Source organism: Micromonospora parva (assembly GCF_040649675.1).
GTDB classification, from domain to species: domain Bacteria; phylum Actinomycetota; class Actinomycetes; order Mycobacteriales; family Micromonosporaceae; genus Micromonospora; species Micromonospora parva.
In genome coordinates this window covers 170504-259377 of the sequence record NZ_JBEZFX010000010.1, presented here as the reverse complement: position 1 = coordinate 259377, position 88874 = coordinate 170504, and the positions used below count along the sequence as shown (strand labels likewise).

Annotated in this window: 93 protein-coding genes (1 of these 93 cut by a window edge); 50 read left to right on the top strand and 43 right to left on the bottom strand. The window is 71.4% G+C overall.

The window, feature by feature from the left end; translation table 11 throughout:
* Positions 1 to 96 precede the first annotated feature (96 nt).
* Together AB0C03_RS25310 and AB0C03_RS25305 are read right to left on the bottom strand one after the other, a co-directional pair.
* A complete protein-coding gene (locus tag AB0C03_RS25310) occupies positions 97 to 2532 on the bottom strand; it encodes a non-reducing end alpha-L-arabinofuranosidase family hydrolase (RefSeq protein WP_210864543.1) in 2436 nt (811 codons plus the stop codon).
* 477 nt (positions 2533 to 3009) lie between these two features.
* Positions 3010 to 4230 (bottom strand): PP2C family protein-serine/threonine phosphatase, encoded by a 1221-nt coding sequence (locus tag AB0C03_RS25305; protein ID WP_030330818.1) that lies wholly within the window; start codon positions 4228 to 4230, stop codon positions 3010 to 3012.
* A gap of 221 nt (positions 4231 to 4451) precedes the next feature.
* On the opposite strand from AB0C03_RS25305, the gene lanKC reads away from it, so the two are divergent.
* The 4 genes from lanKC (at position 4452) to AB0C03_RS25285 (ending at position 10789) form a co-directional block, all read left to right on the top strand.
* Complete coding sequence (gene lanKC, locus AB0C03_RS25300) at positions 4452 to 7091, top strand: class III lanthionine synthetase LanKC (RefSeq protein WP_245233594.1); 2640 nt, start codon at positions 4452 to 4454, stop codon at positions 7089 to 7091.
* Between the two features lie 5 nt (positions 7092 to 7096).
* Positions 7097 to 7216, top strand: a complete 120-nt coding sequence (locus tag AB0C03_RS25295; RefSeq protein ID WP_013734295.1) for a SapB/AmfS family lanthipeptide — start codon at positions 7097 to 7099, stop codon at positions 7214 to 7216.
* Positions 7217 to 7286: 70 nt separating this feature from the next.
* Complete coding sequence (locus AB0C03_RS25290) at positions 7287 to 9014, top strand: ABC transporter ATP-binding protein (RefSeq protein WP_030330813.1); 1728 nt, start codon at positions 7287 to 7289, stop codon at positions 9012 to 9014.
* Positions 9011 to 10789 (top strand): ATP-binding cassette domain-containing protein, encoded by a 1779-nt coding sequence (locus tag AB0C03_RS25285; protein ID WP_030330812.1) that lies wholly within the window; start codon positions 9011 to 9013, stop codon positions 10787 to 10789. The genes AB0C03_RS25290 and AB0C03_RS25285 overlap by 4 nt, the downstream gene beginning before the upstream one ends.
* Positions 10790 to 10817: 28 nt before the next feature.
* Here the strand turns inward: AB0C03_RS25285 and AB0C03_RS25280 are convergent, their stop codons facing one another.
* From AB0C03_RS25280 to AB0C03_RS25270, 3 genes are all read right to left on the bottom strand, one after another.
* Positions 10818 to 11402, bottom strand: a complete 585-nt coding sequence (locus AB0C03_RS25280; RefSeq protein WP_030330810.1) for a response regulator transcription factor — start codon at positions 11400 to 11402, stop codon at positions 10818 to 10820.
* 119 nt (positions 11403 to 11521) lie between these two features.
* Complete coding sequence (locus tag AB0C03_RS25275) at positions 11522 to 12127, bottom strand: response regulator transcription factor (RefSeq protein WP_030330808.1); 606 nt, start codon at positions 12125 to 12127, stop codon at positions 11522 to 11524.
* 201 nt (positions 12128 to 12328) lie between these two features.
* Positions 12329 to 13438 carry a hypothetical protein gene (locus tag AB0C03_RS25270; RefSeq protein ID WP_030330806.1) on the bottom strand — a complete coding sequence of 370 codons (1110 nt, stop codon included), beginning with the start codon at positions 13436 to 13438 and terminating at the stop codon, positions 12329 to 12331.
* Between the two features lie 373 nt (positions 13439 to 13811).
* Here AB0C03_RS25270 and AB0C03_RS25265 point away from each other — a divergent pair, with 373 nt between their 5' ends.
* The 7 genes from AB0C03_RS25265 (at position 13812) to AB0C03_RS25235 (ending at position 18552) form a co-directional block, all read left to right on the top strand.
* A complete protein-coding gene (locus AB0C03_RS25265) occupies positions 13812 to 14573 on the top strand; it encodes a cyclase family protein (RefSeq protein WP_210864539.1) in 762 nt (253 codons plus the stop codon).
* Positions 14574 to 14585: 12 nt separating this feature from the next.
* Positions 14586 to 16217: a thiamine pyrophosphate-binding protein gene (locus AB0C03_RS25260; RefSeq protein ID WP_357639208.1), complete on the top strand. Its 1632-nt coding sequence runs from the start codon at positions 14586 to 14588 to the stop codon at positions 16215 to 16217.
* A complete protein-coding gene (locus AB0C03_RS25255; protein ID WP_051708306.1) occupies positions 16207 to 16629 on the top strand; it encodes a VOC family protein in 423 nt (140 codons plus the stop codon). The genes AB0C03_RS25260 and AB0C03_RS25255 overlap by 11 nt, the downstream gene beginning before the upstream one ends.
* A gap of 69 nt (positions 16630 to 16698) precedes the next feature.
* Positions 16699 to 16881 carry a ribonuclease gene (locus AB0C03_RS25250; protein ID WP_210862610.1) on the top strand — a complete coding sequence of 61 codons (183 nt, stop codon included), beginning with the start codon at positions 16699 to 16701 and terminating at the stop codon, positions 16879 to 16881.
* Between the two features lie 134 nt (positions 16882 to 17015).
* The gene (locus AB0C03_RS25245; protein WP_357639204.1) at positions 17016 to 17345 is read left to right on the top strand and encodes an ArsR/SmtB family transcription factor; all 330 of its coding nucleotides are present in this window, start codon (positions 17016 to 17018) and stop codon (positions 17343 to 17345) included.
* Positions 17345 to 18094, top strand: coding sequence for a cation efflux transmembrane domain-containing protein (locus AB0C03_RS25240; RefSeq protein ID WP_357639201.1), 750 nt, complete (start codon positions 17345 to 17347; stop codon positions 18092 to 18094). Before AB0C03_RS25245 ends, AB0C03_RS25240 begins: the two co-directional genes overlap by 1 nt.
* Positions 18095 to 18369: 275 nt before the next feature.
* A complete protein-coding gene (locus AB0C03_RS25235) occupies positions 18370 to 18552 on the top strand; it encodes a hypothetical protein (RefSeq protein ID WP_357639198.1) in 183 nt (60 codons plus the stop codon).
* 30 nt (positions 18553 to 18582) lie between these two features.
* Here AB0C03_RS25235 and AB0C03_RS25230 read toward each other — a convergent pair whose 3' ends face one another.
* The 9 genes from AB0C03_RS25230 to AB0C03_RS25190 form a co-directional block, all read right to left on the bottom strand.
* Positions 18583 to 19920 (bottom strand): ricin-type beta-trefoil lectin domain protein, encoded by a 1338-nt coding sequence (locus AB0C03_RS25230; protein ID WP_357639195.1) that lies wholly within the window; start codon positions 19918 to 19920, stop codon positions 18583 to 18585.
* Positions 19921 to 19967: 47 nt separating this feature from the next.
* Positions 19968 to 21317, bottom strand: coding sequence for an RICIN domain-containing protein (locus AB0C03_RS25225; RefSeq protein WP_357639192.1), 1350 nt, complete (start codon positions 21315 to 21317; stop codon positions 19968 to 19970).
* A gap of 293 nt (positions 21318 to 21610) precedes the next feature.
* Positions 21611 to 22174: a DM13 domain-containing protein gene (locus AB0C03_RS25220; protein WP_374224187.1), complete on the bottom strand. Its 564-nt coding sequence runs from the start codon at positions 22172 to 22174 to the stop codon at positions 21611 to 21613.
* A gap of 57 nt (positions 22175 to 22231) precedes the next feature.
* On the bottom strand, positions 22232 to 23056 hold the full coding sequence (locus AB0C03_RS25215) for an S-methyl-5'-thioadenosine phosphorylase (RefSeq protein ID WP_210863545.1): 825 nt from the start codon (positions 23054 to 23056) through the stop codon (positions 22232 to 22234).
* Positions 23057 to 23119: 63 nt separating this feature from the next.
* A complete protein-coding gene (locus AB0C03_RS25210; protein WP_357639189.1) occupies positions 23120 to 23545 on the bottom strand; it encodes a hypothetical protein in 426 nt (141 codons plus the stop codon).
* Positions 23542 to 24690 carry a molybdopterin-dependent oxidoreductase gene (locus AB0C03_RS25205; RefSeq protein WP_357639186.1) on the bottom strand — a complete coding sequence of 383 codons (1149 nt, stop codon included), beginning with the start codon at positions 24688 to 24690 and terminating at the stop codon, positions 23542 to 23544. Before AB0C03_RS25205 ends, AB0C03_RS25210 begins: the two co-directional genes overlap by 4 nt.
* Positions 24687 to 25400 (bottom strand): class I SAM-dependent methyltransferase, encoded by a 714-nt coding sequence (locus AB0C03_RS25200; RefSeq protein WP_387218454.1) that lies wholly within the window; start codon positions 25398 to 25400, stop codon positions 24687 to 24689. The genes AB0C03_RS25205 and AB0C03_RS25200 overlap by 4 nt, the downstream gene beginning before the upstream one ends.
* Complete coding sequence (locus AB0C03_RS25195; RefSeq protein ID WP_357639183.1) at positions 25397 to 26077, bottom strand: TIGR04282 family arsenosugar biosynthesis glycosyltransferase; 681 nt, start codon at positions 26075 to 26077, stop codon at positions 25397 to 25399. The genes AB0C03_RS25200 and AB0C03_RS25195 overlap by 4 nt, the downstream gene beginning before the upstream one ends.
* The gene (locus tag AB0C03_RS25190) at positions 26074 to 26751 is read right to left on the bottom strand and encodes a glycosyltransferase family 2 protein (protein WP_030330775.1); all 678 of its coding nucleotides are present in this window, start codon (positions 26749 to 26751) and stop codon (positions 26074 to 26076) included. Before AB0C03_RS25190 ends, AB0C03_RS25195 begins: the two co-directional genes overlap by 4 nt.
* Positions 26752 to 26899: 148 nt before the next feature.
* Between AB0C03_RS25190 and AB0C03_RS25185 the strand changes: the two genes are divergently transcribed.
* Positions 26900 to 28255, top strand: a complete 1356-nt coding sequence (locus tag AB0C03_RS25185; protein WP_357639180.1) for a hypothetical protein — start codon at positions 26900 to 26902, stop codon at positions 28253 to 28255.
* Here AB0C03_RS25185 and AB0C03_RS25180 read toward each other — a convergent pair.
* Positions 28227 to 29306: an NAD-dependent epimerase/dehydratase family protein gene (locus AB0C03_RS25180; protein ID WP_357639178.1), complete on the bottom strand. Its 1080-nt coding sequence runs from the start codon at positions 29304 to 29306 to the stop codon at positions 28227 to 28229. The two genes, AB0C03_RS25185 and AB0C03_RS25180, sit on opposite strands and share 29 nt — an antisense overlap.
* 160 nt (positions 29307 to 29466) lie before the next feature.
* Here AB0C03_RS25180 and AB0C03_RS25175 point away from each other — a divergent pair, with 160 nt between their 5' ends.
* Both AB0C03_RS25175 and AB0C03_RS25170 read left to right on the top strand, forming a co-directional pair.
* Positions 29467 to 30162: a response regulator gene (locus AB0C03_RS25175; protein WP_357639175.1), complete on the top strand. Its 696-nt coding sequence runs from the start codon at positions 29467 to 29469 to the stop codon at positions 30160 to 30162.
* Positions 30155 to 31171 carry a sensor histidine kinase gene (locus AB0C03_RS25170; protein WP_210863000.1) on the top strand — a complete coding sequence of 339 codons (1017 nt, stop codon included), beginning with the start codon at positions 30155 to 30157 and terminating at the stop codon, positions 31169 to 31171. Before AB0C03_RS25175 ends, AB0C03_RS25170 begins: the two co-directional genes overlap by 8 nt.
* A gap of 60 nt (positions 31172 to 31231) precedes the next feature.
* Here the strand turns inward: AB0C03_RS25170 and AB0C03_RS25165 are convergent, their stop codons facing one another.
* The 3 genes from AB0C03_RS25165 to AB0C03_RS25155 all read right to left on the bottom strand — a co-directional run bounded on the left by AB0C03_RS25165 (position 31232) and on the right by AB0C03_RS25155 (position 32867).
* Entirely contained in the window at positions 31232 to 31684 is a 453-nt protein-coding gene (locus AB0C03_RS25165) for a pyridoxamine 5'-phosphate oxidase family protein (protein WP_309140885.1), read from the bottom strand.
* A gap of 81 nt (positions 31685 to 31765) precedes the next feature.
* A complete protein-coding gene (locus AB0C03_RS25160) occupies positions 31766 to 32296 on the bottom strand; it encodes a GNAT family N-acetyltransferase (RefSeq protein WP_357639171.1) in 531 nt (176 codons plus the stop codon).
* Positions 32297 to 32339: 43 nt separating this feature from the next.
* Positions 32340 to 32867 carry a MarR family winged helix-turn-helix transcriptional regulator gene (locus AB0C03_RS25155; protein WP_210863928.1) on the bottom strand — a complete coding sequence of 176 codons (528 nt, stop codon included), beginning with the start codon at positions 32865 to 32867 and terminating at the stop codon, positions 32340 to 32342.
* Between the two features lie 51 nt (positions 32868 to 32918).
* Between AB0C03_RS25155 and AB0C03_RS25150 the strand changes: the two genes are divergently transcribed.
* Complete coding sequence (locus AB0C03_RS25150) at positions 32919 to 33533, top strand: mycothiol-dependent nitroreductase Rv2466c family protein (RefSeq protein ID WP_435823382.1); 615 nt, start codon at positions 32919 to 32921, stop codon at positions 33531 to 33533.
* A gap of 17 nt (positions 33534 to 33550) precedes the next feature.
* Here the strand turns inward: AB0C03_RS25150 and AB0C03_RS25145 are convergent, their stop codons facing one another.
* Together AB0C03_RS25145 and AB0C03_RS25140 are read right to left on the bottom strand one after the other, a co-directional pair.
* Positions 33551 to 34141: a GNAT family N-acetyltransferase gene (locus tag AB0C03_RS25145; protein ID WP_357639168.1), complete on the bottom strand. Its 591-nt coding sequence runs from the start codon at positions 34139 to 34141 to the stop codon at positions 33551 to 33553.
* Between the two features lie 138 nt (positions 34142 to 34279).
* The gene (locus AB0C03_RS25140) at positions 34280 to 34813 is read right to left on the bottom strand and encodes a DUF6817 domain-containing protein (RefSeq protein WP_357639164.1); all 534 of its coding nucleotides are present in this window, start codon (positions 34811 to 34813) and stop codon (positions 34280 to 34282) included.
* A gap of 437 nt (positions 34814 to 35250) precedes the next feature.
* Here AB0C03_RS25140 and AB0C03_RS25135 point away from each other — a divergent pair, with 437 nt between their 5' ends.
* From AB0C03_RS25135 to AB0C03_RS25105, 7 genes are all read left to right on the top strand, one after another.
* Positions 35251 to 36648 carry a family 43 glycosylhydrolase gene (locus AB0C03_RS25135; protein ID WP_357639161.1) on the top strand — a complete coding sequence of 466 codons (1398 nt, stop codon included), beginning with the start codon at positions 35251 to 35253 and terminating at the stop codon, positions 36646 to 36648.
* A 36-nt stretch (positions 36649 to 36684) separates the two neighbouring features.
* Positions 36685 to 38124 (top strand): glycoside hydrolase family 43 protein, encoded by a 1440-nt coding sequence (locus tag AB0C03_RS25130; protein WP_030330754.1) that lies wholly within the window; start codon positions 36685 to 36687, stop codon positions 38122 to 38124.
* Positions 38125 to 38153: 29 nt separating this feature from the next.
* Positions 38154 to 39626 (top strand): RICIN domain-containing protein, encoded by a 1473-nt coding sequence (locus tag AB0C03_RS25125; protein ID WP_357639158.1) that lies wholly within the window; start codon positions 38154 to 38156, stop codon positions 39624 to 39626.
* A 130-nt stretch (positions 39627 to 39756) separates the two neighbouring features.
* Positions 39757 to 40428 carry an acetoacetate decarboxylase family protein gene (locus AB0C03_RS25120; protein WP_030330751.1) on the top strand — a complete coding sequence of 224 codons (672 nt, stop codon included), beginning with the start codon at positions 39757 to 39759 and terminating at the stop codon, positions 40426 to 40428.
* A 245-nt stretch (positions 40429 to 40673) separates the two neighbouring features.
* The gene (locus AB0C03_RS25115) at positions 40674 to 41045 is read left to right on the top strand and encodes a hypothetical protein (protein WP_357639154.1); all 372 of its coding nucleotides are present in this window, start codon (positions 40674 to 40676) and stop codon (positions 41043 to 41045) included.
* A gap of 272 nt (positions 41046 to 41317) precedes the next feature.
* The gene (locus AB0C03_RS25110) at positions 41318 to 42028 is read left to right on the top strand and encodes a ThuA domain-containing protein (RefSeq protein ID WP_030330748.1); all 711 of its coding nucleotides are present in this window, start codon (positions 41318 to 41320) and stop codon (positions 42026 to 42028) included.
* Positions 41998 to 43116 carry a Gfo/Idh/MocA family protein gene (locus tag AB0C03_RS25105; RefSeq protein WP_030330746.1) on the top strand — a complete coding sequence of 373 codons (1119 nt, stop codon included), beginning with the start codon at positions 41998 to 42000 and terminating at the stop codon, positions 43114 to 43116. The genes AB0C03_RS25110 and AB0C03_RS25105 overlap by 31 nt, the downstream gene beginning before the upstream one ends.
* Positions 43117 to 43247: 131 nt before the next feature.
* Here the strand turns inward: AB0C03_RS25105 and AB0C03_RS25100 are convergent, their stop codons facing one another.
* Both AB0C03_RS25100 and AB0C03_RS25095 read right to left on the bottom strand, forming a co-directional pair.
* Complete coding sequence (locus tag AB0C03_RS25100) at positions 43248 to 44747, bottom strand: FAD-dependent oxidoreductase (RefSeq protein ID WP_357639150.1); 1500 nt, start codon at positions 44745 to 44747, stop codon at positions 43248 to 43250.
* Between the two features lie 121 nt (positions 44748 to 44868).
* Positions 44869 to 45489, bottom strand: a complete 621-nt coding sequence (locus tag AB0C03_RS25095) for a TetR/AcrR family transcriptional regulator (RefSeq protein WP_357639147.1) — start codon at positions 45487 to 45489, stop codon at positions 44869 to 44871.
* Between the two features lie 142 nt (positions 45490 to 45631).
* On the opposite strand from AB0C03_RS25095, the gene AB0C03_RS25090 reads away from it, so the two are divergent.
* The 3 genes from AB0C03_RS25090 to AB0C03_RS25080 all read left to right on the top strand — a co-directional run bounded on the left by AB0C03_RS25090 (position 45632) and on the right by AB0C03_RS25080 (position 46644).
* Positions 45632 to 45997 carry a DNA polymerase ligase N-terminal domain-containing protein gene (locus tag AB0C03_RS25090; RefSeq protein WP_210857449.1) on the top strand — a complete coding sequence of 122 codons (366 nt, stop codon included), beginning with the start codon at positions 45632 to 45634 and terminating at the stop codon, positions 45995 to 45997.
* Between the two features lie 39 nt (positions 45998 to 46036).
* Positions 46037 to 46246, top strand: a complete 210-nt coding sequence (locus tag AB0C03_RS25085; RefSeq protein ID WP_210857448.1) for a hypothetical protein — start codon at positions 46037 to 46039, stop codon at positions 46244 to 46246.
* A 65-nt stretch (positions 46247 to 46311) separates the two neighbouring features.
* On the top strand, positions 46312 to 46644 hold the full coding sequence (locus AB0C03_RS25080; RefSeq protein ID WP_030330739.1) for a TraR/DksA family transcriptional regulator: 333 nt from the start codon (positions 46312 to 46314) through the stop codon (positions 46642 to 46644).
* 147 nt (positions 46645 to 46791) lie between these two features.
* On the opposite strand, the gene AB0C03_RS25075 is transcribed toward AB0C03_RS25080, so the two are convergent.
* Both AB0C03_RS25075 and AB0C03_RS25070 read right to left on the bottom strand, forming a co-directional pair.
* Positions 46792 to 47571: an ABC transporter permease gene (locus AB0C03_RS25075; protein WP_051708303.1), complete on the bottom strand. Its 780-nt coding sequence runs from the start codon at positions 47569 to 47571 to the stop codon at positions 46792 to 46794.
* A 12-nt stretch (positions 47572 to 47583) separates the two neighbouring features.
* Positions 47584 to 48600 (bottom strand): ABC transporter substrate-binding protein, encoded by a 1017-nt coding sequence (locus AB0C03_RS25070; protein WP_357639141.1) that lies wholly within the window; start codon positions 48598 to 48600, stop codon positions 47584 to 47586.
* A 250-nt stretch (positions 48601 to 48850) separates the two neighbouring features.
* Between AB0C03_RS25070 and AB0C03_RS25065 the strand changes: the two genes are divergently transcribed.
* From AB0C03_RS25065 to AB0C03_RS25015, 11 genes are all read left to right on the top strand, one after another.
* Positions 48851 to 49786 (top strand): DUF6282 family protein, encoded by a 936-nt coding sequence (locus tag AB0C03_RS25065; protein WP_210857447.1) that lies wholly within the window; start codon positions 48851 to 48853, stop codon positions 49784 to 49786.
* The gene (locus AB0C03_RS25060; protein WP_030330732.1) at positions 49783 to 50499 is read left to right on the top strand and encodes a PIG-L deacetylase family protein; all 717 of its coding nucleotides are present in this window, start codon (positions 49783 to 49785) and stop codon (positions 50497 to 50499) included. Before AB0C03_RS25065 ends, AB0C03_RS25060 begins: the two co-directional genes overlap by 4 nt.
* Complete coding sequence (locus AB0C03_RS25055) at positions 50496 to 51152, top strand: 4-carboxy-4-hydroxy-2-oxoadipate aldolase/oxaloacetate decarboxylase (protein WP_209444527.1); 657 nt, start codon at positions 50496 to 50498, stop codon at positions 51150 to 51152. Before AB0C03_RS25060 ends, AB0C03_RS25055 begins: the two co-directional genes overlap by 4 nt.
* A 162-nt stretch (positions 51153 to 51314) precedes the next feature.
* On the top strand, positions 51315 to 52358 hold the full coding sequence (locus AB0C03_RS25050; protein WP_357639136.1) for an aromatic ring-hydroxylating dioxygenase subunit alpha: 1044 nt from the start codon (positions 51315 to 51317) through the stop codon (positions 52356 to 52358).
* Entirely contained in the window at positions 52355 to 52573 is a 219-nt protein-coding gene (locus tag AB0C03_RS25045; RefSeq protein ID WP_357639133.1) for a hypothetical protein, read from the top strand. Before AB0C03_RS25050 ends, AB0C03_RS25045 begins: the two co-directional genes overlap by 4 nt.
* Positions 52570 to 53523: a PDR/VanB family oxidoreductase gene (locus AB0C03_RS25040; RefSeq protein ID WP_357639130.1), complete on the top strand. Its 954-nt coding sequence runs from the start codon at positions 52570 to 52572 to the stop codon at positions 53521 to 53523. The genes AB0C03_RS25045 and AB0C03_RS25040 overlap by 4 nt, the downstream gene beginning before the upstream one ends.
* A 30-nt stretch (positions 53524 to 53553) precedes the next feature.
* Positions 53554 to 54315, top strand: a complete 762-nt coding sequence (locus AB0C03_RS25035) for an IclR family transcriptional regulator (protein WP_030330725.1) — start codon at positions 53554 to 53556, stop codon at positions 54313 to 54315.
* Positions 54316 to 54428: 113 nt separating this feature from the next.
* On the top strand, positions 54429 to 55355 hold the full coding sequence (locus AB0C03_RS25030) for an SDR family oxidoreductase (RefSeq protein WP_357639127.1): 927 nt from the start codon (positions 54429 to 54431) through the stop codon (positions 55353 to 55355).
* A gap of 35 nt (positions 55356 to 55390) precedes the next feature.
* Positions 55391 to 56275 carry an amidohydrolase family protein gene (locus tag AB0C03_RS25025; RefSeq protein ID WP_357639124.1) on the top strand — a complete coding sequence of 295 codons (885 nt, stop codon included), beginning with the start codon at positions 55391 to 55393 and terminating at the stop codon, positions 56273 to 56275.
* Between the two features lie 17 nt (positions 56276 to 56292).
* On the top strand, positions 56293 to 56745 hold the full coding sequence (locus tag AB0C03_RS25020; RefSeq protein ID WP_210864516.1) for a MaoC family dehydratase: 453 nt from the start codon (positions 56293 to 56295) through the stop codon (positions 56743 to 56745).
* Positions 56746 to 56804: 59 nt separating this feature from the next.
* Positions 56805 to 58325, top strand: coding sequence for an acyl-CoA synthetase (locus AB0C03_RS25015; RefSeq protein ID WP_357639122.1), 1521 nt, complete (start codon positions 56805 to 56807; stop codon positions 58323 to 58325).
* On the opposite strand, the gene AB0C03_RS25010 is transcribed toward AB0C03_RS25015, so the two are convergent.
* From AB0C03_RS25010 to AB0C03_RS24980, 7 genes are all read right to left on the bottom strand, one after another.
* Positions 58249 to 59136 carry a PaaX family transcriptional regulator gene (locus AB0C03_RS25010; protein ID WP_036411154.1) on the bottom strand — a complete coding sequence of 296 codons (888 nt, stop codon included), beginning with the start codon at positions 59134 to 59136 and terminating at the stop codon, positions 58249 to 58251. The genes AB0C03_RS25015 and AB0C03_RS25010 overlap by 77 nt on opposite strands.
* A 51-nt stretch (positions 59137 to 59187) precedes the next feature.
* Positions 59188 to 59988 carry an ABC transporter ATP-binding protein gene (locus AB0C03_RS25005; protein WP_030330711.1) on the bottom strand — a complete coding sequence of 267 codons (801 nt, stop codon included), beginning with the start codon at positions 59986 to 59988 and terminating at the stop codon, positions 59188 to 59190.
* Positions 59981 to 60805 (bottom strand): ABC transporter permease, encoded by an 825-nt coding sequence (locus AB0C03_RS25000; RefSeq protein ID WP_357639118.1) that lies wholly within the window; start codon positions 60803 to 60805, stop codon positions 59981 to 59983. Before AB0C03_RS25000 ends, AB0C03_RS25005 begins: the two co-directional genes overlap by 8 nt.
* Entirely contained in the window at positions 60802 to 61602 is an 801-nt protein-coding gene (locus AB0C03_RS24995) for an ABC transporter permease (protein WP_051708302.1), read from the bottom strand. The genes AB0C03_RS25000 and AB0C03_RS24995 overlap by 4 nt, the downstream gene beginning before the upstream one ends.
* Before the next feature lie 72 nt (positions 61603 to 61674).
* Positions 61675 to 62649, bottom strand: coding sequence for an ABC transporter substrate-binding protein (locus AB0C03_RS24990; protein ID WP_357639115.1), 975 nt, complete (start codon positions 62647 to 62649; stop codon positions 61675 to 61677).
* Positions 62650 to 62846: 197 nt separating this feature from the next.
* Positions 62847 to 64028: a 4-hydroxybenzoate 3-monooxygenase gene (pobA, locus tag AB0C03_RS24985; RefSeq protein ID WP_357639113.1), complete on the bottom strand. Its 1182-nt coding sequence runs from the start codon at positions 64026 to 64028 to the stop codon at positions 62847 to 62849.
* Between the two features lie 17 nt (positions 64029 to 64045).
* Entirely contained in the window at positions 64046 to 65506 is a 1461-nt protein-coding gene (locus AB0C03_RS24980) for a benzaldehyde dehydrogenase (protein WP_210864512.1), read from the bottom strand.
* 307 nt (positions 65507 to 65813) lie between these two features.
* On the opposite strand from AB0C03_RS24980, the gene AB0C03_RS24975 reads away from it, so the two are divergent.
* The 8 genes from AB0C03_RS24975 to AB0C03_RS24940 are packed head-to-tail and all read left to right on the top strand — an operon-like array spanning position 65814 to position 72027.
* Positions 65814 to 66632 carry a CoA transferase subunit A gene (locus AB0C03_RS24975; protein ID WP_030330700.1) on the top strand — a complete coding sequence of 273 codons (819 nt, stop codon included), beginning with the start codon at positions 65814 to 65816 and terminating at the stop codon, positions 66630 to 66632.
* Positions 66633 to 66659: 27 nt separating this feature from the next.
* Complete coding sequence (locus AB0C03_RS24970; RefSeq protein WP_210864511.1) at positions 66660 to 67430, top strand: CoA-transferase subunit beta; 771 nt, start codon at positions 66660 to 66662, stop codon at positions 67428 to 67430.
* Positions 67427 to 68176 carry a protocatechuate 3,4-dioxygenase subunit beta gene (gene pcaH, locus AB0C03_RS24965; protein ID WP_357639110.1) on the top strand — a complete coding sequence of 250 codons (750 nt, stop codon included), beginning with the start codon at positions 67427 to 67429 and terminating at the stop codon, positions 68174 to 68176. The genes AB0C03_RS24970 and pcaH overlap by 4 nt, the downstream gene beginning before the upstream one ends.
* Entirely contained in the window at positions 68169 to 68741 is a 573-nt protein-coding gene (pcaG, locus tag AB0C03_RS24960) for a protocatechuate 3,4-dioxygenase subunit alpha (RefSeq protein WP_030330694.1), read from the top strand. The genes pcaH and pcaG overlap by 8 nt, the downstream gene beginning before the upstream one ends.
* Positions 68716 to 70056, top strand: a complete 1341-nt coding sequence (pcaB, locus tag AB0C03_RS24955) for a 3-carboxy-cis,cis-muconate cycloisomerase (RefSeq protein WP_357639107.1) — start codon at positions 68716 to 68718, stop codon at positions 70054 to 70056. The genes pcaG and pcaB overlap by 26 nt, the downstream gene beginning before the upstream one ends.
* Entirely contained in the window at positions 70053 to 70832 is a 780-nt protein-coding gene (pcaD, locus tag AB0C03_RS24950) for a 3-oxoadipate enol-lactonase (RefSeq protein ID WP_030330691.1), read from the top strand. The genes pcaB and pcaD overlap by 4 nt, the downstream gene beginning before the upstream one ends.
* Entirely contained in the window at positions 70829 to 71209 is a 381-nt protein-coding gene (pcaC, locus tag AB0C03_RS24945; protein ID WP_030330689.1) for a 4-carboxymuconolactone decarboxylase, read from the top strand. Before pcaD ends, pcaC begins: the two co-directional genes overlap by 4 nt.
* Positions 71206 to 72027: an IclR family transcriptional regulator gene (locus tag AB0C03_RS24940; protein WP_245233589.1), complete on the top strand. Its 822-nt coding sequence runs from the start codon at positions 71206 to 71208 to the stop codon at positions 72025 to 72027. The genes pcaC and AB0C03_RS24940 overlap by 4 nt, the downstream gene beginning before the upstream one ends.
* On the opposite strand, the gene AB0C03_RS24935 is transcribed toward AB0C03_RS24940, so the two are convergent.
* The 3 genes from AB0C03_RS24935 to AB0C03_RS24925 form a co-directional block, all read right to left on the bottom strand.
* Positions 72014 to 72658: a DUF2306 domain-containing protein gene (locus AB0C03_RS24935; RefSeq protein ID WP_030330686.1), complete on the bottom strand. Its 645-nt coding sequence runs from the start codon at positions 72656 to 72658 to the stop codon at positions 72014 to 72016. The genes AB0C03_RS24940 and AB0C03_RS24935 overlap by 14 nt on opposite strands.
* Before the next feature lie 98 nt (positions 72659 to 72756).
* Positions 72757 to 73419, bottom strand: coding sequence for a response regulator (locus AB0C03_RS24930; protein ID WP_030330683.1), 663 nt, complete (start codon positions 73417 to 73419; stop codon positions 72757 to 72759).
* Entirely contained in the window at positions 73416 to 74555 is a 1140-nt protein-coding gene (locus AB0C03_RS24925; protein WP_030330682.1) for a sensor histidine kinase, read from the bottom strand. Before AB0C03_RS24925 ends, AB0C03_RS24930 begins: the two co-directional genes overlap by 4 nt.
* A 214-nt stretch (positions 74556 to 74769) precedes the next feature.
* Between AB0C03_RS24925 and AB0C03_RS24920 the strand changes: the two genes are divergently transcribed.
* Positions 74770 to 76038 carry a prolyl oligopeptidase family serine peptidase gene (locus AB0C03_RS24920; protein WP_030330681.1) on the top strand — a complete coding sequence of 423 codons (1269 nt, stop codon included), beginning with the start codon at positions 74770 to 74772 and terminating at the stop codon, positions 76036 to 76038.
* Between the two features lie 22 nt (positions 76039 to 76060).
* On the opposite strand, the gene AB0C03_RS24915 is transcribed toward AB0C03_RS24920, so the two are convergent.
* The 3 genes from AB0C03_RS24915 to AB0C03_RS24905 form a co-directional block, all read right to left on the bottom strand.
* Positions 76061 to 76585, bottom strand: a complete 525-nt coding sequence (locus AB0C03_RS24915) for a hypothetical protein (RefSeq protein ID WP_030330680.1) — start codon at positions 76583 to 76585, stop codon at positions 76061 to 76063.
* A gap of 126 nt (positions 76586 to 76711) precedes the next feature.
* Positions 76712 to 78370, bottom strand: coding sequence for an RICIN domain-containing protein (locus tag AB0C03_RS24910; protein ID WP_051708301.1), 1659 nt, complete (start codon positions 78368 to 78370; stop codon positions 76712 to 76714).
* Positions 78371 to 78430: 60 nt separating this feature from the next.
* The gene (locus tag AB0C03_RS24905) at positions 78431 to 79945 is read right to left on the bottom strand and encodes a family 43 glycosylhydrolase (protein ID WP_081883777.1); all 1515 of its coding nucleotides are present in this window, start codon (positions 79943 to 79945) and stop codon (positions 78431 to 78433) included.
* A 257-nt stretch (positions 79946 to 80202) separates the two neighbouring features.
* Between AB0C03_RS24905 and AB0C03_RS24900 the strand changes: the two genes are divergently transcribed.
* Positions 80203 to 80637, top strand: a complete 435-nt coding sequence (locus tag AB0C03_RS24900; protein ID WP_030330677.1) for a glutaredoxin domain-containing protein — start codon at positions 80203 to 80205, stop codon at positions 80635 to 80637.
* A 13-nt stretch (positions 80638 to 80650) separates the two neighbouring features.
* Here AB0C03_RS24900 and AB0C03_RS24895 read toward each other — a convergent pair whose 3' ends face one another.
* Positions 80651 to 81832 (bottom strand): amidohydrolase family protein, encoded by a 1182-nt coding sequence (locus tag AB0C03_RS24895; RefSeq protein ID WP_357639102.1) that lies wholly within the window; start codon positions 81830 to 81832, stop codon positions 80651 to 80653.
* Between the two features lie 249 nt (positions 81833 to 82081).
* Positions 82082 to 82435 carry a VOC family protein gene (locus AB0C03_RS24890; protein WP_279515907.1) on the bottom strand — a complete coding sequence of 118 codons (354 nt, stop codon included), beginning with the start codon at positions 82433 to 82435 and terminating at the stop codon, positions 82082 to 82084.
* Between the two features lie 69 nt (positions 82436 to 82504).
* Here AB0C03_RS24890 and AB0C03_RS24885 point away from each other — a divergent pair, with 69 nt between their 5' ends.
* Entirely contained in the window at positions 82505 to 83071 is a 567-nt protein-coding gene (locus AB0C03_RS24885) for a hypothetical protein (protein WP_156057436.1), read from the top strand.
* Between the two features lie 75 nt (positions 83072 to 83146).
* Here the strand turns inward: AB0C03_RS24885 and AB0C03_RS24880 are convergent, their stop codons facing one another.
* Positions 83147 to 83692 (bottom strand): hypothetical protein, encoded by a 546-nt coding sequence (locus tag AB0C03_RS24880; RefSeq protein ID WP_051708299.1) that lies wholly within the window; start codon positions 83690 to 83692, stop codon positions 83147 to 83149.
* 108 nt (positions 83693 to 83800) lie between these two features.
* Positions 83801 to 84748: a ketopantoate reductase family protein gene (locus AB0C03_RS24875; protein WP_030330670.1), complete on the bottom strand. Its 948-nt coding sequence runs from the start codon at positions 84746 to 84748 to the stop codon at positions 83801 to 83803.
* Between the two features lie 85 nt (positions 84749 to 84833).
* Here AB0C03_RS24875 and AB0C03_RS24870 point away from each other — a divergent pair, with 85 nt between their 5' ends.
* Positions 84834 to 85403, top strand: a complete 570-nt coding sequence (locus AB0C03_RS24870; RefSeq protein WP_030330668.1) for a TetR/AcrR family transcriptional regulator — start codon at positions 84834 to 84836, stop codon at positions 85401 to 85403.
* A 29-nt stretch (positions 85404 to 85432) separates the two neighbouring features.
* Here AB0C03_RS24870 and AB0C03_RS24865 read toward each other — a convergent pair whose 3' ends face one another.
* Together AB0C03_RS24865 and AB0C03_RS24860 are read right to left on the bottom strand one after the other, a co-directional pair.
* Positions 85433 to 86653, bottom strand: coding sequence for an RNA polymerase sigma factor (locus AB0C03_RS24865; protein ID WP_030330667.1), 1221 nt, complete (start codon positions 86651 to 86653; stop codon positions 85433 to 85435).
* A complete protein-coding gene (locus tag AB0C03_RS24860) occupies positions 86653 to 87039 on the bottom strand; it encodes a YciI family protein (protein WP_030330665.1) in 387 nt (128 codons plus the stop codon). The genes AB0C03_RS24865 and AB0C03_RS24860 overlap by 1 nt, the downstream gene beginning before the upstream one ends.
* A gap of 407 nt (positions 87040 to 87446) precedes the next feature.
* Between AB0C03_RS24860 and AB0C03_RS24855 the strand changes: the two genes are divergently transcribed.
* On the top strand, positions 87447 to 88661 hold the full coding sequence (locus AB0C03_RS24855; RefSeq protein WP_030330663.1) for a cellulose-binding domain-containing protein: 1215 nt from the start codon (positions 87447 to 87449) through the stop codon (positions 88659 to 88661).
* A gap of 139 nt (positions 88662 to 88800) precedes the next feature.
* A protein-coding gene (locus AB0C03_RS24850) for a GNAT family protein (protein WP_030330662.1) crosses the window boundary here: on the top strand, positions 88801 to 88874 show its 5' portion. It continues 568 nt past the right edge of the window; 74 of the gene's 642 nt are visible here — the first part of the coding sequence; the start codon lies at positions 88801 to 88803; its stop codon lies beyond the right edge, outside the window.

Genomic DNA, 88874 nt, shown 5'->3' with positions numbered 1-88874 from the left:
GCCGGGATCGCCGCCGGCAGCGAGTTGCTCGGGGCCTGGGTGCTGCTGGCCGCCGGGGCTCGCGCGAGCCCACCCGCCCCCGGCGGTGTCCGATCGTCAGCGCTGGAGGGTCAGCAGACCCGGCCGGTACGGCAGGAGGCCGTAGTCGCCGCCGGAACTGGGGGAACGACCCTGGTAGAGCAGTTGCAGGTTGCACGCGTCGACGGTCATGGTCTGGTCGGCGCTGGTCCGCAGCAGCTCACCGTGGCTGATGTCGTTGGTCCAGGTGGCACCGCTGTTGGCCTTGCCTGCGAACGGGTTGCTCTCACTGGTGGCCTGCGGCGTCCACGTGCCACCCAGGCTGCTGGCGGTGAACGAGCGGAAGTAGCGCCCGTTCGCGCCGATCGCTTCGACGATCATGAGGTACTTGTTCAGGCCCTGGAGCTTGTAGACCTGGACGGCCTCGAAGAGGTTGTTCGTCGAGTCGGTCATGATCGTCGTGTAGTTGGAGCCGAAGCTGCCCGGGAAGTTCCCGATCGGCATGCTCGCCCGGTAGATCCGACCGTTGTCGCCGGCGAAGAACAGGTACATGTTCTGGTCGTCGCCGATGAGCGCCTGGTCGATCGGGCCGGTGTTGGAGTTGGAGATGCTGCCGGTGAACAGCGTCTGCGCCGCCGACCATCCGTTCGGGTTGGTCGGGTCACTCGAGGTCCGGTACGAGAAGGCCGTGCCGCCCCACTGGTAGGCCAGCACCCAGATGTTGCGCGGGGCGAAGTAGAACAGCGACGGCGCGACGGTCGCCGAGTTCATCGCGTTCTGGCTGGCCGAGCCCATCTGCGAGTAGTTGCTGAAGAGGCCGAAGTTCATCGAGCCCCAGGTGGTTCCGGTGTCGTGCGTGGTGGCGTAGACGAGCTGCTGACCGTTGTACGGCGCCACGGTGAAGTCCTTCAGCGACACCCAGCCCGACCTCGGCTGAGCGAGCGCACCCGTCGACGACCACCGGTACGACGAGGGCAGGTCGCACGCGCCGCCGGTCGGCGGTGGCGTGGTCGGCGTCGGGGTGGGCGTCTGGGTGCCACCGCCGAGGGCGGCGAGCCGAAACTGCTGGTTGGTCTGGCCGTGGCAGTCGTACAGCTGGATCTGGGCTCCGTTGCTGGTGCTCCAGACGTCCAGGCATCGCCCGGACTGGACATTGCTGATGGTGCCGTTGGAGTTGACGTTCCACTGTTGGTTGGTCTGGCTGTGGCAGCTGTAGATCTGCACCGCCGCGCCGTTGCCGGAGCCGGCGGCGTCGAGGCACATGGTGCCGTACACCTGCAGTTGTTTGCCCGAGGTGTAGGTCCAGGCCTGGTTGGTCTGCTTGTTGCAGTCGTAGAGCTGCACCCGGGTGCCGTTGGTGGTCGCCGCGTTGGGCACGTCGACGCACCGGCCGGACTGGGTGCCGACGATTTCGTTGGCCGAGCCGGGCGGGTTGGTGGGCGGGTCGGTGGGCGGGTCGGTCGGCGGGTTGGTGGGAGTGGCGCTGTTCAGCGCCTCCAGGGTGGCGTTGTAGGCGGCCTTCTTGTTGCCGTTGCACTCGAAGAGCAGCGGAGTGCCACCGGAGCGCCACGAGTCGCAGTCCCGCACGCCCCACACGGTGACCCCGTTGCAGCGGGCCACGGCCAGGCAGTCGTTGACCACGTTGCGGTAGGTGTTGGCCTGCGTCGTGCCGGAGCCTTCGATGTCCAGCTCGGTGACCTGCACGTCCACCCCGAGGGCGGCGAAGCTGGACAGCGTCGTGCGGTAGTTGCTGTTGTACGGCGAGTTGGCGTTGAAGTGCGACTGGAACCCGACGCAGTCGATCGGCACGCCCCGGGACTTGAAGTCGCGCACCATGTTGTAGACCGCCTGGGTCTTGGCCCAGGTCCAGTTGTCGGTGTTGTAGTCGTTGTAGCAGAGCTTCGCGTTCGGGTCCGCCGCGTCGGCGGCGCGGAACGCGGCCTCGATCCAGTCGTTGCCGGTGCGCTGCAGGTTCGAGTTACGACGGGCGCCGCTGTTGCCGTCCTCGAACGCCTCGTTGACGACATCCCACGAGTGGATCTTGCCCCGGTAGTAGGTGGCCACCCGGGTGACGTGGTTCAGCATCGCGCTGCGCAGCGCCGAGCCCTCCATGCCCTGCATCCAGCTCGGCTGCTGGGAGTGCCAGGCCAGGGTGTGGCCCCGGACCTTCCAACCCCGGGAGGTCGCATGGTTCACGATCCGGTCCGCGTTGCCGAAGGTGAAGTTGTTCTGCTGCGGCTCGGTCGCGTCGATCTTCATTTCGTTCTCGGGCGTGACGCTGTTGAACTCGCGGTTCAGGATCGTCGTGTAGGCACTGTCACCGAGCTTGTTCGCGGCGACGGCGGCGCCGAAGTAGCGGCCGGACTGGGCTGCGGCGGCGCCGAGGGTCGTCTCGGCGGCCTGGGCCAGATTGGGCAGCAGCGACACGATCAGGGTCAGAATTATCGCGGCGGTTCCGGAAAGAGTGAGCGTTCGCAGTCGGGTATGCCCGGTGAGACGGGTCCGGGAAGGCATGCTGATCCTCCGGTGGTGGGATAGGAAGAGCTCTGGCGCTGTTCGAGTGGGTGGCCCCGCCAGATGGCGGTGGTCACCGTGCTGAGTCCGCCCGAGCGGGCCGGCAGCGGCCTCAGGTGGTGGCCCGGATGCGGGTCGCTCGGGCTACTTGACCAGCGGGTGGAGCGTTGCGATGAGTGGGTCCGGTCGCCCGCCGGGACATGGTCGCGGGCGCTGGTACCGCAGGGTGGTGGATGTGGTCACCTGGCAGGTGGGTGGGCCTGACGGTTGCGTGAGGCGCCTCCTCCGCGGAAGGATCTTGTTAACGTTCACACCTGTCGATGGCTCCCAGGCTGGCAGAAAAATCCCTGGTTTTCAACCGGTAGTTTCGGACCTGTTACGGATCAGGGCGCCACGATTCGCGCGCCTTCCGGCGCACAAGATCGAACAATGCGTGACCGGTGGGTGGGTCAGCCGTGGATCAGCTGCCCGATCGGCTCAGTCCGACAGTGGTCGACGGCGGATGACCAACAGGGCAATGTCGTCGTTCGGGTGTTCCTCCGCCGTGGTGGCCATGATGTGGTCGCACAACGCCTCGGCCGGCCCGGGCCGCACGGCGTCGGCGAGACGCTCGATCCCGGTGTCGATCACCTCGCTGCGGCGCTCGACCAACCCGTCGGTGTAGAAGACCAGCGCCGCGCCCGGCGGTAGGTCCAGAACCGTGGTGCGGCGATTGCTCACCGGCCGGCCCACCCCGAGTGGCCGGTCCACCGACACGCTGACGGGCACGCTGGGCTGGTCGGGAACGGCCAGCAGTGGGGGAAGGTGGCCCGCCGAGGAGACGTGCACCCGCGTGCGGTCGGGAGAGATCAGGGCGTAGACGGCGGTGGTGAGAGTGCCCGCCTCGAAGTGGTGGATCTTGCGGTCGAGTGAGGTCAGTGCCTGGGCGGGGTCGTCGGAATCCAGAGCGTAGGCGCGTAGCGCGCTGCGGATGCGTCCCATCACGACGGCGGACGGCAGCCCGTGACCGGAGACGTCGCCGATGACGGCGCCCAGCCACCCCGATGGCAACGTGAACACGTCGTACCAGTCGCCACCGATGCCCAGGTCGTGGCCCGGAATGTAGCGGGCGGCCAGGTCCAGGCCGGGGACGTCGGGCAGTCGGCCCGGTAGCAGGCTGTGTTGCAGCGCCAGCGCCGCCTGCCGGTCGAGGACCTGTGCGCGGGCCTGACCGGCGAGGCTGGCCCGATCGGCGACGAGCTGCAACAGCTGCACGTCGTCCGGGCCGAACCGCCGCAGCGTCAGGGAGCCGACGTGCAGTACGCCGACGAGGTTGCCGTTGACGAGCATGGGCACGCCCAGCAGGACACGGATGCCCTTGACGAGCAGGATGGGATTGACCACGTCGTCCGGCCCGACGTCATAGATCATGACCGGTCCGCGGGTCGCCGCCACCCGACCGGCGAAGCCGCGTCCGACCCGGATGCGGAAACCGCGGCGTACCTCCTCCTCCAGGCCCTTGGCCGCTGTCGCGACGAGCTCACCGGTGTGGTCGTCAAGCAGCAGGATGGTGGCGGTGTCGACCTTGAGCAGGTCCCGGATCCGTTCGAGCAGCTCGTCGAGCAACTCGGCGATGTTCAGCCCTGAGAGGGCCGCGTCGGTGATCGCCTCGATACGACGCAGCCGCTCGTCATTCGTCACCAGCTCGGCATCGGCCACGCAGGAAGCCTAGACGCCGGCCCGCCGCCGTCGGCACGCCAGCAGCGAGATCGACACTGTCCGTCGCCCGACGGCGAGTACCCGCCTCTGTCTCCGACCTCACCGACCCGATCTGAGCGCGGCCGTGCGGACCTGACTAATGTCATGTGTGCCTGTGCGCCATGCATCGAAGGTCATGACTAAGCGCACTGGAGACCGCCCCGTCCTGTCGATGAGACTCGATGCAACGCCGGAACAACAGCCGGCCGAGTTCGAAGGGCGGCGAGACGGTGGACGAACGCTACGACAGCTACTGCGCCGCAGATCGGCTGTTCTACGACTCGCTCGGCAGCGCCGTCGCGCAGCCCGTCTTCCCGGCCGCCGACCGGCCGGTACCGGCCGGCTGGCGCCGTGAGCCGCTCGACGACTGGCTGATCTACGCGCCCGACGGCGGCTCGCTGCCCCAGCAGGGCTGGAAGATTCACGTGTCGGCAGGTCTGGCGAACGCCGAGCGGGTGCTGGACGCGGTCTGGAACTACTGCGTCCCCCGCGGCCTGTCCTTCAAGTTCCTGCGCGGGCCACGCACGCTGCTGCTGCGCAACTCCAAGTACGCCGCCCGGGCGGCCAGCGGCAAGTTCGTCACCGTCTACCCGCGCGACGACGCCGAGCTGGAACTGACCTGCAAGGAACTCGACGAACTGCTCACCGGCGAGCCCGGACCGTACATCCTCAGCGACCTGCGCTACGGTGCCGGCCCCGTCCACGTGCGCTACGGCGGCTTCGCCGCCCGCTACTGCCACTCTCCCGACGGCCAGGTGGTCCCGGCGATCGAGGACGACTCCGGCACGCTGGTGCCCGACCGCCGCGAACCGGTCTTCCACGTACCGTCCTGGATCACCCTGCCCGACTTCCTCGGCCCGCACCTGGCCGCCCGCAACGACACCAGCACCAACCAGGTGCCGTACCGGATCGAACGGGTGATCCACTTCTCGAACGGCGGTGGGCTGTACGTGGGCCGGGACCTGCGTACCGACACCGAGGTGGTCCTGAAGGAAGCTCGACCGCACGCCGGCCTGGACGCCGACGGCACCGACGCCGTCGCCCGGCTGGCCCGCGAGGCGCAGGCCCTGCGGCAACTCGCCGACCTGCCGCAGGTGCCGCAGGTGCACGACGAGTTCGTCCTCGGCGAACACCGGTTCCTCGCGCTCGAGTTCATCGACGGCAAACCGCTGAACAAGGTGCTTGTCGACAGGTACCCACTGATCGACGCCGACGCGACAGACGGCGACCGGGCGGCGTACGTCCGATGGGCCCGCCATGTCTACCAGCAGGTCGAAACCATCGTCGCGGCGATCCACGAGCGCGGCCTGGTCTACGGGGACCTGCACCTGTTCAACATCATGATCCGGCCGGACGACCAGGTTGCCCTCGTCGACTTCGAGGTGGCCGCCCCGATCGCCGGGCACCGCCGACCCGGGCTGCGCAACCAGGGCTTCGCGGCGCCGAGGGACCGCAGCGGCCCGGCGGTCGACAAGTACGCCCTGGCCTGCCTTCGGTTGGCGCTGTTCCTGCCGCTGACCCAGCTGGTCCGGCTCGCCCCCGCGAAGGTGACCCACCTGGCCGACATCATCGCCGCGAACTTCCCGGTGCCGAGGTCCTTCCTCGACCCGGCGGTCGAGGAGATCACCGGCGCCCCACCGGTCACCACCGACCCACGCATCGGCGCGGACGACTGGCCCACCATGCGTCACCAGCTGACGACGGCGATCGTGGCCAGCGCCACCCCCGAACGCGACGACCGGCTCTTCCCCGGCGACATCGAACAGTTCCGCAGTGGCGGCCTCAACCTCGCCCACGGAGCGGCCGGCGTGCTGTACGCGCTCGACAAGAGCGGCGCCGGGCGGTGGCCCGAACACGAGGACTGGCTGGTGCGGCGGGCGACAGCACCCCCGTCCGGCACCCGCTGCGGCTTCTACGACGGGCTGCACGGCGTCGCGTACGCACTCGCCCACCTTGGCCGCCGACAGGACGCACTGGACGTTCTCGACATCTGCCTGCGAGAACCACTGGACGGGCTCGACCACAGCCTGTCCGGCGGACTGTCCGGGATCGCGCTCAACCTGGCCGAGTTTGCCGGGCGTACCGGGGAGGCGTCGTTGCGCGACGCCGCGTGGCGGGCCGCCGAGCGGGTGATCGGCCAGCTGGCCGACGACCCGGGCCCGGACGTCAGCGGCGGACACCACCCGTACGCCGGGTTGCTGCGCGGCCGGACCGGACCGGCGCTGATGCTGCTGCGCCTCTACGAACTCAGCGGCGACGGCGAGCTGTTGGAGCACGCCGCCACGGCCCTGCGTCAGGACCTGCGCCGGTGTGTGCTGCGGCCGGACGGTGCGCTGGAGGTCAATGAGGGCTGGCGCACCATGCCCTACCTGGCGCACGGCAGCGTCGGCATCGGGCTGGTCCTCGACCAGTACCTGCGCCACCGGGCCGACGACCGGTTCGCCGAGGCGAGCGCGGGAATCCGCCGCGCGGCCCGCTCACCGTTCTACGCACAGTCCGGGCTCTTCGCCGGACGGGCCGGCATCATCGCCTACCTCGCCGCCTCGACCGACCACGCCGACCGCCGCGAACTCGACGCGCAGCTGGACCGGCTGAGCTGGCACGCGCTGCCGTACCGGGAGGGGACCGCGTTCCCCGGCGAGCAGTTGCTGCGGCTCTCCATGGACTTCGGCACCGGCACCGCCGGCGTGCTGTACGCGCTGGCCAGCGCGCGGCACGACCAACCGCCGGCGCTGCCTTTCCTCGCGCCCCTGCCGGGCGCGCAGAGACTCCCTCGCCACAGCGAGGGCGACCTGATCAGCGAACGGATGGAAGGGAGGTGAACGACATGGCGCTTCTGGACCTCCAGGGCCTGGAGATGGCTCCGGCCGACCGCACGGGTGGCGGTAGCCGGGCGAGCCTGCTGCTCTGCGGCGACAGCTCGCTCTCCGTCACGACCTGCAACTGATCCACACACACGGGGCCCTGGGTGGGTAGACGTGCCCACCCAGGGCAACCGCGTACCAACGGGAGGACCGATGCCGACGTTCGCCTCGGGGGACAGGCTGCTGCGGCAGACGGTCCTGGCGGGCGGCGGCTGGACCGCCGGACTCGCGGCGGTCGCGCTGCTCGGCGCGGCCGCCGAACTGTTGCTACCCGCGGCGCTCGGCCGCGCCGTCGACGCCGCCCTCGGCGGCGGTTCCGGCTGGTGGGCGGTGTCCGCCTGCGGCCTGGTCGTCGTCCTCATCGGCGTCGACACCCTGACGGACCTGACCAGCGGGTACGGTGCGGCCCGCGCCACCGCCGGACTGCGCCGGCGTCTGCTGCGTCACCTGTTCGCCCTGGACATCCGCGCCACCCGCCGGCACCCGGTGGGTGATCTCGTCGGCCGTCTGGTCGGCCAGGCCGCCGACGCGGGACAGGCCGGCAACGCCGTGGTCCTGGCCATCGTGGCGGTGCTTCCGCCGCTGGGCAGCGTCGTCGCGCTCGCCATCATGGAACCGGTCCTCGGGATCACCCTGCTCGCTGGCCTCGGCCTGCTCGCCGTCCTCATGCGCGCCTTCGTGGCTGACGCCTCGGCGGCGACCGCCGGGTACCAACGGGTTCTCGGCACCATCGCCGGACGGCTGCTGGAGTCGCTGACCGGCGCCCGGACCATCGCCGCCGCCGGCACCACCCACCGCGAGCAGGACCGGGTGCTGGCGGCCCTGCCGGAGCTGGACCGGCACGGCCGGCGTTCCTGGGAACTGCTGGCCCGGGCGAGCGCCCGCACCGCGGCCGTGGCGCCGCTGCTGAACCTGAGCGTCATCGCGGTCGGCGGGTACGCCCTGACCGCAGGCTGGCTCACGCCGGGTGAACTGGTCGCCGCCGTCCGGTACGCGGCCATGGGCGCCGGCCTCGGTGGCGTGCTCGCCACCCTGAACCACCTGGTCCGCAGCCGCGCCGGAGCACACCGGGTCGCCGAGCTGCTGGCACAGTCCGCCGCGCCCGCAGGAGATCGGCCCCTTCCACCCGGCGCGGGCGCCCTGCGACTGCGCGGGGTGGGCGTGCACGCCGACGACGGTCGGCCCATCCTGGACGGCATCGACCTGGACGTGCCGGCCGGAGCCACAGTGGCCGTCGTCGGCGCGTCCGGTGCCGGCAAGTCGACCCTGGCGGCCGTGGCCGGCCGGCTGCACGACCCCGACCGCGGTGAGGTGCGACTCGACGGTGTGCCGCTGCGCGACCTCGACACGGCGGCGTTGCGCCGTGCCGTCGGCTACGCCTTCGACCGGCCGGTGCTGATCGGCGCGACAGTCCACGACGCGATCGGCCTGGCGCTGCCGGTCGACGCGGCGACGCCGCCGGCCGATCGGAGCCCGGCCACACCGGCGGTGCTGCGGGCGGCCCGCACGGCGGCGGTCGCCGACGTGATCGACCGTCTGCCCGGCGGCTATCGCACCCCGCTGGTGGACACACCCCTCTCCGGGGGCGAGACCCAACGCCTCGGCCTGGCCCGCGCGTTCGCCGCCGAGCGGCTGCTCATCCTGGACGACGCGACGTCCAGCCTCGACACCGCTACCGAACACCGGATCACCACCGCGGTCCTCGGGCGGGGCGGGGAGCGTACCCGACTGGTGGTCACCCACCGCACCGCGGCCGCCGCGGCGGCCGACCTGGTCGCCTGGCTGGACGGCGGTCGGCTGCGCGGCCTGGCGCCGCACCGGCAACTCTGGGCCGACCCGGACTACCGGGCGGTCTTCCAGCCGGCCGGCGGCGGATCGTGAGCCGTTCCGGCGTACGCCGGGTGACCTGGCGGGCGCTGCGGGCCCGACGACGGGCGCTCGCCGGGCTCGGCGGCTGGTCGCTTGTCGAGTCGCTGCCCGCGCTGCTCGCCGGCTATCTGGTCGCCCGCGCCGTCGACGAGGGCTTCCTGGCCGGACGTCCGCTCAACGGCCTGGCCTGGTTGGGGGTCCTCGCGGTGGCCGTGCTGGTGGGCGCGGCGGCCACCGGTCGGACGTACCGGAGCCTCGGCGCCGTGGTCGAGCCGTTCCGTGACGAGGTGGCCGCCCAGGTGGTCCGGGGTGCGCTGGGCGACGCCACCCGGGCGGGTGGCCGCCCGGACAGCGCCGCCGTGACCCGGCTGACCCACCAGATGGAGATCGTCCGCGACACCTTCGCCGGTCTGCTGATGGTGACCCGTGGTTTCCTCTTCTCGGCGGGCGCCGCCCTGCTCGGCCTGCTCGCCCTGGCGCCCGTGGTGGCGGCGCTGGCCGCCGTGCCGCTGGTCGCCGGTCTGGGCGTGTTCCTCGCGGCGCTGCCGGCGATGGTCACCCACCAGCGTGCGTACGTCCGGGCCGGTGAGCAGCTCGGCCAGTCGGCGGCGACCGCGCTGGCCGGTCACCGCGACGTGCTGGCCTGCGGCGCCCAGACCCGCGTGACGGCCGAGGTGGCCCGCTGGGTGTCGGCGCAGGCCGCCACCGAACGCATGCTCGCCCGGATGGCGGCGATCCGCAGCCTCAGCCTCGGCATCGGCGGCTGGCTGCCCCTGCTGGTGCTGATGGTGGCCGCCCCGTGGCTGGTCGAGCGTGGTCTCACCGCCGGCGCGGTGCTGGGTGCGCTGATCTACGTCTCCACCGGGTTGCAACCCGCTCTGCACACACTGGTGCAGGGTCTCGGCGGCGGCGGGCTGCGCTACGTGGTCACACTGGAGAACATCCTGCGCACCTATCCGGTGTCCGACGACCAACGCCCGCCGGCCCCCGCCGACCGGACACCCCACCGCCGGCCGCCCACCGCCCCCGGCGGACGGTCACCAACCGTCGAGGTCCGGGGACTGACCTTCGCCTACGGTCCGCGCGCCCGACCCGTCCTGCGGAACTTCTCGCTGACACTGGCCGACCAGGACCATCTCGCCGTGGTGGGACCCAGCGGCGCCGGCAAGTCCACACTGGCCGCCCTGATGGCCGGTCTGGTGGCTCCGCAGGCGGGCACTGTCCACCTGGCCGGCGCGCCGGTCACCGCTGTCGATCCGGTCGGCCTCGCCCGGATGCGCGTGCTGGTACCCCAGGAGGCGTACGTGTTCACCGGCAGTCTCGCCGACAACCTCCGCTACCTGCGGCCGGACGCCGACGAGCACACGCTGGAGGTCGCCCTCGACGCGCTCGGCGCGCGTCCGCTGGCCGCTCGTCTGGGTGGCCTGAGCGCGCCGGTCACGCCGGCCCTGCTCTCCGCGGGCGAGCGGCAACTCATCGCGGCGGTCCGGGCCTGGCTGGCACCCGCCCCGCTGATGCTCCTCGACGAGGCGACCTGCCACCTGGATCCGGCGCTGGAAGCGACGGTCGAGGCCGCCTTCGCCCGGCGGCCCGGCAGCCTCGTGGTCATCGCACACCGGATCAGTTCCGCGCTGCGGGCTGATCGGGTGCTGGTCCTCGATGGCGACGAGCCCCTGCTGGGCACGCACGAACAGTTGATGGCCCGCTCGGCCACCTACCGGATGCTCGTCGGCTGCTGGGACGACCCGGTGGTGCCGTCCCGGGCGACGTCGGCGCGGCCGGGCTGAACCCCGCCCGTCAGCGCCGACGCGCTGGTCAGATCCACCCCGCCTCGCCCGCCATCCGCACGGCCTCCACCCGGGTACGGGCACCCACCTTGCGGGCGATCCGACCGAGATGGTTACGGACGGTGCCGCGGGTGAGCCCGAGCGACGCCGCCACCTCAGCGACCGGCGCTCCCGCGGCCGTCAGCCTCAGCACCTCCGTCTCGCGGCTGGTCAGTGGGCCGTCCGAGCGCAGCGCCGCGACGACGAGATCCGCGTCCAGCACGGGTTCCCGGCGGGCGAGCCGGCGGATGCCGTCGATGACCCGGTGCGGGGCGGCGTCGTTGCGCAGGATGCCGACCGCCCTGGTCGGGCAGAGCATGCCTCGCAGTCGCCGCGCCCGGTGCGGGTGAGCCAGCAACAGCAGGGGGCACCCACCGAGGCGGCCGGGATCGATTCCCTCGACGAAGTCGAGGTCGGCCACCACCACGTCGGGGCGTTGGGTGTGAACGGCAGCGGAGACCGCATCACCGCGATCCACCTCCGCCACGACGCGGATGTCCTCCTCGGCGGCGAGGACGAACGACAGCGCACCCAACACCAGGGCGCCGTCCAGGGCGAGCAGGGTACGGATCACGATGGACCTTCCTGCACTCCGGTAGTGATCACTCAACGTCAACATTCAAACACGGGTCCGGCGGGTCCGCACGGTGACGGGGCGGGTCCGGACTGTCTCCACCGGACCCGCCCCGACGGCTACAGCCAGCCGTTACGCCGCGCGCGCGACACCGCCTCCAACCGGTTGCGGGCGCCGGTCTTGCGCAGGATCACCGACAGGTGATTGCGCACCGTTCCGTGCGCCAGGTAGAGGCGGACGGCGATCTCCTTGAGGGGCAGGCCTTCGGCGGCCATCCGCAGCACGTCCATCTCCCGGGGCGTCAACGGCATCTCGGTGGGACTCAGCGCCGCCACCGCCGCGCTCGGATCGATCGCCCGCTCCCCGGCCGCGAGGGCGCGGATCGCCCGCACCAACTCGGCCAGCGAGCTGTCCTTGCCGACCAGACCCCGTGCGCCGGCCGCCAGCGCCGCCTCCACCAGGGCTGGGCTCCACCGAGGGCTCATCGCCAGCACGGCGGCCTCCGGCGCCTCGACGTCGATGCGGGCGACCACCTCCACCGGGTCGGGCAGCTCCGGCGTCAGCGCCAGCACCACCACCTGTGGCCGGCACCGCCGAACCACTGTCAACAGCTCGCCGACACCCTCGACGTCGGCGACCACCTCCATGTCCTCCTCTCGTGACAGCGCGGCGCAGAGCGCCCCGCGAAGCAGACCCATGTCCTCGGCGACAACAACGTGGATCACCACGTCTTCTCCGATCTCAGGTACGCGTCACGGCGGCCACCGATCCCGGAGCGTCCACGGGTTGATCAGGGCGGTCGTGCGCGACAGACGGGCAGGCAGCGGCCCGCGGCGCCGTCGGTGTGGACGGGCGCGGGCACCGATCGACCGGCCGGCGGGTGGAGCGGGCCGTGGGGCCCGCCACCGAGGTCGGTCGACCCGCCCTCAGCCCGGGCGGGCGATCGCCGCCGGAGTGCGGCTCTCGACCAGGAGCGGCACGAGATCGCCGGGCTGCGCAGCACCGCTGTGCGACTGCCGGTCCACCGGCCGGGCCAGCCCCGGCCCGGGTTTCGATCGGTCGTCGACACCGGCGGCGTCCTGGTCGACGGGCATGACGGGTTGGCCCGAGAATTCGCTCGCGGCGTCCACCGGCTCCCGTGGCGCGGCCCGGTGCCCCGTCGTCGAGGCGGTGGGCGGTGCGGGGCCGACGACAGACATTTGCGCTGGCGCGGCCGGTGCCGGCGGCGCCGCGGCGGGCGCGGGGGGCACCGGCGGATCCGCCGGTGGCGTCGGGACTGTCGGTACGGGAGCCGGGTCGGTCACCGCGACCGCACCCGCCCCGAGCGCCGGCGGAACGGGCGGCGGAGGTGTCGCCGCGGGAACGACCACCGTGTCGAGAGCCGGTGGTAGCACGGCGTCGACGACGTGCAGGAGCGCCGTGACGAGGGGGCGGATCGGCACCGCGTGGACGGTGTCGACGACGTACGGCAGCGGGGCGGTGATCAGGCCCACCACCGGCGAATCACCTGGCACGTACAGCGTGGGCAGGTCGGGGACGGCGGTGGCCGGCAGGTCGGGGACGGCGGTGGCCGGCGGTCGCGGTGCGCCAGCGGCAGAGCGCGGCGGCTCGGCACGATGAGCTGCCCGATGGGCCGCGCGAGCGACCGGGGCCGGCTGGAGCGTGTCGGGCTCTGCCGCGTCGGGTGGGACGGACGCGTCGGCCCGGGGCGGCGGCACGGACGCGGGCGATGCGTCCGGCCCGCGTCGAGGCTGCGTGGTGGGTGTCTGCTCGCGGGGAGCGACGATGTCACCGACGAGCCCGGCCAGCGGGGCGCGCGGCCGGTCGCGGCGGCGCTCGTCGGCACGTGTGGCCCGCTGGCGTTCCTCATCGGGGCGCTGCGCGACCGTCAGCCGCACGACCGGCTCGACCAGACGGCCGAGCTTCCGTTGCGGCTCAGCGCCGGTCCCGCTGTGCGTACCGTCGGCGGCGGCCGGCCCCTGGAACAGGGCGGCCACGACGAAGCCGGCCCCGACGGCGACCGCGATCAGCACCATCCGCCGGGCGATGCTGCGCAGCCGGTCAGCGGCAAGCGGCGCAGATCGGCCCGGCGCAGACGCCGGCGCGGTTCCGTTGACGGGACTTCGCACGCGGGCACGACCCCTTCCTCTGGATTGCTGACCCATCGTAGCGATGCGCTTACCTAGCCGCATCCGGTGACGTGTCCTGCCCGCAGCGACGCAGGCCCGGTTATCGGGCGGTTTCGGGGCAGTCCGGGCCGGCGCCGGTGACAACAATCTGACTGATTGCTCAGGGCGTCGGGTCCCCGCCCGCTCCCGTGTGACGGTCAACCGGCTGTTCGGCGGCAACACGCCAGCGGGCACCGCGCGACGGTCCATCGTGGAACGCGGGCGGGTGTACCGTCGCCGCATGACGGTGCTGCAGGAGTTTGTCGCCGCTCTTTCCAGCGGCCGGATCCAGGTTGTCGACCTCACCGCTCCGCTGTCCGACCAGACTCCGATCCTGGGTCTGCCCGAGCAGTTCGGCCAGACCTGGCCGTTCCAGCTCAGCGAGATCAGCCGGTACGACGACAGGGGCCCGGCCTGGTACTGGAACAACTTCTCCACCGGCGAGCACACCGGCACCCACTTCGACGCCCCGGTGCACTGGGTCAGCGGTCAGCACGGCGCCGACGTGTCGCAGGTCCCGGTGAGTCAGTTGATCGCCCCGGCGGTGGTGATCGACCACTCCTCCGACGCCGCCGACAACCCCGACTTCCTGCTTCAGGTGGAGCACGTCAGGGCGTGGGAGGCGGAACACGGGCCCCTGCCCACCGGTGGCTGGCTGCTCTACCGCACCGGCTGGGACGCGTACGGCGACGATCCGCAGCGGTACGCCAACGACGGGCGTACCCCGGGCATCTCCGTGGAGTGCGCCCGCTGGCTGGCCGAGGAGTCACCGATCCGTGGCGTCGGGGTGGAGACGGTCGGGACCGACGCGGGCGCCGCGCACTCGTTCGACCCGCCGTTCCCGTGCCACTCGTTCCTGCTCGGCCAGGACAAGTACGGTCTGACCCAGCTCCGCAACCTGGGGCAGTTGCCGACCACCGGCGCGGTGGTGATCGCCGGCCCGCTGCCGATCGTCTCCGGCTCCGGCAGCCCGTGCCGGGTCCTCGCGCTGGTCGAACGCTAGGCCGGGCCACCGATGCGGGTAGCCGAGGTGGTCGGGCGGGTCCTGCACGGACACGGCGTACGGCACGTCTTCGGGGTGGTCGGCAGCGGCAACTTCCACGTCACGAACGCCCTCGTGGCGGCCGGTGCCCGGTTCGTGGGGGCCGCCCACGAGGGTGGCGCGGCGAGCATGGCCGACGGGTACGCGCGCACCTGCGGGCGGGTGGCTGTCCTCTCGGTGCACCAGGGTCCGGGCGTCACCAACGCGCTGACCGGCCTCACCGAGGCCGCGAAGAGCCGTACCCCGATGGTCGTCCTGGCTCCGGAGGCCACCGCACCGCTGTCGAACTTCTTCATCGACCTGCCGGCACTCGCCGCCGCGGTCGGGGCCGACTTCCACCGGGTACGCGCGACGCACGCGGCCGAGGACGCGGGCGCGGCGTACCGGGCCGCCGCCCGGGGTGCGACGGTGGTGCTGGGCCTGCCGTTGCAGGTGCAGAACGCGGCGACCGAACCGTGGTCCGGTCCGGTCCCCGTGGTCGCGCCGACCCCGAGCGCCGTCCCGCAGGTCGAGCCGTTGCTGGCCGCGCTCCAGGCCGCCCGCCGACCGGTCTTCATCGCTGGTCGGGGTGCCCGGGGTGCCCGGGCACCGCTGACCCGGCTCGCCGACGCGTGCGGCGCGCTGCTCGCGGTCTCGGCAGCGGCCAAGGGACTGTTCGCCGGGAACCAGTGGAACCTCGACGTGGCCGGCGGCTTCGCCACCCCTCTCGCCGCCGAGCTGATCGGCGCGGCGGACCTGGTCGTCGCGTGGGGCAGCACGCTGAACATGTGGACCACCCGGCACGGCGAACTGATCCCGCCCGGCGCCGTCGTCGTCCAGGTCGACAGTGACCCGGCCGCGTTCGGGGTGAACCGCCCGGTCGACCTGACGGTGGCCGGCGACGTGACGGCGGTCGCCGAGGCGGTGCTCGGTCGACTGGACGCCGACATCACCGGGACTACGGACGCCGGTTGGCGTACGCCGGCGCTTGCCCAGCGGATCCGCGACCACGGCCGGTGGCGGACGGTCCCGTACCGGGACGAGAGTGACGCCGCGACCATCGACCCGAGGACCCTCTCGGCCGCCCTGGACGACCTGCTGCCGCCCGACCGCACGGTGGTGGTCGACTCGGGCAACTTCATGGGCTACCCGTCGATGTGGCTGGACGTACCGGACGTGGCCGGGTTCTGTTTCACCCAGGCGTTCCAGTCGGTCGGGCTCGGTCTGGCCAGTGCGCTCGGCGCGGCTGTCGCCCGGCCGGACCGGCTCACCGTCGCGGCGGTCGGCGACGGTGGCTTCGTCATGTCCGCTACCGAACTGGTCACCGCCGTCCGGCTGGCGCTGCCCCTGCTCGTGGTGATCTACGACGACGCGGCGTACGGCGCCGAGGTGCACCACTTCGGCCCGGACGGGCACCCGTTGGACACTGTCACCTTCCCGGAGACCGACCTGGCCGCGATCGCCCGTGGCTACGGCTGCGACGGACTGACCGTCCGGACCGTCGACGATCTCGGGCCGGTACGCCGGTGGCTCGCCGGTCCCCGTACCCGACCGCTGGTGATCGACGCCAAGGTCTGCGCGGCGGGCGGCTCCTGGTGGTTGCAGGAGGCGTTCCGTGGCCACTGAGCCGGCACCGCCCGCGTACGGTGGCGCGGTGGCCACCTTCTGGACGCTGGGATGCGACGCCGACGATCCGCAGCGGATCGCCGCCTTCTGGGCGTTGGCCCTCGGGTACGTCAAGGAACCCGGTTTCGACGAGCCGGACAACGCGTCCATCGTCGATCCGGACGGTCGGGGCCCCGCCATCGCCTTCCTCAGGGTCCCCGAGCGGAAGTCGGCCAAGAACCGGATGCACATCGACATCCGCGTGGCCGGCCCGGGCTTCGGGGACGAGGCCGAGCGCGCGCGGTTGATCCGGCGGAAAGTGCCCGACCTGGTCGCCGCCGGCGCGACGGTGGTCCGGGAGGAGTGGTACGGCGAGGTCCTCGGGCACGTCGTCATGCTCGACCCGGAGGGCAACGAGTTCTGCGTCGCCTGACGCCATGATCGGGGCCTGTCGATCCGGCGGGGCCGTTTGCTGACCGATCCCGAGGGTAGGTGGGAATCCATGACGACGCCCGAGCAGAGTCAGCAGGAGCGAGCCCTCGAAACCGGTGCGGTGTACCAGGACGCCGAGGGGCGTCGGACGACGGACCCCGGCGCCGGTGCCACGCACGCCGACGATGAGGCCGACCGCAACGCGGAGCACCTCAGGCGGGGCGAGGTCGGCCCGCGCGTCCCGGAGGAGTAAAGCCGGTGCGCGTGTGGGGACCGGTTGGCGGGCGCCTACGCCACCGACACGTCGCGGGCCTGGGCGCCGCCCCCGGCGTGGAAGGCTGAGCACGCTACTCGGCTTGATACAGCCTCGGCTGTACTATCTGCGGAATGGAGGCGTTGACGCACGGGCAGGTACTGGCCCGCTTCGGCCACGCCCTGTCCGATCCGACCCGGGCGCGGCTCCTGCTGGCGCTGCGGGAGGGGCCCGGCTATCCGGCCGAGTTGGCCGACCTGCTGGGCACGACCCGGCAGAACCTGTCGAACCACCTGTCGTGCCTGCGTGGCTGCGGGCTGGTGGTCGCGGTGCCGCAGGGCCGCCGGACCCGCTACGAGTTGGCCGACGTTCGCCTGGCACATGCCCTGGCCGACCTGCTCGGCCTCGTCTTGGCGGTCGACCCGGCCGTGTGCCCGGACTCCGCTGAGAAGGGTTGCTGCTGATGACCCTGCCCCTGAGAACCGTGACACCCGCGGGGCCGTCGTCGGACCGCCACCAGGTCCTCGCCCGCCGGGTGCGGCTGCTGGTCGCGGCCACGATCACCTACAACGTCATCGAGGCGGTGGTGGCGATCACCGCCGGCACCATGGCGTCGTCGACCGCGCTGATCGGCTTCGGCCTTGACTCGATCATCGAGGTGTCCTCTGCGGCGGCGGTGGCCTGGCAGTTCGTCGGCCCCGACCCGCAGGCCCGGGAAAAGGTCGCGCTGCGGGTCATCGCGGTGTCGTTCTTCGCACTCGCCATCTACGTGACGGTGGAGTCGGTACGGGCGTTGGCCGGCGGCCCCGACGCCGAACACTCCCGCACCGGCCTCGTGCTCGCGGCGCTGTCGCTGGCGATCATGCCAGTGCTCTCGTACGCCCAGCGCCGCGCCGGCCGGGAACTCGGCTCCCGCTCTGCGGTCGCCGACTCCAAGCAGACCCTGCTGTGCACGTACCTGTCCGCGGTCCTGCTCGTCGGTCTCGGGGTCAACAGCCTGTTCGGCTGGGCCTGGGCCGACCCGATCGCCGCGCTGGTGATCGCCGCCGTCGCCGCCAAGGAAGGCCGGGAGGCGTGGCGCGGCGATGCCTGCTGCGTCGCCCCGCTGACCACCCCTCCGACCGACACCGCGGCCGGTGGGCCCGGCGACAGCGATGCCGGCGCGTGTGGGTGCGGGCCCGGCTGCTCCTGCTGCACGACCGATGCGACATGACCGGGTGGCCCTCGGCCGGGCCGTCCGCCTCGCGGAGACCGCACCGGATCCGCGCCCGGTGGTGGTCGATTTCAGCGTTGTGTTCATGGGCCGCTGCCGAGGCCGCCTCCAGCATCGCGTCGAAGAGCCCCGGCACACACCGGGTGACCGCCAGGTGTGGCGAACCAACCGGTAACGGATTGCCCATGCCACGCCAACCCGAAGCGTCCGGGCTGGCGTGAGCCGCCGCCCCGGCTCCGCCGGCTTGGAAAGCGACCGACGACGATGACGAGACGGTGGTCCACGACCCTCGGCTGCTGGGTCCCGACACCATGTCCGGGGCCGCCGACGGGCACCGGTACGTCACCGCCAACCAACCGCACCACCAGGCGACGTGCCAACCCGGGCAAGACCTGCGGCGCAAGCCGTACGCACTGTTCCGGATCCGGGCCGACGCGGGCCCGGTCCGGTGGCGCTGACCGGGCCCGCCCGCCCCTAGGAAACAGTCCCTAGGTGCGCGTGCTCCACTGCTGGTTGGCGCCGCCGTGGCAGGCCCAGAGGTGAAGTTGCGTCCCGTTGGCGGTGCCGGAACCGATGGCGTCGAGGCACAGCCCCGACTGGGCTCCGGTGATGGTGCCGTTGGCGTTCACGTTCCACTGCTGGTTGGCTTGGCCGTTGCAGTCCCAGATGATCACCGCGGTGCCGTTGCTGCTGCCCGCTCCGCTGGCGTCCAGGCACTTGTTGCCGTAGACGGTCAGGGTGCGGTTGGCGGTGTGGGTCCACCGTTGGTTGGTCCCACCGTGGCAGTCCCACAGTTGCGGGCGGACGCCGTTGCTGGTGCTGGAGTTGGGGATGTCGATGCACCGGCCGGACTGCCCGCCCGCGATCAGCACGTTCTGCTGGCCGGCCGGTGGGGTCGTCGGCGGGGGAGTGGTGGGCGGCACGTCGGAGCCGAACTGGGTGAAGAACCGCCACACCTCCTGCTTGACCCAGCTCCGCGCGCCGCTCTCGCAGCCGGCGCACCCGTCCACCGGACCCTGCTGGTGGCCGCCGTCGAACGCCGCCCAGAGCACCGGGTATCCGGGTTGGCAGGAGTAGGCAGTGGTGATGTGGGTCAGGCTGCCCGCCCTCGGCTCCGGCGGGGTCTGCGCGGCGCAGCCGTTGTTCCGGACGAACCTGTCACGCAGCGACCGTCCGCTGGCGATGTTGTCGTTGATGCCGTGAATCCCCAGGTACGCCACCGGTTGGGTGCCGCCGCTGCATCCGCTGATCGCTCCCGGGGCGGCGATTGCGGCGACCGCCCGGAACACCGTCGGGCGGGAGCACGCCAACGAGTAGCTCATCGCGCCGCCGTAGCTGAAGCCGACCGAGAAACGTTGGGTGGTGTCGACGCAGAGGGCGTTGTCGATCACACGGATCATGTCGTCGGTGAAGGTCACGTCTTCACCGTTGGTGTTGCCCCAGCCGTTGTTGAGGCCCTGCGGGGCGACGAAGATCGTGCTGTTGTTGGCCTGCGAGAGCATGCCGTAGTAGGCCCAGGCGGCCCCGTCGGTGCCGCCCGAGGCGACCTGGTTGGCGGTGCCGCCCAACCAGTGGAACCCGAAGGCCAGCCGGTGGGCATAGGTGTTGTTGTAGTTGTCCGGCAACCGAAGGATGAAGCTGCGGCTCTTTCCGCTGCTCTGGATGGTGTGGGTGCCACTGGTCAGCCCGGGTGCCTTGCCGCAGCCGGCAGTGGTGGCCGCGGCCGCCGGTGCGACGGTCGTGACGACGTACATGCCGACGGCGATCAGAACCAGGACGGCCAGGACTGCCCCCGGCCAGGGCGTGGTGTGTTTGCGAAGTGGCACGACTGAGTCTCCTTGTGCGTGGGTGAGCATCGGGAACGTCACCGGGCTCAGCTCCGGCTCCATCGTTGGTTGGCCGCGCCGGTGCAGTCCCAGATCTGGATGCGCGTGCCGTTGGCCGTGCCGTTGCCGACCGTGTCCAGGCACCGGCCCGAACCAACCCCGGTGATCGAGCCGTCGGCGTTGAGCCGCCACTTCTGGTTGGACTGGCCGTTGCAGTCCCAGATGATCACCGAGCTGCCGTTCGCGGTGCCGGCGCCGTTGACGTCGAGGCACTTGCCGCCGAAGACGCGCAGCTCCTGGGCGGCGGTCGAGGTCCAGCTCTGGTTGCTCTGGCCGTGGCAGTCCCAGATGATCGCCGCCGCGCCGTTGGTCTGTGAGGCGCCGTTGACGTCCAGGCACCGTCCGGAGGACGTGTTGCGCAGGGCCGACGTGCCGCTCGGCGGCGGGGTGGTCGGCGGTGGCGTGGTGGGGTCGGTGCTACCGAACTGGGTGAAGAACTTCCACACCTCGCCCTTGGTCCAGGTCCTGGCGCCGCTGTCCCCGCCGCCGTCCACCGGGCCGGGGGTGTGCCCGCCGTCGAAGGCGGCCCAGACCACCGGATAGCCGGCCCGGCAGCCGGAGTAGGTGGTGGTGATGTGGGTCAGGCTGCCCGCCCTCGGCTCGGGTGGGTTCTGTGCGGTGCACCCGTTGTTGCGCACGAACGTGTCGCGCAGCGACCGTCCGGCGGACACGTTGAGCACCGGGTCCCCGATGCCATGGATTCCCATGTACGCGACCGGCTGGGTGCCGCCACCGCATCCGCTGAGCTGCCCGCCGGAGTAGACCGCGACAGCGCGGAAGACGGTGGGCCGGGAACAGGCGAGGGAGTAGCTCATGCCGCCGCCGTAGCTGAAGCCGAGCGCGAAGCGTTGCGTGGTGTCGACACAGAGGTCCGCCTCGATCACCCTGATCATGTCGTCGACGAAGGTGACGTCCTGGCCGCCGGGGTTGGCCCAGCCGTTGCCGTTGCCCTGCGGGGCGACGAAGATGGTGCTGTTGTTGGCCTGCTGCCGCAGCCCGTAGTAGGACCAGGCCGCCCCGTCGGACCCGCCGCCGTCGACGTCGTTGGCGGTGCCGCCGTTCCAGTGGAATCCGAAGATCAACCGGTACGCGTGGTTGCGGTCGTAGTTGTCCGGGATCCTCAGGATGAAACTGCGGTTCTGGCCGCTGCTCTGGATGGACCGTTGGCCGCTGGTCAACGTGGGGGCCTTGCCGCACCCGGCGGTCGCCGCGGCTGCTCCGATCTCCGCCGCCGACGCCGTGGTGCGCACGCCACCGGCGAGCGCCGCCGCGCTGACGGTCACGACGACGGCCGCCGCCGTCGCAAGAAGACCAAGGATGGGTCTACGTCTTGTCATGAAGGGGCTCCCGCCACTCGGCACGAACTGATGGAAAGGGGGTCCGCGGGGCCACCCGCACACCGCCACGACAGACCGGGTCACCCGCGCCGACCGCGTTCGCCCCGGAAGAAACCCAGCGGATGTGATGTGTCCACGGGACCCCCGGCCGGCTCATCGACACAGGTTTCCGCCAGTGGTCTCGCCGCCCACGCGGGACCAGTCGGCCGTCGAATCGATTCGCTCAGACGCTAGAACGGACAGTGAAAGATGTCAATGCCGTGTCCGGTGTGTTGCGCCTGCGGTGACAGCGGTCAGGCGCGCGTGAGCTCGGCCGCGCCGAACGAGACCGCGAATCGCTTGCACCAGATGGAGACGCTCCGGAAGTCGCGTGGATCAACCGAGGCTGGTAGCTCGTACACCTGGTTGCCCTTGTTGCCCTTGAGCCTGGCCAGCTCGACCCATTCGCCGTCGTCGAACACCCGCCAGCCGGCAGTGCCCGGCAGGACGGGTTGGTCGGTCAGCCACACCCGCAGGTCTGGACCGTTCGACGTGTTCAGCTCCCGAATGACGAGCTGGTGGCGCCCGTCGGCGCGCCGGTGGATCTCGGCCGTGCCGGTCGTGCGGTGCTCATGGGTGACGAACTCGCCGACGGTCAGGATCTCGTTCGCCGCCGGGGCGGCTGCCGAGGCCGCGGGGGCCGGGGACGACGGGATCGGGGTGGCCGATGCCGGCGTCACCCCGGGCAACGCCTCGTCGACGTAGGTGTCGGTGACCAGCTTCCACGGCTGGAACCAGTAGAGGGCCAGCGCCGCCACGACGACAGCTGCGGCGAGACCAGCCCGGACCACCGGCGACCGGAACATCCGTTTTCCCACCCCCGCAGCGTACGGCCGCGCATGTCGTCGAACGCGTCGCGAACCCTTTCGGAACTCTTACGACGGGGTATCCGCCAGAGCCTGGCCGCACGGGCACGCCCCCTGGCCCGCCGGCAACAGTCTCACCGCCTCGCCGAGCAGGACGCGCAGCCGATCGACGTTCCGGGCGAAGACGGTGAACACCTCCTGCTGCGTCACCCCCTGGCCGACCTCGACGCCCGAGTCGAGGTCGGTCACCAGTGACAGCGCGGTGTAACACAGTGCCAGCTCACGTGCCAGCACCGCCTCGGGATGACCGGTCATGCCGACGACCGACCAGCCCTCCCGGCCGTACCACTGCGATTCGGCGCGGGTGGAGAACCGGGGCCCCTCGATGACGACCATGGTGCCGCCGTCGACCGGCCGCCAACCGGTGGTGCGGGCGGCGTCCACCACCGTGGCCCGCCCGACCGGACAGTAGGGGTCGGCGAAGGGCACGTGCACGACCGGGGGGAGTTGCCCGTCCGCGCCGGCCCGTCCGTCGTAGTAGGTCTGCTCGCGGCCGCTGGTCCGGTCGACCAGTTGGTCCGGTACGACGAGGGTGCCGGGGCCCAACTCCGGGCGCAGACCGCCCACGGCGCCCGGCGCGAGCACCTGGCGGACGCCGAGTGCGCGCAGCGCCCACAGGTTGGCCCGGTAGTTGATGCGCTGAGGAGGGAGCGTGTGCCGGCGTCCGTGGCGGGGCAGGAACACCACCGGCCGTCCGGCGAGACTCCCGACGGACAGCAGGTCGCTGGGCGCTCCGTACGGTGTGTCGACGGTGACCTCGGCGACGTCGTCGAGGAACTCGTAGAAACCGGAACCGCCGATCACGCCGACCGGCGCGCCATCGGTCGGGCTGATCTCTGCTGTAGACATGGGGGTGACCCTCCTGGGCGACGGATGGCAGAAACACGTGGGGCGGGTTCAGCGACTGTCGCTTCGTCGATGCGTGACGCGCCGGTCGACAGCGGTGGCGACGACCAGCACGATCGCGATCGCGGCCCAGACGACAGCCAGCCCGACGGCGAGCCCCAGCGGGTAGTCGCGGTCCGGCAGGCCCGGGTTCGGCGGCGCCGACGGCGGTCGCCACAGCAGCGGCACCGCGATCAGCAGCAACGTGGCGCTGGCCAGCAGGCCGGCGGCGATCCAGGCCCGGCGTCGCCGGTCGGTCACCAGGGGGCCCAGCGCCAACCCGACGAGCCCGACCAGCGGTGCCACCAGGACGTCGTGCAGCGCCGGGCCGCCGATCAGCCACGGCAGGGCGGTGCCGAGCTGGGGGAGCAGCAGCCAACCGCCGTACGCCGTGGCCGCGGCGCCGAGCACGAACAGGAGCAGCCGGACGGCCCTCACCGCCACACCTCCAGCCGGGCCACCCACTTGGTCTGCAGGACGCCAGGGCGGCTCGGGGCGATGAGCCGGCAGGGGTAACCGTGGTCGGGGGAGAGTTGTTCGCCGTTGATTCTCAGCGCGAGCAGTGTCAGCGGGTCGCTGGCGTGGACGGCGGGGAGCGTGCTCGCCGCGTACAGGCCCTCGGTTTCCAGTGAGGTGAACCGAACCGGTCGGCCGGTGGGCGCGCCGGCCCACCGGAGCAACTGCACGACGGGCACGCCGGTCCAGTGGGCCGAGGCGCTCCAACCCTCGACGCAGGCGATCGGCAGGTGCGCCGTGCGTTGGGGCAGGGCCGCCAGCTCGGGCAGGGACACTGTGCGTCGTCCACCCGGCCAGACGATCTCCAGTCGCCAGTCCGGTGGAACGACGATGCGCGCGGCCGCCGCCGTCCGGTTGATCGGAACGCCCTGCGGCCCGGCGGCGGAGCGCCACGCCAACGGCGACACCCGACGCAGCCACGGCACGGTGACCCCGGCGGTGGCCAGCACGGCGATGCCGGCGGCCCCCGCCGACGTCCGCAGGAACGCGCGTCGCTCGACCGAGTCGTCAGGCCCGGGTGCCGGGGCACCGCGCCGCAGCGGCGTCTTCAGCGCCGCGCGGGCGACCGGAAGCTTCACCGCGACGTGCAGCAGCACCGCGCCCGCCACCAACCAGGCGACCGCGTAGTGCGCCGTCGGGAAGAAGAACCCCCACGGGTACGACTGGGCGACGTTGAACAGGCCGGTGACCAGTTCGAAGAACGCGGCGCACACCAGCACCAGGACGGAGATCCGTTCGAGGGCGTGGGCGGAGAGCCGGATCGGCTGGCGCACTGGCGGACGGACGAACAGTCGCGGGTAGACGCTCCACAGCTTGGCCAGCAGCAACGGGATCGCCGCGACACCGGAGAGCACGTGCACGCCCTGCGTGATCCGGTAGAGGTTGACCGGTCGGGTCGGCCAGCTGAACCAGCCCGGTGGGTGCTGGATGTAGTGGCTGAGCAGCCCGGTGCCGAAACACAGCCCGAACGCCACCCCGAGCCAGAGGCCGAGCCGGGCGGCGACCAGCGGGGAGTGTGACGACGCGGTGAAGTCCTCCGGCGCGGGGATGCGTGCTCGGCGGATCATGCGCGGGCCAGCTCGGCGAACCAGCGGGGGCCGCACCGGAAACGGTCCGCGACCCGCAGGCCGGCGGCGTCGGCGGTACGCGCCACCGCCTCCGCCCCGACCCGCGCCCACCGAAACGCCGACCCCCGCAGCTCCCGTTCACCGGAGCGCCCGGACAGGACGTACGCCTGTCCCCGCCACAGCCCGGCGCCCGGGGGTTCCACCTCCACCATCAGTGTTCCGTCGGCCGCGATCAGGGCGCCGCAGCGGCGCAGCAGTCGGACCGGGTCACCACCGATGCCGATGTTGCCGTCGATGAGCAGGGCGTGTGCCCATCTCCCCTCGCCGGGCAGTGGCGCGAAGACGTCCCGGCGCAGGGCGATCACGCCCCGGCCCTGGGTGAGGCGTACCGCCTCGGCGGAGATGTCCACACCGAGGGCGACGAGACCTCGCTGGGCGAGCGCCCTGGTCAACCGGCCGGGGCCGCAGCCGAGATCGATCGTGGGTCCGGTGCAGCGGGCGGCGACGGACTCGACCGCCGGTTCGGGCGGGCCGTGCCAGCGCCGCACCGGCAACAGGTCACGCCGCCCGTCGGTGTGCACCAGCCAGTGCTCGGGTCGGGCCGCGGGCAGCGGGCCGACCGGGGTACCGCCCGGGTCACTGTCGGCGGGCCACCCGTCGGGCCGGCCCAGCGCCACGTCGAAACCGTCGAGGCTGATCGTCGCGTTCACCGGGGGCGTCCGCTCGTCAGGTGGCCGCCCACCGACCCGACGGCCTCCGCGAACCGGGTGCCGGGCAGGTCGGCCGCGACCGCCAGCGCTGCCGACCACTCGTCGACATCGCGCTGAACGGGCAGGATCGCCGGGTGCAGACCGCGCCCGCGCAGAGCGGTGAGGGTGCGGCGACCGGTGTCCGCCGTCGACATGGGAACCTCGCGCAACGCGCTCGCGTACGACGGGTCGCGCAGCCCGAGTGCCCACCAACCGCCGTCGAGCGCCGGCCCGAACACCGCCTCGTGCGTGGCGAGCCGCTGCAGCGCGGTGCTGAGCAGGGCCGGGCGGATCTGCGGCGTGTCCATGCCGATCTGCAGCACCGGTCGGCCGGGAAACGCCTCGGCGGTGTCGGCGTGGGCGTTCGCGAGGCGGTCGGCGAACGTGCCGCCGCGCTGGTCGAGCAGGTGCCAACCCCGCAACGCGGCGGTCAGTTCCGCGCCGTACTCGGCGTCGGCGAACCGACCGGTGTGGGCCAGCACGGGAATGGTCGACGCGGTGGCGCGCACCACCGCGAGGGTGTCCAACAGCGACGCCGCCGCGACCCGGGCCGCCTGGGTGGGATCAGCGGGCGGGCAGAGGCGCGTCTTGGCCAGCCCGGCAACCGGTGCCTTCGCGACCACGAGCAGGACGTTCACCGGGCACCGCCGGCGTCCGCGCGCAGCACCCCGGCGAAGTCCCGGGTCGCCCGTAACGTGCCCCGGACCGACCCGGAGACCTTCGATCTGGTGCCGACGGCCCGGGGTGCGTACCCCACGTCCAGTTCGATGATCCGCCAGCCCGCCCCGGCCGCGCGGAGCAGCAGCTCCAAGGGGTAGCCGAACGCGCGGTCGTTGACGCCGAGCCCCAGCAGCGCCGCCCGGCGGGCCACCCGGATCGGGCTGATGTCGGACACCGGCACGCCACGACGCCGCAGCAGCGCGGCGACCAGCGCGTTCCCGGTGCGGGCATGCCACGGCCAGGCGTCCGCCGAGACCGGCCGACGCCGCCCGACGGCGAGATCGGCCCGACCGTCGAGCACCGCCGCGACGAGCCGGGGCAACTCGGCCGGATCGAACGAGCCGTCCGCGTCGAGCACGCAGACCAGCTCCGCCCGCGCCGCCAGCAGACCGGTGTGCACTGCCGCGCCGTACCCGCGTCGCGGTTCGTGGACAACCTGGGCGCCGTGCTCGGCGGCGACGGCCGGCGAACCGTCAGTGGAGCCGTTGTCGACCACGATGGCGCGGTAGCCGGACGGTAGCCCGCCCAGTACGGCAGGGAGCGCGGCCGCCTCGTCCAGACAGGGCAGCACCACGTCGATCGTTGTGTGCATACCGGCGACGCTAGGCCCGCCACGGGCGGTCCGGAGCGCTGTGGCTCCTTACGAATCGCTTACCCGCCAACGACTCCTTACGACTCTCTGACGTCTCGCCGTCTGGCTGTCGGTTGCCTGGTCGCAGGTCGTACCGTCGGCCGTCACCATGACCATGATGACCCGGCCGGGACGACCCCGGTCCGCCGACCTGATCGTCCTCGGTGCCGAGGTGGCACTGCTCGCCGTTGCCGTCTGCGTCGGCGCGCTGCTCAACCACCAGGGCGTACGGCTGCACGCCGACACGGCGCCGCTCTACGCCTCCTGGCAGCCGCACCTGGGGCCCGGCACCCCCGCCGCGCTGCTCGTCGCCGCGCTGGTCGTCTGGCGGGGCACGCGCTGGGCAACCGACCTGCCGTGGCATCGGCTGCTGGTCGTCGGCTACCTCGCCGCGGTGCTCTGGACGCTGTCGCTGGCCCTGGTGGACGGCTGGTCCGCGGGGTTGACCGAGCGGCTCACCGTGCAGGCCGAGTATCTGCACGAGGTGCCCGGGGTGACGGATGTCGGCGTCCTGCTGTCCGGCTTCGCCGACCGGATCCTCGACTTCCAGCCCGACTCGTGGTCCACCCACACCGCCGGTCATCCACCGGGGGCGTTGCTGGTCTTCGTCTGGTTGGAGCGGGTCGGCCTGGGTGGCGGGACGGCGGCCGGGCTCGCCTGCGTGGTGCTCGGCGCCACTGTCGCCGTGACGGTTCCGGTGGCGTTGCGGGCGCTCGGTGTCGAGGACGCGGCTCGGGCGGTGTGGCCGTTCCTGGTGCTCTTCCCGGGGGCGGTCTGGGTGGGCGCTTCAGCGGACGGGATCTTCACCGCGGTGGTCGCGGCCGGGCTGGCGCTGCTGGCGGTGGGTGGCCGGCCAGCGGCCGCGCTCGGCGGGTTGCTCCTCGGCTTCGCGCTCTACCTGTCGTACGGGTTCGTCCTGGTGGGGTTGCTCGCGTTGGCGGTGGTGCTGCTCCGGGCGCGGGACCGCCCCGGTGTGCTGCTGGTCGCGGCGACGGCGGTCGCGGTCGTCGTCGCCGTGTTCACCGTCGCCGGCTTCTGGTGGCTGGACGGCTACCACCTGGTGGCACGTCGTTACTACCAGGGTTGGGCGGCGGAACGTCCGTACGGCTACTGGGTCTGGGCGAACCTCGCCGCTCTGCTGCTCTCGGCCGGCCCGGTGCTCGGGCCGGCGGTGCGCCGGGCGGTGGCCGCCGTGACGATCCGACCATCGGGCGCGGCGGCCCTCCGACGGCGGATCACCGGCGCCGGACCCATCGTGTGGCTGCCCGTCGCGGCGGCCGCAGCGGTGCTCGCCGCGGACCTGTCCGGGCTCAGCAAGGCCGAGGTGGAGCGGATCTGGCTACCGTTCGCCGTCTGGTTGCTGGTCGCCACCGCGCACCTGCCCACCCGCCACCGCCGGTGGTGGTTGGCGGCCCAGGCCGCCACCGCCCTCGCCGTCAACCACCTACTGTGGACGGTGTCGTGACCGACGCCGGCTCCCGCATCACCGCGGTGGTGAAGTCGGCGATGCCGGCGGCGAAGCCGACCCGGGCGGTGAAGCCGAGCAGCCGGGTGGCGCGGGCCGGGTCGGCCACGACGTGCCGCACGTCCGCCGCACGTCCGCCGCCGACGGTGACCGGCGATGGGCCGCCCATCGCCACGGCCAGCTCGTGGGCCAGGTCGCCGACGGTGTGCGGTTCACCCGAGCAGACGTTGACCGGCGTCAGCGGATCCGGTGCCGGTGTGGTCAGGGCCAGCAGGTTGGCGGCGGCCACATCGCTCACGTGCACGAAGTCGCGCCGTTGCCGGCCGTCCTCCAGGACCCGGGGCGGTCGCCCGCCGGCCAGGGCCGACCGGAAGATCGACGCGACCCCCGAGTACGGGGTGTCACGTGGCATTCGCGGACCGTAGACATTGTGGTAGCGCAGGGCCCAGACCGATCCACCGGTCTGCCGGGCCCACGCGCCGGCGAGGTGTTCCTGGGCCAGCTTGGTGGCGGCGTACGTGCTCCGCGGCTCCAACGGCGCGTCCTCGGGCACGAGACCGGGGGAGAGCGACCGGTCGCAGCGCGGGCAGGTCGGCTCGTAGCGGCCCTCGGCCAGGTCGGCGGCGCGACGGCCGGTAGGCCGGACGACCCCGTGGGCGGGGCAGTGGTAGCGACCCTCCCCGTAGACGACCATCGAACTGGCCAGCACCAGTCGGCGTACCCCGGTGGCGTGCATCGCGGCGAGGAGGGTGGCCGTGCCGAGGTCGTTGTGCGCGGCGTACCGGGGGGCGTCGGCCGGGTCGAGGCCGTGGCCGACCATGGCCGCCTGATGGCAGACCGCGTCGACGCCGGCCAGCAGCCGGGTCAGCAGCTCGACGTCCCGCACGTCACCGACCGCCAGGTCGTGCCGCTCGGTCCAGGACGGTGCGCTCGCGCCGTGCGCCTCGGGCAGCAACGCGTCCACGGCCACCACCTCGTGCCCGTCCTCGGTGAGCAGGTCGGCGACGTGGGAACCGATGAACCCGGCCGCACCGGTGACAAGTATCCGCATTCCGGTCACCGTATGACAGCGGGCCGGCCCGCTCGGGTCTGCGCGCCCAGCCGTAAGAACCTCGCAAGGTTTGCCGGTGCGGGCGGGCCCGGGTGCATGGCTACGCTGGGCCGATGGGCATCCGAGGGGCGACGGCGACCGGTCGGAACGGGGATGGTTCGTGACACAGCGCGTGCTGGTGGTCGACGACGACCAGACCGTGAGCGACGTCATTCGTCGTTACCTCGAGAACGACGGCTTCCAGGTGAGCCTCGCGGCGGACGGCGCGGCAGCGCTGGCGGCGGTGGAGCGTCACGCACCCGACCTGGTGGTGCTCGACCTGATGCTGCCCCGGATCAACGGCCTGGAGGTGTGCCGGGCGTTGCGGGTACGACCCGACGGCGTACCGATCGTCATGCTGACCGCCCGCGGTGACGAGGCCGATCGCATCCTCGGGCTGCAACTCGGCGCTGACGACTACCTCACCAAGCCCTTCTCTCCCCGGGAACTGGTGTTGCGGGTCCGGTCGGTGCTTCGCCGCGCCGGCGGTCACCCGCCAGCCGAGCGGCCGGAGGCGCTCACCGACGGCGACCTGGTGGTGCACACCACGTCCCGAACCGCCCGCCTCGGGGGCACCGATCTGGCTCTGACACTGCGGGAATTCGACCTGCTCGTCCACCTCATGCGGCATCCGTCCCGGGTGTTCGACCGGGCTGAGCTTCTCGAGCAGGTCTGGGGCTGGAACTTCGGGGACCACTCGACAGTGACAGTGCACGTACGCCGACTGCGGGAGAAGATCGAGACCAACCCGGCCGATCCGCAGCGGATCGTGACCGTCTGGGGCGTCGGCTACCGCTACGAGCCGGCCGATGCGTGACGTACTCCTGATCTTCGCGATCGCCCTCGGCGCGGCGCTCGGTATCGGGCTCGCCGGAGCGGTGCTGCTCCGCGCCCTCCGCCGCAGCTCGATCACCGTGCATCTCAGCGTGCTGCTCACCACCACCGTTGTCGCCGTCGCCGTCGGGGTGATGGCGGTCGCGGAGGCGATGTTCCTCTCCACACACGACAGCGAGGTTGTCCTGATCACCGTCGCGGCGGCGGCGGTGGTCAGTCTCGCCGTCGGCGGGCACTTCGGCCGCCGGCTGGCCCGCGCCGCGGTCTGGCGCGACCAGGCCCGGGAGCGGGAACGGCAACTGGAGAAGGGCCGGCGCGACCTGGTCGCCTGGGTCTCGCACGACCTGCGGACCCCGCTGGCCGGGCTACGGGCGATGGCGGAGGCGCTGGAGGATCGGGTGGTTCGCGATCCGGACACTGTCGACGAGTACCACCGACGCATCCGCGTGGAGACCGACCGGATGACCCGGCTCGTCGACGACCTGTTCGAGCTGTCCCGGATCAACGCGGGAGCGCTGCGGTTGTCGTTGACGGCGGTGCCGCTCGGCGAGGTGGTCTCGGACGCGCTGGCCAGCACCGTCCCGCTGGCCGAGGCTCGCCGAATCAAGCTGATCGCCAGCGAGTCGGGGTGGCCGACGGTCGCCGCGAGCGAACCCGAACTGGCTCGGGTCGTGGCCAACCTGCTGCTCAACGCGGTCCGCTACACCCCGGCCGACGGCACCGTACGCATCGAAGCAGGCCGAGAGGAGGACCAGGCCTGGCTGTCGGTCGCCGACACCTGTGGCGGAATTCCCCCGGACGACCTGCCCCGGCTGTTCGACATCGCGTTCCGTGGTGAACCGGCCCGCACCCCCGGCCCCGGCGACGGTGGGGCGTCCGGAGGGCTCGGCCTGGCCATCGTTCGTGGCCTGGTGGAGGCACATGGAGGTCGGGTCGAGGTACGCAACACCCCCGACGGCTGTCAGTTCATGGTCCGACTGGCGACCGCCTGAGCAGAAACGGCGGGCTTTCCATCTGTCGGAGCCGCCGTCGCGGTGTCTGCGCGTGGCCCGTCAGACCAGCCAGTGACCATCACGCATCAGGTCACGACCGGCGATCTCGTTCTCCTCCCGCCACGCCTGGATCCGCCGAGGTGTCACCCGCAGGTACGCGTACCGGGTTGCGCCGACCCGCGCGTCCCAGAGTCTCGCGGCGAACGCGTCGGCCAGCTCGACCGGCACGGTGTCGCGGGTGAACGTCTCGGCGGTGCCGTCGATGAGAACCACGTCGCGCGTCGTGCCGAGCGACATCCGCACCCGCCCGGAGGCTCGCAGATTGCGGGCGGTCGGGCTGGACTCGGCGGTGGCCAGGGTGAGGGCCGTGCTGTCCCAGAGGAACGAGAGCGGCACCAGGTAGGGGTTGCCCTCCCGGTCCGCCGAGGCGACCCACGCGTCCAGATCGTGTTCGAGGCGAGCGAGGGTGTCCCGCTTACGCTGCGCCAGTTCGCGCGGTGCTTCGAATTCCACGTCTGAGTCCTCCATGCGGTCGGCGTGGCGTCACCGGGCGTCCAGCCCCCGATGGCGCGGTATTCCGGAATGAATGCGGGCTCAACCGACCCGCTGGGCCAGCACCTGCCCGGGCCAGGAGCCGAACAGGAAGGTTTCGGTGCGGGTGAACCCCTGGCGCTCGTAGAACGCCACCAGCTCGCCGCCGCCGCCCGCCCAGCAGTCGACCCGCAGCAACCGCACGCCGGCTCGCCGGGTCTCCTGCACGGCGTGTGCCAGCAGGGCCGACCCGAGGTTCCGGCCGGCGAACCGCCGGTCGGAGACCAGGAGGCGGACGTACCGCTCGGGTTCGTCCACGGGCGCGATCGGTACGCGCGTGTCGGGCCCGGAGCCCAGCACCATCGCTGCGGCCGGCGTTCCATCCAACTCCGCGATGAACGGGGCGTTCTCGGTCAGGTAGCGATCGACCTGCTCGACCCTCGCGGGCTGCGTGGAGAACGGCGTCGTGCCCCACTGCTCGGTGTTGCCCCGGTCGTTCATCCAGGCCACCGCGGAGTCCAGCATGGCCAGGACGGCAGGCGCGTCGGCGGGGCTGCCACCCCTGATGTGTACGCCGTGGCTGGTGTCGTTCATGGCGGAATGGTAGTCCGTGGCTGGTGGATCACGACCGTGGTCGTCAGCCGGTCGGGCTGCCGCCCTCGGGGCCGCGATCCGGAGAGGCCAGGTTCCGATCGATCGCCGCCAACAGGCGTTCGAGGGCCGTTCGGTCGCTGTCGGTGAGGCCGCGAAGGATGGCCGCCTCGTTGGCCAGATGCTCCTCGATGAGCCGGTCGGTCAATGCCACACCCGCCGGAGTCAGCCCGACCACTCTGCCGCGCGCGTCGGCCGTGGAGACCGAGCGGGACACGAGTCCGCGGGCGATCAGTCGGTCCACCCGCTTGGTCACCGCCCCGGTGGTGACGAGCATCCGTTGGCTCAACTGCCCCGGGGTGAGCGTGTACGGCTCGCCCTCGCGGCGCAGCGCCGCGAGCACGTCGAAGTCGCCGTTGCCGAGGTCCGCGGCGGCGAACGGCGGTCGCAGGGCCGCGTCGAGCGCGGCGGCCAACTGTTGGATGCGACCGATGATCAGCAGCGGAGTGGGGTCGAGGTCTGGTCGTTCGCGACCCCACTGGCCGACGATGTCGGCGATCCGGTCGTCATCCACTGTTGCATCTTACCTTCCGGGGAAGATAAATTATCTTCCGTGGAAGATAACGTGACGTCAACGTCCGCTCCGGTAGCCATCACCTACGTGGATCCGTCCTGCCCGTTCGCCTGGATCACCTCACGCTGGCTCATGGAGGTCGCGAAGATGCGGCCGCTCACCCTGCGGTTCGAGGTGATGAGCCTCTCGGTGATCAACGAGCATCGCGACCTGGAGCCGTGGTACCGCGAATTCAACGACCGGGCGTGGGGGCCGGCCAGGGTCTGCGTGGCGGCGGCCGAGCAACACGGCGCCGCCGCCCTCGCGCTGCTGTACCCGGCGCTCGGCCGCCGGATCCACGACGGCGGCGACAAGGACTTCGACACCGTCGTCCCGCAGGCCCTGGCCGAAGCGGGCCTGCCCGCCGACCTCGCCGACGCCGCCCGGCGCAGCGACCTCGACCCGCACCTGCGGGCCAGCACCGCTCGCGCGCAGCAGCTGGTGGGCGAGGACCTCGGCACCCCGACGGTCGTCATCGACGACGTGGCCTTCTTCGGCCCCGTGCTGACCTCGATCCCTCGTGGTGAAGAAGCCGTCCGCGTCTTCGACGGTGCCCGCCTGCTCGCCGGCTGCCGGGCCTTCTCCGAGCTCAAACGCGCCCGAACCGGCGACCTCACCTTCGCGTAGCCGCGCCACCGCGCCCCTCAGCGCTCGGGATGCCCCCGGTGCGCCGCCCACTCGGGCGCGAGGATCGACATCACCGTGGCATCGACCCAGTCGTCGCCGTCGCGCAGGACCTGCCGCAGCACACCCTCGGCGACGAAGCCGACCTTCTCGTACACCCGGCGGGCCCGGGGATTGAAGGCGAACACCTCCAGCGAGATGCGGTGCAGGCCGAGCCGCTCGAAACCGTGGCCGACGACCAGGCGTACCGCCTCGGTGCCCAGGCCGCGGTCGCGGCCGGCGGCGGTCAGCAGCGTGCGGAAGTTGCAGTTCCGGTTGCCCGGATCCCAGTTGTTGAGCACCACCTCGCCGACGCAGGCCCCGCTGGCGCGGTCGACGACCGCCAGGTCGAGTCGGTCGGTCTGCGCGTTGCGGCTGCCGTACCAGGAACGCATCCGCTCCTCGTCGGGGGCGTCGTCTGCCGGGCTGCCGGTCAGCCGGGCCACCTCGGGGTCGGCCACCGCCGCCCGGAAGGTGTCCAGGTCGTCGTCCACGAAGGGACGCAGGATCACCCGTTCGCCGGTGAGCGTGGGTTTGATCGAGAAGTCGGGGGTCGCCTGGTCACTGAGCATCGACTGATCCTCGGCGTGACACCGACGAGTGGCAATCAGTTTCCGGGTCGGCAGCCGCCGGGGTGAAGGGATCGAAGCTGCCGGCTCGCACCCGTACCCGGTCGGAGGTCGGTGCTGTCGGATGCGACGGTTCGGGGGTCACGGCCACAAGACCCGCTGCGCTTCGCGGATGACCTGCTCCGAGGCGGTGGGGCTCCACGAGGCGAACAGTTCCCGGAAGTAGGCACCGTGCCGGTCCATCATCGCGGGATCGTGCTCGACGACGTCCAACTCGTTGACGATGCTCAGGTCCACCAGCGACCGAAGTTGACAGTCATCCGGCGTCCGCACCTGGCGCGTGAAGCGGTCGAAGACCTCGCCGGTCCTGGCCAGCTCCCGCCAGCTGCGTTCACGGTCGCAGGCACCGTACAGATAGACAAGCTCCTCGGCGTCGGCGCCCACGAGATCCCGCAGTACGGCCCGATCGGCCCGATCAAGCAGGGTGCGGTCGAATCCGTCAGTGCCGTAGACGGCGTGGGTGAGGCCTGCGGTTTGCACGTCACGGCTGCGGCCGAGCGCGGCGAGTCGTTCGCTGACCCGGCAGAGGTGGGCGTACAGGGTGCCACCGGGATGGGCGATCTGTTCGGCCCCATGCCGGCGCAGCCAGGCCCGCACGCCGTCGTCGGTGCTCATGGGTCCGACTGTAGGGATCGGCCGTGGGATTCGGCGGCCCGAGGCGTGGGCGATTTGTCACAGCGCCGTGGCCACCTCCGGCGACACGGCGGCCGCGCGCGTCGTCGCGGCCAACAATCTGCGGTACGCCGGCAGCGGCTGCCTGAGCCAGCGGTGGCCGGGCGGGGGAGCGACGGCAGTCGATGCCTTGACACTGGTAGTTGCGATCGCTAACACTTGTCCGCAACGCGACCTTAACGAACCGAACACATTGTGTCGTGGCGGCGTGCGCCCCAGTGGTGTCCCGTCCGGGCACGTCACCCCACCGCTGAAGCCTTCAAAAGCCCGAACCTGGACGCGGCCTGATGTTGTTAACGCTAACATAGATGATCTTGCGGAGAGGGGTCGTGCCCGTGGTTCCACGACGGATGGCAGGGTCCCTGTCGGGAGCATCGAGCATGCGGCTGCGTGCCCTCCTCGTGCTGTCCACAGTGGCCGCGGCGGCTGTCGTGGTGGTGGCCGAGGGACCGGCGCATGCCGCCACCCTGCCGACCGGCACCGTCTCGCTGGAGGCCGTGAACCAAGCCGGACGGTACGTGCGGCACATCGACTATCTCGGTCAGCTCGACCCGGTGAGCTCCAGCAGCGCCAACCAGGTGAAGCTTGACGCCACCTTCACCGTGGTCAACGGTCTGGCGTCGCCGACCTGCTACTCGTTCCAGACCAGGACGGGCATGTTCCTGCGGCACCGCGACTACCGGCTCCGGGTCGACCCGAACACCGGCGACGCGACGTTCCGGGCCGACGCCACCTTCTGCGCGGCGGACGGCTCGGTCAGCGGATCGGTGGCGCTCGTCTCGTACAACTACCCGACCCGGCGGATCCGGCACCGCGACTTCGCCCTCTGGCTCGACGCCTACCAGGACACTGCCGCGTTCCGGGCGGACAGCTCCTTCCGCCTCGTCGCGCCCTGGGCGCCCAGAACGACCAGGGGCCCGGTGATCCCGGGCCTCTTCGCCGACCCGCACCTCGCCGTCTTCAACGGCCGCTACTACCTGTACCCGACCACCGACGGCTACGCGAGCTGGGCCGGCACCTACTACAAGGCGTTCTCCTCCACCGACCTGGTCAACTGGACCGACCACGGCGTGATTCTCGACCACGGTCCGGACGTGTCCTGGGCGGACAACTCGGCCTGGGCGCCCGCGGTGGCCACCGCCAACGGCCGCTACTACCTGTACTTCAGTGGCGGCGCGGCCAGCGGAAACACCGCCAAACAACTGGGCGTGGCGGTGGCCGACAGCCCCACCGGGCCGTTCCGTGACGCGCTGGGCCGACCGCTTGTCCGCAGCGACCAGTTCTCGGGCGGGCAGGCGATCGACCCGATGGTGTTCACCGACGACGACGGGCAGTCCTACCTGTACTGGGGCCAGGGCGTCGCGCGGGCGGTGCGGCTGAACCCCGACATGACCTCCTTCGACGCAGCGCAGGCGCGGGTCATCACGCCGTCGGGCTACAACGAGGCGCCGTTCGTGTTCAAGCGCAACGGGCTCTATTACTTCATGTGGTCGGAGAACGACACCCGCAGCGAGGACTACCGGGTCGCGTACGCCACCGGCCCCGCACCGCTGGGGCCCTGGACCAGGCGCGGCGTGGTGCTGCAGAAACGGCTCGAGGTCGGCGTCAAGGGCACCGGCCACCACTCCGTCGTCCGGGCACCCGGCACCGACACCTGGCACATCGCCTACCACCGCTTCGCCGTGCCCGCCGGCAACGGCACCAACCGGGAGACCGCCATCGACCGGATGGAGTTCAACGCCGACGGCACCGTCCGGCCCGTCCTTCCGACCCTCTAGCTGACCCGTACGCCCCTGCGCGAAGGAGAAAGACACATGTCGAGAGTCCTCGCCCGGCTCTGCGCGGTCGCGGTGGCCGCGAGCCTGCTGTTCACCACGTGGTCAGCGGCGACACCGAAGGAGGCGGCAGCGCTCGACCCGACCGTCGGCTATCTGATGGCGCACTTCACCGGTGAGTCCTCGACCGACCAGCAGATCTACCTCGCCCACAGCACCGACGGCCTGCGCTGGACCGACCTCAACAACGGCGGGCTCGTGCTGCGCTCCACCGTCGGCACCCGGGGCGTGCGGGACCCGGCCCTGGTCCGCTCACCGGCCGGCGACCGCTACTGGATCATCGCCACCGACCTGTGCATCGGCTGTGGTCAGGACTGGTCGACAGCGATCAACAACGGCAGCCGCAACCTCGTCGTGTGGGAGTCCACCGACCTGGTCAACTGGTCGACGCCGTGGCTGCTGAACGTCGCCGGTGCGATTCCGGACGGACGCAACGCCTGGGCCCCGGAGGCGATCTGGAACCCGGCCACCGGCGACTACGTCCTCTACTGGGCGACGAACGTCCCGCTCAACGGCGCGACCAAGCACCGCATCTACTACGCGCGTACGGCCAACTTCCGCAGCGTCACCACACCGCAGGTCTACATCAACCGGCCCGGGAACCAGGAGATCATCGACACCCAGATCGTCGAGGTGCCGGCCGGCGTCGGCGGCTACCGCTACGTCCGGGCCTCCCGCGACGGCCAGATCGCCATCGAAGGCAGCAACTCCATCCTCGGCACCTGGACCGCCCTCGGGAACCTCTCCGGCATCGGGCTGACCGGCGCACAGGTCGAGGGCCCGATGTGGATGAAGGTGAACAGCCGCAACGAGTGGGTGCTCTACCTCGACCAGTACGCCAGCGGACGCGGCTACCTGCCGGTGCTGACCACCGACCCGTCGAGTCCGGGCAGCTACCGACTGCCGGCGTCCGGCTCGTACGCCATGGGCGGCACCAAGAAGCGGCACGGTTCGATTCTGAACCTGACCGCCGCGGAACAGAGCCGGGTGCTCGCCCGCTGGCCCGCCACCGCTGTCAACCGGATCCAGTCGTACAACTTCCAGGATCGGTACGTGCGGCACTACGACTACGACGTCCGCATCGACCCGAACGTCAGCCCGGCGCAGGACGGCCAGTGGCGGCTGGTGCCCGGCCTGGTCGGCTCCGGCACGGTCGCCATCCAGTCGGTCAACTACCCGGGCTACTACCTGCGCCACTACGGGTTCGACTTCCGGTTGGAAGCCAACGACGGCAGTGCCGCCTTCGCCGCCGACGCCACCTTCCGCCAGGTCGCCGGCCTGGCCAACTCCTCGTGGACGTCGTTCCAGTCCTACAGCCATCCGGACCGCTACCTCCGGCACTACGCCTACCTGCTGCGGCTCGACCCGGTCACCGACGCGCAGAGCCGCGCCGACGCCACCTTCCGCGTGACCAGCTGACCCTGGTCCCTGTTCAAGGAGTTCCGACTGTGGCACCACATCGACGGGTGTTGTCCGCCCTGCTGGCCGCGCTGACCGTGCTGGTCGGCGTCGTGGTCGCGTCATCGCCGGCCACCGCGGCCACCAAGCAGTTCCGAGGCATGAACTGGGCGGTTCTGGGTGACAACTTCAGCACCGGGCCGCTGGTCGTGCAGGGCCTGAGCTCGTCCGACAGCAACGCGACGGTGCGGGCCAAGGCCAACGCCCTCTACGACGACATGGCGTCCGCCATGGGCGTCAACACCGTCCGGCTGCCCATCAACACCCACACGGTGGGGACGGCGTGGTGGGAGGCGTACCGGGGTGCCATCGACGCGGCCACCGCCCGTGGATTCAAAGTCATCCTCGCCTACTGGGAGGACGGCGCGGCCTCCGGCGGCAGGATCACGAACCTCGCCGCGTGGAACGCGATGTGGTCCACCGTCACGAACACGTACGGCTCGAACACCAACGTCTACTTCGAGCCGATGAACGAACCGCACGGATACAGCTCTGCCGAGTGGCGCACCGTGGCGGCGAACTGGCTCAGCTACCACTATTCGGCGGTGCCCAGCCGGGTGCTGATCGGCGGCACCGGCTTCAGCCAGGACCTGCGCGACATCTGCAACGACAGCCGCTTCACCTCGACCCTGCTGTCCTTCCACCACTACGCCTTCTTCTACGGCGCGATGACCTACGACGCGTTCCGCAGCCACATCCAGACCCGCCTGGGCAACTGCGCCTCCCGTGCGGTCGCGACCGAGTTCGGCGCACCCATGAACGACGGCCGCAACTACGCCGACGCGGGAAGCACCGACAACTTCGTGCGCCACATCCGCGCCATGTCGCAGGTCATGCGGGACAACCAGATGGGTGGCACCTACTGGCCGGCGCTCGGCGGCAAGCCCGGCACCATCGGCTACGACTGGTACTCGATGTTCGCCCTCAGCGGCAGCGGCACCGACCTCAACCTGAGCATCCGCAACACCTCCGGCGCGGACCAGATCCGGTACGCGTGGGGCGACACCATCGGCGGCGGCCCCACCACGCCTCCGCCGGCGACGGGAACGTTCTACCGGATCACCGCGCGGCACAGCGGCAAGGCCATGGACGTCCAGCAACCGAACACCGACAACGGCGCGCGCGTCGGCCAGTACACGTACGGCGGCAACGCGTGGCAGCAGTGGCAGTTCCAGGACGCCGGCAGTGGCTACTGGCGCATCATCAGCCGGCACAGCGGAAAGTGCCTCGATGTGGTGGGCGCGTCGACCGCCGACGGCGCCGAACTCATCCAGTACACCTGCGGCGGCGGCACCAACCAGCAGTTCCAGCTGGTCACCAACGGCGGCTACTTCCAACTGCGGGCACGACACAGCAACAAGTGCGTGGACGTACCGGCCGCGTCGACAGCGGACGGGGTGGTCCTCAAGCAGTACACGTGCAACACCGGCGCGAACCAGCAATGGTCGCGTACCACCGTCTGACGGTCGTCCGGACAGTGCGGACCGGTCCGCGCCGCGGACCGGTTCCATGTCGGCAATCCGTCGTTGTCCGGGCGTCGGGCGGCTCCGTAGCGTCGCGGCTACGGAACGCTGCCCGGCGGAAGGACCCCTGATGACCGAACTCGTCGCTCCGCAGCTCGTCGTGAACAGCAGAATGATCTACTTCGGTTGGCTGCCGGCCGACCCCGACGCGGTGGCCGCCCTGGTGCCCGACGGGCTCACGCCGGCACCGAACCGCCAGGTCTTCATGAACCAGTACGTCGTCGACGAGGCCGGGCAGACCTCCGGCTTCGGCGCGTACTCCCTGACGTACATCGGGCCGGACCTCGCCGGGGTCGACGCTCCCGACGGGGTCACGCCCGGTCGCTGGTGGACGCACTACGTCAACTCCAGCCCCGACGTGCGGGCGTACGCCGCCGCCCGGGGCGTGCCGGCGACCCCGGGCAAGACCACCATCGAGGTACGCGGGCATCGGCTGGTCGCCACCACCGAGGCGGACGGCGTACCCGTGATCAGGACGACGGCTCGCGTCGGGCGTACCGGCGACGCCGTCAACCGGGGCCAGCTGCGCTACCTCACCCGGCTGGACGGCCGGCTGCTCAGCGGCAACTACCCGTTCGTGGCAGAGCCGGTCGACCCGTTCGCCGTCGAGTCGCTGGAGTTCCTCGAACCCGACCACCCGGTGTACGCGCTGCGCCCGGCCGACCCGCTGGAGATCGTCTGGGGCTTCTACTCACCGCGCGCGTCGTTCGCCTATCCGGGCGGCGAGTCGGTGCTCGACTGACCCCGTCGCCTCGCTCGTCCCGCACGGCCCGCCCTGCGTCGTCCGGTACCGCCTGGGCGTTGCCGGACCCGGCTCGGGCGTGACACCGGCCCGCCCGACCGTTCACTGCCTGGCCTGTTGCCATTCACGATCCGGAGTGGGTCGCGATGCCATGATCCACGCGGCCCACACCAAGATCGGTTGTGGGCCGGGTGGCGATCCGATGACGACGGGGCGCTCTGGCGCCAACAGGGAGGGTCAAGAACATGAGCAAGAGTGCGCTGGTCAAGAGGGTGGGTGTTGCCACGGCCGTGGCCGCCGCCCTCACCGTCACGATGGCGCAGCCGGCCTTCGCGGCAGCCTCGATCTCGCACCACCAGACGCAGGCGCAGGCAGACAACAACCCGGGAAGCGGGACCGCCTGGGTGTGGGTGTACTCCGGCAAGGAGCGCGAGGCGACCGGTGGCAAGGTCGAGTACCAGTTGACGAACGGCGGCAGCGGCTCGCTGCAGGTCGGCCGGGGCCAGAGCGCATCGAAGGACCCGGGCAGCAAGATCAGGGCATTCCGTGCCTGCACCAACTACTACGTCGACGGCTATGACTTCACGGCCTGCTCCAGCTGGGCCTACTTCAGCTGACCGCCCCGCTGCCGGGTCGTGAGCACGTGACGTCCCGGCAACGCCGTGGCGGTCCAATCCGGCGGGACCGGCACCTCTGTGCCGGTCCCGTACCCATGTCGACGGTGGCCCGCGTATGCAGACCGTGCACAGTGGAATTCGAAGGCCGACGGACGGCGGTTTGTCGGCGACCACGGGTACGGTGAGGTGCTCGACGCGCACGGGCATCGGCGGTGCGCCGCCGGGGCGGGAGCGGCCAGCCCGGTGGTGACGGACCGTGGGAGGGAGCGAGAGTGACGCAGCAGAGGGCACTGGTGGTTCGCGGCGGGTGGGAGGGGCACCAGCCGGTCAAGGCGACCGAGTTGTTCCTCCCCTTCCTCGAACGCAGCGGCTATGCCGTGCGGGTCGAGGAGTCGACGGAGGTCTACGCCGATGCCGCCGCGATGGCCGAGACGGACCTCGTCGTGCAGTGCATGACGATGTCGCAGATCACCGCGGAGCAGGTGGCGGGTCTCAGCGCGGCGGTCGTCGCCGGCACGGGCTTCACCGGCTGGCACGGCGGCATCGTGGACTCGTTCCGCGCGTCCTCGGAATACCTGCACCTGGTGGGCGGCCAGTTCGCCACCCATCCGGGCCTGGAGCCGTGTGAACGTCACGGCGGCCCGGAGGACAACTTCCTGCCGCACACGGTGCGCGTCACCGACCTCGGCCGGGAACACCCGATCACCGCGGGGATCGAGGACTTCGACCTCGTCACCGAGCAGTACTGGGTGCTGCACGACGACCTCATCGACGTACTGGCCGAGACCACCCACCCGACCCAGGCCTGGCATCCATGGCACCGGCCGGTCACCTCGCCCGCGATCTGGACCCGGCTCTGGGGTGCCGGGCGCGTCGTCGTGACGACCCCGGGGCACAGCCTGGACGTGCTGGAGCACCCGAGCGTTCGTACCGTCATCGAGAGGGGGATGCTGTGGGCGACCCGCACCGCGTCGGCGTCGTAGGTCTCGGGGTCATCTCCCACGTCTACCTGGACACACTCGCTGACCACCCCGAGGTGAGCATCGTCGCGGTGGCCGATCTCGACGCCGCCCGGTCGGCTGCGGTCGCCGCCACCATCCCCGGCGCCGAGGCGATGAGCGTCGAGCGTCTGCTGGCCCGCCCGGACGTGCAGACGGTGCTCAACCTGACCATCCCCGCAGCGCACGCCGACATCTCGCTGGGCACGATCGAGGCGGGCAAGAACGTGTACGTCGAGAAGCCGCTCGCCGTGACCTTCCCGGACGGGCGCTCGACCATCGAGCGGGCCGCGTCGGCAGGCGTCCGCGTCGGGTGCGCGCCGGACACCGTCCTCGGCACCGGCACGCAGACGGCACGGGCGGCGATCGACGCCGGGCTGATCGGGCGCCCGATGTCCGCGTCGGCCGTCATGGTCACCCCGGGGCACGAACGCTGGCACCCCAACCCCGACTTCTACTACGCCCCGGGTGGCGGCCCGATGCTGGACATGGGGCCGTACTACGTCTCGGCGCTCATCCACCTGCTCGGGCCGGTCCGCGCGGTGACCGGAGCCGCCAGCCGCCTGCGCGCCGAGCGCGTCATCGGCTCGGGCCCGCGCGCCGGCCAGCGGATCCCGGTCGGGGTGGACACCCACCTCACCGGCGTGCTCGAACACGTCAACGGTGCGCTCTCCACGATCACGACGAGCTTCGACGGCGTCCAGACGACGGCCGCACCGATCGAGGTGCACGGGGAGGCGGGCACGCTCGCCGTGCCCGACCCGAACTACTTCGACGGCGAGGTCCGCCTCTTCGCCCTCGGCGACACCGAATGGCGCGCTCTGGAACCACGGGCCGGTTACGCCGACGGATCCCGGGGCATCGGTCTGATCGACCTGGTCAGGGCCGACGATCAGCGTCCGCCGCGCGCTGGCGGCGACGTCGCGCTGCACGTCCTCGAAACGATGACCAGCCTGCTCCGGTCGGCGGCGGAAGGCCAGCGGATCGAGCTGAGCACGATGCCGGAGCGGCCCGCTGCGGTTCCGCTCACTCCGGTCGAGCAGTGGAAGGCGCACCACGCGTACGGACACTGAACGGGAGCCTGGCAGGGGCACGAGCGGCGACGGCCGAAGCCGAGGCGGTCGGCGCGCGCCCGGCCGGGTCGGCGCGGGCTCAGCCGGGTCGGCGCGGACCGGCAGGGTGCGCTGGTGGCCGTGCCCGGTGGTCATCGTGCGTTGCCGAAGTGGTGGGCCAGCGCGGCGCGCAGCGTGTCGACGTTCCCGGCGGACCAGGCGATGAAGCAGTCGGGGCGCACGAGCAACGCGGCGGCGGTCGTGCCCTCCAGTTGCCCGGTGACCACGTCGACGCGGTCCCGCCAGGGCGCGGCGACGTCCGCGTAGGCGCCGGTGGAGTCCAGCAGCAGTGGCCGGGCGGTGCGGGTCAGCTCCGCGAGGCGCATCGGCCCGTGGTCGCCGTGCACGATCACGTCGGGGGCGCAACGACCGGCCAACGGGTCGGCGGGGTCGGCGGGGTAGTGGATGTCCGCGCCGGACATCAGCGCGGCGATGTGCCCGGTCACCTCCGGCTTGCGCAGCAGTTCGGCGAAGAGTTCCCGCAGGCCGGTGATCTCGTCGCCGGGGCCGATGAGCGCCGACTGCGCCTGAGTGGACATCACGACCCGTTCGGCGACGGGGCGACGCTCCGTCTCGTACGTGTCGAGCAGGCCCTGCGGCGCCCAGCCGCGCACGGTGGCGGCGAGTTTCCAACCCAGGTTGACCGCGTCCTGCAGGCCGAGGTTGAGGCCGGGGCCGCCGATCGCGGGGTGTACGTGCGCGGCGTCACCGACCAGCAACACCCGGCCGGCGCGGTAGCGGGCGGCGATGCGGGTGTTGCGGCCGGTCAACCGTCGCAGCAGGCCGGGGCCGTCAGGCGCGTCGAGGGGAATGTCGGCGCCGAGCACCCGGGCGACGCTGGCCCGCAGCTCCGCCAGGTCCATCGAGGTCTCGTCGTCCGTCGGTGTGTCGGGCCACTCCGTCGTGCTCAGGATCGCCGGGCGGCCGGGAAACGGGGCCCAGGCGATCAGGCCACGGGCGGTGCGGGTGTGCTGGAACGGTGGGACGACGCCGTAGCCGGGGACGCGCAGACCGCCCGTCTGGGGGTCGACTGATGACGCGGGCACGGTCACCGTGGCGGTGCGGGAGACCGACCGGTCGTTGGTGACACCGGGAAAGTCGATGCCGGCCAGACGGCGTACCGCGCTGCGGCCACCGCCGGCGCCGACGAGGAAACGGCTGCTGAGCCGCGTACCGTCGGCGAGGTAGACCTCGACCCCGTCGGGGCGTTGGTGGAGGTCGACGACCTCGTGGCCGCGGCGCAGGTCGACGCCGAGTTCGACGGCCCGGGCGGCGAGGGCGGCCTCGAGCTGGGCCTGCGGCACCCCGAGCACGTAGTGCGGGTTCTCCGCGATCACCGTGAGGTCCAGCGGGAACGCGCCGAAGGTGAAGGCGGGTTGGGGGACCGGTGGAGTGCTCTCACCGCTGAGCCGCGCGTAGAGGCCGCGCCGGTCGAGCAGGCGGACGACCTGGCCCACGAGGCCGTTGGCACGAGCTTCGCCGGTCGGCGCGGCGTGGCGTTCGAGGACGACGGGGCGCACGCCGGCGAGGGCCAGTTCACAGGCGAGCATGAGGCCGTTGGGGCCGGCCCCGACGATGACGACATCGATCATGACGATGATCCTTTCGGGGTGCGCGTCATCACCACGGCAGGCGCGGCACGTGGCCGGCCCGCCGCGGGGGTGTGACGCGGCTTGTGGCGTGGGTGAGGTGGGGCCCTGGACGACGGGCGGCTCAGTGCGACGGGGCAGGGAGGCCGGCGGCGACCTGGGTGAAGGCGTCGGTGATGAGGTGTTCGATCGGGGTGGGTGGGTCGGCGCTGTCCAGATAGTGCTGCATGGCAACGGCGACGGCTGCGCTGGCGGCGGCCGCGACGAGCCGCGGATACATGTCGGTGGCGAGGTCGGTGGCGGTTCGCTCGGCGACCGCGGCGGCAAGCTCGGCCTCGGCGAGCGCTGTGGCGCGCAGCCGTTCGCCCTGCAACGCGGGCTCGGCGAGCATGGTGCGGACACCGGCGACCCACTGCGCGTGGTCGGGGGAGGGCATCGCCTCGACCTCGGGGCCGCGGGTGAACTGCTCCAGCGCGGCCTGGGTGAGCGCAACCCAGAGCGGCTCGTCGGCGGGACGTTCCCGCAGTGCGGCGGCGGTGCGCAGGCTGCGGTCGAGGTGACGCGAGGCGATCGCCTCGGCCTTGCTGGAGAAGTAGTTGTTGAAGGTGCGTGGGGAGACGCCGACCGCCTCGGCGATGTCCTCGACGCGGACGTTGTCGTAGCCGCGCTCCGCGGTGAGGTGGATCGCCGCCCAGCCAAGCGCCGCCCGTGTCTCGGCCTTCTTGCGTTCCCGGAGCCCCGTCATGCCACCACGTTAGCACTAGTTGCGCGTCACGCAAATATGCGTGCCACGCAAATTCCTGAGCCGCAGGCGTTCCGCTCACCCGGGGCCCGCGAGGTGCTCGCGTCGGCCGGCGGGACGGCCGTCCGGCGCCGAGAATGGGGCAGTGGCACCCGCCTTCGTCCTGCACGACCACCGCAAACCGCGACCGCACTTCGACCTGCGGCTCGAGGAGGACGGCGTGCTGCGCTCGTGGGCGGTGCCCCGCGGTCTGCCGGACAACCCCGGCGACAACCGGCTCGCGATCGCCGTGCCCGACCACGACCTCGAACACCTCACCTACGAGGACGTCGACAAGTCGATCGCCGACATCGGCACCTGGGAGGAGCACGATCGCACCGACCGCCGGATGCTGTTCACCCTGCACGGCCGCACCGGCAGCCGGCGATACGCGTTGATCCGCACCGGCGAGGGGTGGCTGCTCCACCTGACGAAGCAGCAGCCTCCGGACGATCTTGAGGCATCGCCGTAGACGTTGGCTTTACCGCAGACACCAATCTATGGTGGGGGCATGCCGTCGGTGACCTTCCGCTCGCCCGCCGCCACCATGGTGGCGGTGAGCGGTGCTGTCCGCGTGCCGACGGTCACACGCCGCAAGGCCGACATGCGGGTGCCGGTTGTCCGCGCGCCGCACACCGCGCTCGCCGACAGGATGTCGAGCCCGGTGCGAACCGGCCGAGGCCCACCCGCGCAGTCGTTGCACACCCAGAACGACCGCTAGGGCGAAGCTATCCAAGCTTCGGCCCTTTTTGTTTTCCCGTCCATTTCCCTTTGAAGGGGCAGACCATGAGTGTCGATCATCCTCGCACCATCGATCAGACCTGGCTCGCCGACATGCGAGCGTCCCTGACGGACGACTTCGCCGCCCAGACGGCCCGGCTGCGGGAACTGACCGAGCTCAACGCCGACACCGGCGACCCGGGCGAGGCCCACAACCAGGCCGCGCTGCTGGCCGCCACCCGTCAGACCATCGAGCAGATCACCGGTGCGCTGAGCCGCATCAGCGACGGCACCTACGGTGCCTGCCAGAGGTGCCACCGGAGCATCCCGACCGAGCGGCTCGAGATTCTCCCGCACGCCCGCTTCTGCGTGCCGTGCCAGGAGAAGCAGAACAGGTGAGGCCCGGTGTGGCTGCCGCGCCGCCGGCACGGCAGCCACACCATCCCGTGCGAGAGAGCCACGACCGTCATCCCGCGCACCGCGCGGCATCTCGGTCCCGGTGCCAAAGCAGCCGCTACGAACGCCACAGAGCCTGACAACGCGCTACTACGACGAGATCGCCCGTGCCCACGGGGCGAGGAGGCGTTCGAGGCCGGCCATCAGGTAGAAGAGCAGCGCGCCCATCAGCGCGAGCAGGGTCAGCGCCGCGAACGCGAGTGGAGTGTCGGCGGACTGGCCGGAACTGGCGATCACCGAGCCGAGGCCGGCCTCGGGGTTGATCACCTCGCCGATGGTCGCGCCGATGATGGCCAGCGAGGTCGCGACCTTCAGTCCGACGAAGACCTGCGGGAGGGCCCACGGGAGTCGTACCTTCACGAAGGTCTGCCACCACGAGGCGGAGAGGGATCGGGCGAGTTCGCCGAGTTCGTTCGGGGTCGAAGTCAGCCCAGCCATGGTCGAGACCAGGATCGGAAAGAAGCAGAGCAGCACAACCATCACGACTTTGGTTTCGTAGCCGAACCCGATCCAGACCAGGAGCAGCGGTGCGAGCGCCACCTTCGGCACCGCGTTGATTCCGGCGATCATGGGGAGGGCCATCCGCTCGACCGTCCGGGAGGCGGCGAGCATGACGGCGAGCAGGAGCCCACCCACGGCCGCGATCCCGAACCCGATGACGGTCTCCAGGAAGGTGACCATCGTCTGCTCTGCAAGGTAGCCAGGGAGCCGGACGAACGCGTCGACCACGTCCGGGGGTGCCGGCAGGAAGAACGGCTCGATGTCGAAGGCCCAGGTGGCCAGCCACCAGAGCGCGATCGCCAGCACCGCACCGAGCGCGGGCAGCCCGACGTGGGGCCAGCGTTGTGACAGCGGGAGGCGGTCAGGCACGATGATCTTCCGTCAGGACTTCTTCACGAACCTCAGGTCGACGATCTCCTCCGGGGTCAAGCCGGGCGGAATCAGGTCGGCGCCCTGTAGGACGGTGATTGTCTGGGCCACCTGCTTCTCATCCATGAAGCCGATCGGGGCGCCTGACGCGGGGCGAACGTGCGGGGACATCGCCTCGATCTCGCCCTTGCCCGCCGCCACGGCATAGGTGGGCTTCACCTTGTTGAGGATCGCCGCGGCCTCGTCCGGGTGCTCGATGATGTACTGGAGCCCCTTGAGCACCGCGTCGGTGAATCGCTGCACCAGGTCGGGGTCTTTTTCGATGAGCGAGGGAGTGGTGATGATCGCGTTGCCGAAAAGGTCCCGCAGATAGTCGCTGTAGGGCAGCACCACCACCTCCTTCTTGGAGGCGGCCTGTAGCGCGTTGCGGCTGAGCAGGAAGGTACCCAGCGCGTCGACCTTCCGGCTGGCCATGAGTCCATTGAGCGCCGTGGCCTGGACGCCCTCGATCTTCACCGTCTTCGGGTCGAACCCGGCCAGCCGGGCGTAGGCCGGGAAGAGCAGCTCGGTCACCGACCCGGCGCCGGTCGCCATCGTCTTGCCCTGCAGGTCCTTCGGGGTGGTGATGTTGGTGTCCGCGGTGGTCATCACCGAGATCAGCGTCTGTTGGTGCACGGCGGCGATGGCCCGCCAGTCAGTGAACTCGCCCTTACCCGCCTGAATCACGGCACCGGTGAAGTCGAGCGCACCGAACTGGACCTGACCGGACTTGAGGGCCGTCAGGTTCTGCTGATTGCCAGCGCCCTCTTTGATGTCGACTTCAATGCCGGCCTCGGCGAAGTAGCCCTTCTCCTTCGCCACCCAGGCGAACGCGTCCCGACCTACAGCGCCGAAGGCGGTGATGTAGGCGACCCTGTCGGTCTCCTCGCCGGTCGGGTCGCCACTGGCGTCATCGGAACCGCTGCAACCGGTCACGCCAAGGGCCGCGGCGAGCAACGTCACTACCAGGGCGCGAGAGCGCTTGACCATGTGCTGCCTCCAGCTTCAGAGTCTCGGAGAAGGCGCCGGCGCGCCATGCCGACAAAGACCGCACGGGCCGGGGCTGTCCACATTGCTATTCCCGATGAATGATCGTAGATGATGATCGCTATGACTGTCACCGGACCGGTTCACGGATTCCTTTCCCTGGGCTCTGCGAAGGAGTCATTTCTGCAGTTACAGGGCTGTCAACAATGGACAGTCGGTCCGGGAAAGCCGCGAGAACCTTCGAAGGAGCACGATGTCTGACCACCCTGCCCCGTCCGCCCGGGCCCGCGCCCTGGTCCGCGGTGCCTACGACACGCACGTCCACGTGGCCCCTGACGTCATGGCGCGGCGGATCGACGATGTCGATCTGGCGTACCGGTGTGCCGAGGTCGGGCTCGCCGGTTTCGTCCTCAAGTCCCATTACGTGGCCACGGCCGAGCGGGCGGCCGTCGTCCGCAAAGTGGTCCCCGGCGTCGACACGCTCGGCGCGATCACTCTCAACGGCGCCATGGGCGGCATCAACCCGGTCGCCGTTGAGGTCGCGGCACGGCAGGGCGCGCGCATCGTCTGGATGCCGACGGTGGACTCCGGAAACCAGCGGCGTAACACCGCCGCCGACCTGCCGGGTGCCACGCCGGCGATGTGGGGGGCGTTCCAAGCCGATCTGCACAGCCAGGGCATCGTGCCGGAGCCGGTCGAGGTCGTCGACGACGAAGGGCGCGTTCTCGAGCGGGTACGCCAGGTGCTGCGGGTGATAGCCCGGCACGACATCACACTCGCCACCGGACACCTGAGTGGCGACGAGATCGTCGCCGTCGTCCGGGCCGCCCGCGAAGAGGGCGTACGCCGGATCGTGGTCACCCATCCCGAGTTCACGTCCCAGCGGCTGCCGGCCGAGCAGCAGCGGGAGTTGGCCGAGGCGGGTGCCCTGTTGGAACGCTGCTTCACCACCCCGCACTCGGGCAAGGTCGCCTGGCTGGAGCTGTTCGCCACCATCCGGGCGGTCGGCACGGCGCACTCCGTCCTCTCCAGCGACCTCGGGCAACCCTTCAACCCGCCGGTCGAGGACGGTCTGGCGCTCTTCGCCGACCGCCTGCTCGACGCCGGCTTCACCGATGAGGAGATTCACGTCATGGCTGTGGTCAACTCCCGTCGTCTGGCGATGCCCAAGGCGACGGTGCCAGCATGAGCGCGCGGCGACTGCTTGTGGTGGGTGCCCACTCGGCCGACTTCGTCTGGAGGGCCGCGGGGGCGATCGCCAAACACACAATGGCGGGTGGTGAGGCTGTCGTGCTGGCACTCTCCTACGGAGAACGGGGCGAGTCCGGCGAGCTCTGGAAAGACCCGAACCAGACGGTGGAGAACGTCAAGCGGCTGCGGCACGCGGAGGCGGAGCGCGCTGCCGCCATGGTCGGCGCCCGCCTGGAGACGTTCGATCTCGGCGACTACCCGTTGCGGATCAGGGACGAGGACATCGACCGCCTGGCCGCGCTGATGCGGGAGTACGCGCCGCACGTGGTGGTCACCCACCCGGACCGCGATCCCTTCAACCCGGATCACCCGGTGGCGCACACCGCAGTGGCGACCGCCCGGCAGCTCACCGCGGGAGCCGGGGTGTCCAGCGGCTTCCGGACCGCCCCGCCCTCGGAGTTCCTGGTCTTCGAACCGCACCAGCCCGAGCTGTGTGGGTTCGTCCCCACCGTCTTCGTCGACATCACCGATGTGATGGCGGCCAAGCAGGAGGCGATGGCGTCGATGGGCGCCCAGGGCTACCTGCGCGACTACTACACGCAGCGGGCCGATCAGCGTGGTAACCACGCCCGCCGGGTGACCGGCGACCCCGGCATTCGGCAGGCCGAGGCGTTCCAGCGATTGATCCCGAACGTGGTGGGGGCTCTGTGAGCGAGTTTCGTGACGTGGCGGTCGTCGGACCGGGTGTGATCGAGACATTGGCTGCCGGCGGGGTGGCGACCGTCTACGAGGCTGCCGGCAGGTCTGGCCTGCTCGACGTCGACCTTGTCCAGATCGTTCCGGGCACTCGGGTCGCCGGTGTGGCCCGGACCGTCCGCTGCGGTCAGGACGACAACCGGGCCGTGCACGAGGCGATGACGCTGGTGCGCCCCGGCGACGTGCTCGTGCTCACCATGCCCGAGCCCGCCCCGGTAGCCCTGATCGGTGAGCTGCTGGCCAGCCAGGCCAAGGTCGCTGGCGCGGCGGGCCTGCTGGTGGACGCGGCGGTACGCGACCTGGATGAGCTCCGGGAACTCGGGCTGCCGATCTGGGCCCGATGGCAACGGGTCCGAGGCGCGACCAAGCGGGCGCGGGGCTCGCTCGACGTCGCGGTCCACGTGGGTGGGACGACCGTCAACCCGGGAGACGTGGTGGTGCTCGACGCCGACGGTGCCGTGGTCGTAGCGCGGGAGAGTGCGGCCGAGGTGGCCGCCGCGACGCGGAGTCGGATCGAGAAGGAGACGCGGCTGCGGGCCCGGCTGGATGCCGGTGAGTTCAGCTACGACCTACACGGAATGCGGGCGCAGGACGAGGCCGCCGGGTGAGCAGGAGCGCCGATCGTCGGGCGCCGAGCAGCGGCAGTTGCAGAAGTCCGGCGAGGGCTGAGCGCTTCGGCTTTCACCCAGTGAAAGCGCCAGTCCCTACCGTGGGCACCACACGCGATGATGCGACTCCATCGACGTCCGTGCGCATGGAGGTCCGGTCGCATGGCATTCGCGCGTAACCAGTGGTATGTGGCGGCCTACGGCAGTGAGGTGGGGCGCAGCCTGCTCGCCCGCACGGTGCTCGGTGAGCCGCTGGTGCTGTACCGCACCGGTGCCGGGAAGGCGGTGGCGCTCGCCGATCGGTGCGTGCACCGGCGCTTCCCGCTCTCGGAGAGCCGGCTCGACGGCGACACGATCGTCTGCGGCTACCACGGCTTCACCTACGACCCGAGCGGTGCGTGCGTCTTCGTACCCGGTCAACAGCGCATCCCCCGCACCGCGCGGGTGGTCTCGTTCCCGGTGGTGGAACAGGACTCCTTCATCTGGGTCTGGATCGGCGACCTGGACCGGGCCGACCCGGCCGCGATTCCCCGCGCACCCTGGCTCGCCGACCCGCGCTACGCGGTGGTGCGGGGCATGGCGCCGCTGAACGCGCGGTACAGCCTGCTGGTGGACAACCTCCTGGACCTGTCCCACGAGACCTACCTGCACGGCGGCTACATCGGCACACCGGAGGTGGCGAACACCCCGATCACCACCGAGGTGGACGAGGACCGGGCGATCGTCTACGTCAGCCGGCACATGGACGACGCCGAGTGCCCGCCGTTCTACGCGCGCTCGACCGGCATCCAGGGCCGGATCACCCGGTGGCAGGACATCGAATACCACCCACCCTGCCTCTACCTCCTGCACAGCCGCATCGCGCCGCAGGGTGTCTATCCGCCCGCCGAGGGCGAGGACAGCGAGGCGTTCCACGCCGAGATCGTGTACGCCATCACCCCGTCGACGGAGCACACCACCTATGACTTCTGGGCGGTGGCGCGCGACTTCGCCATCGACGACGAGTCGGTCAGTGAGTACCTGCACCACAGCAACCACACGGTGGTCATGCAGGACGTGACCGCGCTCAACATCCTGGAGCAGGTGCTCGTGACCGAACCGGACCGGTACCAGGAGCTGAGCATCAACATCGACACCGGTGGCCTGGCCGCCCGGCGGCTGCTGGCCCGGATGGTCGGGTCGGGGACGGTGGGAGCGGCGCGGTGACGTCCCGGGCCGGCACGCTCACCGGGGAGCGGGTCTACCGGATCCACTGGGTGCCCGGCACCGACACCCTGCGCGGGATCTGCCACTGTGGTGCCGAGCGCCTCGCCGAGGAACCGGTCGAGTTGTGGGAGTGGCTGCTCGCCCACCCGCAGGGCCACCAGGGCGGCGCCGTGCCGGTGCCCGGCCCGCCGAGGCGGCTGGCGATGCGCGGGTGACAGTGGACGTGCTGACCGGGGTGGAACTGGTGGTCACCGGACGCGATCAGGTGGCCGCCGACGTGGTGGCGCTGCGCCTGTGTCGCGCCGACGGCGGTGAGCTGCCCGAGTGGACGCCCGGCGCGCACATCGACCTGGAGTTGGGCGGCGGACTGGCCCGTCAGTACTCCCTCTGTGGCGACCCGGCGGACCGGTCCGTCCTGCGGATCGCGGTGCGGCGCGAACCGGACGGACGCGGCGGCTCCCGGCTGGTGCACGAGCGGCTCACCGTCGGCGCGACCGTCCAGGTGAGTGGACCCCGCAACACCTTCCCCCTGGTCCCGGCGCGGCGGTACCTCTTCGTCGCCGGTGGCATCGGCATCACCCCCCTCGCGCCGATGGTCGCCGCCGCCGACGCCGCGGGCGCGGACTGGCGGCTGGTGTACGGGGGACGCACCCGCGCCACCATGGCCTTCGCCACCACCCTGCGGGAGAAGTACGGCGACCGGGTGAGCCTGCACCCGCAGGACGAGACCGGGTTGCTCGACCTGGCCGGGTTGCTGGGCCGGCCCGGCACCGGGCTCGTCTACTGCTGTGGGCCGGAACCACTGATCACCGCGGTGGAGGAGCTGTGCCGCGGTTGGCCTCCCGGCTGCCTGCACGTCGAGCGGTTCACCGCGCGGGGCGACACCGGCGCGCCGGACACCACGATCGAGGTCGAACTCACGCTCTCCGGGCGGACGGTGACGGTGCCGCCGGGCACGCCGATCCTGCGGGCGGTGGAGGAGGCCGGCGTGCAGGTCCTCTCGTCCTGCCGGGAGGGCACCTGCGGTACCTGCGAGACCCCCGTGCTCGCCGGCGTGCCGGAGCATCGCGACAGCCTGCTCACCGCGCGGGAGCGGGCCGCCGGTGACACCATGATGATCTGCGTGTCCCGGGCCCGTACGCCCCGACTCGTGCTGGAGCTGTGAGCGCCCGGCGTGGGCGGGGATGATGACGGGGTGCGCGCAGAGCCGGGGCGGTCGGTGACGAGCAAGGTGCTGGCGCTGCTCGACGCGTTCAGCCCGGCTACTCCGGCGTTGACCCTGAGCGAGTTGGCGCGGCGCACCGGGATGCCACTGCCCACCGTGTACCGGCGGGCCGCGGAGCTGGTCGCGTGGGGGGCGCTGGAGCGCGGCGACGACGGCCGGTACCGGATCGGTCTGCGGCTGTGGGAGGTGGGTTCGCTCGCTCCGCGGGGCCTGGGGCTGCGGGAGCTGGCCCTGCCGGTGATGGAGGACCTGTACGAGGTGACCCACGAGAACGTCCAGTTGGCCGTGCGGCAGGGCCTCGAACTCGTCTTCATCGAACGGATCGCCGGGCGGCACGCGGTGCCCGTGCTCACCCGGGTGGGGGGTCGCTTCGCGTTGCACGCCACCGGGGTCGGGTTGGTCCTGCTCGCCCACGCGCCCGCCGAGGTGCAGGAGCAGGTGCTGGCCGCGCCGCTGGAGCGATACACCGAACTGACCATCACCGACCCCCGGCGGCTGCGCCGCTGCCTCGCCGAGGTGCGCCGGGCCGGGTACGCGGTCAGCGACCGTCAGGTCACCATGGACGCCCTGTCGGTGGCCGCGCCGATCCGCGTACCGGAGGGTGTGGTGGCGGCGATCTCACTGGTGGTCGCCCACGACCGAGCCGACCCGGTGGCGCTGGCCCCGCTGGTACAGGCCGCCGGCCGGGTGGTCTCCCGGGCGCTGAACAACGCCACCGGCCCTGCCGTCTGATGTAGACAGACTGCAAATCGTTGACGCCCGGTCAAATTCTGCATTACGTTGCCGGTGCGCGTGTTACTCCCCACCTTCGTGCGCGGATCGGCATCGACGAAAGGGAGCACCTCATGGCACTGGACGGCAAAGTCGCCATCGTCACCGGCGCCGGACGGGGTCTCGGCCTCGCCTACGCGCAGGAGTTGGCGCGCCACGGCGCCTCGATCGTGGTCAACGACGTCGACGCCGAGGCCACCGCCGAGGCCGTGGCGGCGATCGAGGCGTCCGGCGGCCGGGCCGTCGCGGTGGTCGCACCGGTCGGCCCGACCGAGACCGCGAAGGAACTCGTCAGCACGGCCGTCGAGCGCTTCGGGCGGCTGGACATCCTCGTCACCAACGCCGGCGTGCTGCGCGACACGGTGCTGTGGAAGATGAGCGACGACGACTTCGACACCGTCATCAACGTGCACCTGCGCGGCACGTTCACCACCGTGCGCGAGGCGGTGCGGCACATGCGGCAGGCCGGCGAGGGCGGGCGGATCATCTGCGTCGGGTCACCCACCGGGCAGCGCGGCACCTTCGGCCAGACCAACTACGCCGCCGCCAAGGCGGGCATCGTCGGCATGGTCCGTACGTGGGCGCTCGAACTCCAGCGGGCCGGCATCACCGCCAACGCCGTCGTACCGGTCGCGGCGACAACGATGACCGCCACCGTCCCCTACTTCGCCGCGGCGGTGCGGGCCGAGGCGAACGGCGAGCCGATGCCCGCGTTCTTCCGGCACGAGCTGGGGTTCGGCACGGCGGACGACGCGGCCGGGCTCGTCGCGTTCCTCGGCTCCGACGCGGCGGCCTCGGTGACCGGGCAGGTGATCGGGGTCGGCGGCGACCGCCTGCAGATCTGGACCCACCCCGAGGCCGCGCTGACCGCGCACCGCGAGGGCGGCTGGACGTACGACGCGCTCGTGCAGGCCTGGCCGACGACGTTCGCGGGTTCCGCGCAGAGCGTCGGTGAACGCTTCCCGAAACTCCCCGAGGAGTTCGCGCCCCCGACATCCTGACCGGCCCGAACAGCCCCGCCGACGGAGGTGGCCCGATGTACCAGTCCGCGATCGACCTCGACGACGTCACGGCGATCGACATGCACGTGCACATCGAGGTCGACGACCACGGGCACACCTCACTGCCCGAGCCGCTCGTGGCGGCGGCGTCGGCGTACTTCAAGACGGACGGCCCACGGCCCGCTGTCGACGCGGTGGCACAGTACTACCGCGAGCGGCGGATGGTGGCCGTCGTCTTCACAGTGGACGCGCGTACCCAACTGAAGCACCAGCCGCTGTCGAGCACCGCCATCGCCCGCGCGGCGGCCGAGCACGCCGACGTGCTCATCCCGTTCGGGTCGGTCGACCCGCGTACCGGGGGAGCGGCAGTCGAGCTCGCCGACCGGCTGATCCGGGAGGAGGGGGTCCGGGGCTTCAAGTTCCACCCCACGGTGCAGGGCTTCGATCCCCGCCACGACGAGTACGCGCCACTGTGGGGCCTGCTGGAGCGGGCGGGGGTCCCGGCGCTCTTCCACACCGGGCAGACCGGCATCGGCGCGGGTACGCCGGGCGGTCACGGTCTGCGGCTCGGCCTGTCGAACCCGATGCTGCTCGACCCGATCGCCGCCGACTTCCCCCACCTGCAGATCATCATGGCGCACCCGTCGGTGCCCTGGCAGGACGAGGCGTTGTCGGTGGCCACGCACAAGCACAACACCTGGATCGACCTGTCCGGCTGGAGCCCGAAGTACTTCCCGGCCGAGTTGGTGCGCTACGCGAACTCGCTTCTGAAACGACGGGTGCTCTTCGGCACCGACTACCCGATGCTCACCCCCGACCGGTGGCTGCGCGACGTGCAGAGCACCGACCTCAAGCCGGACGTGCTCCCGGGCATCCTGAAGGACAACGCGGCCCGACTGCTGGGCCTTGCCGCCCGGTGACGACGAGAGGACATGCGATGACGACGACAATCACCTACGACCGGCTCGGCGACCTCGCCGGCACCGACCTCGGTCACACCGGCTACCGCACCGTCACCCAGGACCAGGTGGACCTCTTCGCCGACGCGACCGACGACCACCAGTGGATCCACGTCGACCCGGAACGCGCGAAGACCGGCCCGTTCGGCGCGCCGATCGCGCACGGCTTCCTCACCCTCTCCCTGGCGGTGCCCTTCTGGACCGAGTTGCTCGAGGTCAAGGGTGTGACCACGAAGGTGAACTACGGCCTCGACAAGGTGCGTTTCCCCGCACCGGTGGTGGTCGGGGCGCGGGTGCGGATGCGGGCCACCGTCGCCGAGGTGGTCGAGGTTCCCGGCGGCTACCAGCTCACTGTCGACCAGACGATCGAGATCGCGGGCGGGAGCAAGCCGGCGGTCGTCGCGCGAGGGCTGTACCGCTTCTACGCCTGAGCCCGGGGGCGACCGTCGAGCCGGGCGAGCACACCACCTCCACCCCCGGGAGAATGATGATGCAGCAGCACGGAATCGGCGCCTGGGTGGCCAGGCGCCGGCTCAAGTCCCCGGACCAGATCGCGATCATCCACGACCGTTCGCCGCTGACCTACGGACAGTTCGCCGACGCCACGGACCGGATCTCGGCGGTGCTGCGGGAGCGGGGCGTCGGCAAGAGCGACCGCGTCGCCTACCTGGGCGAGAACAGCCCCGAACTGCTCCAGGTGATGTTCGCGGCGGCGCAGGTCGGTGCCGTCTTCGTCCCGATCAACACGCGGCTCGCCGCCCCCGAGATCGCCTACGTCCTCGCCGACTGCGGCGCGCGGGTGCTGATCCACGACCCGGACTTCGCGGTGCCGGTGGCCGCCGCCGTGTCGGCCGCCCGGACCCCGTACGTCATCGTCAACGGCGACGGCACCGCGGACCGACCCGGGCTGGCGTACCTGACCCGGGCGGCCGCCGGCCTCACCGACCATGCCGACACCACCCACGAGGATCCGGCGGCGATCGTCTACACCTCGGGCACGACCGGCCGGGCCAAGGGCGCGGTGCTGACCCACGGCAACCTCACCTGGGTGGCGCTCAACTGCGTGGTCGACTACGACGTCGTCTCCACCGACGTCGCGCTCATGATCTCGCCGCTGTTCCACGTCGCCTCGCTCGGGATGGGCGCCCTGCCGGTGATCCTCAAGGGCGCCACGATGGTCATCGAGAAGGGCTTCGAGCCGGGGCGCGCGCTCGCGCAGATCGAGCGGTACGGGGTCACCATGCTCAGCGGCGTACCCACCACCTACCAGCTGATGGCCGACCACCCCGCCTGGGCGTCGACCGACCTGTCGACGTTGACGAAGCTCACCTGCGGAGGTTCGGCGGTGCCGGCCCGGATCCTCAACGCGTACGAGGCGCGGGGTCTGTCGTTCTCGCAGGGTTACGGCATGACCGAGGCCGCGCCGGGGGCCACCGCGCTGCCGCCGGCGATGACCCGCGTCAAGCAGGGCAGTGTCGGCCTGCCGCACTTCTTCACCGACGTGCGGATCACCGACGCGGCCGGCGCGGTGGTGCCCACCGGCGTCGTCGGTGAGATCGAGGTCGCCGGACCCAACGTCTTCCCCGGCTACCACGGGCTCGCGGAGGCGACCGCCGAGGCGTTCACCGCCGACGGGTGGTTCCGCTCCGGCGACCTCGGCCACCTGGACGCCGACGGCTACCTCTACATCACCGGCCGCCTCAAGGACATGATCATTTCGGGGGGCGAGAACATCTACCCGCTCGAACTCGAGCAACTGCTCACCGAGGTCGACGGGGTCACCTCGGCGGCGGTCATCGGCGTACCGGACGAGCGTTGGGGGGAGGTGCCGTGGGCGATAGTGACAGTACGGGAGGGCGCGTCAGTGGACACCGCCACCATCCGGGCTCACCTCGACGGCAGGATCGCGCGCTACAAGCTGCCGAAGAACGTCGTCATCGTGGACGAGCTGCCGCGGACGGCGTCGGGGAAGGTGCGGAAGGCCGATCTGCGGGCCCGATTCGGCGCCTAGCCGCGGGCCGGGCCGCGACGAGGTCGGCGAACTCCGCCGCGGACGCCCCGGCCAGCTTCTCGTGCATCCGGCGGTAGGTCTCCACCGACCTGGTGGCGGGCCACTGCGCGTCCATGAACTCGGCGGGCAGCCTCGGATCGGCGCGCAGCAGCGCAAGCCAGTCCGCCACCAGCATCGTCCGTACGGTGAGGGCGCTCGGCGCCAGCGTCGCCGCGGACGGGTCGTCCCACACATCGATGAAGGCGAGGTGGGCGCGCCGGATCGCCTCGATGTCCCACGCCGCGCGGACGCTCTCGCCGATCGGGAACCCGGCGAGTTCGCGGGCGTGGAAGGCGACCACGGTGTTGGGTGCGAGGTCCTGGCGCAGCGGCTCCAACGACCCGGCGAGGTCGACCTCGCCGGGCGCGAGCCAGAGCCCGTCGCGGATCGGCGCGAAGCCCTCCCAGGTGAGGGTGGAGCGCAGCCGGTGCCGCAGCATCCGCTGGCCCTCCGGGATCGAGAAGGTGACCAGGGTCCAGCCGCTGCCCTGCGGGTCGAACGGCCGGGGGCCGCGAACGCGGTCCTTCGCCTCGCGCAACACCGCCGCGCCGTGTTCGGTCAGCGAGAACAGCGTCTCCCGGCCGCTGCGGCTACGGGCGAGGATGCCGCTGTGCACGAGCCGGTCGAGGGTCGCGCGGGTGGCCGGCGCGGCCACGTCCGCACCCTCCAGCACGGTGATCAGGACGCTCGCCCGGATCGGCCCGGTGTCACCGTCGACGACGTGCTCGCCGAAGAAGGCGAGCAACAACTGCTTCGGCTGACGACTACCCACAGCCCTTCCCTTCGGCGAACTCGTTGACCTGGCCGTCGGTCACGGCGCGGATCACGGGGCCACCGCCTGCCCGCGCTTGGCCCGCTGGATCTGGTCGTAGACGTGCGTCCGCAGTTGCGTGAAACGGGGCAGGGCGCGGGTCGTGATCTGATCGCGCTCCGGCGGCAGGTCGATCGCGAGGTCCTCCTGGACCCAGGTCGGCGACGTGGACAATACTAGAACCCGCTGACCGAGATACACCGACTCGTCGATGTCGTGGGTGACGAAGACAACTGAGATGCTGCGGCTGGCGTGCAGCTCCCGCACCAGGTCCTCCAGGTCGGCCCGGGTCTGCGCGTCCACAGCGGCGAACGGTTCATCCATGATCAGGACGTCGGGCTGGTAGGCGATCGCCCGCGCGATCGCCACCCGCTGTTGCATCCCCCCGGAGAGCTGCCACGGGTGGCTGCGTGCGGCGTGCGCGAGGCCCACCGCCTCAAGGGCGTCGACGACCAGCCTGCTCCGGGCCGCGCGGGTCAGCTTCTTGTGCCGCAACGGAAGCTCGACGTTGCCGCGCACGGTGAGCCAGGGGTAGAGGCTGCGTCCGTACTCCTGGAACACGACGGCCATCGCCGGGCTGGGCCCGGTCACCGGCGCGCCGTCCATCTCGACCACGCCGCTGGTGGGCCGCAGCAGGCCGGCCAGGCACTTCAGCAGGGTGGTCTTGCCGCACCCGGACGGCCCGACGACGCAGATGAGCTCACCGGCGTCCATCGTGAAACTGATGTCCCCGATCGCCTCGACGTCGCCGGTCGCGGACTCGTAGACCTTCCGCAGGTGCTCCACCCGCAGCAGGGTGCGCCGGTCAGACACGGTTGACCTCCCTGATTCCGTGGTACCAGCGCAGCACGCGCCGTTCGACGAGACCGAAAGCGACGGCGAGGAAGACGCCGACGAGACCGAGCAGGAGGATGCCGCTCCACATCTCGGCGATCAGGTAGTTGCGCTGGAAGTAGGCGATCCGGTAGCCGAGGCCGGACGACGAGGCGAACATCTCGGAGATGACCATCAGGATCAGCGCCACCGAGAGGGCCTGGCGGACCCCGACCATGATCCGTGGGCTGGCGGCCGGGAGCACCAGGAACCAGAGCCGCTCCCACCGGGAGACCTGGAACGATCTCGCGGTCTCCTTCATGACGCTGTCAGTGCCCCGGACACCCTCGATGGTGTTCAACAGGATCGGCCACACCGCGCCGGAGACGATCACGACCACCTTCATGGTGTCCGTGATCCCGAGCAGGAGCATGGCCACCGGGATCAGCACCGGTGGCGGGATGGCCCGGAGGAACTCCAGCAACGGTTCGAGGAGGTCCCGCAACCACTGGGTCAGGCCGATGACGGTGCCGGCGGCGATGCCGAGCACGATCGACGCGGCGATGCCGAGGCCGAGTCGGGCGAGGCTCGGCAGCACGTCCTCGACGAACGCCGGCCCGACCCAGGTCTGCCGGAAGGCCTCGGCGATCGTCAGCGGGTCGGGGAAGAACGTGCTCGTCGCCCTCGTCGCCACCACACCCCAGAGCACCAGGAGCAGAATCGGCAGCCCCAACGGGTACGCGAGGCCCGCCGCGATCCGGGACCCGACCGTCCGACCGCGCCGCGTGGCGGCGATCCGCCCGGTGTACGCGGTCACAACGGCTCCTCCCCTCGTACCGACTGGTGCCACGACAGCACCCGACGCTCGACGAACCGGAAGACGATGTTCACCGTGAGGCCGAGCAGGCCGGTGACCACGACCAGCGCGTACAGGCCGGGGGCGTCGCCGGCGGACCGGGACAGTTCGATCATGCGCCCGAGGCCGGGGTTGCCGATCACCATCTCCGCGGTGATGGCGAGGATGAGCGCGACCGCCGCCGCGAGCCGCAGCCCGGTCATGAGGTACGGCAGGGTGGTCGGCAGGACCAGGTGCGACAGTTGCTCCCGCCGGGTCAGGCCGAAACTGCGGGCGGTGTCGCGGGCCACCGCGTCGACGTCGGCGACACCGTAGATCACCTGCACGAACACCTGCCAGAACGACGCGTAGATGATGATGACGAGGGCCGCCTGCCGCTGGATGCCGAACATCAGCACGGCGAGCGGGATGAGGGCGACCGACGGGATCGGCCGCAGGAACTCGACCATCGTGTGGGTCGCGCGCCGCAGGAAGGGCACCAGCCCGACGACGGTGCCGAGGACGACGGCGGCGATTGTCGCCACCGTCAGGCCGATCGCCCAGGACGTCATGGTGCTGCCCAGCCGCCGCCAGAACGCGAGGTCGACGAGCTGCTCGAACAGCCGCGCCAGCACGTCCGTCACGTACGGCAGGTACAACGGGTTGATCAGGCCCAACGTCGGGATCAGTTGCCAGATGAGGAGGAAGCCGGTCAGGCCGACGACGCCCAGCATCGCCCTGCGCAACGCGCGCAGTCGTCGGGTGGAGGGAACGCGCATGTCACTCCCGTCGTCAGGCGGTGCGGCGAGGCCCTCCCCGCACCGGGGCCGGGGAGGGCGGGATCGCGCCGGCTACTGCTGCTGGATGAGACGGTCGAGGTTGGGTTGCTTGTCGAGCACCTTGTACTTCAGGGCGAGTTCGGCGAGCGTCTGCAGGCTCTGCCGGTCGACGTCCCAACCGAACTCCGGCAGCCGCACCGAGTCGGCCACCGGTGGCGGCAGCTCCAGGTTGTCCTTGATGGCCTGCCGCAGTGCCGCCTCGTTGGCGGGGTCCTTGGCCCACTCCAGCGTCTTCTTCATCGCCGCCGTGAAGTCCTCGACCAGCTTGGCGTCCTTCCCGGTGCGTTCCTTGGTGGTGATGGTGGTGAGCGTGGTCAGGCCGGGCACCACCGCCTGGTAGGGCGCGACGACGAAGGTGTCGCCGCGGCCCTTGAGCTGCGTCACGAACGGTTCCGGCACCCAGGCGGCGTCGATGTTTCCGGATTCGAGTTGGGCCGGGGCGTCCGGGAACGCGACCTCGACGAACTTGATCGTCGACGGATCGCCGCCGTCCTTCTCGACCGCCGCCATGATCGTCACGTCGCCGGCGGCGCCCAGGCTGTTGACCGAGACCCGTTTGCCGGCGAGGTCGGCCGGGCGCTTGATGCCGGACTTCGCCGAGGCCACCACGGCGTTGATGTCGTCGCCGTCGGCGTACGAGGAGGCGTAGTTGCCGATGATGACGACACCGAGGTCGCGCAGGTCGGCCCGGAACGGGCCGAACGGCTGGCCGATCGCGAAGTCGATGTCGCCGTTCATGAGCGCGGGAATGGCCTGCGCGCCGCCCTGGGCGGGCAGCACCTCGACCTGGAGGCCGCGTTCGGCGAAGAGGCCCGCCTTGATGCCACCCCACAGCGCGGCGGTCTCGGTGATGGGCAGCGCCGCGACCCGGACCGGGCGCAGGTCGCCGGAGTCCTGATCGGACGGTGTGGACGCGTCGGAGTCGGTACATCCGGTGAGGGCGATCGCGGTAGCGGCGATCAGCCCGAGAGCCATGACCTTCTTCATTGACGAGGCCCTTCCTGGGCGGGGGTGGTGGGTGCGTCGGAAGTCGGCGGATGCCTCGGATCTGCAGGTGAACTACCGCTGCGTGGGGGCGCACGCCGCTGTGGTGGCCATGGTCAGTCACGCCGGCATCGAAAGTCAATAATTTCTGACGCCCGTCATGGATAAGTTGAACAACGCGACGTCACGCCGGCTCCCGTTCACACCTCGGGCAGGCCCACGTAGTTCTCCGACAGGCTCCTGGCGTACGCCTCGGAGGTGGTGACATACCTCAGCGTGGCGATCTGCAGCTTCGACTCGTACGGGTCGTCGCGCTCCAGCCGGTGCAGCATGGAGGTCATCCACCAGGAGAAGTGCTGGGCCCGCCAGACCCGGCGCAACGCCGTGGCCGAGTAGCCGTCCAGCAGATCGGTGCGGCCCTCGTCGTACCACGCGGCGAACGCGTCACCGAGCAGCGCGACGTCGGCGAGAGCCAGGTTCATTCCCTTGGCGCCGGTCGGTGGGACGATGTGGACGGCGTCCCCGGCCAGGAACAGCCGCTCCCACCGCATCGGCTCGACCACGAAACTGCGCATTGGCGTGATGGACTTCTCCAGGATCGGCCCCTCGTTGAGTGACCACCCCGGCACCGTCTCCAACCGGGTCCGCAGCTCCGCCCAGATCCGCTCGTCCGGCCACGCGGCGATGTCCTCGTCCGGTGCGACCTGCAGATACAGCCGGGAGATCTCGGGGGAGCGCATGCTGTAGAGGGCGAAACCACGCTCGTGGTTGGCGTAGATGAGCTCGTCCACGGCTGGCGGCGCGGCGGCGAGGATACCCAACCAGGCGAAGGGGTACGCTCGCTCGTAGGTGGTCAGCACACCCTCGGGCACCGCGCCCCGGCTCACCCCGTGGAACCCGTCGCAGCCGGCCACGAAGTCGCAGCGCAGCTCCTCGTCGTGCCCGTCGCGTCGAAAGTGGACCACCGGCGAGTCCGAGTCGAGACCGTCCAGACGTACCGCGTCGGCCTCGAAGAGAATCGAGCCACCGGCCGCGAGCCGGGCGGCGATCAGGTCCTTGACCACCTCCTGCTGCCCGTAGACGGTGATCGCCCGCCCGGTCAGGTCCGCCATCGGCACCCGGTGCGACTCCCCGGCGAAGCGCAGCTCGATGCCCTCGTGACGCAGTCCCTCCCGGCGCAGCCGTTCACCCACACCGCTGCGACAGAGCAGGTCGACCGAGCCCTGTTCGAGCACGCCCGCCCGGAGCCGGTGCTCGACGTGGTCGCGGCTGCGGCTCTCCAGCACCACGGACTCGATGCCGCGCAGGTGCAGCAGGTGCGACAGCATCAGCCCCGCCGGTCCCGCGCCGACGATGCCGACCTGGGTACGCATCTCCGGCATGCTCCTCTCCTCCGGTGTCAGAACGGGTAGCGCGTGATGGTGCCCTGCACGGTGAGCCACTGGGTCTCGGTGAACGCCTCGACGTTCGCCGCCGGCCCGCCGAACCGCGAGCCGGTGCCGGAGGCTCCCACCCCACCGAACGGCGCCACCGCCTCGTCGCTCACCGTCTGGTCGTTGATGTGCACGATTCCGCTGGGGATCCGGTCGGCGAGCGCCATCGCCTTCATCACGTCGCGGCTCAGGATGCCCAGTGACAGGCCGTACTCGGTCTGCCGGGCCAACTCCACCGCCTCGTCCTGGTCGGTGAACGTGATCACCGGCGCGACCGGGCCGAAGACCTCCTGGGCGTACGCCGGGGTCGCGGGGGTGACGTCGGTGAGCACCGTCGGCCGGTAGAACAGCCCCTCGTACGTGCCCCCGGCCGCCAGCCGGGCGCCCGCGTCGACGCTTGCCGTGACCAGTGCGTGGATCTTGTCGCGCTGGTGCTCGTCGATGATCGGTCCGAGCGCCACCTGCTCCTTCGCCGGGTCGCCGACGGGCAGGTGGTTCGCCTTCTCCGCCAGCCGCTCGACGTACCGTTCGGACAGGCTCTCGTGCACCAGGTGCCGGCCGGTGGTCATGCAGATCTGGCCCTGGTGCAGGAACGACCCCCAGGCTCCGGCGGAGACCGCGAGGTCCAGGTCGGCGTCGTCGAGCACGATCAGCGCCGAGTTGCCACCGAGTTCGAGGTGGGCGCGTTTGAGGTGGCGTGCCGCCGCCTCGCCGACCAGGCGACCGGCCGCAGTCGAGCCGGTGAAGCTGATCACCCGCACGTTCGGGTCGGCCACCAGCGCCTCGCCGACGTCGACCCCGCCGGGCAGGACGTGCAGCAGCCCGTCGGGCAGGCCGGCCTCCTCGAAGACCCGGGCGATCGAGATGCCACCGCAGACCGCCGTGCGCGGATCGGGCTTGAGCACCACCGCGTTGCCCAGCGCCAGGGCCGGGGCGACGGAGCGGGTGGCCAGGATGAGCGGGAAGTTGAATGGCGCGATGACTCCGACGACGCCGACGGGCAACCGGCGAGCCAGGCTGAGTCGCGGTTGGGCGCTCGGAATGATCTCGCCGAGCGGGTGCGAGGCCAGCGCCGCCGCCTCGTAGCACTCCTGCGCCGCGGTGTCGGTCTCCACGCCGGCCTTGGGTGCGATGGACCCGGCCTCCCGCACGATCCAGTCGCCGATCTCGGCGGCGTGCCGCTCGAACAGGTGCCCGGCCCGGCGCAGCACCGCGGCCCGCTCGGCGTATCCGGTGGCGGCCCAGGCGCGCTGGGCGGCGGCGGCGCGGGCGCAGGCGCGCGTCACGTCCTCGGCGTTCGCCACGCCCACCTGGGCGATCTCCTCGCCGGTGGCGGGGGACCGCACGGGCGCCGTGCCGCCGGCCGGTTCCACCCAGCCGTCGCTGTGCAGCGTGCCCTGCCAGGTCATGGCGTCCAGCAGTGTCATGGCGGTCCTCCTCGGAGCGTGGGGCCGGTGGGGTGGTGACGGGTGACCCGGTGGGCTCTCCGTTCGCGCGCAGGGGCCCAGACGTGTTCGCTGACCGAACGGGCGTTCTCTGTAAGAACGTTGGCACGTGGTCGGTCCCGCGTCAACGCATCGTCGACGGTGAGCGCCGAGCACTGTGGACGGCGTGGCCGGGCCCGGTGAACCTGTCGTTGACTGACGCCATCCGCCCGTCGTACGTTCGAGATGAGCACGGCAGTCCGCATAGCGAACAGCGGGCAGCACTGTTGTCGCGGGAGGCGGGAGGCCCATGGCGAAGCTCGTCTCGCTGGCCGAGGGCGTGGCGCAGCTGGTCCACGACGGTGACGTGGTGGCCCTGGAAGGGTTCACCCACCTCATTCCGTTCGCCGCCGGTCACGAGATCATCCGTCAGGGGCGGCGGGACCTGACCCTCGTGCGGATGACCCCCGACGTCATCTACGACCAGCTCATCGGCGCCGGCTGCGCCCGTCGCCTGGTCTTCTCCTGGGGCGGCAACCCGGGCGTCGGGTCGCTGCACCGCTTCCGCGACGCCGTGCAGCACGCCTGGCCGCGCCCACTCGAACTGGAGGAGCACAGCCACGCGGGCATGGCGAACCGGTACGTCGCCGGGGCGTCCGGGCTGCCGTTCGCCGTCCTGCGCGGCTACACCGGCACCGACCTGCCCCGGCACACCACCAACATCCGCCCCATCACCTGCCCGTTCACCGGCGAGACGCTCACCGCCGTCCCCGCCCTGCGTCCCGACGTGACGGTGGTGCACGCCCAGCGCGCGGACCGCAACGGCAACGTGCAGATGTGGGGCATCACCGGGGTGCAGAAGGAGGCGGTGCTCGCCGCCCACCGGTCACTGGTCACCGTCGAGGAGATCGTGGACGAGTGGGAACCCGTACCCGGGCAGGTCGTCCTGCCCGGCTGGGCGGTCACCGCGGTGGCCGAGGTGCCCGGCGGCGCACACCCCTCCTACGCCCACGGTTACTCGGTGCGCGACAACGACTTCTACCGGGACTGGGACGCCGTCAGCCGACACCGCGACACCTTCCGCGCCTGGCTGGACGAGCACGTGCACAGGGCCGGCGCGGCGGCATGAGTCAGCGCAGCGAGCGAGGGGAACGCGATGGCGGACTGGACCGCGGACGAGATGATGACCGTCGCCGCGGCGCGGCAACTGCGCGACGGCACCGCCTGCTTCGTCGGGATCGGGTTGCCCAGCACGGCGGCGAATCTCGCCCGGGCGACGCACGCCCCGAACCTGGTCCTCATCTACGAATCCGGGTGCCTCGGCGCGAAGCCGGACCGGCTTCCGCTCTCCATCGGAGACGGGGTCCTCGCCGACACCGCTGACGCGGTGGTGTCGGTGCCCGAGGTGTTCAACTACTGGCTCCAGCCCGGCCGGATCGACGTGGGTTTCCTCGGCGCCGCCCAGCTCGACCGGTACGGCAACATCAACACCACCGTCGTCGGCGGTGACTACGACACCCCGAAGGTCCGGCTGCCCGGAGCCGGTGGCGCCCCGGAGATCGCCGCCTCCTGCGGCGAGGTCGTGGTCATCGTCCGGCAGGACCTGCGGACGTTCACCGAACGGGTCGACTTCGTCACCTCGGTCGGGTACGGGACGGGCCCGGGCGACCGGGAACGGCTCGGCCTGCGCGGCGGCGGTCCCCGCATGGTGATCACCGACCTCGGCGTGCTCGAACCCGACCCGGTCACCCGCGAACTCACGCTGACCCACCTGCACCCCGGCGTGACGCGGGAGCAGGCACGGGCGGCCACCGGCTGGGACCTCGCCGTCGCCGAGGAACCGGCCGCCACTGCGCCACCGACGGCCCACGAACTCGCGGTGTTGCGGGCGCTGGAAGCGACGAAGTCCGACAGGAGACGACAATGACCACTCAGGACACCCGGGCCGGCGGCGGCCTGGTGCTGCCGCGGTACCGACGCGACGACGTCGACGCCCACCCGCCGTTGCTCAGTCCCGGCTACAGGTCGACGGTGGCGCGGGCGCCGAAACACCCACTGATCCACCTGCCGCAGCGGCTGACCGAGATCACCGGGCCGTTGCTGGGGGAGGGGCGGCTCGGCCCGCTCGACCACGACCTGACCCGCCAGCACGACGGCGAACCGCAGGGACAGCGGATCATCGTGCACGGCCGGGTCCGCGACGGTGACGGTCGACCGGTACCCCGCACGCTCGTCGAGATCTGGCAGGCCAACGCCGCCGGACGGTACCGCGACGCCCGCGACACCTGGCCGGCCCCGCTCGACCCCCACTTCACCGGGGTGGGTCGGGCGCTCACCGACGACCAGGGGCGGTACCGGTTCATCACCGTGCAGCCCGGCGCGTACCCCTGGCGTAACCACGACAACGCCTGGCGGCCGGCGCACATCCACTTCTCCCTCTTCGGCCGCGCGTTCACCCAACGGCTGGTGACGCAGATGTACTTTCCGGGCGACCCGCTCTTCTTCCAGGACCCGATCTTCAACTCGGTCCGCGACCCGAAGGCCCGGGAACGGATGATCGCCCGGTACGACCACGCCACCACGACACCGGAGTGGGCGCTGGCGTACGAGTTCGACATCGTGCTGCGGGGCTGGGAGAGCACCCCCTTCGAGGACGAGGACGACGATGAGTGAGCGGTTGGGTGTCATGCCCGCGCAGACCGTCGGGCCGTACCTGCACATCGGCCTGCGCTGGCCCGACGGCCCGTACGTCGTGCCCGAGGGCACGCCCGGCGCGTTCTGGATCAGGGGCCGGATCGTCGACGGCACCGGGACGCCGGTGGTGGACGCGATGGTGGAGAGCTGGCAGGCCGACCCGGACGGCCGGTTCGACCACCCGGACGACCCTCGGGGGGCCCGGCCGCCAGTGCTCGCCGGCTTCCGCGGATTCGGGCGCAGCGAGACCGACGGGCAGGGGTGGTACCGGTTGTTGACAGTCAAGCCGGGGGCGCTGCCCGATCCGGAGGGCGGCACCGAAGCCCCTCACCTCACCCTGTCCGTCTTCGGGCGTGGGCTGCTGCACCGCCTCGTCACCCGGCTCTACTTCCCCGACGAGCCGGCGGCGAACGCCGTTGACCCCGTGCTGCGCGGCGTCGACGCCGACCGCCGCGACACCCTGCTGGCGACACCCGCAGCGGACGGGTTCCGGTTCGACATCCACCTGCAGGGCGCGCATGAGACCGTCTTCTTCGCCGTCTGACGGGCTGCTCGGCGGCCTCTCCGGCACCTCGGACGTCGACGCGGAACTCAGCGACCCGGCAGTGCTCCAGGCGATGCTCGACGCGGAGGCCGCGCTGGCCCGGGCCGTGGCGGACGCCGGCATCATGCCCGCACCGGCCGCCGACGCGATCGTCGCGCAGTGCCGCGCCGAGCGGTACGACCCGGGGGCCCTCGGCAGGGCGGCCGACGCCACCGGCAACCCGGTCGTTCCGCTGGTGGGTGAGCTGACCGCCGCAGTGCCGGAGCACCACCGGGCCTGGGTGCACTTCGGAGCGACCAGCCAGGACGTGCTGGACACCGCGCTGGCCCTGGTGGCGGTGCGGGCGCTCGGGCCGCTGCTGCGGCACCTCGACACCGCGGTGGACGCCGCCGCCCAGCTGGCCGACGCCCACCGGGACACCGTGACGGTCGCCCGGACCCTCGGCCAGCAGGCGGCACCCACCACGTTCGGGCTCAAGGCCGCCGGCTGGTTGACCGGGCTGGCCGAGGCCCGGGACCGGCTGCGGCAGGCCGGCGTCGCGCAGCCCGCGCAGCTCGGTGGCGCGGTCGGCACCCTGGCCGCGTACGGCCCGGCCGGCGCCGACGTCGCCGAGCGGTTCGCGGCGCACCTGGGCCTCCCGCCGAGCCCGCTGCCCTGGCACACCCGCCGGCAGCCCTGGCTCGACCTGGCCACCGCCCTCGGTGGGCTCCTCGTGGCCGCCGGCAAGGTCGCGCTCGACGTCGGCCTGCTCGCCCAGAACGAGATCGCCGAGGTCGCCGAGGGTGGCGTCGGCCGGGGCGGCTCCTCGGCCATGCCGCACAAGCGCAACCCGGTGGACTCGGTCCTCGTCACCGCCGCGACACGACGCGGTCCCGGTCTCGTCGCCACAGTGTTCGCCGCGGCGGTGCAGGAGCACGAGCGGGCCGCCGGCGCCTGGCACGCCGAGTGGGAACCACTGCTCGACCTGCTGCACGTGACCGGTGGCGCCGCCGCGCGGTGCGCCCGGATGCTCGTCGGGCTGCGGGTCGACGCGCGGCGGATGCGGGCGAACCTCGACGCGACAGGGGGCGTCCTGCTGGCCGAGGCGGTCGCCGCGCGACTGACGCCCGCCGTCGGTCGCCGCGCCGCGCACGACCTGGTGACCCGTGCCGCCGCCGCGCCCTCGTTCCGCGCCGCGCTGCTCGCCGACACCGAGATCCGCGCTCACCTGTCCGACACCGAGATAGCCGAGGCGCTCGACCCGCACCGCTGGCTCGGCTCGGCCGGGCGGTTCGTCGACAGGGCCCTTGTCGCCGTTCGGGGAGCGGACGGATGACCGCCCGGCTGCATCTCACCGTCGACGGTCCGGCCGTCGCCCCGGTGCTGCTGCTCGGCAGTTCCCTCGGCACCGCCGCCGCGATGTGGGACCCCCAGGTGCCGGCGCTCGCCCAACGGTTCCGGGTCATCCGGTACGACCACCTGGGCCACGGGCGCTCGGCGGTGCCGCCCGGGCCGTACACCCTGGACCTGTTGGGCCGGGAGTTGCTGCGGACGCTGGACGACCTCGACGTGCCGTGGGTCCACTACGCGGGGCTGTCCCTCGGCGGCATGGTGGGCATGTGGCTCGCCACGTACGCGCCCGAGCGGGTGCGCCGGCTGGCGCTGCTCTGCACGTCGGCGTCGCTCGGCCCACCCGAGCAGTGGCGGGACCGGGCGGCGACGGTGCGGGCCGAAGGGTTGCCGACGATCGCCGACGCGGTGGTGGCCCGCTGGTTCACCCCGGCCTTCGCCGCCGCCCGGCCGGAGGTGGTCGCCGCCCACCGCGCCATGCTGACCGCGACGCCCCCGGACGGGTACGCCGCCTGCTGCGAGGCGATAGCCGCGATGGACCTCCGACCCGACCTCGGCCGGGTCGCCGCGCCGACGCTGGTCATCGCCGGCGCGGACGACCCGGCCACCCCGGTGCCGCACGCCCGCGAGATCGTCGGACGCATCCCACGGGCTCGGCTGGCCGTGCTCGACGCGGCGGCGCACCTGGCCAACGTCGAGCAACCCGAGCAGGTGTGCCGACTCCTGTCGGGACACTTCCAGGAGGGACGTGATGAGGAATGAACGACAGCGAGCGGCACGAGGCGGGCATGACGGTACGTCGACAGGTGCTGGGCGACGCGCACGTGGACCGCGCGATCGCCGGCACCGACGAGTTCACCGCCGACTTCCAGGACTTCATCACCCGCTACGCGTGGGGCGAGGTGTGGAGCCGGCCCGGCCTCGACCGGCGTACCCGTAGTTGCATCACCCTCGCCGTGCTCGCCACCCTGCACCACGACGACGAGTTGGCGATGCACGTCCGGGCCGCGCTGCGTAACGGGCTGAGCCCGCAGGAGGTGGCGGAGGTCCTGCTCCAGGTCGGCGTCTACGCTGGTGTACCGGCGGCGAACCGGGCGTTCACGGTGGCCCGGGAGACCCTGCGGCAGGAGGCCGGGTGAGTGTGAGCGAGGAGGCGACCAGGTCGCCGGAGTTCGTTCAGTCGCTGGAGCGCGGCCTCGCGGTGATCCGCGCGTTCGACGGCGACCATCCGCAGCTCACCCTCAGCGAGGTGGCCAGGAGGACCGGGTTGACCCGGGCCGCCGCGCGCCGGTTCCTGCTCACCCTGGTCGAGCTGGGCTACGTGCACACCGACGGGCGGCTCTTCTCGCTGCGGGCCCGGATCCTCGAACTCGGCTACGCGTACCTGTCCAGCCTCAGCCTGCCCGAGGTCGCGCAGCGGCACATGGAGGCGCTGGTGGCGCGGGTGCACGAGTCCTGCTCGGTGTCGGTGCTCGACGGCGACGAGGTCGTCTATGTCGCCCGCGTGCCCACCAAACGGATCATGACGGTGGGGATCAGCGTCGGCACCCGGTTCCCCGCGTACGCCACCTCCATGGGCCGGGTGCTGCTCGCCGCGCAACCGACGGAGTGGCTCGACGACTACCTCGCCACGGCGCAGCTGCGCCCGCTGACCCGGCGCACCGTCACCGACCCGGCGAAGCTGCGCGCCGTCCTCACGAAGATCGCCGCCCAGGGGTACGCGATCGTCGACCAGGAGTTGGAGGAGGGGCTGCGCTCGGTGGCCGCGCCGATCCACGGCGAGAACGGTTCGGTGATCGCGGCGGTGAACGTCTCCGCGCACGCCACCCGGGGGTCCTTCGAGATGATCCGCCGGGAGCTGCTCCCGCCGCTGCTGGCCGCCGCGAAGCGGATCGAGGAGGACATCCGTGGCGGTCTGAGCCGGTCACCGACGGCCGACGGGCTCAGCTCAGCGTGAGGGCCGGCGCGGTGACCGCCCGGGCCGGGCGCCGCAGATACCATTCGGCCACCGCAAGGTTGATCAGCCAGCCGGCGACCACCAGGCCGGCCCGGAGGTTCCCGTCGGGCTGTTCGCCGACCGCGATGAGGTACGGCGCGTGGGTGAACGCCTGGGTGCCGGCGCCCAACCCGATCGCGTAGCCGCGCACCATCCACCTGCGGTGCCGGTCGATGTCCTGGCGCAGCACGGCGGCGAGACCGAGCAGGATCGCACCGGCCATGACCGAGCCGAAGACGAGCCGCATGCCGGCGAGCACGTCGTTGTCGTGGGCCGGCAGGTCGTACCCGACGGCCATCCACATGCCGCTGAACGCGACAGTCAGCCCGCACGGCACGAGCACCCGACCGGCACGGCGGTGCCAACGGTGGCGGCGCAGCCGGGGTACGAACTGGAACGCGCCCAGGACCGTGTAGACCACCGCGCCGACGATGTGCAGCACCACCGGCAGCGGATCGGCGACGAAGCGGGCGTTCTCCGGGGTGACCTGCGGCCCGGTGCCCAACTCGGTGAGCCGTCCCGCTCCGGCGAGCATCGGTATCAGGCCCAGCAGGATCAACGCGGCCGGCAGCCGCCACTCTCGCATCGTCATGCCACCGATGGTGGACGCCGTACCCGGCCCCACTCATCGGCACATGGGCCGCGATCCGGTCGGCCCATGGTCGGACACCGCCGTCGTACCTATGTCGCTCACCAGTGCCGCCGGCCGCGGTTGGTCTCGTACGCCCACATCGCCACCTCGACCCGGTTACGCACCCCCAGCTTGGTCATCAGGCTGGTCACGTGCGACTTGACGGTGCTCAACGTGATGTGCAGCTCCGCGGCGATCTCCTGGTTGGTGCGTCCCCGCGCGACGGCGACCAGGACCTGCTCCTCCCGGTCGGTGAGCGCGTCGATGGGCTGCTGGCGCGGCGCGGCCGGGTCCGCGTCGGCGAACGCCTTCAACAGCCGGGTGGTGACGCTCGGCGCGATCAGCGCGTCCCCGTTGGCCGCCGCGTGCACGGCCTGGCTGAGCAGCTCGGGACCGGCCTCCTTGAGCAGGAAGCCGCGGGCGCCGGCCCGCAGCGCCGCGTACACGTACTCGTCGAGGTCGAAGGTCGTGATGACGACCACCGCGAGCGGCTGCGCGACCGTTGGGCCGGCGAGCGCCCGGGTGGCCTCGATGCCGTCCATGCCGGGCATGCGAATGTCGAAGAGGCACACGTCGGGGCGCAGCCGCCGGGCGAGCTCGACCGCCTGCCGGCCGTCGCCCGCGCCGCCGACGACCTCGATGCCGGGCTGAGTGTTCAGGATGATGGTGAGGCCGGTGCGAACGATCTCCTGGTCGTCCGCCACGAGCACGCGAACCGTCACGCGCCGACCCCCTGGCGCGGGAGCACCGCCGTGACCGTCCAGCCACGGTCGGGATTGGGCCCGGCCTGGCAGGTGCCGCCGAGCAGGTCGGCGCGTTCCTTCATGCCCGTCAGGCCGAAACCGGGTGAGCCGGTCGGCCCGGCGGCCCCGGCCTCGCCGTCGTCGCTGACCCGCAGCCGCACCGACGTGTCGTCGGCCGCGACGCTGACCTCGATGCGGGTGGCGTGCCGGGCGTGGCGACGGGCGTTGGTGACCGACTCCTGAGCCAGGCGGTAGAGCGCGGAGCCGACACCGGGCGCGAGGTCGTTGAGGTCGCCGCGCAGATTCACCTCGACGTTCGGCCCGGTGCGGAACTGGCCGGCGAGCCGCCCGATGTCGGCGACCTGCGGGTGTGGCTCCCGGTCGGCGGGCTGGTCGTGGCGCAGGACGCGGACCATCGCGCGCATCTCGGCGAGCGCACGGGACGCCTCGGCCTCGATGGTGCGCAGCGCCTCGACGGCTGCGTGCGGCTGGCTCGCCGACACGGCGATGCCGGCCTGGGCGCGGATCGCCATCGCCGACACGTGGTGGGCCACCGTGTCGTGCAGGTCGCGGGCGAGTCGTTCCCGTTCCAACAGCTTCACCCGATCGAGCTCGCGCAGCCGGGCGGCGGCCCGGAAGCGGATCGCGACACCCAGCGTGGCGGCGGCGAACATCACCGCGAAGCCGGCGACGAGTTCCCCGCCGTCGATCGAGCCGACCACACCGGCGGCGGTCACCTTCGCCACCACGAAGAACGACCCGATCACGGCATCGCGACCGGAGCCCCACCGCAACAGCGCGTAGACCAGCAGGACCAGAAAGCTCGCCGTGAACAACTGACAGGGATCGCCGGGCAGCACGAACGGGGCGACAGTCGTGCCGCCGAACGCGATCACCACCATCGCGAGCGGCCTGGTCCGTCGCCAGAGGATGGTGGGCAGCAGCGCGAGCGCGACGACGACGCAGCCCACCCGCCACGGCAGATCGGGTCGGAGAGCGCCTTCCACCAGCATCGCCGGCGTCAGGACCGCGATCACCGCCCAGTCGCGCCACAGCCGGGACGGGGCGGGTGAGACACGCGGCTCGGCCAACACCGCGTGCAGGCGAGGGTGCATGGGGTCCATCGTACGAACGGTGGTGCGACTCCAGATCGTCCCAAAGTACGACCGGTGGCTAACGGGTGGCCTGCTCGCCGGATGGGAGGCGTCTCTCAAGGCGGGTGGAGTCTGGTCCGGACGGCAGCGCCGGCACCGGTTGCCAGTAGATCTCCGCGGCGTTACGTTGAGACGCCATCGACGTATGTCTACATCGCTAGGTACGGGGGCCCGCATGTCCACGCCTGTCACTCGTCGCACCGTGCTGGCCGGTGGGGCCGGCGCCGCCATCGGCCTGGCAGTGCCCGGCCTCGCGGCCGCCCACCCCGACGGCCACCATCGCACCAGCGTGAGCTTCACCCTCGACGCGACAACCCTCGACGGCGGCGAGCAGGTTACCTCGGTCACCCTCGACACCAGCCGGCTCGGGCCGATCGACCCGGCCGGGCTGACCCCCGCCACGTTCACCGTGCACGCCAAGGCCACCAGCCCGATCCCGATCGCTCCCGGCGACCTGATCTTCAGCGAGTACGACCTGGACCGGACGGTGACCGCGGCCCGGCTCGACCGGCGCGGCAACATCGTGCTGGAGTTGAGCCACGGCGAGGGTCAACCCGGCGGCGGCACCCTCGGGTACATCCTGAGCAGGGGCCGCAACGTCCAACTGGACCTCGTCTACACCATCACCCAGAACACCCCGATCGTCCGACGCCACGGCTCGCCGGTCACCATCAGCCGCTTCGTGCAGGCGGGGCTGTCGAACCCCGAGGTGGACGCCTTCAGCTACCACGTCTCGGGCTCCGGCCTGAAGTACCGGCTGTACTCTCCCGACCACTCGCCCCGACGCGGTCGGCGGCCACTGATCGTCTGGCTGCACGGCGGCGGTGAGGGTGCCTCGCTGCCCGACGACTACTACGACAACGAGACCACACTGCGTGCCAACCGTGGAGCGCTCGGCTTCGCCACCCCGCAGGCACAGCAGATCTTCTCCGGCGCGTACGTCGTCGCTCCGCAGAGCACCTCCTACTGGATGGAGGACGGCCCCCGGTTCGCCCCGCTGATCCGCGAGATCGTCCAGGACCTGGTACGCCGCAAGCGGGTCGACCCCGACCGGATCTACGTGGTCGGTTGCAGCAACGGCGGCTACATGTCGCTGGAGATGACCTCGACCTATCCGGACCTGTTCGCCGCGTCGGTGCCGATCTGCGGTGTTGTCGAGCCGCTCGACGGGGAGGGCCCCCCGTTGCTCACCGACGCGGAGCTGGCCGGGATCCGCACGCCGACCTGGCTGGTCACCTCACGCGACGACGACACCGTGCCGCCCGAGACCAACACGATCCACGCGCACGACCTCATCCCAGGGTCGCTGATCACCCTGTACGACCACGTCGTGTGGAACGGCTACCAGTTCCCCGGGCACTGGTCCTGGATCTACGTGGCCCGCAACGACCCGAGCCTCAACGGCACCCACATCTGGCAGTGGATGGCCCGTCGTCGTCGGTGATCCGTCGTCCGGCCCGGATGGATCACCGCCTGCGGCGCAGTTCGCGCAACACCCCGTGTCGACGCAGCGCCCAGACGAGACGCCGCACGCGGGGGTGCCACACCACCAGCACCGCCGCCCGGCGGATCAGGCCGATCCGGTTGTCGCTCACCTGGTTCTCGATCGCCTGCCAGATCAGCTCGCGCACCTTGGCGCTCGCCAACACCGCCCGAACCTCACGCCGTACGGTGGGATCCTCGGCCGCCGACGCGATGGCCGCGGCCTGACCCGGCCGGTCCGCGAGCGGCTCCACCGCCGCCGCGACGAGGGGCCGGCGTACCTCGTCCCGCTCCAGCAGCAACAACACCGCTTCCCGGATCTGCACAGTGTCCAGGGCCGACCGCAGCAGCCGGAGCAGGCTGCGTTCCACCTCGTGGTCGTGGTCCGGAACGGTGAGGGTGGCCAGCAGTCCCGCGACCTCGTCGAGGTCGACGACGTGTCGCACGCCGGTGCGGAACTCCGGCAGCTCCCACGCCACCTGCAGCGCCTTGACGAGATTGCGGTTCATGGGCCACCCGCTACCCGCGAGCGCCGGCCGGCGAAACCCCGCGACCGGTCCGGGGCGGCGCGCCAGCCACGATTTCCGTGACGGGGTGAGCGGCCGCCCGGGGTCGGGCGGCCGCTCGTCATCGGGTCAGCACCAGGTCAACGTCGAGTTGATCCGTGTGACGTTGCTGATCGTGTTGTTCGCTCCACCGCAGGGGTTCTGGGTGATGTTGGTGTTGGTGACCGTCAGGTTCTGGAAGCGGATGCCGGAGGAGATCGGGAACTCCGATCGCGAGGCGATCCGCACCTCGCCACCGCCCGTCACCGTCCCGGACACTCCGGCGATGACGACGTTGTAGCAGTTCTCCACCAGGATCGAGTTGTTCCCGGTGTTCGAGATCGTCACCCGGTCGATGACCGCGCCACCGGACTCGGAGACACAGAAGATGCCCCGACCGCCCCCGGACGCGATCACGGTGCCGACCCGGATGTTGGTCGGGTACGAGCTGCCCACCCGGCCGTTGCGGTTGGCCATCCGGAACGCCGCGTACCCGGTGCCGGTCCCGGCGCCCTGCGCGTCGACAGTGCCCACCGTGGCGTTGATCGTGTCGTTGAGCAGCAGCCCGGAGTCCCGGGTGTTGCGCGCCGTGACCGTGCCGATCGTCAGACCGTCCACGCCGTACGTCTCCACCCCGTGCGTCCCGGTGCCCGACACGTACACGTTGTCGATGCGGATGTTGCGCACCTTGACCGCCCGATCTCCGCCGTGGTTGTCGATGCGTACGCCCAGACCGGCCGAGAGCCGCATGTCGATCTGCCCGAGGGTCAGGTTGTTCACGTTGCGCATGAAGATCCCGTACAACGGTGAGCCAGTCAGCGTGAGGTTCTGCACCTCGACGTCAGTGGTGCCGCGCGAGTAGACCGGCGCCTGGTCGCCCGAGCCCGACCCGGTCACGTTGATCGTGCCGCACACGGCCAGTGTGGTGTACGACGGCAGCGACAACCGGGAGCCGGCGCTCATCGAACCGGAGCCGCGAACCACCACCCGCTGCTTCGACGTACGACCCGCCGAGAGCGAGTTGACCGCCGCCTGCATCGCCGACAACATGTCCGAACCCGAGTAGACAGTCGACGAGCCGTTGCGGGCCGTCCAGGTGCTCCCGCTCAGCACCGCCTCGGCGTTTGTCGACCCGCTGCCGCAGCCGGTGGTGGGTGGTGTGCTGACACCGCCCACCGCGACCAGCTGCCACTGCTGGTTCGTGCCGTTGAGGTCGGTGTACTGACTGATCCGGCCGCCGTCGGCGGTGGACCGCTCCCAGACCTCCAGCACCTTGGCGGAGTGGCGGTTGACCAGGCGGACGTGGCCGCTGTCGGAGTCGAGGACCTGGAACTGCTGGTTGGTGCCGTTGAGATCGGACCACTGCCGGTACTCGGCGCCGTCGGCGGTGTTCCACTCCCACAGGTCGACGACCTTCCCGCTGTGCCGGGCCTTGAGGCGGTAGTAGCCGCCGCCGGAGGAGACGAACTGGAACTGTTGCCACGCCCCGTCGTTGCGGGACCACTGCTGGATCACCGCGCCGTCCGCCGTCGAGGTGTCCCGGACGTCGAGGACCTTGCCGCTGTGCCGGTTGACCAGGACGTAGTAGGCGTTGGTGTCGATGGTCGCCGCCGCTGCCGGCGGTGCGCCGACCAGAACCACGCCGGCCGCGCCGACCAGCGTGGTGATCATGGCGAACACCAGGCCGGTACGCCATCGGCGACGGACCGACCCGCCGCCGGACCGTTTTCTCGTGAGGGGGAAGGGCATCGCTCCTCCTGGCTGGATGGGCTCGGGGTGAGACGGGACGGGTGCCGAGGCCGGCGGGCGCTACTCCAGGTGGAAGGTCGCCGATGCGCGGTCGGCGCTCGAACTGACCGCCTCCACGTAGAGCAGTCCGCCGCGATGGCGCACATGACGGCCCGGGAAGTTCTGCGACTCCAGGGAGATCCCGGCGCCGTCGGCGAGGCCGGCCTGGCGGTGGAAGCTCGCATCGCCAGCGAACAGGGCTGAGCCGTCGCTCTTCTCGACGTACAGGGCGAAGCCCCGGTGACGCAGGTAGTACCCGGGGAAGTTGGTCGACTCCAGCGACACCGATCCGCCGCCGGCGAGGCCGCTGACGATGCGGAACTGGGAGTCGGCCAGGTTGGTCACGTTCGGCTCGATCCGGGCCCGGTAGTCGTAGTGCCGGATGTAGCTGCTGGTCTGGTCGTGTGACCGCAACCGGACCGGGGTGGCACCGTCGGGCACCGGGATGCCGAAGTTCGGGGTGCCGTCGGCGTTCCAGTACACCTTCTGCAGCCGGGTGCGCCGGTTCGGGTCGTTGAGCGGATCACCGGAGATGTCGCGGTAGCTCCGGTCGTGGTAGACGAGGATGTCGCTCTGCCCGTCCTCGGAGACGGTGAACGAGTTGTGGCCGGGGCCGTACTGGCTGGTGGCCGCGTTGCTCGCGAACACCGGGCTGGGGCTCTTGCTCCACGAGGCGGCGTCGAGCAGGTTCGCGGTGACGGAGGCGCTCAGCATCCCGAGGCAGTAGTTGGCGTCCGTGGCGCTGGCCGAGTAGGTCAGGAAGATGCGGCCGTTGCGTTGGATCACCGCCGGTCCCTCGGCGACCCGGTAGCCCCGGGTCTCCCAGTCGTACGTCGGCACGACGAGGCGAGTCACCGTGCCGGTGATCTGCCACGGGTTGGCACCCATCCGGGCGAGGTAGACGTTGGAGTTGTTGGAGATCCCCGGCTCCTGCTGGGCCCAGGTCAGGTAGCGCACCCCGTTGGCGACGAAGGTGGAGGCGTCCAGACTGAAGGTGTCCCAGGGGGTGCTGATCCGGCCGCGTTCGGTCCAGGAACCGGTGAGCGGATTGGCGTTGGCGTTCTCCAGCACGTACATCCGGATCCGCCACACGTCATCGGTCCGCCCGGCGGCGAAGTAGACGTACCACCGGTTGTTGATGAAGTGGATCTCCGGTGCCCAGATGTGGGCACCCATCTCTCCGCTGGTGTGGCGGCTCCAGATCGTGGTCTCCGCCGCCGTCGCCAGCCCCTGCAGGGTGGTCGCCCGGCGCAGCACGATCCGGTCGTACTGCGGCACCGTCGCGGTCAGGTAGTAGTAGCCGTCGGTGTGCCGGAAGATGTGCGGGTCGGCCCGCTGGTTCGCCAACGGGTTGGTGTAGCTGACGGCCGGTGCGGCCTGAGCCGGCCCGGCCACGGGCAGGCCGGCCGACACGGCCAGCACCACCAACACCGCGGCCAGCGCCGACCGCAGTCGTCGATGGCCGCCGCGGCCGGCGGGCCCGTGGCGGACGGCTCGGCGGGTGGTGGGGTCGGTGGGAGCGAGTGGCAGCGGCATCTGTCCTCCGCGAGCGTGGGAAACGGCCATTGACCGGCGCGGGACGACACCCGCCGTGCGGCGTGCCGATGCGGTCGACGTCACCCGGCGATGTCGGGAAGGGCCGGGGGAGAGGCCCGAAAAGGCGGGAGTGTGACGGTGGCGTTGCGGGCAGGTGGCGGACTCATGTTGGCGTTAACATCGATGCATGTCAAGGTGTGAAAGTCACTGACCTGGCGGCGGCGGCCACCCTCGTACCTGCGGGTAGTGTCCTCGGCGTGCTGCGACGGTGGGTTCTGGCGATCCTGATGGCGGCCTGCGGCGTGTTGGTGGCGGCGAGCCAACTGACCGCCGGGCTGCCCGCCGTCGGCGCGGTCGAGCTGGTGGTCTTCCTGGTGTTGGCACTGCTGCTGTCGCCGTGGGCCTTCCCCCGCTCGGTGAGTGCCGCCGAAGCGCGGCGGGCCAGCGCGGTGGACGGCCGGCCGATCGTGTACTGGCGTCCCGGCTGTCGCTACTGCCTTCAGCTGCGGTTCTCACTCGGCCGGCTCGCCCGGCGGGCCCACTGGGTGGACATCTGGCACGACCCGGCCGCTGCCGCCGCCGTCCGGGCGGTGGCCGGCGGCAACGAGACGGTGCCCACCGTCGTGCTCGGCGAACGGGCTGTGGTCAACCCCGACCGGGCCTGGTTCCGCCAGCAGCTCCGCTCGTCCTGACCCGGCGTCACCCTCATCCCACCGGTTGGCCGGCACGGTACACGGCCAGCGGGCGACGCAGCGCCCTGATGTCGCTCGTCGGGTCGCCGTCGACGATCAACACATCGGCGTCGAACCCCGGGGCGATGCGGCCCTTGCGTCGCGCCAGGCCGCACACCTCGGCACCGACCGAGGTGGCCGAGGCGAGGGCGGCGGTGGCGGGAATGCCGCAGGCCACGTACTCGACGAGCGTCTCGGGCAGGATCCCGTGCGGCTTCGCCGGGCCGAGGCCCGCGTCCGAACCGGCGACCAGTCGGACCCCGGCCCGGTGAAGGGTGGCGACGCCGTCGCGCAGCGCGGCCTCGCTGAGCCCGGCCCGCGCCGCCATCGTCACCACCTCCGGCGGCGTGACCACGGCCGGGTCGGTGCCGAGCGTGGCGCAGACCGCCACCCCGTACCTGGCCAGCCGGTCCGCGAGGTCGTCGGGAACGCGGGCACCGGACGGGGTCACGCAGGTGCAGTGCTCGATGCCGTTCACCCCGACGCGCAGCGCCTGCTCGACGGCGCTCAGCGCGTGCGCGTGCGCGGTCACCGGCAGGCCCAGCTCGTGGGCCTGGGTGAGCGTGGCGGTCAGCTCCCCGTCGGTGAACTGCGGTCTCGTGGTGTCGGTCCCCGGGGTGAACGCCCCGCCGCTGGCCATCACCTTCACCAGGTCCGCGCCGGCCGCCGCGCGCCGGCGAACCGCCTCGCGGACCCCGTCGACGCCGCTCGCCTCGCCTCCCAACGACCAGCAGTGCCCGCCGACGCTGGTGAGTGGTGCGCCCGACGCCACCACCGTCGGAAGGTCGTCGCGCACCCCCGGACCCCGCCACCGGAGCACCGCGTCGCGCCGGTCGCCCAGGTCCCGGACCGTCGTGACGCCGGCCGCCAGGTGCGTACGCAGCGACGTCTCGACGACCCCGTCGAGGTCGGCCTCGGGACGCTCGGCGAGCCGGCCGAGCGCGTCGGGGCCGGCATCGGCGCACAGGTGCACGTGCGCGTCGACCAGGCCGGGCAGCAGCGTGCCGTTGGGCTCCTCGCGTACCGGCCAGCCCGCCGGCGCCTCGGCCCTGCCCCGGTGTACGTCGGCGATCCGCCCGTCGGCGAGCAGGACCAGCACCCCGCCGTCCACGAGCCGTTCACCGTCGAACATCCGGGCGACCCGGAGAGTCGTCATCGTCATCGTCACCCCAGCCACCCCGCTCGGACCCGGCTGACGTTCATGGCGTCCTCGTCACCGGGCGTGGCCTGACCATCGCACCGTCACGTGCGCGCGGCCTCCCCCGCCAGAGCGATATCTCATCCCCGAACAGTGCCGCAGCGCCCCGCCGTCGACGGCGCGGATCCGCAGGGCGAGGCCGAGCAAGAGCAGCGCGACCGCCGGCTCCCGTGAACCCGGGGCAGGTGTTCCACAATCGGCGTCACCTCAGGAGCGGTGCGCTGCCACGTTGATGACGTTGCCGTCCGGGGCACGGACGAAGAACCGGCGCACCCCCCACGGCTCCGTGGTCAGCGGGTGCACGATCTCGTAGCCGAGCCGCTGTGCCTCGGCATAGGCGGCGTCCACATCGTCCACCTGGACGCTGATGACCGAGTCCTCGGGTGCGGACGCGTCACCGGAGACGAGCTGCACGGCCACGTCGGGGTCGGGCGAGGTGTAGCGGGCCACCCAACCCAGATTGAACGCCTCGGTGCTCAGACCGAGGAAGTCGGTGTAGAAGCCCTTCGCGTCGCTGATGTCAGCCACCGGAAGGTTGGGCAGGATGCGGACGACGCGCATGGGGACCTCCAGCTCGGGTCCGATGATTATCCGCCTGACACCGCACGCGCCACGGTGCATCCTGACGCGATGGCAGCCGATGACATGATCGATTCCGAGAACTGGGCCGGCGGGTTCTACGAGCTGATCCTGGTCCTCGGGCCAGCCGATGATGCCCGACTCGACCGGGCCGCGGGTGCTCTCTGGCGGGCCGCTGACGTCCGTGGGTGCCGCGTCGGGGTTGACCTGGTCGAGGTGACCCCCGGCGCGCAAGCGTTCACGACAGGCGGGCACCTGCGCGGGACGCTCACGCTCCCGTCCGGCGCGCGGGTGGTGTGCGGCAGCTACACGACCAGGTACGACAGCGTCGACAACCTGGTGCTCTACCTGCCGCTCGGCGCGCTGGCCCGGGTGGACGGGAGGATCGGCGGGTACCCGTTCGACCAGCGCAGCGGCGTCGAGTCGCTGACCTGGCGCGCCCCACTCGACCGTTGGCTGGCCGACATCGCTGTCACCGTCCACGCCGACGTGCCGTTCACCCGCGCCATCATCGGCTTCGAGGCTGACGACGACACCGACACCACCGCCGGTGCGAGCTACACCGCTCGCCTGGTACCCGGGACCAACGGCATGGACTATCACCCGGCGACCAACTGACCGGGCACCGAATCCGGCGCGGTCGCCGTGCGGGTTGGCTGTGTGCTGGGCCGCCCGGGTACGGCCGGGCCCCGACTATTCCGCTGGTCGCACCCGGGCGACGCGTCGGCGGTAGTCGGCGGCCACGGCTATGACCAGCGGACCCCACGCCAGAAGTGGGGCGTAGAAACGCAACACCTCCCAGCCGGGGGCCGGATGTGCCGGTTCGTCGTCCCCGATTCCCACCCAGCCGCTCTGCACGACGTGGAACCGCTGATTCAGCAGGAAGTACACGCAGACGGCGACGAGCAACCAGCCTCCGGCCAACGCCACGCCCACGACCGGACGCGCCGGGATGCGACGGCCGCCGAAGCGGGGTATCCACGGCGGAACCCGCTGGCCCCACCCGTGCACCAGCCCGAGTGTCGACAGCGCCAACCCCATCGACACCGCGGACAGCAACAGCATGTACCAGTGCGAGACGGCATCGTCGGTGAACACCAGCGACAGTCGCCAGAGCGCGGACGGCAGGACGCAGAGCGGAACGGCGTAGGCGGCCCAGACCGCCCAGGGCGGCGCGGCGGTGCTCGGGTACGCCGGCGCCGGTGGTCCGGTTCGGGTCTGTTCGTCAGCGGCAGTCATGGACCAACGATCGCCGGCTGTGGGTTCGCTCTCCTCCCCGACGCAGGGGAAGTGCTTCCCCTGCTGGGGGCAGGTCGTCGGGGTGGGGACCCGTTCGCCCGGGACCGCCTAGGTCGTTCTCTGCTGGGCGAAGAAGGACTCGGCCGCCTCCAGCCGGGGCACCTCGACATTCAGCCTGCGCGCCTCCGCCAGGGTGTCGCGGCAGACCGCGCGCAGTTCCTCGGGGTTGGCGTGCGCCTCCATCACCACGCGCATCGGCGGGAAGTGCCCGAACAGCCAGGCGAGCGCCGGCGCTGCCAGCCAGACCGGTGCCGTGAAGGGCAACAGGTCGGCCCGGTGCCGCCGCAGGTCGACGCCACGGGCCTCGACGAGCGGGAGGAGTTCGCGGATGGCGAGGATCGCCTCGCGCATGGTGCTGGTCGTGAGCTTGGACAACGAGCCCAGTTTCAGGCTCTGCGTGTGCAGGCCGGCGTTCTGCACGAAGTGGATCGACAGCCAGCCACGGAAGTCCCGGTTCTCCCGGAGCCTGAACCCCGCCTCGCGAAACACCTGGCGCACGGCCCGCTCGCGTTCGGTCGGTGCCCCGCCGAGGGTGCCGAAGGTGACCACGGGCAGGAGACTTCCACGAAGCACACCGTCGTCGCCGAAACCGCCGCCGGCCCCGGGGAAGCCCCAGGCCACCTGGTCGGCGGGAAGGTGCGCTGTCGCGGCCAGCGGCTCGACCCACAGGTTGTTGAAGACGAGCACTGTGGCTCGGCCCACGCGCGGTCCCAGGAAGGCGGCGGCTTCCGCGAAGCTGTAGTGCTGCACGCTCAGCACGATCAGGTCGAAGTCGTGGTCCGGCTCCAGGGACTCGCGATAGCGCACCGGCCACCTCTCGGTGATCCGCTTCCCCCACGGCCGTCGGCGCGCGTCCAGCAGATCAAGATCGATCGCATCGCCGTACGCCGCTGCCCGCCCTGGCCGGACGTAGAACTCGACGTGGTGCCCGGCCTGCTCCAGCGCCCACCCGTACACCGCGCCGATCACGCCGCGACCGAACATCAGAATCTTCACGTGGCACCTCGTACCCTATAATTGGAGGTCATCTCCGCTTTCAAAAATATGGAGACAGTCTCCACTTGTCAACCCTGGGGCCCCTGTGACCGATGCCAAGCCACTGCGCGCCGACGCCCGCCGCAACCGCGACGCCCTGATCGCCAAGGCTCGCGAGCTCTTCGCCGACGGCCGCTTCGACCTGCGCTTCGACGACTTCGCCAAACTTGCCGGGGTGGGCACCGGCACGCTCTACCGGCACTTCCCGACCCGTGAAGCGCTGGCCGAGGCGGTCTACCGTGAAGAACTCACCGCCATGTGTGAGCGCGCCCACGAGATGCAGGCCACCCTCCCCGCCGACCAGGCGCTGGAATCCTTCCTGCGCGGCTTCGTGGACCACCTGCACCACCACGAGGGCCTCGCCCGCACCCTCGCGACGCTGATGGCCACCCAGTCCGGCGCGCTGGCGGAGGGCACCCAAGCTCTGGGCCAGGTCGTCGCCGATCTCCTGGCCGCCGCCGCCAAGACCGGCGCCATCCGCGACGACGTGGGCGCCGGCGCCGTCATGATGACCCTGCACGGCATCTGTGCGGCCTACGACCACCCGAGCTTCCGCACCGACGCGGACGGTGTCGTCGCCCTCGTCCTCGACGGCCTGCGCCGCGGAGAACCCTGAGCAACGGGTCCCCGCGCCGACCGGCCATCTCAGTCACCGCCCAGCGCGGCCGCCTTGCCGAGCAGCACCGAGCGCTCGCGCTGATTGGCGCAGAGCCGGGCGGCCAGCGCCAACTCGGCGCGGGCCTCCGACCGCCGGCCGAGGCGGGTCAGCAGCTCACCGCGTACGGTCGGGACGAGGTGCGAGCCGGGGAGCCGGTTCGAAGCGATCAGCTCGTCCACGACGGCCAGGGCTGGTGCCGGACCCGAGGCCATGGCCACCGCGACGGCCCGGTTGAGCTCGACCACCGGCGAGGGCGCGACCCGGCCGAGCGCCTCGTAGAGCCGGACGATCCGGGCCCAGTTGGTCTGCTCGACCGAGGGCGCCGACGCGTGGGTGGCCGCGATCGCGGCCTGCAGGCCGTACTGGCCGAGGCCGCGCTCCGATGCCGTGGCCAGCGCGGCCAGCCCACGACGAATCGCCGACAGGTCCCACAGTCGGCGGTCCTGGTCGGCGAGGAGCACCGGCGCGCCCTGCGGGTCGGTCCGGGCCGGGAAGCGGGCCGCTGTCAGCTCGCACAACGCGAGCAGGCCGTGCACCTCCGGCTCGTCCGGCTGGAGCGCGGCCAGGGTGCGGACCAGCCGGATCGCCTCCTCGGCGACGTCGGGGCGCAACAGCCGCTCACCCGAGGTGGCCGTCGACCCCTCGGTGAAGATCACGTAGAGGACGCTGAGCACGCCGCCCAGCCGCTCCCGGCGCGCGCCGGGCGGCGGCAGTTCGAACGGCACCCCGGCCGCCGCGATCGCCTTCTTGGCTCGGGTGACGCGGGCCTGCACGGTCGGCACGGGCACCAGGAACGCGCGGGCGATCTCCTCGCTGGACAGGCCGCCCACCACCCGCAGGGTCAGCGCCACCCGCGCCTCGCGGGGGAGCACCGGGTGGCAGCTGACGAACATCAGCGCCAGCACGTCGTCGTCGATCCGGTCCGGATCGATCTCCTGGTCGATCACGGGGTCGGCCGCCAACAGGGCATACCGGTCCTGGAGGGCGGCCCGGCGGCGGATCGCGTCGATCGCCCGCCGCCGGGCCGTGGCCATCAACCACCCGGCCGGATTGGCCGGAGATCCACGCGGCCAGGCCACCAGTGCCTCGGCAACCGCCTCCTGGGCGGCATCCTCGGCCAGCCCGAAGTCACCGGTGAACCGGGTCAGCGCGGCGACGATCCGCGCCGACTCGATCCGCCAGACGGCCTCGATGTCGGCCGTACCCATCAGACCTGGCCGTCGCTCTCGCCGCCCAGCGGAACCTCGTCGGCCTCGGCCACCCGACGGACCTCGATCTTGGAGCCGCGGACCGCCGGGACCCGTTTGGCCCACTCGACCGCCTCCTGCTTCGTGGCGACGTCGAGCAGGAAGTAGCCGCCGAACAACTCCCGGGTCTCGCCGTACGGGCCGTCGGTGACCACCGGCGTCTCGCCACCGAAGTCGACAACGACGCCCTGGCGCGGATCGTCGAGACCCTCGGCCGCGACGAGCACGTCCGCCTTCATCATCTCCTCGATGAACCGGCCGGTCGCCGCCATCGCCTCATCAATCGAGGCCATCATGGCCGCGTTCGTCTCGTCGGTGCCCCGCATGATCAACATGTACCTCGACATCGTCTTCTCCTCATCCGACGGGCCGCCTCCCGACCCTCGCACGCACTCGTCGAACGAGCGGCCCGCGAATCGACATCGCCAGGAGATTCTCTCGCCGCGACACCTCCGATTCCCCGAACCACGGGTGGCGGCCCACCGAACCGGACGCCCGCCGGTGGTCACCTTGCCCCACACCGCTTGATTGAATCGGCGTACATCAATAGATTGAGGGTGGGCGCCGCCGAGGCCCGGGAGACCGGGCCGTCGGCGGCTGACAGGTCCGCCCCGAGCCGGGCATCTCGGTCGTCCGCACGACCGGCAGCTGTGGCGCACCGCCGCGCCGCATCCAGGGCACGTTCTCGCGTCGCGTCCGTCCAGGACACGCCGCGGTCGCGGCCTCCGCTCAGCTCGATTCAGAAGGACCTTCCATGACGATTTTCCGTGCCCGCCCCGCCGCGACAGTGGTCGTCGTCGCCGCGCTGGCCGCCGCCGCGACCACAACCGGCGCGGCGGTGCTCACCGGCCCGGCGTCGGCCGCCCAGGGTTGCCGGATCGACTACACACCCAACCAGTGGCCCGGCGGGTTCACCGCCGCCATCAAGGTCTCCCCGGGGGACACGGCCGTCTCCAGTTGGACCGTCACCTGGACGTACGCGGGGGACGAGCGGGTCACCAGCGGCTGGAACGCCACTGTCAGCCAGTCAGGATCGACGGTGACCGCCCGTAACGCGTCGTACAACGGCAGCATCCCGGCCGGCGGCTCCACCGAGTTCGGGTTGCAGGGAACGTACGGCTCCAGTCCCGGCGCACCGACCGGGTTCGCGCTGAACGGCGTCGCGTGCAACGGCGCCACCCCGCCGCCGACGACGCCCCCACCGACGACGCCTCCGCCGACCACCCCACCGCCGACGACGCCGCCGCCCACCACCCCGCCGCCGACCACCGAGCCGCCGACCGGGTGTGCCGGCGCGGTGCTCTGCGACGGCTTCGAGAGCCAGACCGGTTCGACGCCGTCCGGTGACTGGGCCGTGGTCAGCCCGGACTGTTCCGGTGCCGGCACCGCCACCATCGACACCACCACCACGCACAGCGGCAGCCGGTCGGTCCGGATCAACGGCGCAGCCGGGTACTGCAACCACGTCTTCATCAGGTCCACCAAGAACCTCGGCAGTGTGGGCACCGTCCGCTACGGGCGGATCTGGGTCCGGCACACCAGCGCCCAGCCCACCGAACACACCACGATGATGGCGATGGTCGACGCCGCCGACGGCAACAAGGACCTGCGGTTGGGTGGCCAGAACGGTGCCCTGCAGTGGAACCGCGCCTCCGACGACGCGACGCTGCCCGAGCAGAGCCCGGCCGGGGTGGCACAGAGCGTGCCGCTGCCCACCAACCGATGGACCTGCCTGGAGTTCATGGTGGACGGCGCGGCCGGTCAGCTGCGTACCTGGTTGGACGGCACCGCCATCGTCGGGTTGACCGCCGACGGCGCGCCGACGCACGACATCGACGGCCAGTGGTACAACCGCACCTGGCGACCGCAGCTCACCGACCTGAAGCTGGGCTGGGAGAGCTACGGCGGCGGAGCCGACACCCTCTGGTACGACGACGTCGCGGTGGGGTCCAGCCGGATCGGCTGCTGACCCGTCGGGGTCGTCGACGGCGCCCGGCAGCGGTGCGCCGTCACGCCGACGGTGCTGTCTAGGGTGTGACCCCGAGGGTGGGTCACACCCTGGACCGCGTCGGCCTCGACCTGGCCGGGCCCCGCAGGAGAGAGCGACAATGGACCGCAACCTGGCCGACGTCCTGGACGCGGCGGCGCACGGGCACTTCCCACCACCGGACGGCGGAACCAC

Excerpts from the sequence above, each read along its gene's own strand:
- AB0C03_RS25145 (WP_357639168.1), bottom strand. The coding sequence starts at position 34,141 with ATGCTCAGTGACCAGGCGACCCCCGACTTCTCGATCAAACCCACGCTC.
- AB0C03_RS24970 (WP_210864511.1), top strand. The coding sequence starts at position 66,660 with ATGGCGGACTGGACCGCGGACGAGATGATGACCGTCGCCGCGGCGCGG.
- AB0C03_RS25115 (WP_357639154.1), top strand. The coding sequence starts at position 40,674 with ATGAGCAAGAGTGCGCTGGTCAAGAGGGTGGGTGTTGCCACGGCCGTG.
- AB0C03_RS24980 (WP_210864512.1), bottom strand. The coding sequence starts at position 65,506 with ATGACACTGCTGGACGCCATGACCTGGCAGGGCACGCTGCACAGCGAC.
- AB0C03_RS25130 (WP_030330754.1), top strand. The coding sequence starts at position 36,685 with ATGTCGAGAGTCCTCGCCCGGCTCTGCGCGGTCGCGGTGGCCGCGAGC.
- AB0C03_RS25025 (WP_357639124.1), top strand. The coding sequence starts at position 55,391 with ATGTACCAGTCCGCGATCGACCTCGACGACGTCACGGCGATCGACATG.
- AB0C03_RS24925 (WP_030330682.1), bottom strand. The coding sequence starts at position 74,555 with ATGCACCCTCGCCTGCACGCGGTGTTGGCCGAGCCGCGTGTCTCACCC.
- AB0C03_RS25270 (WP_030330806.1), bottom strand. The coding sequence starts at position 13,438 with ATGGTGCTGATCGCGGTCGCCGTCGGGGCCGGCTTCGTCGTGGCCGCC.
- AB0C03_RS25065 (WP_210857447.1), top strand. The coding sequence starts at position 48,851 with ATGTCTGACCACCCTGCCCCGTCCGCCCGGGCCCGCGCCCTGGTCCGC.
- AB0C03_RS25260 (WP_357639208.1), top strand. The coding sequence starts at position 14,586 with ATGCGGGTAGCCGAGGTGGTCGGGCGGGTCCTGCACGGACACGGCGTA.
- AB0C03_RS25140 (WP_357639164.1), bottom strand. The coding sequence starts at position 34,813 with ATGAGCACCGACGACGGCGTGCGGGCCTGGCTGCGCCGGCATGGGGCC.
- AB0C03_RS25135 (WP_357639161.1), top strand. The coding sequence starts at position 35,251 with ATGCGGCTGCGTGCCCTCCTCGTGCTGTCCACAGTGGCCGCGGCGGCT.
- AB0C03_RS24920 (WP_030330681.1), top strand. The coding sequence starts at position 74,770 with ATGTCCACGCCTGTCACTCGTCGCACCGTGCTGGCCGGTGGGGCCGGC.
- pcaB (WP_357639107.1), top strand. The coding sequence starts at position 68,716 with ATGAGACCGTCTTCTTCGCCGTCTGACGGGCTGCTCGGCGGCCTCTCC.
- AB0C03_RS24995 (WP_051708302.1), bottom strand. The coding sequence starts at position 61,602 with ATGCGCGTTCCCTCCACCCGACGACTGCGCGCGTTGCGCAGGGCGATG.
- AB0C03_RS24865 (WP_030330667.1), bottom strand. The coding sequence starts at position 86,653 with ATGGGTACGGCCGACATCGAGGCCGTCTGGCGGATCGAGTCGGCGCGG.
- AB0C03_RS25070 (WP_357639141.1), bottom strand. The coding sequence starts at position 48,600 with ATGGTCAAGCGCTCTCGCGCCCTGGTAGTGACGTTGCTCGCCGCGGCC.
- AB0C03_RS24975 (WP_030330700.1), top strand. The coding sequence starts at position 65,814 with ATGGCGAAGCTCGTCTCGCTGGCCGAGGGCGTGGCGCAGCTGGTCCAC.
- AB0C03_RS25095 (WP_357639147.1), bottom strand. The coding sequence starts at position 45,489 with ATGACGGGGCTCCGGGAACGCAAGAAGGCCGAGACACGGGCGGCGCTT.
- AB0C03_RS24910 (WP_051708301.1), bottom strand. The coding sequence starts at position 78,370 with ATGCCCTTCCCCCTCACGAGAAAACGGTCCGGCGGCGGGTCGGTCCGT.
- AB0C03_RS24855 (WP_030330663.1), top strand. The coding sequence starts at position 87,447 with ATGACGATTTTCCGTGCCCGCCCCGCCGCGACAGTGGTCGTCGTCGCC.
- AB0C03_RS25240 (WP_357639201.1), top strand. The coding sequence starts at position 17,345 with ATGACCCTGCCCCTGAGAACCGTGACACCCGCGGGGCCGTCGTCGGAC.
- AB0C03_RS25015 (WP_357639122.1), top strand. The coding sequence starts at position 56,805 with ATGCAGCAGCACGGAATCGGCGCCTGGGTGGCCAGGCGCCGGCTCAAG.
- lanKC (WP_245233594.1), top strand. The coding sequence starts at position 4,452 with ATGCAACGCCGGAACAACAGCCGGCCGAGTTCGAAGGGCGGCGAGACG.
- AB0C03_RS24895 (WP_357639102.1), bottom strand. The coding sequence starts at position 81,832 with ATGACGACTCTCCGGGTCGCCCGGATGTTCGACGGTGAACGGCTCGTG.
- pcaG (WP_030330694.1), top strand. The coding sequence starts at position 68,169 with ATGAGTGAGCGGTTGGGTGTCATGCCCGCGCAGACCGTCGGGCCGTAC.
- AB0C03_RS24990 (WP_357639115.1), bottom strand. The coding sequence starts at position 62,649 with ATGAAGAAGGTCATGGCTCTCGGGCTGATCGCCGCTACCGCGATCGCC.
- AB0C03_RS25225 (WP_357639192.1), bottom strand. The coding sequence starts at position 21,317 with ATGACAAGACGTAGACCCATCCTTGGTCTTCTTGCGACGGCGGCGGCC.
- pcaD (WP_030330691.1), top strand. The coding sequence starts at position 70,053 with ATGACCGCCCGGCTGCATCTCACCGTCGACGGTCCGGCCGTCGCCCCG.
- AB0C03_RS25050 (WP_357639136.1), top strand. The coding sequence starts at position 51,315 with ATGGCATTCGCGCGTAACCAGTGGTATGTGGCGGCCTACGGCAGTGAG.
- AB0C03_RS25180 (WP_357639178.1), bottom strand. The coding sequence starts at position 29,306 with ATGCGGATACTTGTCACCGGTGCGGCCGGGTTCATCGGTTCCCACGTC.
- AB0C03_RS25030 (WP_357639127.1), top strand. The coding sequence starts at position 54,429 with ATGGCACTGGACGGCAAAGTCGCCATCGTCACCGGCGCCGGACGGGGT.
- AB0C03_RS25295 (WP_013734295.1), top strand. The coding sequence starts at position 7,097 with ATGGCGCTTCTGGACCTCCAGGGCCTGGAGATGGCTCCGGCCGACCGC.
- AB0C03_RS24905 (WP_081883777.1), bottom strand. The coding sequence starts at position 79,945 with ATGCCGCTGCCACTCGCTCCCACCGACCCCACCACCCGCCGAGCCGTC.
- AB0C03_RS25190 (WP_030330775.1), bottom strand. The coding sequence starts at position 26,751 with ATGCACACAACGATCGACGTGGTGCTGCCCTGTCTGGACGAGGCGGCC.
- AB0C03_RS25245 (WP_357639204.1), top strand. The coding sequence starts at position 17,016 with ATGGAGGCGTTGACGCACGGGCAGGTACTGGCCCGCTTCGGCCACGCC.
- AB0C03_RS25290 (WP_030330813.1), top strand. The coding sequence starts at position 7,287 with ATGCCGACGTTCGCCTCGGGGGACAGGCTGCTGCGGCAGACGGTCCTG.
- AB0C03_RS25185 (WP_357639180.1), top strand. The coding sequence starts at position 26,900 with ATGACCATGATGACCCGGCCGGGACGACCCCGGTCCGCCGACCTGATC.
- AB0C03_RS25080 (WP_030330739.1), top strand. The coding sequence starts at position 46,312 with ATGAGTGTCGATCATCCTCGCACCATCGATCAGACCTGGCTCGCCGAC.
- AB0C03_RS25060 (WP_030330732.1), top strand. The coding sequence starts at position 49,783 with ATGAGCGCGCGGCGACTGCTTGTGGTGGGTGCCCACTCGGCCGACTTC.
- AB0C03_RS25265 (WP_210864539.1), top strand. The coding sequence starts at position 13,812 with ATGACGGTGCTGCAGGAGTTTGTCGCCGCTCTTTCCAGCGGCCGGATC.
- pcaH (WP_357639110.1), top strand. The coding sequence starts at position 67,427 with ATGACCACTCAGGACACCCGGGCCGGCGGCGGCCTGGTGCTGCCGCGG.
- AB0C03_RS24860 (WP_030330665.1), bottom strand. The coding sequence starts at position 87,039 with ATGTCGAGGTACATGTTGATCATGCGGGGCACCGACGAGACGAACGCG.
- AB0C03_RS25085 (WP_210857448.1), top strand. The coding sequence starts at position 46,037 with ATGCCGTCGGTGACCTTCCGCTCGCCCGCCGCCACCATGGTGGCGGTG.
- AB0C03_RS25205 (WP_357639186.1), bottom strand. The coding sequence starts at position 24,690 with ATGATCCGCCGAGCACGCATCCCCGCGCCGGAGGACTTCACCGCGTCG.
- AB0C03_RS24880 (WP_051708299.1), bottom strand. The coding sequence starts at position 83,692 with ATGACTGCCGCTGACGAACAGACCCGAACCGGACCACCGGCGCCGGCG.
- AB0C03_RS25250 (WP_210862610.1), top strand. The coding sequence starts at position 16,699 with ATGACGACGCCCGAGCAGAGTCAGCAGGAGCGAGCCCTCGAAACCGGT.
- AB0C03_RS25120 (WP_030330751.1), top strand. The coding sequence starts at position 39,757 with ATGACCGAACTCGTCGCTCCGCAGCTCGTCGTGAACAGCAGAATGATC.
- AB0C03_RS24885 (WP_156057436.1), top strand. The coding sequence starts at position 82,505 with ATGGCAGCCGATGACATGATCGATTCCGAGAACTGGGCCGGCGGGTTC.
- AB0C03_RS25310 (WP_210864543.1), bottom strand. The coding sequence starts at position 2,532 with ATGCCTTCCCGGACCCGTCTCACCGGGCATACCCGACTGCGAACGCTC.
- AB0C03_RS25100 (WP_357639150.1), bottom strand. The coding sequence starts at position 44,747 with ATGATCGATGTCGTCATCGTCGGGGCCGGCCCCAACGGCCTCATGCTC.
- AB0C03_RS25170 (WP_210863000.1), top strand. The coding sequence starts at position 30,155 with ATGCGTGACGTACTCCTGATCTTCGCGATCGCCCTCGGCGCGGCGCTC.
- AB0C03_RS24890 (WP_279515907.1), bottom strand. The coding sequence starts at position 82,435 with ATGCGCGTCGTCCGCATCCTGCCCAACCTTCCGGTGGCTGACATCAGC.
- AB0C03_RS24915 (WP_030330680.1), bottom strand. The coding sequence starts at position 76,585 with ATGAACCGCAATCTCGTCAAGGCGCTGCAGGTGGCGTGGGAGCTGCCG.
- AB0C03_RS24935 (WP_030330686.1), bottom strand. The coding sequence starts at position 72,658 with ATGACGATGCGAGAGTGGCGGCTGCCGGCCGCGTTGATCCTGCTGGGC.
- pcaC (WP_030330689.1), top strand. The coding sequence starts at position 70,829 with ATGAACGACAGCGAGCGGCACGAGGCGGGCATGACGGTACGTCGACAG.
- pobA (WP_357639113.1), bottom strand. The coding sequence starts at position 64,028 with ATGCCGGAGATGCGTACCCAGGTCGGCATCGTCGGCGCGGGACCGGCG.
- AB0C03_RS25160 (WP_357639171.1), bottom strand. The coding sequence starts at position 32,296 with ATGAACGACACCAGCCACGGCGTACACATCAGGGGTGGCAGCCCCGCC.
- AB0C03_RS25020 (WP_210864516.1), top strand. The coding sequence starts at position 56,293 with ATGACGACGACAATCACCTACGACCGGCTCGGCGACCTCGCCGGCACC.